Here is a 113167-nt window from a genome sequence, read left to right as displayed (position 1 = left end):
ATAACAATGGCTTGCAAGAGTTGGACGTCTATTCGGTGGTAGGCGGCTGCTGCTGCGATGCAGTCAGCGTGCGCCGGCGAGGGAAGGAAGGCCCACATCGCTATGGCTGCGGCGAATCGATACCTGGTTGGGAACTGCACGGCGCACCTTGAAGGAAAAAGCCCCGCCGGGCACCGAGCCCGGCGGGTAAGCCAGCGGATCGGCAACGAGGGAAGCCGACGTGAGCACTTTCGCCGCGCGTCGGACATTTGGCACCTAGTGAATTAAAAAGCGTCGAAACGTTACTTTGCGACTGCGCTTGTCAGCCACTAAACGGTGTGATATCGGCTGGTGTCTATAGAGCGGCGTGAGGCGTATGTTTCCAACGCCGTGCCACTGGACGGAAACGTTTGGAAGCAAAGTGCTTCGAAGTAGTCGTTTCTTGCTGCGTGACAAACGAAACCAAATGCTTCGAAGGGGAAGGGGCCTAACCAAAGGCCGGGCACTTAAATATGTGCCCTCAAAAGGCGCAAACGCTTAAGGGTTAAGGGCGGAACCCAAGGGGGAAGGGCAACCGCAAGGGCCAAAAAGGTCGACAAAGGTTTTTGGGCGCCTCGATCTTGGGGCGGTGAAGATCACCGAGGCTCTCCTTTTGTCAACATGTCGCAAGAGGTTACGTGTTGGAGAGGCCTGGTTTTCGCATTGACCCGTAAGCACGCTGGCGGCGAGGCTTGTCGCATTTTCCTCGCTGCCCACGCCCCATGACATACCTTCGGCATTCCACCTTTCGCCCGATTCGGCCGCCTGGGGCAATGCCGTTGCCGGACAAGGCCAAAGCGGAGATGCACCGCGAGCTAGGGCGTGTCTGCAACGGGGCTCAGCTCGCAGTTGCCCTTATTTGGCTTGGTCGATTTGATGGCTGGCAGACGGCCACTAGCGGCGAAGGTGGTGCGGAACTCTACGACGTTGCGTGCCAACAGCTGAAGCGCCTGCGTGGCCCGTTCAGCAGTCCTATTAGCTTCGTGGAATGGCTCGTCGACCTGCCGTGTACTCGTTGGCGTGCAGCCACAATCGACTCTACCAGCCAATGGGACCCCCTCGCCGAGCGCTTTACAGACTTTCAAGCCGCTTCGGGCAAGCTTGTGGTGGTTTACGCCTCGGACGTGGGCGCAGACGCATGGCGCAGTTATGTTAGAGGCTACCTGGCAGCGGCGTTGGTGCAGCTTGAGAGTACGAATCATGCTGGCAATCGAGTCTGACGTTGTATTGCTCGCCTGTGCGGGCGCAGCCGCCGGCGCGCTGTATTGGTTGCGGAGGCCGATGACGGGCACGTCAAGCCAATCGCAGGTGGGGCCGGGCCCAGTCCAACAATCGGCTCCGAGCGCGCGGCACCTGGAAGTGTTGCCGGCACAACGCCTCTTTGACGTCACAGGGACCTGGCCTCTCGTAGAGTTGATTCGCCAGCGCATGGGATTCACTCCCGAGAATTTCGAGCGTGACGTGCGTCCGCTGCTAGCGGCATTTGCGGAATTCGTTCAGCTACTTCCAGCGTCTGAGTCGCATCATCACGCGCAACCAGGTGGGCTCCTGGTGCATCTGCTTGAGGTCGCTGCGCACGCGCTGCACTTCCGGGATGCCTACAAACTCCCACTGGGTGTGGCGCCGGAAGAGCAAACGCGGCTGGCTGCGCGGTACACGTATGCCGTGCTCGTCGCGGGCCTGCTGCACGACATTGGGAAGCCTGTTACCGACGTGGTGGTGCAGCTCCAAGGCGCATCTGGAGAATCAAAGCCTTGGGTGCCTTTGGGCGGAACAATGCAAGAGCAAGGGGCTGACTGGTACACCGTCGATTTCCCGGCTCAAAGAGAGTACCGGAAGCACGAACGGTTGGGGTTGCCCTTGTTGCGCACCCTTGTTCCAGGTAAAGCGCTTGCTTGGATTGGCGAACATAGTCCCCTTATGGACGAGCTCTTCGACTACTTGGGCGGAGAACAGAGAAAGGGAGTGATCGCCGAGCTCGTGGGTCGAGCCGACAGGGAATCGGTAGCGAGCAACTTAGCCACTGGTCCGAGAACGCGCTTTGCATCGGCGCGCGCCGTTCCTCTCATCGAACGGTTGATGGGCGGGCTGCGCCGCGTTCTGGCAGAAGGGTCTGTTTCGATCAATCGGGCTGGGGCAGTCGGATTTTGTGATGGTGAGTCGCTATGGTGCGTTTCCGGGTCAATTGCCAAGCTTGTCAGAGACCATCTGGCGCAGACCGAGCAGCGTAGGCCTGGCGCAGCGGGCATTCCAGACGATAACTCGCGGCTATTCGACACCTGGCAGGAATATGGCGCAGCGATATCAAATGAAGCTGGTGCAGCCATCTGGACCGTAAAAATCGCGATTGGGACGTGGTCCCAACGCCTTACCGTCCTTCGATTTCCCTTGTCGATACTGTTCCAGGACCCAGCCCAATATCCGGCGGCCCTGCCGCCTGGTGCAGTCTCTGTAGTTGATGTAAAAGCCCCGCGCGGCGCGGCAGGCGGAAACGCCGACGACCACTGTCCGCCCGCCTCGCCTGTGGCGCCATCGGCGCCGGCAGAGCAGATGCCGCCTGCGCACGAAGAGCCGATCATAGAAGCTACCGATGTTGGTGCAGGCGATGACACGCCTGTTGCTGGCACGAGCCCCGGCGTTGAAGACCTTCCCGAGATGGATGATCTCGATCCAGATGTTGTTGGCGTGGTGCAGGACAGCAATTCGTTACCTGCCTCGATCGAATTAGAAGCGGATGATCAGTATCTCGACGATATCGATAGCGCGATTCCGGAGCTGGTCCAATCCCCAGAGGTTGAAGCACCCGAATTGATGAGTGCGCCAGTTGCCCCACGTGTGAGGGCTGCGCCAGCTCCGGCGGCGCTGCCTGCCATGCCGGCTCGCAAGGCGAACGTAGAGCGCTTCATGGCCTGGATTCAATCCGGTGTCAGTTCTGGATCAATTGCATACAACGAGGCCAACGCCGCAGTGCATTTCTGTGAAGAAGGCATGCTTCTGGTGTCGCCAAAGATCTTCAAGGACTACGCGGACAACTTCGAGGCGCGGATCGACATGCCCACGTCTACAGATGGCGCGCCATCCAAGGAGCCGTGGCGGGTTCTGCAACAGCAGTTTCAAAAGTCGGAGTACCCGCAGAAGAGCGGAAGCGGCTCTTTTCTCCACCGATACAACGTCAGTGGTCCAGGCGGCAAACAGTTGACGGGGATCTTGATCCCCGGACCGGAACGCTTCTTTCAGCCCGTCCCTGCGGCCAACCAGTTATTGAAATCGGCGTCCGCCGGTGCGAGCGCCTGATCTATGTCCCACCCTTACGAGAACCTCTTTCGGCGCCCATATGAAGTAGTTTCGTCGATGGCCGCACTTGCATCGGTCGGTGCGCTTTGGACCTATCAAGGGTTGTTTTTGGTTACCCCTGCGACAGGGGGAGTTTTAAGTGTAGGACTGCTCTCGCTGGCCGCCATTCGAGCTCGGCAAGCGAGACGCCTCATCCGATTCCAACGCAACCTCCGGAGTCTACCCACCTATTCGCTTGCCGCTGACGAGATCCCGTGCTCGTCAACAGAGTTGTTCCTTGGTAAAGGCTTCTATTGGACGCAAGAACACACGCAGCGTCTGTACACCGCCCGCCTTCCACAATACAAGCACTTGACGGCCCGCAATGAGCTGTATCAGTGGGCCCGTCGGATGGAGCGACAGCACTCTGGTTGGATCGCAAATCAGCTCAAGAGGGACGCGTGGTGGAACTCGGTCAAGCCGCTGCCGCCAGTGGGCGGAGACCCCGTTATTCATGGCGTCGAGCCCGACGAGCGCGATATATGGTCCAGCCTTGGGGAGCGTGTCGGGCATACGCTTGTACTGGGAACTACGCGCGTCGGCAAGACTCGCCTTTGCGAATTGCTGGTGACGCAGGACATTCGCCGCGGCGACGTTGTAATTGTTTTTGATCCCAAGGGAGACGTTGAGCTGCTGCTCCGAATGTATGCGGAAGCATGCCGCGCGGGCCGCGAGAAGGACTTCCACTTTTTCCACCTCGGATATCCGGATGCCTCGTCCAGATATTCACCAATTGCGACTTTCTCGCGTATTACGGAAGTCGCAACGCGGCTCGCCGGTCAGCTACCGTCCGAGGGACAAGCCGCTGCGTTCAGAGAGTTCGTTTGGCGCTACATCAACGTGATGGCGCGCGCGATGGTGGCGCTGGGGATGAAGCCCAGTTATGAGGTCATCTATCAAAACGCGGTAAACATCGACGACCTGTGCTTGAAGTATTTCGAATACTGGCTCGACCGCGATCACATGGGCTGGCGTGACGAGATGTCGGAGCCGGACAAGCAACTCCAGGCACAAGCGCAAAAGACAGGTCGAGCGATGTATCCGCTCCAGATCCTCAAGCTAATCCGGGACAAGGGCTGGCATGACCAGATCGCGGACGGTCTCGCGAGCGTTCTCACAAACGACCGATCGTATTTTGAGAAGCTGGTGTCGTCTCTCTATCCACTGCTGGAAAAGCTAACCACTGGACCAGTATCCAAGCTCCTGTCTCCAGATTATTCGGATCCCTCAGATCCGCGCACTGTATTCGACTGGCAGAAGATCATCGACACAGGCGGAATCGTCTATGTGGGACTGGACGCGCTCAGCGATTTCGAAGTCGCCGGCGCAGTCGGAAATTCAATGTTTGCCGACCTTACCTCTACTGCCGGGCGTCTATACAAATTCGGCTCCGGTTATGGACAGGCAATTCCCGGTAAAAAGCGAAACGTGTGTATCCATGCGGACGAGTTCAATGAGCTTGTCGGGGACGAGTTCATTCCGATGGTAAACAAGGCCGGCGGCGCGGGCTATCAGGTCACGGCGTACACCCAGACAGGCTCGGATGTGGAATCCAGGATCGGGTCGAAAGCGAAGGCGGATCAGATCTTCGGCAATTTCAACACGCTCGTGATGCTCCGAGTGAAGAACCTGCCCACAGCTGAAATTCTCACAGACCAACTCCCGAAGGTACAGATCTACACGCGCCAGTTGGACTCTGCGACTGGGGATGGAACAGATGATGGAGTAACCGATTTCACATCCCGAACGCAGGACAAGTATTCGCCGCGGGAGGTGCCGTTAGTAGACCCGTCAGACCTGGTGCAGTTGCCAAAGGGGCAGGCCTTCGCCCTTATTGAGGGCGGTCAGCTCGTAAAGCTGCGGCTACCTTTGGCAAGTAAGGATTCTGATCACCTCATGCCTGCCGGCTTAGCCGACGTCGTTAAGAGCATGCGTTCGACCTATAAGGCGTATTCGGACGCAGTTGATGCCGGCCTGTCCGTCGACATGCACGACTTCGACAGCACGGTTTCAGCCTCTGAGCGTGCGGGCGAGGTCTCGTCCAATGTGACCGTGGAGGGTAGTGGCCGTGGCTTCTAAGGACAGAGCTTCCGGCGAGGATGCGGTGCGTGCCTTCTTTTGGCCTATTCACGCCGTTCTGCATCTATCAGTTTGGCTAATCGTGGTGATGTTCCTGTCCATCGTGGTGTCTCTCACAGTCGCGGTGGCCTTGCAGACCGACAAAGCCCCATCCAGGTACATGAGCGACCTGGTCGACTACTACCTGGAGCAAGCTCCAAATAAGAAGGCCGCCAATGACGCTGCCGGAATTTCTCGGGCATTGGTATTCGGTTGGCCTGGTGTGGCCGCTGCCCTGTCCGACGAGGCGAAGCCGGGTCCTAGCCTCCTTGGCGGGGCGATGCAAAGGTCCACACAGGGGCAGGGCCGCGAGCTGATACTGGTGACCATGCACGCCGTTGAGCTGCTGGGTGTCCGACTGCTATTGCTGTTTAGCGCGTTGCCGGCGCTCGGGTTGTTATTGACGATTGCACTAACGGACGGCCTGGTCGCGCGGTACGTCCGGCGAGAGTGCGGGGGGCATGAATCCGCAACCCGACACACGCGCGCCAAACGTCTGCTGAATCGGGGCATCGTGCCAATGGTAGCCGTGGTATGGCTCATCGTGCCAGCCCGGATGTCTCTGGCGCTGTTCTTCTTACCCGTTGCAGTGGGTGGCGCGGTCCTCGTGTGGGTCATGGCCAAGTACTTCAAGAAATACTTATAACAACGAACTGAACGCCGTCCTAGGACGGTCAGGATGAACGAATGAAAGAGATCATGCGCTTTGCAGTTGGGGACGTCTTTCTGTGTGTTGAGGAACAACCCAGTGCGGAGCACGTAGTGCTGCGCGTTCGCGAAAGGAAGGGCAATGGCCGCCCTGGTCGTACATTGGGTGCGGAGACACAGCGGCGCTCAGAGCTGTTCGCGATCGGGATGGGGCTGCACGCCGTCGCGAGTACGCTGATTCCTGAGCAGTCGTTCGATCAAAGCAAAACTATGGGAGCTTCACGAAGAAAGATGAATCGGATTCCCCTGCGTGAGCAAGAACGACAAGCCTTGAATCGAATTCTGGCTGGGGACCCGACGGAGCCTCAACGCAGCATCCAGATTGTCAATGCGATGTATCGCAAGCTGCAACGCCGAATGCACGTCGTTCAGCGGTGCGTGCAACTAATGGAGGTGCTGAGCGACCAGGATGCGCATCAGATTGACCTGCTGCTTGCGCTCGCGGCAACGGGGCGTCCGTTGCCGTTTTCGATCCACGTCGGTCTGGAGCCGTCCGGGGAGTTAGAAGGAGCGCGCAACGGTGTCACGCATTGACAGTACGCATCGGCTGTTGAAGCCACGCGTCTTCCAGTCGTCGCATGGCGTCATGGACCTGGTTCGGAGCCAGATGCGCGTATCGCTCCGTCATTTCGATAGACGAGTGACCGAGAAGGTCGCGCACGACCAGCAATGGTACGCCGGCCATCACCAGCCACGACGCGCATGTGTGGCGAAGATCGTGGATCCGGAAGTCTTCGATATTTGCCTTGGTGCAGACGGTGCGAAAGCCCTTCTGAACGGTGCTCAAAGGCTTGGTGTGGTCTCGGGGAGAGGGAAAGACCCAGGGCGATGTGGGGCAGTGTTCCGCGCGCCATGCGGCCATGGTGTCCAGCGCCTCAAGCGCCGGTGCGTTAAGCGGGATGATGCGGTGCTTTTTTGTTTTCGTGTCTTCGCTTTCGAGCGTTATAAGACCCTCTTCAGTGCGCACGCGCTGCAGACGCAGCCTGAGCAGTTCATTCCGGCGGCAGCCGGTGTGCAAAGCCAATTGGATAAACGAGGGAAGGTGCGGCCGCACCGCCATCGCTTGAGCTACAGAGATCAGGCGCTGCGCTTCGGCCCGTGTGATCCATCGTGTTCTGCCTTCGGGCACCGGCAATGCCATGCCGACAAGGGCATTTGGCAAGTTGAGCTCGTGCAGGAAGTTGTACCAATTGATCGCCGCGCTCATGTCGTCCAGCTCGCGGTTGATCGTAGCAGGGCTGACGCCAGCTGTTTTCCGAAGGGTGATGTACCGATTGACGGTGGCACGTCTCAAACTGCATACCGTACGCCCCTTGAAGAAGCGGTCGAGCTGCAATTGGCTGTACCGAAATCGCTCCGTATCTTTGCCGGACGCCTGGTACACCTGCATCACAGCATCGTAGGTCGGATTCTCGTCGACCACGCCTTCGTCGTGGATGTTCTGCGCTGGGTCCTTCACGCCATCGATCGGCGGACGCGCTGGGGCCAGTTGGCCGGGAACGTGGTGGGCTGATGCGAGAGTATGGTCCATGTCAGTGGCCGGCCGTTACGCGCGGAAAGCGCTCGGGGAGGAGGTCACGAACGACCGACATTCGCAAATATCTGGCAAATGATGATAACATATTGACATGAATCGATATTTTCGCATAACCGCGACGTCCTTTGCCCGTAAGCGCTCAGAGTGCTTGCGGGATTTCGTCCTGGAATCGGGCCAGGGCGGAGCCAAAGACGTATCGATTCAAAAGCTTGGCGATTTTGCTCGGGCCTCGAAGACCACTGCGTTCGGGACGCAGGAGTCGGAGGTTCGAATCCTCTCGCCCCGACCACTTCATGTGGTCGAGAATTCAAGAAGGTGTTTCCCGACACCTTCTGGCTGAAAGCCGGTATCGCGCAAGCGCTGCCGGCTTTTTTGCATTCGCGCGGATTGTTTTTACAGGAAGTGCAATGCAAGAGGCGCGCTGCAAGAAGTGCATTGCAGGAAGCGCATTGGCAAGAAGCGCATTGCAAGAAGCGCCGCGTATCGCACAACCACCTGTTGTCTGCCATGTTGTCCACGGCCCGGCCATTTATTACCGGGCGATGAAAACCCAGGCATGTCTCGTGCTGATAATGGTGCGTGCAGATCCAGTTTGGTGCATCTTTTTTATATTGCCTGACGCAATTACTAAATAAGCTACCGATCTGGATAATGATTTTTCAGTTTGGTTAAACCAGACCAAGAAAAACGTCTTTTCATATTTGATTACATGAAGCGACCGTCTCATGTTGCGGTTTGTGTAATGAATGTAATTTTTCTAGGGATTTCCCGGGTTTATTACGGGTTGTCCTGATTTATTTCCGCAGCAATAAAAATATTTAGCAAAAAGTTTGCTGCGCGACCCCTCTACGATGCCCAGGCTCGCCAACCGGATAGTTAACCGGGTACCGAGCCAAATTTATTTTTAGCAATACGTCCGCCCCTATACGGCAAGGGTATTTCGATTTCATGTCGAAGTGCTCGCTTCGGGGCGTCGATTTCTAGTGTCTGCGACACGACGAAAACAGTGAGGTCCCCCGTGGTAAAGAGAATCGCAGTGTGTGGCCTTGGATATGTCGGCCTGCCCGTGGCAGTGGCATTTTCCAGGCGCTTTGATGTCATCGGCTTTGACGTGGACAAGCGGAGAATCGCACGGCTGAAAGAGGGTGATGACTGGACTGGCGAGATCGAACGCGACGTATTGCTTGCCTCCCCCATGCAGTTCACCGACCAGTTGTCCGAACTGGACGGCTGCGACTTTTTCGTGGTGGCTGTCCCGACGCCCGTCGACGAGAAAAACAATCCCGACTTTTCCCTGCTGGTTCGGGCGTGCCAGGCCATCGGCCCCGTGCTGCGCCCCGGCTGCATCGTGGTCTTCGAGTCGACCGTCCACCCCGGCGCCACCGAGGAAATCTGCGGCCCGGAACTTGAGAAGGCATCCGGCCTGCGCGCCGGCGTCGACTTCAAGCTGGGCTACAGCCCCGAGCGCATCAACCCGGGCGACCGGGAGCATCCGCTGGAGAAGATCGTCAAGATCGTGTCCGGCCAGGACGAGCAATCGCTGGAAGTGATTGCCGGCGTGTACGAGCAGATCATCGACGCGGGCGTGCATCGCGCCTCCTCGATCAAGGTGGCCGAAGCGGCCAAGGTGCTCGAGAACACGCAGCGCGACATCAACATCGCGCTCATGAACGAGATGTCCAAGATCTGCGATCTGGTCGGCATCCGCACCTCGGAGGTCCTGGCGGCCGCCGGCACCAAGTGGAACTTTCTGAAGTTCACGCCCGGACTGGTGGGCGGCCACTGCATTGGCGTCGACCCGTACTACCTCACGTCCAAGGCCCAGGAACTGGGCTATCACCCCGAAGTCATCCTGTCCGGCCGCCGCATCAACGACGGCATGGCCGCGCACGTCGCCTCGCGACTGGTGCAGCAGCTTGCACGCAACGGCCGCCTGAATGCGACCACCCGCGTCGGCATCCTGGGCATGACCTTCAAGGAAAACGTGCCCGACATCCGCAACTCGAAGATCGTCGATCTGTACCACGCGCTGGGCCAGTACGGCATCACGCCGGTCGCGTGCGATCCGATGGTCGATCCGGAGCAGATGGAGCACGAGTACGGGATCAAGCTCGTCGACCGCGGCGACTTCCGCGACATGGACGTCCTGATCCTGGCGGTGCCGCACCGCGAAACCATGGAAACCATCTGGGAAGACCTGCCGCAGCTCGTCAAGAACGGCGGCATGGTCTGCGACTTGAAGTCGGTGCTGGATGCCAAGCGCCTCCCGGCCGACCTTTTGTACTGGACTCTCTAGTTCAGGCTCGTAATCCATCAATACAGGAGAGACCCTGAATGACCGCATTTACCATCGCTCCCATCGGAACCTGCCGCATCCACACGCCCTTGCGTGATGCCGTGGGCCGCTACCCGATCAAACTTCAGCTCGGCCGCAACTACGGATTCGTGCACACGGCCGCCGAAGCCCTCCAGCAGGCGCGCTTCATGTTCAGCCAGAGCGACATCCCGGCTGACGTGCAGCGCCTGATCTTCCGTCCGTCCAATGGCGAGCAGGCTCGCCGCGGCACGCACAAGCCGGCTGACCTGTACATGGTCGAGCTGTCCTCGCGCAAGCTGCTGACGATCGACGGCCATCCCATCCAATCGAATTACCTGGTTCGCTACTTCAGCGAGTTCTTTGCCGACCGCACCCGCACCCGCGCGTTCTGGTCGATGGCCGTGGCCGACCGCCTGGCCGAGCGCCGCGCGCAGCTGGATCAGGATCCGGTCTTCAAGAGCTTGAACGCTGAAGACCGCGACCTGCTCGCCCGCGTCGTCAAGCGCGACCAGACGGACGAGGAGATCGAGCAGGAGATGCGCCAACTCGTCGAGCTGCTGGGCCGCGACAAGGTCGTGTTCGTCACCCACGTCAACGCCCACACGCCGGACAACGTGCCGATCGAACAGCGTCAGCAGCTGATCGCCGCCATCGCCGCGGCCGCGCAACGCATCGGCGTGCCGTGCTATGACCCGACCCCGCTGATGAACAAGCTGGGCCAGGCCGATGCCATGGAAGACGGCGGGCTGGACCTGACCCACTACACGCCTGCCTTCGCCGAGCGCCTGTACACCGACTGGTACAAGAACTTCATCCGTCCGCGCATGAGCTCCTCGACCCCGCAGGTCTCGGTGCCCAAGCTGGGCGCCGAAGAAAGCGTCGAACGCATCGAGAAGCTGTGGGACTCGGGCGAGCTGCGCGAAGCCTCGCGCCGCGTGCGCGATGTGCTGCGCCGCTACCCCAGCCTGCCGGATCACGTCGTGCTCTTCGCACGCATCCAGGAAGAACTGGGCGACTACGAGGGGTCGTTGGCCCTTCTGGGCAGCGCCGATGCGCTGTCTTCGGGCAGCAAGGCCGAGCAGATCCTGATGCGCAACCAGTTCAAGCTGGGCCGCTACGACGTGGCGTACTCGCTGGCCGCAGGCCTGCTGGGTGACGAGATCGAAACGCCGGAAATCGTCCGCATCGCGGCGGTGTCCGCCGGCCACCTGGGCTATGTGGACGAAAGCCTGGGCAACTGGAAGCAGCTGTTCCGCATCTCCGAACCGACCGACACGATGGCGGTGGAAGCGGCCGACACGGTGCTGTCCCTGCTGCAGACGGGTGGCGACATGGAAGCGGCGATCCGCTGGGTGCACGAAGTGCGCGCGGCGATCCCGAACTACGGCCGCGGCTTTGCCGTGCTGTGGCGCGACCGCCTGCTGGCAGGCGACCGCGACGCGCTGCGCGACCTGGCCGGCGAACAGCCCAAGCTGGAAGAGGGCGACGCGCTGGAGCTGGTCAAGGAAGCCTCGTGGCGCGGTTGCATCATGGCCGCGGCAACGCTGGCAGCTTCTTGCGGCCTGGCCAAGAGCGAGAACGAAGACATCAGCGCATGGCTGCAATCGCAGTCCGCGACGTGGGCCGAGGAAGGCAACCGCGCGCTGGAGGAAGGACGCCTGCGCGACGCCGCCGAACGCATCTGCGCGCACCGCTTGCTCAACCCCGACGCGCTCGCCGGCGCCCGTGCACAACGCGCCTTCGAACGCGCCATGCGCCTGGGCGTGCGTGCCGCGCTGGTGGCGGGCAACCACAAGGAAGTGATCGACCTCACCAACCTGGCCATCGACACCAACGTGGACTTCCCCGAACTGCACGCCATGCGTGGCCGCGCGGCTGATGCGCTGGGCGACAAGAAGACGGCGATGCGCCACCTGGAAGTGGCCGCGGCCGGCGATGCCGCTCCGTTCAGCGCCAAGCTGCACTTTGCCCGCGTCGCCTTCAATGGCGGCTGGTTCGGTGAAGCGATCGACGCGTACAAGGATGTGCTGGGTCATTCGGGCGCCGATCAAAGCGCCAAGGACGAAGCCGAACGCCAACTCGGCCGGCTCGGCCCGCGCGCCATCCGTGGCGCTCGCGAGATCCTGTCGAACGGCGATCATCAGGGCGCCTGGAAGCTGCTGGACCGCGTCGCGCAGTCGTGGCCCGGCATGCCGGAAGTGGACCACGAAAAGCGCCGCATCCTGGCTTATCTGTACGCCGAAGCGCGCGCCCTGGAACCGTCCAGCACGACCGAGCGCCTGGCGCTGGGCGAACGCATCGTGTCGCTGGTGCCGGATGATCCCATCGGCCTGCGCCTGGCCGCGGTCGGCGCCATGCGTCTGCACCGCTTCGAACAGGCCCTGCCGTACTGGAAGCAGTTGCAGGAACGTTCCGAGAACCCGGCGCAGTACGACCACTACATCGAGCGCTGCCTTGTCTGGATCGAGAAGATCAACCGGAGAAAGGCAGCATGAATCCCCCTCTGATAACCGAGCGAGTGGACGCCAAGTCCGATCTTCAGCAAGTTCAAGCGCAGTTGGAGGAAATCGTTGCGGCATCGGGGCGGGTTCAAGTCGCTCAGGACAACCTGGCGCGGGCCAAGCAGCTTGCCCGCGATCACATGGAAGACTCGAAGGTCCGCTTTCTCCTGCTCCGCCTGCAGGAGTCGGCGGGCCTGAACGAGGGCATGGCCGAGCAGTGGGCCACGCTGCTCGAGGAGTGCCCGGATGACCTGCAGATCGTGCGCTACTGCGCGACGCGGCTGGTGAAGGAACGGCACCTGGACGAAGCCATGGCGCTGGTCGACCGTCACCTGCCGGCCGAGACGACGAATCCGGACCGCCTGTTTGCGCGGGCGAAGCTGCTGAGCGACATCCGCGCGCACGAGCAGTCGGACGCGCTGTTCCGGCGTCTGATCTCGCAGCACACGGATCGCAACATGCGCGTGGAGTTCGCCAAGCGCCTGCGCAAGCGCGGCCTCCTGGCCGACGCGTGGGACGCGATCGCGCCCGTGGCCAAGCACCTGACGCCCGGCAGCAAGGCGGCCGAACTGGCCGAGGGGCTGGCCAGCGACTACGCGTTCTATCAGCGCTTCGAATCCGAAGAGTCGCTGGCGGGCAAGGACGTGCGCATCGTGTCGATGAAGCACGCGATCCTGCACTTTCGCAACCGCAAGATTGCGGAAAGCACGCCGGACAAGCCCGTGTCGGTGGCGCTGGTCACCGGCAGCCTGGGACCGGGCGGCGCCGAGCGCCAGCTGACCCGTCTGGCGGGTGAGCTGACCCGCCTGGCCGCGTCCCCGGAACTGCAGCCGCCCGACATCCTGATGCGGCCCAAGAAGGTCGAGGTGCTGGTCAAGCAGCACACCGAGCCGTCCGGGTCGCCCAAGAAACAGGACGACTTCTTCCTGCCGGTGCTCATCAAGGCGCAGATTCCGGTCACGGAGATCAACCGCCTGCCGGCCATCTCGGTGGCGCACCAGTCCGTGCCCGAAGGCAACCTGGGCCGCCTGCTGGAACAGCTGCCTCCGCCGGTTCACTACGGCGTGACGCGCCTGGCGCCGGTGCTGCGCGCCAACCGTTTCGACGTGGTCAGCCTGTGGCAGGACGGCACGTGCCTCTTTGGCGCCCTGGCGGCGCTGTTGGCCGGCACGCCGACGATCCACCTGGTGTTCCGCGGCCTGCCGCCGAACATCCGCAAGGACCGGTTCCGCGAAGAGTATCCCGAGCTGTTTCAGGCGCTGGCCCTCGTGCCGGGCGTGGTGTTCGTGAGCAACAGCCGCAAGGCCGCGGAAGCGTACGCCGAGTGGCTGGACCTGCCGCTGGAACGCTTCCACATCCTGTACAACGGCGTGCCGGATCTGGCGACCGATGCCTCGGACGCCGACAAGGCCAAGTGGGAAGCCTTCCACGAGCGCACCAAGGACGCCACCGAGACGATCGGCGGCGTGTTCCGCCTGGAGCCGGACAAGCGTCCGCAGCTCTTCATCAAGTTGGCGGCGCTTTACCTGAAGGAACGGCCCCAGGCGCGCTTTTTCCTCGTGGGCGACGGACGTCTGCGCGAGAACATCGAGGCGCTGGCGCTGGAGCACGACGTGCTGGAGCGCCTGTTGCTGGTGGGGCTGTCGAATCACGTGGGCTTCTGGTATTCGAAGATGGACGCCAGCGTGCTGCTGTCGCGCTACGAAGGCCTGCCGAACGTGCTGATCGAGGCTCAGTTGCTGGGCGTGCCGGTGATTTCCACGCCGGCCGGCGGCGCGGAAGAGTGCTTTGTCGAGGACGAGACGGGCCACCTGCTCAGCTGCGTGGATCATCCCGACATGCACGAGGCCTGCGAGAAGGTCCTGAACATGGTGGACCAGGTGCGCAGCAATGCGGACATGCGGGCAAATAGCCGCCAGCGGGCGCAGAAGCTGTTCTCGCTGGACGCGATGCTCACGAAGTTCATGAGCATCTGCATGCCCGCCATGACCGAGTCCGAGAACGACGAGCGCATTGACGTTGCGCCCAAGCGCCTGATGCAGGCGTGACGGTAGTTGCTCTTTTTAAAAGTGCTGAAGTTGAAGGAACCTATGCTAATGAACGTCCCGGCCCTGGGCGCGCGGCGCCATGCGACGCTTGCCATGCTGCTGCTTGCAGCGCTGACACTCACGGGTTGCCAGCTCCCACGGTCCGGCCCGATGCTTAGCGAAATGACAGGGGCTCACGATGACAAGGACGTCATCGTGATGCCCGTGTCGCGCGAACTCGCGCGAAAGAGCCGGGTGCCCGATGTGGCGGACTTTCCGGTGCGCTACCGCGATCTGACGCAGGCGGGTTTCGACAAGCTGGTGCCGGGTGACGGCATCAACGTGAAAGTGTGGGAACGCGGCGGTCTCGGCGTGTTCGCCGCGGACCCGTCCGGCGTCAGTGATCTGGGTAACCAGGACATCGACAGTGCCGGCAACGTTACGTTTCCCATCATCGGAAAGTTCCGCGCCGAGGGCCTGACGCTCGGCCAGTTGCATGACGCCATCGTGGCGCGCCTGAGCAAGCTCGTGGTCGGCGCAGACGTCAGCGTCACGCGCGCGGCCGACGCGCGCGGGCAGATGGTGACGGTGCAGGGCAACCTGACCAAGCCCGGCATGTATCCCATCACGCAGACCGCCCAGCGCCTGAGCAGCGCGCTGGCGCAGGCCGCGCCCGTGCAGACCAACCCCGAACAGCTCATCATCAGCCTGCGCCGCGACAGCCAGGTGGCCTCGGTGCGGCTGGCCGACATCTACCGCAACCAGAACAACGACATCCTGCTGCGTTCGGGCGATGTGATCACCGCCTACGACGCCAAGGAATTCCTGACCGTGCTCGGCGCGGCCGGCCAGCAGGGCCGCGTGGAAATCAGCAAGCGCAATTACAGCGTGCTGGACGCGCTAGCGGACTCGCGCGGCCTGGACGACAAGCTGGCCGATCCGCGTTCGGTGTTCCTGTTCACGCCCGCGCAAGCGGGGGCCGAAGGCAAGCCGGACTTGCTGCCCGTCGTGTATCAGTTCGACCTCACGCGGCCGGAGCAGGTGGCGCTGGCCCGCGAGTTCACGGTGCATGAAGGACAGGCCATCTACATCTCGGACGCGCCGTTCACGCAGGTGCAGAAGGTGCTGTCGGCCTTCCGCGTCACGATGAGCGCCGGCTTCAGCGCCACGCGAGCCATCGACAGCGATTCGGGCGGCGGTTCGACCGGCGTTGCCCAATAACGCGTCCATGAGCAACGAGGATCGGATAAAGGGCTGGCGCTCGCGCCGGAAGGACAACAGCTACACGGTGGGGTCTGGCGTCGCCAACTGGCGGCTGGATCCGGCCGCGCTGTTCGAAGCCAAGGCTCCGCCGGGCGTGCTGTTCAAGCCGCTGCTGGCCCGCCTGCAGGGCGAGCCGCACGACTCCGTCGCGGCGCGACGGGCGGTGTACGAGGCCGTGCAGGCGGAGCTGGACGCCGAGATCGTGCGCAGCCAGGTCGACGAGACCCTGGCGGACTTCTCCCGGCGGCGCCTGCGCATCATCGTGCGCCTGCTGGAGCAGGACATCCGCGCGGGTGTCGAGGTGTTTGCGCCGGGCTACATGCCGGCCAAGCTGGTGGCCGAGGATGAGCGGCTGGCCGTCGCGCATGCCCGCCGCGTGGAACGTCGCAAGCAGGACGAGGCGCGTGAAGCGCGCCGCCATGCGTCACGCAATGACATCGCGCTGGAGATCGAGGTTGCGCAGAGCGAAGCGGGTGATCTCGCGATCCTGCGCAACCGGCTGCGCTCCCTGCATAAGGGGCATTCGGAGGACACCGCCGGCCATCGGCCGATCGGCCGCACGCTGATGGCGATGTTCATCTACCAGTTGCGCGTGATGCACGGCGAAAGCCGCATCGCGCTGGTGTGGGCGCTGGTCGGCCCTGTCGTGCTGCTGACCCTGATTTCGTCGCTGTACATCCTGATGGGCACGCACTACATCCTGGGGATGGACGTGCAGACGTTCTCGCTGTTGGGCGCGACGACCTGGATCATGTTCCGTCAGATCGCGTTCCGCAGCAGTACGGCGTATGTCTCGGCACGCGGCCTGCTGAATTTCCAGGGCGTCACGCCGCTGATGTGCGCGCTGGTGCAGGCCATGATCTACGTATCGGTGTATGTGGTGGTGTTTGGGGTGCTGATCACCGCGGGCCACGCGATCGGGCTCATCACGCTGCCCAAGAGCTGGGCCGGCTTCATTCTTTTTGTGGTCCTGATGGGCGTGGCGGGCGCGGCGATGGGGGTGTTGTTCGGGTCGATTGCGACCTACTGGCACTTCTTCCTGCGGCTGGCGCCGATCATCGAGCGCTTCCTGCAGATCTTCGCTGCGGTGTTCTTCGTGTCGGAGCAGTTTCCCGAGCAATTGCGGCCGTGGATGCTGTGGTCGCCACTGGCGCACGGCATGCAGTTGCTGCGCTCGGCGTACTTCCATGCGTACGAGTCGCACGATGCCAGCCTGGGTTACTTCCTGACCTCGCTGGTGTTCATGATGGTGATCGCGCTGGTGGCAGAGCGCCTGGCCCGTCCCAACGTTCAGCCAATGTGAGGGTGAAAGATGATCCATCTCAATGGCGTAACCGACGAACCCTATTCCTTCGGCAGCAGGCAGCCGCTGCTGGCCAACGCCACGCTCGACATCCCGGCGGGGCGCTATGCGCTGCTGTCGCCCGCGCCGGAGATGCACCGCCAGCTCGTGGACGTGCTGTGCTGTCTGCGTCCGCCGCGGCAGGGCTTCGTCAAGCACGACGGCAATGTGTCGTGGGCGATCGGCCGGCAGGGTTTCATCCGCGGCAAGGCCAGCGGGCTGTCCATGATCGATTTCGTCAGCGAAATGTACGAGATCGATCCCGACGCCACGTATGAACTGGTCGCGGACCTGATCAGCGATCCGAAGATGCTGGCCAAGCCCATGGAGCATTGGCCGCTTTATGTGCGGCAGGAGTTTTCGTTCGCGCTGGCGCTGGCGCCCGCGTTCGATGTCTACGTGATCGAAGGGAGCATCCCCTTCGAGCCCTGCCGTTTCACCCGGCTCTGGCTGGCGCTTTTCGAAGAGCGCCTGGTCGGCCGGACACTCATTTTTTCCAGTTATCGCCAGAATCAGTTGGCGGATTATTGCTTCAAAGGCTTGATCTATGAACGAAGCGCGCTCAGCATCGACGACGACCTCGACCAGTGCCTCCGCAGGTATCCCCCGCGACGATCACGGAGCGACTCCGGCACAGGCGACGACGTCCTCGGAGGCGGCTTCGACGAAGGCCAACTCGGGTTCTGACGGCGGATCCGAGATCGAACGCCGCCGCCGCGAACGGCAGTCGGCGCTGCGCGAGCGCCGCCGCCATCGCTGGATCAACGCGGTGATCGTGCTGGTGCCGGTGGTGCTGGCGGTGATCTACCTGTTGATCGTCGCCACGCCGCGCTATGAGGCGGAGTCGCGGTTCTTCGTGCAGTCGGCCTCCGGCCAGCAGGGCGGCGGCGGCGCGGCGGCCAGTCTGCTCACGACGGGCAACTCGGGCGGCATGCTCGGCGGATTCGTCGATGGCTGGGCAGTTGCAGACTTTCTGAAGTCGCGCGACAGCATGCAGCAGCTGGACAAGAAGGTCGGCCTGCGCCGCTATTTGATGAACGATGGGCTGGACCCGTTCAACCGCCTGGCCGAGGATTCCAGCGAAGACGATTTGTACCGCGCCTATCAGGCGTCGGTGCACGTGTCGTTCAACGCGCTGGAGCAGATCGACGTGCTGCGCGTCAGCGCGTTCTCGTCGGAAGACGCGGCCACGCTGTCCCGGGAGCTGATCGGCCTGGCCGAGCAGTTCGTCAGTTCGATGAACGAGAAGGGCGTGGCGGACAAGCTGAAGGTGAGCGAAGAGTCGGTCAAGTTTGCCGAGGAAAAGGCGCTGGCGGCGCGCGATGCGCTGACCACGTGGCGCACCAAGCACGGCAACATCGACCCCAGCGCGACGGTGTCGATGCTGCTGAACCTGTCCAGCCAGCTTGAAGGAGAGCTGAGCACCGCGCAGATCAATCTGGACAAGATCCGCGCGCTGGATAACAAGGACCATTTCATGCTCAAGCCCGCGCAGATGCAGGTGGCGGCCCTGAAAAAGCGGCTTGCATCCGTGCGCCAGCGCCTGAGCGGCGACGGCAATACGGAAGCCAAGCAACTGAAGGAATACGAGGCGCTGCGCAATGCCCAGGTGTTTGCGGATTCCAACCTGACGCTGGCGCAGCAGTCGTACCAGCAGGCGATGACGGACGCGCTGCGCCTGCAGCGGTATCTGTCGATCATCGCGCAGCCGGTGCCGACGGATCGGCCCAGCAGCCCGCGCACCGGCATCCTGCTGTTGCAGGCGCTGGCACTGGGATTTGTGCTCATGTTCATCGCACGCGTCGCGATGGCTTTGTTGAGGGGGCTGCGTCATGGTTGATACGGTCATTGAAAGCCGCCGGCCGGACGCCGGCACCGAACCGCAGGACGCCACGGCGCGCCTGCGCGAGGTCATCGGACAGATCCGCGCGTCGGCAGACCCGGCGAGCGGCATGGCCGCGCTGGAACCGGCGCTGCGCCCGGCCAAGGACGGCTGGCGCGAGGTCCGGCGGCTGCTGGTCTCGCCCGACGTGAAAGCGGGCAAGCTGGCCTCTGCCATCGCGGCGCTGGAAACGCTTGTCGCGGTGTATCCCACGCGGGTTGACGACAGGCGCCTGCTCGCCAGTCTGCTCGGCCGCCTGGAGCAGTGGGACAGGGCGATCGCCGAAGCCGATGCCGCCGCCGGCATCGAGCCCGGCAATGCGTCGCTGCATGCCGCGCGCATCCAGATGCGTGTGCAGGCGGGACGCGTGCCCGAGGCGGCGGAAGTCGCCCGCACGACCCTCCCGCTGGCGCAGAGCGCGCCCGAAGACGCTTATGCGTGGATGATGGCCTTCGTGCGCAATGGGGACGTCGCCGAAGCCTCTGGCATCGCGGCGTCGCTGGATCCGGACAAGCTGCCCAATGAACGCGTGGCGACGATGGCGGTACGCGCATTGCTGGCCGACGGCCGCACTGCGGCTGCAATCCGTCTGGGCGACGGCGCGCTGCGCGCGGGCCAGGATTGCGCGGCGCTGCGATCGTCGCTGGGGCTGGCGCATCTGCGGCGCGGCACCGAAGACGATCGCAAGACCCATGCGCTGACGCACTTCGAGGCCGGCCTGCAGGCCGCGCCCGACGACGTGCGGCTGCTGACGCTGCACGGCGAAACCCTGCTGCGCGCCGGACGCTACAAGGATTCCGTGGCGCCGTTGGCGCGCGCCATCGAACTGGCGCCGGATCTCGAGCAGACGCGAGGCCTGTATGCCCGCGCGCTGCGCTACACCTTGCAGTACGACGCGGCGGCCGAACAGATGATGTTCCTTCTGAAGAAGTCGCCGGACAACTTGCTGTGGCAGCGGTCCGCCATTGGCGCGCTGTCGCAGGCCGGGCGCAAGGACGAGGCCGAGGCGCTGTTCGAGCAATACGTCGCCAAGCGTGGCGCGCGGCTGCCGGAGACCTTCCAGGAAGCGTTGGCGCGCATGGAAGAACAGCTCGACACCGCGCCGATTCCGCAGGCGCGGCTGGACTGGGCCTGGTCGATGCGCGGCGACACCAGCATCGATCGCGCCACGTGGGAACGCCGCGCGCGCTGGGGCCACATGATCGACCATCTCCTGTTCGACTGGCTCGAATGCCGCGAGGAGCGCGTCGAAGAGGCGATGGCCATGCTGGGTGAGCTGGATACCGGCGAGCGCTTCTTCGCGCCGCTGCTTGCCGCCGGCCGCGGCGTCGTGGTCGCCACTGCGCACGTCGGGCCGATGTATGCGGGCCTGATGGCGCTGGAACTGGTCGGCATTCCGTCGCGCTGGCTGGCGTCGGCGCCCAGCATCGCCCGCAGCAGTTACGCCGAGGCGCTGATCTCGACGGCCGACCAGACCGAGGCGCAGGTCGCCAAGGCCTGCATGCGCGCGATCAACTCGGGCTTTGTGCTGTGCCTGGCCATCGACGGCGCGGCGAATCCCGCCGCGCCGCGCACGACTTTCGAAGGCCAGGACGTCACGTATTCCGGATTCGCGGCGCATCTGGCGCACCGGATGGGTGTGCCGTCGGTGTTCTACGCGCCGCGCTGGGAAAACGGGCAGGTGGCCTACACGCTGGAAATGCTGCCGGCCGCCAATCCCGGCGAGGACGCGGACGCATACGCGCAGCGCTGGCAGAAGGCGTACTTTGAACGGCTGCGCGAGCATCTTGCCGGCCCGCCGGAGAACCTGCGGTTGAGCGGCGGCATCTGGCGCCATGTGACGGCGGCGGATCCGTCCGCGTGAAATTTGAGGGAGCGGTTGCGATGCGACTACGAAACACAGTGATGGTGTGGCTGCTGACGCTGACCGGCTTGTATGGCGGGGCAGCGGCAGCAAGCGGGCAATGCGCGGCGCCCGATGAACACTGCCCGTTCGTAGCCAGCTTGCTGGCGCAGCGCGAAGGATATGGCGCCAAAGCCACGGGCGGTCTGGGCGGCAAATTCATCGAGGTAACTTCGGACCAGGACGCCGGACCCGGTACGCTGCGCGCCGCGCTGGCACAGGCCCGCAAGGGACCGGCATGGATACGCTTCGCGTCCGACATGACGATCGTCCTGAAAACCCAGTTGCGTGTTCCGTCCAACACGACCATTGACGGCCGCGGCAAGCGTGTCGCCCTGATCGACGACGGCCTGGGCGTGTACGGCGCGAAGAACGTCATCCTGACGCATCTGACTATCGACGGGCGGCTCACGCGGCTTACGCAGGCCGTGAATGTGGCCAACGACAGCCGCGACGTGTGGGTCGACCACATGGACCTGTCGCGGATGTCGGACCGCCTGCTGAACGTGAAGAACGGCTCGACCGACGTGACGATCTCGTGGACGAAGTTCCACAACTCGAACAAGGTCATGCTGCTGAACAACATCACGTCCAAGAATCTGTTCCAGAACTACGAGCGCGATTCGATTGCGCGCGTGACGCTGCATCACAACTATTTCTTCAACACCGTGCAGCGCAATCCGCGCGCACAGTTCGGCACCTTCCACCTGTTCAACAACCTGCTCGAAAACTGGGACTTCTACGGTATGAGTTTCAGCCTGGAGGCCAAGGCGCTGGTCGAAGGCAACATCTTCAACAACGACGCGCAGCGCAAGTGCGTGGAGCCCGAGTTCTACCCCACGGTGGAAGGCATCAACGTCAACTACTGCCGCTACATCCCGATTGCGCCGGCACGCAGCGCACTGGACAACGGCGACTCCGATCGCGGCGCCTATGAAAAGCGCAAGGCGGATCACGGCTACACCCGCGATTTCAAGGCCTTTCTGCGGTTGAAGGACAACCTGTATCTGGGCGATGCCAAGCCGGTGCTCAAGGACTATCGCCCCGAGTCGGCGCCGACGCCGCCTTACTGCTACGGCTACGAGAAAGCGACGCCCGAACTGGCCGAGAAGATTCGCAAATTTGCCGGTAATACGTCGGGCGATACGCCCCTGCCGGCAACGCGCACCGGCGCGGGCTGCCCGGGCTGAGAGTATGCCCGTCTCCGCGCTGATTTCGGAGTTTTCTGATTGTGCGCGTTTCTACAAGAAATCAGGATTTCTTGCGTGATTTCATCAGGTGAGGAACCATGTCCGACATCGTCGTATTCGTTCGTAACAAAGCACGCTTTGGCGACCAGATCGTGGCGTTTCCTGCGCTATATCAGGTCAAGAAACTGTGGCCGGACAAGCGTGTCCGCGTTGTCTCGCGGTTTGACGTGGAGGCCTTCTATACGCAGCTGCCATGGGTGGATCAGTTCGTCCGCGCAGAAGCATTCGGCGATCAGGTCAAGGCGCTGCCCCCACGCGCCAGCGCGTCGTTGACGCTGCATCATTCCAGCGAGCGCTTTGCGCTCATCAACCTGCTGCGCCGGCCCAAGTTGCGGCTGGGCTTCAGCAACCGCCGGCTCGGCGACTGCGTCTGGACGCACACCCATGCCAAGGACATCCGCGAATACATCGGCCTGGCAAACCTGCGGTTGCTGGCCACGCTGCAGGAACACGATCCCGAAGCGATTGCGCGCCAGTGCTTCGTCGAAATCGGCCGACCCTGTGCGGGCAAGGTGCAGCCGGCCGACATCGTCCTGATTCCGGGCGGCGGCGCCGGGCAGTTCAAGCGGTGGTCGCTGGATCATTATGTTGCGCTGGCCGACCTGCTGCAGGCGCGGCTGGGCGGGACCGCCAATTTCACGTTTGTCCTGGGTCCGGCCGAAGCGGCCGAGCGCCAGCGCCTGAAAGACATGAATCGGCCGGACTTCCGCCTGGAGTGCTCCCGCTCCGTGGCCGAGCTGGTCGCACTGATGCAGGACGCCCGACTGATCGTCTCCAACGACTGCGGCCCTTCGCATATCGCGCAGGGGCTTTGCGTGCCCTACGTGGGCGTGTTCAACGAATCGAATCCCGAATGGTTCTGGGCGCGCGATTACACCCGCGACGTCGTGCCTGAAGCAGGATCGAAAGCGATCAATTCGATTCATCCGGGGCGCGTGTTCGAGGCTTGCATGGCGGTGCTGGCCCGATAGCAGTCTCACGCGGCCCGCCAATGAAAAACAGCCACCCGATCCGGGTGGCTGTTGTCTTTCGGCGTTCAGGGTGAGCGGGTCACCCCGGATGACTTGTCATCACACCCCGATCGGACCGCCGTCGGCACGGCGGATCACCACCGTCGACGAACGCGGGCGGACGACGCCCGTGGTGGCGGTGGTCGCATCTTCAGTGTCGTAGGCCGGCCAGTTCACCGGGTGCTGGATGTTCAGGAAGATACTGGTGTAGTCCGGCGTGAAGGCAAAGCCCGTGACTTCGGCTTCGTTCGGGCCGACGAAGAAGCGGCGCAGGTCGGCCTGGTTGGTCGCGTTGATGGCGGGACCCGTGCCGGTGCTGTCGGCCAACGCGCCGGGGATCACGGCCAGCATCTGGTCATTGGTCGCCTTGGCCACGTTGTTGTTGCGGCCGCCGTCGATGCCGTTGTCGGTCTGAATCCACAGGATGCCGCGCGGGTCGATGCCGATGCCGTCCGGACTGGCCAGCTGGTTCAGCGTGGTCAGACCGGAGCGGTTGGTGTCGGCGTCGGCGCCGGCGTCGGAGCCAAACACGAAGATGTCCCACTTGAACTTGGTCGAGCCCGGCTCGTCGTGCCAGCGCACGATGTGACCGTTGACGTTGTTCAGGCGCGGATTGGCCGGGTTGGTGCCGCGGCTGGCGTTGCGGCTGGAGTTGTTCGTCAGCGTCAGGTAGATGTCGCCGTTGGTCGGGTGCGTGGCCGTCCATTCCGGGCGGTCCATCGGCGTGGCGCCGACGAAGTCCGCGGCGCCGCGGGTGTTGATGATGATGTTTTCGAGGCTGCCGAACTCATCGGCCAGCGTGCGGCCGCCGGCGCCCACGGTCGTGCCGGTGAGCGCGATCCATTGGCCCGTGCCATCGGCGTCAAAGCGCGCGACGTACAGCGTGCCCTTGTCCAGGTACTTCGCGCCCACCGCGAGACGGTCGGTGCGCTCGGCGTCCTTCGGATCCCACACGGCTTCCGACACGAAGCGATAGATGTATTCAAAGCGCGAATCGTCGCCGCTGTAGAAGGCGAGCGGCTTGCCGGCTTCGGGCAGGCCGTAGGCGCAGCCTTCGTGCGCGAAGCGGCCCAGCGCGGTGCGCTTGGTGGCAATGCTGTTCTCGTTGTAGGGATCGATTTCGACCAGGTAGCCGAAGCCGTTGACCTCGTTGCGGTAGTCCTGCGTGAAGTCGGCGCCGGTCTCGGTGATGTTGAAGCGCGCGAACTCGCCCTGGACTTCCAGCGGGTCGTTGGCGCCCGTTTCCCATTCGTAGCGGCCCTTGTCGTTCGGCACGCCGACGCGCTGCTGGTGCGCGGGGCGCGTGCCGGTGTTCACGAAGCAGGCGGCCCAGTTTTCTTCGGCCGTGATGTACGTGCCCCACGGGGTGTAGCCATTGCCGCAGTTGTTGTTGGTGCCGCGCACCATCGTGCCGTTGGGCGAGTACGGGGTCTTGACCCAGTCCGTGCCGCCGACGGGGCCGGCCAGTTTCATCGGCGTGGCCGACGTGAAGCGGCGGTTGTAGCGCGAGTTGTGAACGATGGTCCAGCGGCCGTTCTCAAGGCGCACGTGCAGGATTGCGACGCCGTGCGCGTTGATTTCCTTGCGGATTTCCTCGATGGGGCGCTTGCCGGCGACGGTCGTCGCGCCGTTCGGGTGCAGCGCCTTCTGGTCGATGTATTCGTGGTTGACCGCCAGCAGGCCCTCGGTGGAGCTGCCGTTGATCGGGAAGAAGTGCATGCCGTCGTGGTGCATGCCGGTGGAGTTCAGCAAGTCAGTCGAGCTGTTGTTGCCGTTGCGGTCCCACGGATTCGCGTTGTCGTTGAACGGCGTGCCCCACGGTGCGAACACATGGGCGATGTAGCCGGCAGGCACGACACAGGCGTCGGTCATGGAGGTGGGCAGCGACTCGAAGCCCAGCTTGACCGGGGCCGGCGCCGGGGGCGTCTCCGTGCCGGGCTGTTCCGGCGCGGGGTTCTGGCCACCGTTGCCGGCATCGTCGTCATCGTCGTCGCTGCCATTACAGCCGGCAAGACCGAGGCTGGTCATCGTCGCGAACGCAGCGGCGATACCGCCACGCATCACCATGCGGCGGGACATGTTCTTTTCGAGAATCTCGCTGAACGGGGTGCTCTTGCTGGGATTGCGGACGGTCTTGTCGGAGATGGACTTGCTCATTTGAACTCCTGGCTTTGGGTCTGATGCCCGATGGGGACGAGCAATACTAGAAGTCCGAAATGAAAGGTTAATGACAGATGGCTGAAACTTGTGGCGCCTGCGCCATCTCGTCAAAAACAAAAGGCTGACGCCGCGTGCGCGGGCGTCAGCCTGGGGAGGCAAGGGGTGCGCGCGTTTACCGGTTTTCGTCGTCCATCGTCAGCGCGCCTTCCTTCATGATGCCTTGCGCGATTTCTTCGGCGGACTTGCCCGCAAAGCCGTGCTCGCCTGCCGTGATGCGCAGGCTATCGCCGTCCAGCGGGCTCATCAGCGTGGCCGAGGACAGCAGAATGCCGTTTGCGCGAAACTGCACGCGCTGGCCCACGCGCTCGCGCGTGAAGTTTGCCAGTGTCTTGACGCTGTCAGGCTTGAGCTTGATGTCGACGACGCGCGCGTTCGTGTGCGGATCGGCGCCGGGCGTGACCTGCTCGACCTGCAGCGTGACGGACTCGGCGTGGGCGGCGAAGGGCAGGGCGGCGGCGAGCGCCGCGGCCAGTGCGCTGGCCAGAACAGGATGTCGCATTGATGGCATGGGGACGCTCCTTCTGATGGACGACGCTCCATCCTATACGGATCGCGGCAGACGGGGATGACCGTCTGATATATTCCTGACGAAATTTTGCCGGCGTGCGCCACGCTGGCGCCGGTGAGGAGTGACCATGATTGCACGCGCCACCTGTCTGTTGTCCATCGCCCTGCTGGCCGGTACTGCGCAGGCCGGCTCCGCGCCCGCATCGCTGTCGTGCATATCAGAGAGCGGCAAGGTGGCGTTGAAGGGCGACATTCCTTCGCCGTCTTCCGAAGAACTGGCGCTGACGCTGACCTATGCGACGGCCACGCTGTCGTTCACGTCGGATGAGGCGCCCGGTTATGTCGTCGCCAATTTTCCGCAGTCGGTGTTCACGCTGGTCGCGCCGACGGATGGACAGGCGCTGACGCTGTATGCGCTGCCGTCCACCGTGGCTGTGAAAAAGACGGCTGATGGCGACATGGCCGGCACGTTCCAGGCCCGGCTGCTGGGTCCGCGTCCCGGCGGCAAGGCGGCCAGCGGTTATCCGGCGCCGCTGCAAGCCACGTTGAACTGCGACTACCGGTATTCGCTGTAAACCGCGCGCCGGCGTCATCAACCCTTCCTCGTTTTGCGTGAAGCTGCCGGATTTGACGGTCGGGATGCCGCGCGCCCACAATCGGCCGAACGACCACCCGCAGGCGGATCTTCGCTTTCCGCCGCCACCACCCCGGAGAAACATCCCATGGCAGACGCTGACCCCGAAACCCAGACACCAACCCAGGCGGAAACCCAGGCGCTGTTCGACCAAGGTCTGGAACTGCGCCGTGAAGTGCTCGGCGCCGACTATGTGGATGGCTCGATCGCGCGCGCCAACGATTTCATGATGGCGTTCCAGCACATCACGACCGAATGGTGCTGGGGCTACACCTGGGGCCGCCACGGGCTCGAGAAGAAGACGCGCAGCATGCTCAACCTGGCCATGCTGACGGCCCTGAACCGGCCCGCCGAGATCAAGCTGCACGTCAAGGGTGCGCTGAACAACGGTGTGACGGTCGAGGAAATCAAGGAGATCCTGCTGCAGGCCACGGTCTATTGCGGCATTCCCGCGGGCCTGGACGCTTTCAAGGTGGCCAACCAGGTGCTGGAAGAGGAAGGCGCGTTCAAGGCGCAGCAGGGATGACTCGCCCCGGCACTGGGTCGGCGCGCCCTTGAAGCCGGGGGAAAACTGAAAGCGGCGGGAAGAGCGGCGGATTTCGTGCGGTTCTTTCCTGCTTGCCCGCATCGGGAGCGGGCTATGATGACTTGTAATCCGATGTGTTACAACTACAAAAATTTTGAAATAAACGGCACATGTTTCGCTGCGGGCTTGCGCGCACGGCGAGACTGCGTCTGACATCACGCGTTTGCGCCTTGGGCGCTGACGCATTTTCCGGCATAGTTTGTGACGGCAAGGCCCGGCCGGGTTCCGTCGCATAGCAGTATGGCTACACAAACGCAGTTTCCCGCTCCCATGCGCGTGATCGCTGCCTTCGACTTCGACGGCACGCTCACTCAGCGCGACACATTCATTCCCTTCCTGGCCCATCTGTCGAGGGTCGGCTTGCTGGCGGCGCTCGTGCGGACCGCGCCGGCGCTGACGGCGTTCGCGCTGCGTCTGCGCAGCAACGAAGACGCCAAGCAGTCGCTCTGCCGCGCCGCGCTGCGCGGGCGCTCGCGCACCGAGCTGGCCCGAATCGCCCGCGCGTGGGTGCACACCATTCCGCTGCGGCCCGCGCTCATCGAGCGGCTGCGCTGGCACCAGCAGCGCGGCGACCGCTGCGTGCTGGTCAGCGCCTCGCCCGACATCTACCTCGACGACGTGGCCCGCTACCTCGGGTTCGACGACCTCATCTGCACGCGCATGGCGGTCGATGCGCAGGGCCGTCTGACCGGCGACTTTGACGGACCCAACTGCTGGGGCCCTGAAAAGTTGCGGCGCCTGACCGAGCGCTACGGCGGTCCGGACCAATATGAACTGCACGCCTACGGCGACAGCCGCGGCGACCAGTGGCTCATCGACGCGGCCCAACATGCCTGGTACCGCGGGCAGGCGGTCAAGCCATGAGGGCGCTGATTTCCCTGCTGCGTCCGCAGCAATGGCTGAAAAACGGCTTCGTGCTGATCGGCCTGATCTTCAGCCACGGATGGACGAACCCCGCGCTGGTGTTTGCCGTGGGCGTGGGCTTTGTCGCGTTCTGCCTCGCGTCCAGCGCGGTCTATGTCCTGAACGACTATCACGACCGCGCCGCCGATGCGGCGCATCCCAAGAAGCGGCTGCGCGCCATTGCCAGCGGACGGGTCGGCCTGCCCGCCGCCCGCGCGCTGATCGTCGTGCTGTTTGGCTCGGCGCTCGGCCTGCCGCTCGTGTGCGGGCTCTGGCCCGTGGCGCTGGCCGTGGCCAGCTATCTGACCCTGAACATTGCCTACACCCTGAGCCTGAAGCACAAGGTGCTGGTCGATGTGTTCTGTATTGCTGCGGGCTTCATGATCCGCCTGGCTTGCGGCACCTTTGCGGTGGGCATCATCCCGTCGCGCTGGATGCTGCTGTGCAGTTTCATGCTGACCCTGTTCCTGGGTTTTGCCAAACGGCGTGCCGAGATCGCGTCGGCGCCTTGCGATGCCCCGGCATCGCAAGGCAGCACACGCACCGTGCTGCGCCACTATTCGCCGCAGCTGCTGGACATCCTGGTGGGCATCACCGCCAGCACGACGCTGCTGGCGTATGGCCTCTATACGGTGGACGACATCACCGCCGCGTTGCACGGCACGCAGCACCTGATCGTCACGCTGCCCATCGTCACCTTCGGCGTCTTCCGGTATATCTACTTGCTGTACAAGGGCGGATCGGGCGAAGAGCCGGGCCGCGATCTGCTCGCCGACAACCAGATCCGCCTTGCGGTGCTGGCCTGGGTGGCGGTGGTGGTTTTGCTGGTAAGGACGTAGACATGGCATATCTTTGGCTGATCCTCAGCGGGGCCTGCAGCGTGGTGGCCAGCGTGGCGCTCAAGGCGGCGGGGTCCGCCGCAGCGCACGGACCCACTCCGTCCCTGCTGACGCAGGCGCTGCCCTATGCGGGCGCCATCGGCGCGTACGGCCTGGGCTTTGGTTTCTACGCGCTGGCGCTGCGCCAGCTCGATCTGACGCTGGCGTATCCGCTGATGGTGGCCTGCGCGATTGCGGGCGTGTTCGTCTACGGCCTGCTGTCCGGCACGGAGACCATCACGGCCATGCGGATGGCGGGCGCGGCGTTCATCGCCGTCGGCGTCTTCCTGGTCTCGAAGTAGGCGCAGCCATGCAACGCCTGTTTCAAAGCGCGTGGTATCGCGGGTTCCTGCTGTGCTGCGCCTACGTCGTCGTGGCGGCCGCCGTGATGAACGGGTTCTACACCAAGTGGCGGCTCAACGACGGCCATGCGGCGCTCGGGCTGTCGCAGATGGTCGAGGGCACGGCCCACCGTCCGTATGTGTATCGGCAGTTCGTGCCCGCGCTGGCCAACGGCATCCAGGCGTTGCTGCCGCCGGCCACCGTGGCGCGCCTGTCCGAGCGTCTGGCCGAACCTCGGCGCGTGAACAGCCGTTCGGGTCTGGCGATGCGCTATCCGGCGTCCGAGGCCCTGCTGCCGGCAGTCACCTTGCGCTACCACCTCGTCTACTACCTGACGTTTGCCGCGCTGTTGGCTTCGCTGTTCGTCATGCGCCGCGTGGCGCAGCAGGCGGGGGCGGGTGCGGTGGCCGCGACGGCAGCGCCTGCGGTCCTGGCGATGATGGTGCCGTTCTTTTTGACCGAGGGCGGCTACTTCTACGATTTCGTCGAACTGCTGTTCATCATGAGCGCCGTGCTGCTGGCGCTGGGCGCCTCGCGCCAGACGCCGGTCCGGCTTTGCGCGCTGGTGGCGCTGGCAGGGCTGGCGACGTGGAACAAGGAAGCCTTCTTCTTTTTCACGCCCGCCCTGTACCCGCTCTTGCGGCGCAACCTGCCGCGCCTGTCGGCGGCGGGCGTCGTGACGGTGCTGCTGCTGGTGAGCGGTTGCGTCTATCTGGCGCTGCGCATGCGTTACGCGGGCAATCCTGGCTCCACCGTGGATTTCCAGCTGTGGGACAACCTGCGCTACTACGTTGACCCCCGCAACTGGCTGCTTACCGAGAACACCTATGGCGTTCTGCTGCCGCGCAGCTTCAGTCTCTTCAGCATCCTGGCCTTCGCGGGCATCGCCATCAATGGCTGGCCGCGGCTGCCAGATGCCCTGCGCGGGCACGCGAAGCTGGCGCTGGCCATCAACGTGCCGCTGTTCCTGCTGTTTTGTTCGCCCGGCGAAATGCGCAATCTGAGCATGCTGTATCCGGCGCTGCTGTGCCTCGTGGCGCTGGCGCTGGCAAAGTGGCTGGGGCCGCAGACCGCGTCCCAACCGGCCGTCTCCCTGGAAGTCCGATGATCCGTTTTTTCAATAGCGTGGGCTACCGCCGATTCCTGTTGGTGATGCTCTATGTCATGGTCGCCGCGGCGGCCTTCAATGGTTTCTATACCAAGTGGCGCCTGAACGACGGGCACGGCCCGCATTCGCTGGCGTCCATGGTCGACGGCACCGCGTACCGGCCTTACGTGTACCGCCAGTTCGCGCCGGCCATCGCCAATGGCATTCAAGACCTGATGCCGGCCGCGACCGTCGAGCGCCTGTCCGAGCGGCTGACCGACCCGCGCCGCGTGAACAGCCGGTCAGGACTGGCCATGCGTTTTCCCGCGTCGGAAGCGATGCAGGCGCCTGTGACGCTGCGCTATCACATCGTCTATTACCTGACCTTCCTGGCGCTGCTCGGCTCGCTGTTCGCCATGCGGTCGGTGTGCCTGCGGGCGGGCGCCAGCGACGCCGCCGCCACCGCGGCGCCGCTCGTCATTGCGTTGCTGCTGCCGTTCTTTCTGACCGAAGGCGGCTTCTTCTACGACTTCTTCGAAGTGCTGTTCATGGCATGCGCGATTCTGCTTGCCTGGCGCATCCCGGTCGAACGCCCCGTGCGCGCGGCCGGGCGGCTGGGCCTGCTTGCCGTCGTTGCCGCAATGGCCACCTGGAACAAGGAGGCGTTCTTCTTCTATGTCGTCACGCTGTATCCCATTCTTCGGCTCAGCCTGCCGCGCCTCAAGGCTGCAACCGTCGTGGCGGGGCTGGTGTTCGTCTGCGGCTGCGTGTATCTGGCGCTGCGCGTGCGCTACGCCGGCAATCCGGGCGGTGCGGTGAGTTTTCAGCCGGGCGCGAATTTCTTCTACTTCTTGGACCCCGGCAACTGGTTCCGCACCGAAAGCACCTACGGCGTCGCGCTGCCCAAAGGGCTGAGCGCCGTGATGGTGTTGATGATCGCGGGCGTGGCCGTCACCGGCTGGCGCCTGCTGCCCGCGCCGTTCCGGTTGCACGTGCTGATGGCGCTGGCGGTCAATGTGCCGCTCTTTCTGCTGTTCGCCGCCGAGGGCGAGGCGCGCAACTTGAGCATGCTGTATCCGTCGCTGCTGGTGCTGATGGCAATGGCCTTGACGGCCTGGACGAACACCGCCGCGCCGACCGCGGCGGGCGTTGATCGCGCGCAAGCGTAATCGGCGGTGCGCGGGTTTACCCCATACCCGCTCATCGGCAAAATTTGTATGATGACCCGATAACTTCTATTCAAGAGACATCGTCGTCATGCCTGCTTCGCCGCGTCTGCTGTTCGTTGCCCGTCCCTGCCGCCCGGGGACATTCCATGACTGAAGAAGCCCGCATCCGCGAAGAAATCTGCACCATCGGCGCAAGCCTCTATGCGCGTGGCTATACCGTCGGCGCGGCCGGAAACATCAGCGCCCGGCTGGACGACGGATGGCTCATCACACCCACCGACGCCTGCCTGGGCCGGCTGGATCCCGCCGAGTTGGCCAAGGTCGATCTGGACGGCAACTGGGTCGCCGGCGGCAAGCCGTCCAAGACCTTGCTGCTGCATCAGGGCATCTACCGCGCCAGCCCGGATTCCCGCGGCATCGTGCATACGCACTCCACCCATCTGGTCGCGCTGACGCTCGCGGGCGTGTGGCGTCCGGACGAGGTATTGCCGCCGATCACGCCCTACCAGGTCATGAAGGTGGGTCGCATACCGTTGATCGGCTATCGCCGTCCGGGCGACCCGCAGGCGGCAGCCGAAGTCGCCGCCGTGGCGGGGCAGGTGCGCGGCGCCTTGTTCGAGCGGCTGGGCCCGGTGGTCTGGGAAAAGTCGGTGTCCCACGCGTCGTTTGCGCTCGAGGAACTGGAAGAAACCGCCCGCCTGTGGCTGATGACTCAGCCGCGTCCTGAGCCGCTGACGGACGAGGCCATCGAGACCCTGCGCGCCACGTTCGGCGCCCGCTACTGATCCGCTTTTTCGTACAAAGCCTGCCGGCCGCGACAGTGCGGATCAAGGCGGCGCATTCTTGATGGAGACTGGTAATGCCCCCGATGGAACTGGCGTCCCACGCCGCGCCTGCGGCTTCGTCGCCGCCCGAGTCCCGCGAAACCGCTCGCGCGTATGCCAAGGTGTTCTGGCGGCTGGTGCCGTTCCTGATGCTTTGCTATGTCATCGCCTACCTGGACCGCGTCAACGTCGGCTTCGCCAAGCTGCAGATGTCGCAGGACCTGGGCTTCAGTGAAACCGTCTTTGGCCTGGGCGCCGGCGTTTTCTTCATTGGCTACTTCCTGTTCGAAGTGCCCAGCAATCTGCTGATGCACCGGCTGGGGGCGCGCATCTGGATCGCGCGCATCATGATCACCTGGGGCATTCTGTCGGGCATGTTCATGTTCGTCGAAACCCCGACAGGTTTCTACATCCTGCGCTTCCTGTTGGGGCTGGCCGAAGCCGGGTTCTATCCCGGCGTGATCCTGTACCTGACCTACTGGTACCCGGCCCACCGCCGCGCAAAGATCATCGCGCTGTTCATGTCGGCCATTCCCGTGGCGGGCATCTTCGGCAATCCGCTGTCCGGCTGGATCATGGAGGCCTTTCATGGCATGCACGGCTTGCAGGGCTGGCAATGGATGTTCCTGATCGAGGCCGTGCCGGCGCTGGTGATCGGCGTGGTCACGGTGATGTATCTGGACAATGGCATCGCCAGCGCCAAATGGCTGAGCGACGACGAAAAGAAGCTGCTGACGCGCGAGATCGAACAGGACCAGAAGGAGACAGGCACGCAGAAGCATTCGCTGCGCGCGGTGTTCGCCGACAAGCGCGTGTGGTGGATGTGCCTGATCTACTTTGCCTTCGTCGCCGGCCAGTATGGCTTGACGTTCTGGATGCCCACGCTGATCAAGTCCACGGGCGTGACGGGGGCGTTCAACATCGGCCTGCTCAGCGCCATCCCCTTCCTGTGCGCCATCGTCGTGATGAACCTGCTGGGCCATTCCGCGGACCGCCGGCGCGAGCGCCGCTGGCACCTGATCGTGCCGGCGCTGGCGGGCGCCGTAGGCTTCTCGGCGGCGGCTTCTTTCGCCGACAACACCGTGGTGTCGCTGGTGTTCCTGTCCATGGCGGCCGCGGGCGTGCTGACCTGCGCACCGCTGTTCTGGTCGCTGCCGACAGCGTTCCTGTCCGGCACGGCCGCCGCCGCCGGCATCGCCATCGTCAACTCCGTGGGCAACCTGGCCGGCTTTGCCAGCCCCTACATGATCGGCTACCTGAAGGACCTGACCAGTTCCACTGCGTCCGGCATGTACGTGCTGGCGGGCGTGCTCGTCATTGGCGCCATCGCGGTCTGGTTCACGCCGGCCAAGCTGGTCAACCGCTAGCGCGGCGTCCGCAATCACCTCAGCATCAAAGGAACCGACATGCCGCGCCTGGCCGCAAACCTCAGCATGATGTACACGGAACATCCCTTCCTGGAGCGCTTCGCCGCCGCGGCGCATGACGGGTTCACGGGGGTGGAATTCCTGTTTCCCTACGAATTCACGGCGGCCGAGATCCGATCGAGCCTGGATGCGCACGGCCTGACGCAGGCCCTGTTCAATGCGCCGCCGGGTGACTGGGCGGCGGGTGAGCGCGGCATCGCATCGCTGCCTGGACGCGAAGACGAGTTCAAGCGCGGACTGGACCAGGCGCTGGAATACGCCGCGGTGCTGGGCAACCGCCATCTGCACGTGATGGCAGGCCTGATCCGTCCCGGCCAGGACCACGCGGCGCACCGGGATGTCTACGTCAGGAACCTGGCGCTTGCCGCGCGCACGGCCGCCACTGCTGGCGTGACCGTGGTGATCGAACCCATCAACACGCGCGATATTCCCGGCTTTTTCCTGAACCGGCAGGACGACGCGCAGGCCATTCGTCATGACGTGGGCGCGGACAACCTGAAGGTGCAGTTCGACATCTACCACTGCCAGATCGTCGAAGGCGATATCGCCGTGAAGCTCGAACGCGATATGCCCGGCATTGGCCACATCCAGATTGCGGGCGTGCCAGACCGTCACGAACCCGATCTGGGTGAACTGAACTACCCGTACCTGTTCCAGCGTATCGACGCGTTGGGCTATCAAGGCTGGATCGGCTGCGAATACCGCCCGCGCGCCGGAACGTCCGAAGGCCTGGGCTGGGCCCAACCCTATCTCACCCATCGTTGAGCATCCCATCATGAAGATACTGATCACCGGCGGCGCCGGATTCCTGGGCCAGCGGCTGGCGCGCAAACTGCTCGAGCGCGGCACGCTGGCGCTGGAAGGCGGCAAGCCCCAGACCATCACGCAAATCGATCTGCTGGACGTCGTGAAGACGGACGCGCTGCAGGACCCGCGCGTGCGCTCGCTGGAGGGCGACATTGCCGACCCGGCGGTGCTGCGGCAAGCCATCGATACCGAGACGCGCGCCATTTTTCATCTGGCCGCCATTGTCAGCGGACAGGCGGAGGCAGACTTCGACCTGGGCATGCGCATCAATCTGGACGCCTCGCGCGCGTTGCTGGAAGCCTGCCGTGCGCTGGGCCACAAGCCTCGCGTCATTTTCACCAGTTCCGTGGCGGTGTATGGCGGCAACCTGCCCGACACGGTGCGCGACGACACCGCGCTCAATCCGCAATCGTCCTACGGCACGCAGAAGGCCATCGCCGAACTGCTGCTGGCCGACTACACGCGGCGCGGGTTCGTCGATGGCCGTGTGCTGCGCCTGCCGACCATCAGCGTGCGTCCCGGCCGCCCGAACGCCGCGGCGTCGTCGTTCGCCAGCGGCATCATCCGCGAACCCCTGAACGGCGAACCAGCCGTGTGCCCGGTTGGCGCGGATACGCGGCTGTGGCTGCTGTCGCCGCGTGGCGCGATCGCTGCCTTGATCGCGGGCTGCGAGCTGGATGCCGACGCGATGGCGGACCGGACGCCGATCAACCTGCCTGGCGTGTCAGTCACGGCGGCCGAGATGGCGCAGGCCTTGCGCGAGGTCGCGGGCGACGAGGTTGCCGACCGCATCAGTTGGCAGGCGGACGCGCGTGTCGAGCGCATCGTCGGCAGTTGGCCGGGGCGTTGGGACACGTCGCGCGCCACCCGCCTGGGCCTGACGGGCGATGGCAGTTTTGCCGACATCGTCCGCGCCTACATGGCCGACGACCTGAAGCGTTGAGTCGCCGCCTTTCCCTTTTGCATCCCGCTTCCGGACAACGAACGACATGAGCAATTCCACACAAACACCGCGCCGGGTTGGCGTCATCGGCCTGGGCGCGATGGGCGCGGGCATTGCCCAGAGCCTGCGCCGCGCCGGGCACGCGGTCCACGTGTACGACATTCGCGCCGACGCCGCGGCGGCCTTCGCGGCGCAGGGCGGCGTGGCCTGCGCCAGCCTGGCGGACATGGCGCAGGCCTGCGAGATCGTGGTCAGCGTGGTCGTCAACGCGCAGCAGACCGAGTCGGTGCTGTTCGGCGACGGCGGCCTTGCCGCCGCGCTGCGGCCCGGATCGGTATTCGTCATGTGCTCTACCGTGGATCCCAACTGGTCCGTGGCGTTGGAAGGGCGCCTGGCCGAGCAGGGCATCCTGTATCTGGACGCGCCCATCTCCGGCGGCGCGGCCAAGGCGGCTGCCGGCCAGATGACCATGATGACCGCCGGCAGCGCGGCCGCGTACGAGGCTTGCGGGTCAGTGCTGGAATCGATGGCGGGAAAGGTCTATCGGCTGGGCGACCGCGCGGGCGCGGGAAGCAAGGTCAAGATCATCAACCAGTTGCTGGCCGGCGTGCACATCGCGGCCGCTGCTGAGGCCATGGCCCTGGGCCTGCGCGAAGGCGTGGACGCCGATGCGTTGTACGAGGTCATCACGCACAGCGCGGGCAACAGCTGGATGTTCGAGAACCGCATGCCCCACGTGCTGGCGGGCGACTACACGCCGTTGTCCGCAGTGGACATCTTCGTGAAGGACCTGGGGCTGGTGCTGGATACCGCAAGACATACCCGGTTCCCGCTGCCGCTCGCGTCCACCGCGCACCAGATGTTCATGCAGGCGTCGTCGGCCGGCCATGGCCGGGAAGACGACAGCGCGGTGATCAAGATTTTCCCGGGCATTTCCCTACCGGAGGCCAAATGACGATCAAGCTGGGCTGCATCGCCGACGATTTCACGGGCGCCACCGATCTGGCGAACAATCTGGTCCGCGCGGGCATGCGCACGGTGCAGACCATCGGTACGCCGGGCGAGCCGCTGCGGGACGACGCGGACGCTGTGGTGGTCGCGTTGAAGACCCGCACGCTGCCGCCCGACGAGGCCATCGCGCAATCGCTCGCAGCGCTGCAGTGGCTGCGTGCGCAAGGGGCCGAACAGATCTACTTCAAGTACTGCTCCACGTTCGACAGCACACCACAGGGCAATATCGGCCCGGTCACGGATGCGCTGATGACGAACCTGGATACCGTTTTCACCATCGCGACGCCGGCGTTTCCCGACAACAAGCGCACCGTGTTCAAGGGTTATCTGTTCGCGGGCGACGTGCTGCTCAACGAATCCGGCATGCAGCACCATCCGCTGACGCCGATGACCGACCCCAACCTCGTGCGGGTGCTGGCCGCGCAAACGTCGCGCCGCGTGGGCTTGATCGATTACAGCGTGGTCGCTCGCGGCACCGCCGCCATTCGTGAACGCATCCAGGAACTGATGTCGCAGGGCATCGAGATCGCCATCGTCGACGCCGTTACCAACGACGACCTGCTGGCGCTGGGCCCGGCGCTGCAAGGCATGCCGTTGGTGACGGCGGGCTCCGGCGTGGCCATTGGCCTGCCGGGCAACTGGGGGCTGGCGGCTACGGGTTCTGCCGGCGTGGTGCGCGCACAAGGCTTGCAGGCCGTCGTGGCGGGCAGTTGCTCCGCCGCGACGAACGCGCAGGTGGCGGCCTTCATTGAAAGCGGCCGGCCCGCGCTGGCGCTGGATCCCATGAAGCTGGCCGCCGGCGAGGACGTGGCGGGGCAGGCGCTGGCCTGGGCCGAGCCGCGCATGCAGGACGGCCCGGTGCTCATCTATTCCACGGCGCAGCCGGATGCCGTAAGGCAAACCCAGGGCGCGCTGGGCGCGAGCCAGGCGGGCGCCATGATCGAAGCAGCAATCGCGCGCATCGCAGCCGGATTGGTGGAGCGTGGCGTACGGCAATTGATCGTGGCCGGCGGCGAGACCTCGGGCGCGGTGGTGCAGGCGCTGGGCCTGGAGCAGATCACGATCGGCGACCAGATCGATCCGGGCGTGCCGTGGTGCGCCGGCTATGCGCCGGTTGCGCAGGCCGACATCAGCATCGCGCTGAAGTCCGGCAACTTCGGCAGCCGGGATTTTTTCACGAAGGCGTTTCGCTAGCGGCCTGTGCAGGCCGGGGCGGTGCAGTCCGCGGCGGTGTGGTCCGGTATAGCGCTTCAGTCCGGCTCAGCGGTGCGCCTGGCTCAACCGCTTGGCGGCATTGACCATGTGAATGCGGGCGGCTTCCCGGGCGCCGTCCACATCCTTGCGCCGGATGGCTTCGACGATGGCGATGTGTTCCTGCAATACGTCGCGCATCAGATTTGCATGGCGCGCCTCGTTGCCGCGGGTGACGCGTGTGGCGGCTTCCAGGAACTGGCTGACGAACGCAAGGGTGGTCAGAAAGTACGGGTTGCCGGTGGCGCGCGCAATGCTGCGGTGAAAGGCCACATCTTCCTTCACGCCATCTCCGCCGTTGTCCACGGCCTGCGAGATCGCAGCCAGCGCCGCGTCGATCTCCACCATGTCCTGCTTCTTGCGGCTGGCGGCGGCTTGCGCCGCCACTTCGGTTTCCAGGGCGCGGCGCAGATCCACGATATGCAGCACGGCCTCCAGCGACGAGAGCTCGGCCGCATCGATCCGCAGCGCCCGGTTGCCGCTGTGCCCCGTGACGAAGACGCCGCTGCCTTGCCGCGCTTCAACCACGCCATCCTGGCGCAGCCGCGACACGGCTTCGCGGATCACCGTGCGGCTGACGCCAAACTGTTCGGCCAGCGCGGATTCCGTGGGCAGCTTTTCACCGGGCAGCACGCGTCCTTCGTCGATCTCGGCGAGCAGACGTTTGGCGACCGTGTCGGTCAGGGTGGGAACAGCGGGAAGTCGGGGAAACGCCATGGACGGGAGTGGGGGGAGAAACAAAAAGGCCCGTCTCGACGTCATCGGCGGGGCCATCGGCAATAGTAACCCGGTCTATCGGCGGGTTCGCCTAGGTGCCGTCGGCATACGAGGACGCAGCCTGCGCATCCCGCAGGCAATCCATGAAGCATTGCGCCGCTGGCGTTGGGGGCGAGTCGGCACGCGTCAGGACCGACACGCGCGCCGCGGGCAGCGGATGATCCAGACGGACCATGCGTAGCCCGCGCGGCAGCAATTGATGATCGAAAAGATTGCGAACGAAGATGCCCAGCGCGTCGCTCTCGGCGATGATCGCCAGCGCCACGGCGATGGACTGGCAGGGAATCACGTCGCGCGGGGGCGGCAACCCATGCGCATCGAACGCCAGCCGCAGCAGGTTCGCGGGGGCTTGAATATTGCCCGGCAGCAGCCATAGCGCATCGTGCAGCTCGGCCAGCGTGCGCGCACCGCGCAGCGGATGGCCCGCGCGTGCGCCCACCGCCAGCGGCAGCGTGAACAGCGTGGTCCGCGCAAATCCGTCGTCGATATCGCCGTCGTATTCCGTCTGCACCAGGAAGTCGTAGCGGCCGGATTCCAGCTGCTCGTGGCTGTAGGGCGGCGCGACCTCGTTGAAGGCCACCGAAACGCGCGGCATGCGTGCGCGAAACGCGGCCAGCGCGGCGGGCAGGACCGTCAGCGCCGCGGAACTGATGGCCAGGTTCAGCGTGCCGCCCTCGCCGTCGCGCATCTGGCCGATCTCCTCTTGCGCCTTGCGGGCTTCCTGCAGGATCAGCACGGCGCGCTTGTATAACGCTTCCCCGTAAGTGGTCAGTTCCACGCCCTTGACGCTGCGGCGCACCAGCTCCGCGCCCACGCTCTGCTCCAGCTCCCGCAGGCTGCGGGTGGCGGCAGGTTGGGTGACAAAGAGCGCCCGCGCCGCGGCACGGATGCTGCGATGCTCGGCAATCAGCACAAAGGCGCGGAGTTGGCGCAGGTTCATGGGCAAGTCGTTCCGGATTGGGCGGGCAGGGCTATAAGCAAAAGTGCTCATCGCGACAAAAATACTGTCTTTTGCTTATCGTGCGCCATCCGTATATTCACGGCGGTGGGGCGCGCAAAGCGATCCGGACGCACGGACCGGCGGCCCCGCACCGGACATCAAGGGGAAAACAATGTCTATTGCCATCGCCGCAGGCGGCCCGGGGTTGTACACGCCGTCGATGCGCCGCCGCGTCATTGCCGGCACCACCATCGGCAACGCGCTCGAGTTCTTCGACTTCACCGTCTTCACGTTCCTGATGCTGGTCATCGGGCCGCTCTTCTTTCCCGCGGCATCCGGCTACGGCCAGTTGCTGCTGACCACCGCTACCTTCGGCGTGGGCTTTCTGATGCGGCCCGTGGGCGGCATGCTGATCGGCTCGTACGCGGACCGGCACGGCCGCCGCGCGGCCATGACGCTGACGCTTTGGCTGATGGGCCTGGGCTGTGCGCTCATCGCCGTGGCGCCGACCCACGCGCAGATGGGCGTGCTGGGACCCGTGCTGATGGTGCTGGCACGGCTGATCCAGGGCTTCGCGGCGGGCGGCGAGGTCGGCGCCTCGACCACGCTGCTGGTGGAACACGCGCCGGCCGGCAAACGCGGCTTCTATTCGAGCTGGCAGTTCGGCAGCCAGTCGCTCGGCGTGATGCTGGGCGCGCTGACCGTGGCGATCCTGACGGCGGCGCTGACTAAGGAAGAAATGCAGGCCTGGGGCTGGCGGGTGCCGTTCGTGATCGGCATTCTGACGGTGCCGGTGGGCGCCTACATCCGCCGCAATCTAGAGGAAACGCTAGAACCCGCGCCTGCCGCCGGCGCCAGAACCACCGCCGCCGGCCACCAGCCGCTGCGGCGCGTCTTTGCCGACCACAAGCTCACGATCGTCAAGGGCATCCTGCTCGTGATCGGCGGCATGGTGTGCGCGCAGATCATCGGCTTCTACATGCCGGCTTACGCCACCAAGGAACTCGGCCTGCCTGCCACGTCCACGCTGTTTGCCAGCGTCGTGCTGGGCGCGATCGGTTTCGCGCTGGCGCCGTTCGTCGGCATGCTGGCGGACCGCGTGGGGCGCAAGCGGGTGATCTTCTGGTCGCGAGCCGTCACGGTCTGCGTGCTGCTGCCGTGCTTCCAGTGGCTGGTGTCGGCGCCCAGCACCGGGCGGCTGATGACGGTCATCGCCTTGCTGGCCGTGCTGCTGGCGCTGCAGACCGCGCCCGTCATCACGATGCTGCCCGAACTGTTCCCGAAGGCCGTGCGCACCACGGGCATGTCCGTGGTGTACGGTCTGGGCATCTCGGTCTGCGGCGGCTTCGCGCAATTCTTCGTGACCTGGCTGCTGCACGTGACCGGCAACCCGATGGCGCCCGCGTGGTACCTGATGGTCACCGTGACGCTTTCCACCGTGGTGCTGTTCTGGATTCAGGACCGCACCGGCCATGACATCGACAGCCAGGAGCCCTGACATGCAATCCGTTGAACGCTACTTTTCCAGCAGCTACGCCCAGGCGCGCGAACGCTTCCTGTCGGCCGCCGCGCCGTTGGCCACGCAGGTGGCGTCGTACGGTATCGCGGCCGTGGGCAGCCAGGGCGAGCCGCTGGCCACCGACGTGGCGCTGATCGGCGATGCCGACGCGCAGCGGCTCCTGATCGTGACGTCGGCCACGCACGGCGTGGAGGGCTTCTGCGGTTCGGGTTGCCAGCTTGCGCTGCTGGATGACGCGCCGATGCTGGAACGCGCGCGGCAGGCGGGCGTGGCGCTGCTGCTGGTTCACGCCGTGAACCCGTACGGCTTTTCGTGGATCGCTCGCACCGACGAGGGCAACGTCGACCTGAACCGCAATGCCCAGCCCTTCGACGGCCGCGCGCTCCCGGCCAATCCAGGCTATGGCGAGATCCACGATCTGCTGTTGCCTCAGGAATGGCCGCCCACGGAGCAGAACCGCCAGGCCATCGCCCGCCATATCGAAACGCACGGCCTGGCCGCCACGACGCAGGCGGTGTCGCGCGGCCAGTACACGCATCCGGATGGCTTGTTCTATGGCGGCGCGGGGCATTCGCCGTCGCTGCTGACCCTGCGCGACATCCTGCTCACCCACGCCAGCCGCCACGCGCACATTGGCTGGATCGACGTGCACACGGGCCTGGGGCCGCGCGGCCACGGCGAGAAGATCTACGCCGGCCGGCGCGACGACACGGAAGTGGCGCGCGCCCGGCAGTGGTGGGGCAGCGATATCGCCGTGCCGTATCAAGGCAGTTCGGCCTCGGTGGACATCACGGGCCATCTCGCGGGTCTCATCTACGATGCCTGCCCCGCGTCGGAACCCACCCTGATGGCGCTGGAGTTCGGCACCAAGCCTTGGGATGAGGTGGTGCACGCGCTGCGCGGACGCAATTGGTTGCGCGCGCATCCCGACGCCAGCGATGCCTTGCAACAGGACATCCTGCAGGCCACACGCGACGCGTTTTACTGCGGCCAGGAAGATTGGCAAGGCATGGTGCTGGGCCAGAGCCGCGTGGCGGTGCTGCAAGCGGTGTGCGGCCTGCAGGCTGCCGGGTAGCAGCGCGCCGGGTGACGGGTAGCACCTGCGGCGGCGTTGCGCCGCAGTGGGTTGCACTGTCATCGGAGCTACCGCAGGGATAACCCGCGAGTTTTGGCGCGACGTGGGTTATCCCTACTTGAGCGGTGCAGCAACCCGTCGATATGCTTTGGTTAACCGTAGAGACCGCAGAGTCTTCGGAGGAGTTTCAAACCAAGCCGGCAGTTGCTGAAAGGAACCGGATTTGCATAGTGCGCCTCCTTTGGACTCAGCCGTCGCAGCCTCGCGGGAAAAGCCATTGCGCGTGATCCCGTGGGCCACGTGGCTGCACCGCGTTTTCGTGGTTCTCATGTATGCGTTCATGCTCAGTCCCATCGTGCTGGTGGTCTGGCTGAGCTTCTTCAAGGACGCCATCCTCTATTTCCCGCCATCGGGCTACACGCTCTCCTGGTACGTCAAGGCCTGGGAAAACCCCGCGTTCGCCAACGGCTTCATCTTCAGCCTGCAGGTGTCGTTAGTCGCCGCGTTCATCGGCGTGACGATGGGCGTGCTGGCGGCGGTCGCCATTGCGCGCTACCGCTTCAGTGGCAGCAAGGGCGTCAACACGCTGCTGCTGTCGCCGCTGCTGATCCCCGGCATCGTCGCGGGCGTTGCCGTCTATCTCTTTTACCTGCGCGCTGAAAACGTGCTGGATCAGGACCTCGTCGGCACCTTCGGCGGCCTGGTCATTGCGCACGTGTGCCTCACCATCCCGTGGACCGTGCGGCTTGTGACGGCGGGCATGGCCGGGCTGGACGGCTCCATCGAGGAAGCCGCGCGCAACCTGGGCGCAAGCGCGCCCAAGGCCTTCATGCGGGTGACACTGCCGATGCTGCGGCCGTCCATCGTCGCCGCGGCGCTGTTTAGTTTTGTCGTGTCATTCGAGAACCTGGAGCTGTCCCTGTCGCTGGTCGGCCCGGGGCGCACGACGCTGCCGATCGCGATCATGCAGTACCTCGAATTCAACCTGGACCCGACCATCGCGTCGGTGGCCTCGGTGCAAATCCTGCTGTTGGGCATCATCATGCTTGTGACCGACCGCTATGTGAAACTCAGTCAGGTGGTGTAAGAAATGGCGAAGGTCTCAATCGAAAACATCCGCAAGCAGTTCGGCGCGGCGGTCGCGGTGTCGGATTTTTCCCTGGAGATTGCCGAAGGCGAACTCGTCACCTTTCTGGGTCCCAGCGGCTGCGGCAAGACGACCACGCTGCGCATGATTGCCGGCTTCATCACGCCGACGTCGGGACGCATCCGCATCGGCGAAACCGACGTCACGCGGCTGCCGGTGCACAAGCGCGACACCGGCATGGTGTTCCAGCGCTACGCGCTGTTTCCGCACATGACGGTGGCCGAGAACGTGGCGTTCGGCCTGGAAATGCACAAGGTGCCCAAAGTCGATCGCGATGCAAAGATCCGTCGCGTGCTGGACATGGTGCGCATGACGGAATTGCGCGACCGCTATCCGCGCCAGTTGTCCGGCGGCCAGCAGCAACGCGTGGCCATTGCGCGGGCGCTGGCGATCGAACCCAAGGTGTTCTTGCTGGACGAACCGTTGTCGAATCTGGACGCCAAGCTGCGCCTGGAAGTGCGCGAGGAGATCCGCGCGTTGCAACGGCGCCTGGGCCTGACCACCGTGTTCGTGACCCACGATCAGGAAGAAGCGCTGGCAATTGCCGACCGCATGGCCATCATGCACGACGGCATCGTGCAGCAGGTGGGCGCGCCCGACACGTTGTACGAGCGGCCGGCCAATCTGTTCGTCGCGGACTTCCTGGGCAAGATGAATGTCTTTACGGGACGCGGCCACGCCAACGACCAGTTCGAAACCAAGGCCGGCCAGCGCATCGCCGCGCCGGGCGGCGGCAATGCCACGCATGTGGGCGTGCGGCCGGAACGTGTTCGCCTGCAAGCGCAGCCGTCGGGCGGCAATGCGTTGCCCGGCGTCATCGAATCGTCGTTGTACCTGGGATCGGTGCTGGAGGTGCGGGTGCAGCTTGATGGCGGCGACCGCCTGATCAGCCAGATCGTCAATGCCGGCACGCGCGCCGCTCCGCCTGCCGCCGGCGAGCGCGTGTATGCGTGCTTCGAACCCGACGACTGCGTCGCCTTCACGCAATAGGAGGCGCGATGACGACCGCAACGCAGGACGGACGCCCCAGCCGCTGGCTGGGCCCGGGGCTGGCCTTTCCGGCCTCGCTGGTGGTGCTGGTGATCATCATGATCCCCATCCTTCAGCTGGCGCGCTACAGCTTCAATCATTTCGACCCGGTCGAGATGATGCAGACCGCGTTCACGTTCGAGAACTACGCCAAGTTCTTTGGCGACCCGTACTACCGCGACATCTTCTTCACCACGCTGGGCATCGCGGCGCTGTGCACGGTGCTGGCGCTGGTGCTGGGTTTTCCGGTGGCGTACTTCCTGGCGCGCACGCAAAGCCGCTACAAGAGCCTGTTCGTGATCCTGCTGGTGTTTCCGCTGATGGTGGGCAACGTGGTGCGCGCGGCCGGCTGGATGGTGGCGCTGGGCAACGCGGGCGTCGTCAACGCCGTGTTGCAGGGGCTGGGCATCATCGATAAGCCGCTGACGCTGATGTACACGCCAACGGCGGTGGTGATCGGCACCACGGCGGTGGTCATGCCGTACCTGATCCTGACGCTGCAAAGCGTGCTGGAAGGCATGGACCTGTCGGTGGAAGAGGCCGCGCGCAATGTGGGCGCCAGCTTCTTCACCACCTTCCGCCGCATCGTGCTGCCGATCGCCGCGCCAGGCGTGGCCGCGGGCACGATGCTGGTGTTCATCCTGTGCATGAATGCGTACGCCACGCCGGTGCTGCTGGGCGGTTCCGGGCTGACCATGATGGCGCCGGCGCTATACGACCAGATCACCAAGGCCTCGAACTGGCCGTTCGGCGCGGCGCTCGCAGTCATATTGGTGTGCGGCACGCTTGTCATTGCCCTCTTTTCGAACTGGCTGATTCACCGCCGCTATATCAAGACGATGGCGTCCTGACCTGGATACCCCGATAAGGAAATTCTCATGTCTGCTGTGCTGTTCAAGAATGCGAACCTGCTCGATCCCCTGCAGTCCGACCTGCTGGAGGGGCACCACGTGCTGGTCGAGGATGGCGTCATCAAGGAAGTGTCGGACAAGCCGATCAGCGCTTCCTCGGCGCGCGTGATCGACGCCGCGGGCCGCACGCTGATGCCGGGTCTGATCGACCTGCACGTGCACGTGCTGGCCACGCAGTTGAACCTGAGTACGCAGGGCGTCCTGCCGGACGCGCTGGTGATGATGCGCGCGGTGCCCATCATGGCCGCCATGCTGCGCCGGGGCTTCACCACCGTGCGCGACGCGGGCGGCGCGGGCTGGGGCCTGAAGTGCGCGGTCAACGAAGGCACGGTCAAGGGACCGCGCCTGTTCATCTCGGGCCGCGCCATCAGCCAGACGGGCGGCCACGGCGATCCGCGTCCGCGCTCCGATCACCTGCGTCCCATGAGCTTTTGCGGCTGCTGCTTCCGTGCGGGCGATATCGGTCGTGTGGCGGACGGCATCGACGACGTGCGCAAGGCGGTGCGCCAGGAACTGCAGATGGGTGCGGACCAGATCAAGATGATGGCTTCGGGCGGCGTGGCCTCGCCCACCGATCCCATCGCATCCTTCGGTTATTCGGAAGAAGAGATCCGCGTCATCGTCGACGAGGCGGCCAGCCGCCAGACCTACGTGATGGCACATTCCTATACCGCCGACGCCATCGAGCGCGCCATCCGCAACGGCGTGCGCACCATCGAGCACGGCAATCTGGTCGACGAACGCGTGGCGCGCTTCATGGCCGAGAAGGGCGCGTTCGTGGTGCCGACGCTGGTGACCTACGAGGCGCTTGCCAATGAAGGCGCCGATTACGGCCTGCCGGCGGACTCTGTCGCCAAGATCGCGACGGTGCGCACCGCAGGCCTGCATTCGCTTGAGATCTACAAGAAGGCGGGCGTGAAGATCGGCTACGGGTCGGATCTGCTGGGCCCGTCCCAGCGCCTGCAGAGCGACGAATTCCGCATCCGCCGCGAGGTGCTGTCCGCGCAGGAGGTCATCCAGTGCGCCACCACGACCGCCGCCGAAGTGCTGAACCAGGTCGGCCAGCTGGGTCGCATCCAGGAAGGGGCACTGGCGGACGTGCTGCTGGTGGACGGCAATCCGTACCGCGACCTGTCTTGCCTGCTGGGCCAGGGCGAGCACATCGGCCTGATCATGAAGGGCGGCGTCATCGAACACAACGAGCTGGGAGTCTAGGAGCCATGAGCGATCCCACGTTTTCGCAGTCGGAAGTCGGCGAAGAGTCGCGTGACGTCAACGCGGCCAAGGGCTGGCATCCGCCTTCGGCGCCCGCGCCGCGCGACCGCGGCCTGGGACCGTTTCCGCGGCTGATCCTGCGCGGGGCCACGATCATCGACGGCACCGGCGCGCCGCCCTGGGGGCCGGTGGACATCGTGATCGAGAACGATCGCATCACGGCGCTGGTCAACGTGGGCACGCCGCACAAGGCTATCGACCCCAAGCGCCGGCCCGGTCCGGGCGACCACGAGATCGACTGCCACGGCAAGTTCGTCACGCCGGGCTTTGTGGACGCGCACGCGCACATCGGCACGCCGTATCACGCCATGAGCGGCATCGTGCCGCCCGCCGACTACATCTACAAGCTGTGGCTGGCGCACGGCGTCACCACCGTGCGCGAAATGGGCGCGATGGGCGGCCTGGGCTGGACGATGGAGCAGCGCGAGCTGTCCGCCGCGAACCAGATCGCCGCGCCGCGCATGATCGTGCATTCCGTGTTCCCGGCGGTGAACGATCGCGTCAAGACCATCCACACGCCCGAGCAGGGCCGCGAATGGGTGCGCAAGCTGGCCGCGCGCGGCGCGGACGGCATCAAGTTCTTCGGCGCCCCGCCCGCCATCATGGAAGCGGCGCTGGACGAGGCGGCCAAGGTGGGCCTGCGCTCGGGCTGCCATCACGCGCAGATGGCGGTGACGCGCGTGAACGCGATGAAGTCCGCGCGCTGGGGGCTGACCAGTTCCGAACACTATTACGGCCTGCCCGAGGCGCTGTTCGAAGACCGCGTCGTGCAGTCGTTTCCGACGGACTACAACTACAGCGACGAGTATTACCGCTTTGCGGTGGCCGGCCAGACCTTCATGCAGGCCGCGCAGCCCGGCTCGGCCAAGTGGCGGCAGGTCATGGACGAGTTCCTGGAACTGGGCCACACCTTTGTGCCCACCTTCAACATCTACGACGCCAACCGCGACCTGATGCGCGCGCGCCGCGCGGACTGGCACGACGAGTACACGTGGAAGGCGGTGTGGCGCTACTTCCAGCCGCAGCGCGGCGGCCACGGCGCCTACTGGTATCGCTGGAGCACCACCAACGAGATCGAGTGGAAGCAGAACTACCGGCTGTGGATGCAGTTCATCAACGAATACAAGAACCTGGGCGGACGCGTCTGCGCGGGCAGCGATTCGGGCTTCATCTATCAGATCTATGGATTCGGCTTCGTCCGCGAACTTGAGCTGCTGCAGGAAGCGGGCTTTCATCCCATCGAGGTCTTGCGCGCGGCCACGTCGCACAGCGCGGCGTTGCTGGGCATCGATGACGACACCGGCTCCATCGACGTGCAAAAGCGCGCCGACCTGCTGATCCACGACCAGAATCCGCTGACCGACTTCAAGCTGCTGTTTGGCACGGGCGCCATGCGGCTGAACGACGACACCGCCAAGGTCGAATGGCAGCGCTGCCTGCAGACCACCATCAAGTCGGGCGTGGTGTACGACACCGCCGAGCTGCTGGCCGACGTGCGCGCGATGGTCCGCGACAGCTGGGCCGACGATCCGGATGGCGAGCGTCCGCCGACCGGCGGCGCACCGTCGGGATCGCCGTGCGATACGGGCGAGGACGCACCCTGATGGCCATCGACCTGTTCCTGTTGTGTGGGTTTCTAGGCAGCGGCAAGACCACGCTGCTGGTGGACTACCTGCGCGATCCGGAATCGCGTGACACCGGCGTGATCGTCAACGAGGCCGGCGAGGTCGGCGTGGACGGGGCCATCGTGGCCAACGACAGCGACAACGTGCCGATGACCTTGATGGCCAACGGCTGCGTGTGCTGCTCGCTGCGTAGCGACCTGGTCTACACGCTGAGCGCGCTGCTGGACGCGCCCCGCCCCGAAGGCGAAGGCCCCTTGCAACGCGTCATCCTGGAATGCAGCGGGCTGTCGCGGCCCGGCCCGATCATCGCGTCGCTGGCGGATCCCGAGCTGGCCAGCCGCGCCCTGCGGCTGACGGTGGTCTGCACCGACGATTGCGCGCGTGATCCCGACGCGCTGGCCGAGATGGACGAGGCCATGGCGCAGTTCGGGGCGGCGCATCGCATCGTGCTGACCAAGACCGATCTGCTGCCGGCCGTGCCCGGTGCGCTGGGCGCTCGTGCCGCGCGCGCCGAGGCGCTGAATCCGCTGGCCGCCGTTGTCGCGGAACCGGATCGCACCCGCGCCGTGCGGGCCGCGTTCGCGCCGTCGCAAGGCACGTCCGACCTGGCGGGGCTGGCGGCGCGGATGCTGTCGGCAGGCGGGCAGGGCGCGGCGCATCCGCGCATTCGCGTGATGGCGGCGCGCGCGCAGGCGGGCATCAGCTGGACCGATTTTTCCGAATGGCTGGACAACCTGGCCGGGCTCTGCGGCGACCGCCTGCTGCGCGTCAAAGCCGTGGTGCGCGTCAGCGATTGCGAGGAGCCCATCCTGATCCAGTCGGTCGGCTCGACCTTCAGCCTGCCGCAGCGGCTGACGCGGCAGCCCGATGCGCGCGACGCGATCATCGTGATTGCGCGCGACATCGAGGCCGAGGAAATCCGTGCCTCCGCGCCGCATGCGCCGGTCGACATGCTGGTTTGAACACCTTTGAACCCAAGGCCGCGCGGCCAGACTGGCCTGCCGCGCGGTGCATCGTAGCTAGACGTCAGTTCCCTTCGATACGAGGTTGTCATGCAAGAGAAAAACCTGAATCGCCGTGGCTTCATCAAGACCGCCTCCGGCCTGGCGCTTGCGCCCGCCCTGGGCTGGCTGCCCGGCATGGCCCACGCCGCCGAAAAGGAAATCGTAGTCGGCACCTGGGGCGGCGACTACCAGAACCTGCTGCAGCAGATCATCAATCCGATCGTCGCCAAGCAGGACGTGAAGGTGGTCTACGACACGGGCAACGCCGTGGGCCGCGTCACCAAGCTGCGCGCCGAAAAGAACTCGCGCCGCGGCAGCATGGACGTGGCGCTGCTGGGTGAAGTCGACATGTACGACGCCGAGCGCTCCGGCACGCTGGAGCCCCTGGACGTCAAGAAGCTGCCCAACCTGGCCAACGCGATCGACACGCTGAAGACGCCGTACTCGATTCCGCACATCTTCAGCGCGATGACGCTGGTCTACAACACCGAGAAATTCCCGACGCCGCCCGATTCGCTGCAGGTGCTGCTGGATCCCAAGTGGAAGGGCCAGGTCGGCTTCTCCGACATTCTTTATCTCTACAACTCGGTCTTCGTGGGACTGGGCGCGGACGGCACCACCAAGGACTACGAGGGCGGCAAGCGGTTCCTGGCCAAGCTCAAGCCGAACGCGCCGCGCATCTACCCGTCCAATGAAGCCGTCGCGGCCGCCTTCAAGTCCGGCGAAATCGCGATCGCCGTCATGTGGAAGGCGCGTGCGCTGCAATGGAAGGACAGCGGACTGCCGCTGGGCTTCGTGATTCCGAAGGAAGGATCGGTGCCGGTGTCGTTTGAAGCCGCCGTCGCCAAGAACAGCCGCAACAAGGACGCGGCGTGGGCGTACCTGAACGCCATGCTCGATCCCCAGGGCCAGATCGGCTTTGCGGAAAAGATGGGCTACGCGCCCACCGTCACCAACGCGTCGCTGCCCGAGGCATTGAAGCGCGTGGGCTTCTCGGATGCCGAGGTCAAGCTGCTGCACGCGTACGACCTGAAGGGATTGACCGAGAAGAAGGCGGAGATGCTGGAGTTCTGGAACAAGGAGTTCAAGGCGGGTTGATATGGGCGCGGGGCGTCGTTGCCCGCGCGTTTGCGCCACTGACCGCTTCATCGAAGCGCGATTCCTGCAGGGGAATCGCGCTTTTTCGTTTCCGGACGCCGCTGCATGCGTAGTGAAATGTTATATCATCCGCCTGCTAGTTTGTAATGATATAACATCCGAGAGAGTAAAGATGAACGGTAAGAAGCTGGGGATGGGGAAAGCGCGCGGCAAAGCATCGCGCGTTCGAGCGGTTGGCCGGGCGCCCTTGAAGCCGCTGGTGTGCTCGCTGATGCTGATGGCGCCCGTCGCCCAGGCGCAGACCGAAGGCGAGACCCGCACGCAGACCGTGGCGCCGATCACGGTCTCCGCGAATCCGCTGGGGCTGGATCTGAACAGCACCACGCTGCCGGCGTCGGTGCTGGAAGGCGATGCGTTGATCGAGCAGCGCAACGGCACGCTGGGCGAAACGCTCAAGAACCTGCCGGGCGTCAACAGCGACACGTTCGGCGGCGGCGCCAGCCGTCCGGTGATCCGCGGACAGACCGCGCCGCGCGTGAAGGTGCTGTCCGATGGGTCCGAAGTGATGGATGCCTCGGCCATCTCGCCCGACCATGCGGTGACCGTCGAGCCGCTGCTGGCCGACCGCATCGAAGTGCTGCGCGGCCCGGCCACGCTGCTCTACGGCGGCGGCGCGATCGGCGGCGTGGTGAACGTGATCGACAAGAAGATTCCGACCGAAGTGCCGGAAAAGGGCATCGCGGCCGAAGCGGAACTGCGCGGCGCCACCGGCACCAAGGAACGCGCCGGCGCGGTGGGCATCACGGCGGGCGAAGGCCAGTTCGCGGTGCGCGTCGAAGGCATGAAGCGCCGCACCAGCGACTACGACGTGCCGGACTGGCCCGGCGGCAAGCTGGAAGGCTCGTACAGCGAGTCCACGCAGGGCTCGGTCGGCATGTCGTGGATCACGCCACGCGGCTACGTGGGCGTGGCGTTCACGCACCTGCAAAGCGAATACGGCCTGCCCGGCCACAACCACGAATACGAAGGCTGCCATCCGCACGGCACGCATCTGCATTGCGGCGGCCATGACCACGACCATGGGGACGAAGGCGAGGAAGGTCACGACCACGACCATGATCACGAACATGGCGGCGTGCCCTACGTGAAGCTGCGCAGCAACCGGATGGACCTGCGCGCCGAATACCAGGATCCGTTCGCAGGCTTCGAGAAGATCCGATTCCGCGGTGGCCTGACGGATTACCAGCACGACGAGATCGAGGGCGGCGAGGTCGGCACGCGTTTCAAGAACAAGGGCTACGACATGCGGGTGGAACTGCAGCACAAGCCCATCGCCGGCTGGCGCGGCGTGATCGGCCTGCAGAACGCATACAGCGATTTCAGCGCCGAAGGCGAAGAGGCATTCCTGCCGCCGAGCAAGACGCGTTCGAATGGCGTGTTCCTGCTGGAGGAATACCAGTTGAACGACTGGCGCTTCGAGCTGGGCGCGCGTCAGGACTGGCAGCGCGTGTCGCCGTCGGGCGGCGCGCCGCGCAGCAGCCTGTCGGGCACGTCGCTGTCGGCCGCCGCGATCTGGGACTTTGCGCCGCAGTATTCCGTGGCGCTGTCGCTGTCGCGCTCGCAGCGCCTGCCCAACGCGCAGGAGCTGTATGCGGACGGCATCCACATCGCCACCAATACGTATGAACTGGGTAATCCGGACCTGACGCGCGAAACGTCGCACAACATCGACCTGACGCTGCGCAAGCATTCGGGCGACACGACGTTCTCGGCAAGCGTGTTCCACAACCGCGTGAAGAACTACATCTACGCCAACACGCTGGATCGCTACGAGGACTTCCGCCTGATCGAATACACGCAGCAGGATGCGGAATTCACGGGCGTGGAAGGCGAGTTGCGGCACCAGTTCACGCCGATCTTCTCGGCGGCGGTGTTCGGCGACTACGTGCGCGGCAAGCTCACGGGCGGCGACGGCAATCTGCCGCGCATTCCGGCCGGACGTGCGGGCGTGCGCGGCAACTTCAAGTGGCAAGAGTGGTCGGGCGGCGTCGAATACGCACGCGTGTTCGCGCAGAAGGACATTGCGGCCTATGAAGACACCACGCCGGGCTACAACATGGTCAACGCGGTGGTGGCCTATCGCGGCCAGTACGGCGCCACGGGCTACGAGGTCTTCCTGCGCGGCACCAACCTGCTGAACAAGCTGGCTTACAACCACGCCTCGTTCATCTCGACGGTTGCGCCGCTGCCCGGCCGCAGCGTGCTGCTGGGCGTGCGCATGACGTACTGACCCGGTTGGGTGCGGCGGCGGGCTGTGCTATTTTCGGCGGGTGCCGCTGTCCGCGGCGGCATCCCGCGCCAGGAGCCCGCCATGCTGAAGTTCGCCGCCAATCTGTCGATGATGTACACGGAACATGCGTTCCTGGACCGCTATGCGGCGGCCGCCGCCGACGGCTACGCGGGCGTGGAGTGCATGTTTCCCTATGAAGCGCCCGCCGCGTTCGTGCGCGAGCGCATGGACGCCGCCGGGGTGGCGCAGGTGCTGTTCAATGCGCCGCCCGGCATCAGCGCGCAAGGCGATCGCGGGCTGGCGGCCCTGCCGGGCCGGCAGGCCGAATTCCAGGCCGGCATCGAGCAGGCCCTCTGTTATGCCACCGCGTTGTCTTGTTCCAATGTCCATGTGATGGCGGGCGTGGCGCCGCCCGATGCCTCGCGCGAGGCGATGCTGGACTACTATCACGCCAATCTCGACTGGGCCGCCCGCGAGGCGCGCTCTGCCGGCGTCACGCTGCTGATCGAGCCGATCAACACGCGCGACATCCCCGGCTATTTCCTGAACCGCCAGGAGGACGCGCACGCCGTCGTGCAGGCGGTCAATGCGCCCAACCTGAAAGTGCAGATGGACCTGTACCACTGCCAGATCGTCGAAGGCGACGTCACCGCCAAGCTGCGCGAGTACCTGCCCACCGGGCGCGTGGGCCACCTGCAGATTGCCGGCGTGCCGCTGCGCCAGGAGCCGGACCGGGGCGAACTCGATTACGGCTGGGTTTTCGGCGTGCTGCGCGAGTTGCAGTACACCGGCTGGATCGGCTGCGAGTACCGTCCTGCAGGTTCCACGTCGGCCGGCCTGCGCTGGCTGAGCGCCACGCGCGCCTGATCGGCCACAATCCCGCATTTGAAGTTCAAAAGGAGTGAGCGTCATGTTCCAGGGCGTGCTGCGCATGCTGTTTTCGGCGGCGCTGGCCGCGGCCATGCCGGCCGCGTCGTGGGCGGCCGACTATCCCGATCGGCCCATCCGGTGGCTGGTGCCGTTCAGCGCGGGAGGCGGCAGCGATCTGGCGACCCGCATCGTGGCCCGGCATGTCGGCCAGACGCTGGGGCAGCCGGTGGTGGTGGAGAACCGCCCGGGCGCCGCCACCATCGTCGCCGCGCAGGAGGCCGCGCGCGCCCAGCCGGACGGCTACACGGTGCTGACCGCGGGCATGAGCACGCTGGCGCTCAACCCGTGGCTGTACGACGATCTGCCCTACGATCCGCAGCAGCAACTGACGCCGGTGTCCACGCTGGTGGCGCTGCCCATCGTGCTGGTCGCGGCGCCTGATTCGGGCCTGCACACGCTGGACGACGTGAAGACCTATCTGAAACGCGAGCCGCCGGGCAGCTATGCGTCGCTGGGCGTGGGCAGTCCGCATCATCTGGCGATGGAACTGTTCATGGAAACCGTCGGCGGCCGCGCGACGGCGGTGCCGTACAAAGGGTCGCCGCCCGCGCTGCAGGACGTTGCCGCGGGCGTGGTGCCGCTGATGATGGCGGACCTGGCCGCCGCCCGGCCGCTGATCCAGGCGGGCAGGCTGCGCGCGATTGCCGTGCCGTCCGCCAAACGGTCTGCGCAACTGCCGGGCGTACCGACGTTTACCGAGGCCGGCGGGCCAATCTTCGAGGCGGCGGCCTGGCAGGGCGTGGTCGCGCCGGCCGGCACGCCCGCGCCCATCGTGGAAAAGCTCAGTCAGGCGATCCGGCAGGCGCTGACATCGCCGGACGTCGTCAGGCAGTTGACGCTGCAGGGGTTGGAGCCGACCGGCAGCACGCCCGATGCCTTTCGCGCGTACGCGCGGCAGGAGCACGAACGCTGGGGCGCGGTCATTCAGGGCAAGGGGCTTTCCGCGGAATAAGGGGCCGGAGTGACGCGTTGCCGGGCAACGTGTAAACGGGACTCGGCGCTGGGTGAGAAGGGTTTGGATAGCAAAGGGCCGGGTAACAGCCGCCGCAAGGTGTAACGCCGGCGTGCACGGCGGCGGCGGGGGCGTACGATGAAACGATGCGCATCCGGCCCGGACCGCGGGCGAGGAGACTGCCATGTCTTTGATCGTAGCTGCCCGCTTCGAGGGCTTTGAAGCCGCCAAGGCCGCCGCCAGCCGCCTTGCCACCAGCGGCTTTCCCGACTGGGATATCCATACCTTCTACGTCAATCCCGCCGGCGAGCACGGCCGCTTTCCCTATGGCGGTGACCGGCGTTCCGACCCGGACGCGGGGCGCGCCGACATGGGCGCCTATCTGGGCGCGGGCGGCGTGGGCGCCGTGTTTGCGGTGTTCGGCGGATTCGTTGCGGCGGAACTCAGCGACTCCACGGCGGCAATCCTGGCGGCGGCGGGTGTGGGCGCGTACCTCGGGTCGCTGTTCGGCGCGCTTTGGGTGACGGGGCACGGCACCACGCAGCACGGCCACTTCAATCCCGACTCTCATGCCGAGATCCGTCAGGCCGGCGTCATGGTCGCCGTGCGGGTCAGGCCGCAGCGCGAGATCCTGGCATGCCGCATTCTGCGCGATGCCGGAGGCGCCGACGTGGAGCACGCCAACGGCCGCTGACGCAACAACCATTGGGAAGATTTCGACCCGTTGTCGCTGCCACAGCGCGAGCCGGGCTTTGGTTGATGGCGGATCAGTCAGGCGCAGGAATCGGCGCCTTGCGGCTGCGCTGCGCCGTCGCGGCGCAGCCGGCGGAGGCGATGATGATGCCTCCGATCGCCAGCCATTGCGTCTGCGACAGGTGTTCGTTCAGCACGACGACCCCGGCCAGTGCGCCCATCGCCGGCTCCATGCTCAGCAGCACGCCGAACGTCTTTTGCGGCAGCCGCCGCAGCGCCACCATCTCCAGCGAATAGGGCAGTGCGCTGGACAGGATGCCGACGGCCACGCCCGCCAGAATCAGTTTGGGATCCAGCAGCGCCATGCCCGCGTGCGCCGCGCCGACGGGCAGGGCGACCATCGCGGCCGCCAGCAGACCCAGCGATGTCGCCTGGCCGCCATGCACGTTGCCGGCCATCTTGCCGAAGATGATGTACAGCGCCCAGCACACCGCTGCCCCCAGCGCGTACGCGATGCCTTGCGGATCGAGGTCGTGGACGGACTGGCCGGTGGGAATGAGCAGGATCAGGCCGGTCAGCGCGCAGGCGATCCACACAAAGTCGATGGCGCGCCGTGACAGCACCACAGCCAGCGTCAGCGGTCCCGTGAATTCGATGGCGATGGCAATGCCCAGCGGCAGCGTTTTCAGCGCCATGTAGAACAGCAGGTTCATGCACGCCAGCGTCACGCCGTACAGGGCGATCTTCGCGGCGTTGACGCGCGTCAGCGGAAAGCGCCACGGCCGCCAGAAGGCCAAGAGGATGATGGCGCCGATGACGATGCGATACGCGGTGGTGCCTTGTGCGCCCACTTCCGGAAACAGCGATTTCGCGAACGATGTGCCCACGCATAGCGAGGCCATGGCGCCGATCAGCGACAGGGTGGGGAGCAGGGTGGACGTGGCGCTGTTGTGTCCGTTGTTCAAGGTGGCGGCGGTCATGGAAGGCGGGGTTTGTGCAAAAACGCTTGTGTCAGGGATTCGGCGAGGACGGTCAGGGCTGCGGGTTCATCGCCGTGGAAACCAGCACGTAGATCGCCAGCCCCAGCATGATCGCGCCCAGAATGCCCTGCTGCGCGCGCAGGAACCAGGGATTGCGCGCGACCCAGCCGCGGATGCGCGACGCGCCGTACGCAAAGCAGCTGCCGTAGGGCAGGCTGAGCGCTTTCATCGTGATGCCCAGCACCAGCATCTGGATCCAGACCGGCCCATTGTCCGGCGAGGTGAACTGAGGCAGGAAGGCGATCATGAAGAGCAGCACCTTCGGGTTCAGCAGATTGGTGATGAAGCCCTGCCAGAAGGCGTCGCGCGCGTCGCCCGGCCGGGCCGCCAGCGACACCTCGGCGGCGTTCGCGCACCGGATCATTGCCTTGATGCCCAGGTACCCCAGATACAGGCCGCCCGCCGCCTTGATGCCGACGAAAAGCGTGGGAAAGGTTCGCAGCACGGAAGCCAGGCCCAGCACCACGGCCGGAACCTGGATGAAGCCGGCCGCCACGTTGCCCAGCACGCTATGGAAGGCGGGCCGAAACCCTTGCGTCATGCCGCGCGATAGCGTGAGGGCCATGTCGGGACCGGGCGTGAGCTTCAAGGCCGCGTCGGCGGCCAGGAAAAGCAGGAAAAGCTGGAGTGAGGGCATTGCAGGGTGCAGCGTGGAAATCCCCGGCGGCGCGGGCGGAGGGCTCCCAGTGTAAGCAAGCGGCTTGAATAATTCCTGCGTCCGGCGGGCGCGAAATGAAGTTTCCCGTCGAATTCTCGACGGTTTGCGTCGTAGCCAGGATTAGAATCGGCCGATACCCGCATCCCGCCCGATGTTTCACCTAAAAATGCGTTCCGAGCGCCCCATGGAACTAGACGATTTCGACCTGCAGATCCTGCAAAGCCTGCAGGAAGACAACCAACGAACCAGTCAGGAGGTCGCGCAACGCGTGAACCTGTCGCCCGTGTCCTGCCTGCGCCGCATGAAGCGGCTGCGCGAATCCAAGGTGGTGACGGCGGACGTGTCCGTCGTGGACCCCGCCGCCGTGGGCCGCGGGATCACGATGGTGGTGCTGGTGTCGCTGGAAAGCGAGCGCGCCGATAAGCTCGACCAGTTCAAGCGCGCCATGCAGACCGCGCCCGAGATCATGCAGTGCCTGTCGGTGACGGGCGAGGTCGACTTTGTGCTGACGCTCACCATGCGCGACATGGCGGAATATGAGGTGTTCGCGCAGCACCACTTTTGGGGCAATCCCAACGTGAAGCGGTTTTCGACGCTGGTGGTGATGAGCCGGGTGAAGAACGGGTTGACGGTGCCGGTGATGACGGGGGAGTGAGCCGGCGCACGATCCTGCGCGCCAGGCGGCGTGGGCGCTCATGCGTGCGCGCATCCGGCTGCTCAAGCTCCTGACGGCTGGCCGCCGTCCCGGCTGCCGGTTCGCGCGGGGCCTGGCCCGTGCGGGTCGGCCGGCCGGGCCGCGTGGATCGCACGGCCAGCCTCCTCCGACACACTGCGCAAATGCAGATCCCGCTGCGGAAAGGGAATCTGGATGCCCGCCTCCCGCAGCGCGTCGTACATCCGCGCCAGCATGTCGCTGCGGATCTCGATCCACCGGTCGAAGTCGTAGGTCCACGCGCGCAGGCTGAAATCCAGCGTGCTGGCGCCAAAGCCCATGAAGAGCACCATGGGCGCAGGCTCCGTGACGACGCCCGGCGTCTGCCGTGCGACGTCGTCCAGCAGCGCGAGCACCTGCCGCGGGTCGGTGCCGTAGGCCAGCCCGATGCTGATCTCGATCCTGCGGCTGCGGTCCAGCATCGTCCAGTTGGTCAGCTTGTCGGACAGCAGCGTGCCGTTCGGGACGATCACGTCGGCGCCGTCGAACGTCTTGATGCGGGTGGCGCGCATGCCGATATCCCTTACCTGGCCCGACGTGCCGCCGATCTCCACGACATCGCCCGGCTGGATCGGCCGCTCGAACATCAGAATCAGGCCCGACACGAAGTTGTTCACCACGCCTTGCAGGCCAAAGCCGATGCCCACGCCCAGGGCGCCGAACACGATGGTGAGCTGGCTGGTCTGGAAACCCGCGGCCGACAGGGCGATGCCCAAACCCAGCAGCAGCACCAGGTAGTACGACAGCGAGGCGATGCTGTTGCCGACGCCGCGCGGCAGCGACATGCGGGTCAGGACCTCGTCGTGCAGGATGAGGCGCACCGCGCGCGCGGCCCAGAAGGCAATCACGACCGAGATCGCGAAGACCAGGATGTTGCCCAGGCTGATCGAGACTTCGCCGACTTCCAGCGTGTACGACAGCACCTGCGTCACGAAGGCGTATGTGGCGCGCAGAACGCGGAAGCGGTCCATGGTGTAGACCGCCCAGCCCACGATCGCGGCGGCACTGACAAGGCGGATCAGCAGCAGCACCAGCGGCGGCGCGTGTTCGCGCGCCAGCCGGAAGCGCGAAATGCCCTGACGGGCAAGCAGAAGCTGCAGCAGCGTGATGATGACGGTCACGCCCGCATACAGCACCAGCCCGAAGTAGCCGCTGCCGATGATGCCGCTGGTCAGCATCTCGGACAACGACACATTGCCGATGAGGTTCGCGCCCAGCGACACGCACAGCAGGGCTGCCGCGCACCAGGCGACGGCGCGCAAGGCGCGCACCAGCCGCTCGGAGCCGGGCGGATAGGTCTGGCGCCGTCCGCGCGCCAGCAGCCACAGAATGGCCGTCAGGGCCGCCACCGCCGCCGCTACGGTCGACACACGATAGAAGAGGGTATTGGCCAGGAACAGGAAGCCCAGCCGCTCGGCCAGGAAGAGCGCGGTGATGACGCGCGGCCAATGATCCAGATGCCGTCGGCTGGCGGGTGGAAGCAGGCGCAGCACCGGCACCGCCGCCAGCACCAGGGCGATCTGCTGCACCATCAACGGCGCGTCCGGCTCCAGGGCCAGCACGCCCATCATCGACAACAGGACCCACGTGGAGATGGGCCGCCCGAGCACACCGGCAGCGGTTTCGCTCATGACGCCGGTGCGGATGGCGTTGCGGCTTTTTCTGGCCAGCCAGATCAGCAGCGGCAGCAGCAGCAGTTGCAACGTGTGCAGCGCGCGCTGATTGCTGGCGCCGGCGGCGCCGTAGTCGCGCGCGAAGCGGACCTCGATGTCCAGACCTTGGCGCAGAAGGGTCATGGTGTCCTGGTCGGATCGTCCGGACCAGTCCAACGCCCAGAGCGGCGGCGAATCCACGCGCAGGAGCCGCGCATCGACATAGCTGATCGCCTCCATCACCTGGCGCTGGCCCGCCTTGATCTGTTCCTCGATCGCGTTGGCCCGCTGCTCCAGTTCCACCTGGCGTGACAGCGGCACGGACAGCGCCTGGCTGGCCGCCAGCAACTGCGCGATCACCACGTCGACGCGGTCGGCCAATGCCGCCGGCAGCCCCGCCGCGCCCGGCGCGTCCTTGATCGCCTGCCAGGCCGTGCGCCGGCGCAGCAACTCGGCCGCGTCGCTGGCGTACCAGGCCGTCGCCTGCCGCATGTCGGCCCGCCAGCGCGCCAGCCGCCGCACGTCAAAGAGCCAGTGCCGCTCCAGGCTTTCGAGCCGCATGATGGGAAAGTTGCGCAGCTGGGCCGGCTGGAATTCGTAGAGCTTTTCGTCGGCGGATTTGGCAATGGCGTCCAGCGGCGGCATCAGCGCGCTCAACGGATCCGCCGTCGCCGCGCGCTGCAACACGCCCTCGGCGTATCGCAAATCCGTGTCCGCCCGCAGCGGAATCTCGGCCATCTGGATCGCGGCGGGCGGCGCGGCAGGCGCCGGCGTTTCCGCTGCAAGCGCCACACGCGCCCACCCCAGCACCAAGCCAAATAGGCAGAAGAGGATTCGTGCGCGTGCGCGCATGTTGCGACTCCGTGGTGGGGGACGGATTTGCGGTTACTCGGGATCGACTGCGAAACGGCGGCATGTCACGATATCGCGAAATGCGGCGGGCTAGAAGGGCTGTTGCGGGAAGAGGGACGCACGAGTGCGGGAGGCTGCGATTCGGAAGCCGCCTCTGGCGCTGAGCGCCGCATGTAGCAGTTGCAAAAAACCGGTTCATGGGTGATATTCGCTATTCGCGAATAGCGAATATGCTCATGGACCTGAAGCCTCAAGACCTCCTGGTATTACTCAAGGCTGCTGCCCACCCGCCGCAGCATTGGACCTACGCTGCGCTGGGTTCTGCGTTGCACATGAGCGCCTCGGAGGCCCACGCAAGCGTCAAGCGGGCGGTCGCGTCAGGGTTGGCGGTGGCGCCGGCACGCGGTAAATGGCGGCCGGTAAGAGGGAATATTCTGGAGTTTGTCGTCCACGGTGTGCGTTATGTCTGGCCGGCGACGCCGGGGCCGGTCAAGCGTGGCATTCCGACTGCCTTCGGCACCGAGCCGCTAGCCAGCCGCTTGAACGCCGCGCCAGGGGAGGCCCCCGTCTGGGCGTATCCCACGGGCGTGGCCAAGGGACCAACGCTTTCGCCGCTGTATCGGACGGCGCCGCAGGCCGCGCTTGCGGATCCGGCCCTGCACCGCATGCTGGCGTTGGTGGATGCCTTGCGCACAGGCAGAGCCCGTGAGCGCGACCTCGCTACGCAACTTTTGGAGACCGAACTGATGCGCGCCGATGCAGGAGTCTTAGATGCGAACGGATGACCCCAACTTGCCCTATTTACGTAGCATCGCCAGGGCGCTGGGCGAATTGCGGGAACAAGTTGTATTTGTCGGCGGAGCTGTGGCGGGCCTGCTGATCACGGACCCTTTGGCGGACCCTGTACGTGCGACGCGCGACGTGGACGCTGTGCTGGAGGCCAATCGTGCCGCGTTTCATAGGTTCGAAGAAGCCGTTGCGGCGCGTGGGTTTGCGCGCGATGTCAGCAGTGATGTCATTTGCCGCTGGGTGCACAAGGAATCCGGCGTGCTTTTCGATCTCATGCCCGTTCAGCCGGAGATCTTAGGCTTTTCCAATCGATGGTATTCCTACGCCGTCGAGACGGCTGGCGATATGGAGCTGGAACGGGGGGTGACGATCAAGCTGATCAGCGCCGTCGCCTTTGTCGCGACGAAGCTAGAGGCATTTGCTGGCCGGGGGGGGAGGTGACTTTATGAACAGTCACGACCTGGAAGATATATTGAACATTGTGGATGGGCGTGAGGAATTGGCGGCGGAACTTGCCGCCTCGCCTGCGCCGATGCGCCAAGCCATGGGCGCCGCGATCTCCAAGCTCGTCGAGAATCCCGACTTCGCGAATGTGCTTCCAGGACTTCTTGCCGAGCCGGAGCGTGCCGAGCTCATCATGGAACGCCTGAAGACGTTAAGGGGCTGATGAGATCGGGTGCTGAAATCGGGGGCTGGGCCTGCGTGACCGTTCACCGGGCGTGAGCTCGCAGGACGTGCACGGTGGTGGCTGCTGTTCACGCGGGGTTTCGAAGCGTAGCTCTTTGGCAGACGGCAGTCGTACCCATCATGAGATTGGCGAAGCATCGGCAATCTGCTCATAAATTGCTCATTGTTGTGCAGATAATGAGCAGATTAACGCCGACTTAGGTCGCTAGCGTCGCAGTCCGGGCGGTTCTCAGTCGTAACCGTAAAAGGAATCCTGGAAGTTGCCCGCCTCGACTTCGGCGACTTCTGGGCGCTCCTTGAACCAGCGGACGACAGATTGCCGTTGCTCTTCGGTTGGAGACCCCACTCCGGCAAGCACTATGCCACCGATCTCGCCTTCGTTGAAGCCGCCGGCAAAGTAAAGGTTGCAGGATTCAATCCACGCAATGAACTCATCGAGGAACGCGTCTTCATCGATGCCGCTAACGAGCGAGCCGCGCACTTCGAAATGGAGCTCTTGGAATTCGCCAACGTGCAACTTCTTGCGCTGACGGCGGTTCAGTTGGCGCAAGCGGCCATTCACCGGTGCAATCGATCGATATTTACGCACGGAGACCTCGCGGGCGATGAAATCGGGGAGATGTGGTGGAGGCTTGTGTGCGGCGGCGTACGACTGCACGTCCTCGCGGCGGCCCCATCCGCTGACTGTCCGGGAAGCAGCATCCCGATCGGGGGGAAACAATCCTCGCCATGGCGAAGATCTGAATTTTTGGTGGCCTGGGGCGGAATCGAACCACCGACACAAGGATTTTCAATCCTCTGCTCTACCGACTGAGCTACCAGGCCAACGAAGCCCGCCACTATACACAAAATGTCGGGACACGTGGCGGCGTGTAGCGCCGCCACCAACAAAAAACCCAGCGCAAGGCTGGGCTTTTTGTGGGAACCGAAGCTCCCGGAAATTCTTTTGGTGGCCTGGGGCGGAATCGAACCACCGACACAAGGATTTTCAATCCTCTGCTCTACCGACTGAGCTACCAGGCCAACGAAGTCCGCAACTATACACAATTTTTCGGCGTTGTGCCAGCCGGGCGGGGGAAGCGTCGCTTTTTTTCGTGACCCGGCACGCGATGTCGCCGTACAGGGGCAGCAAAGCAGCCAACTGTTGCCTGCAAGGCACGATTGGGCGCCAACTGTCCGCGATTGGGGACGGGAATGGCCTGGGGATAACCCGCAGGAGTATAATCGTCAGCGGTTTTGCTGTTACAGCCGGATGCTTTCCCGCCTTTGACGCGCGACAAGCGGGCTGCGACGCATTGTTCTTATAGTGGCAGTACTTAACGCTTAGCCGCGGGTGGCTTTCCGCCATCCCTCACACATGTCGGTAGCTGTCCTTGCCTTCGGTCTGAATCACACGTCCGCGCCGGTGTCGGTCCGCGAACGCGTGTCCATGCCCGTTGATCTGGTCAAGCCCGCCCTCGAAGGCTTGCGTTCGGCATTCGGCGGCTCTGTCCGCGAAGCTGCCATCCTGTCCACCTGTAATCGCACCGAGATCTACTGCGCGGCCGACGGCCACGTGGCGGATCAGTTGCCCGCCTGGCTGGCTGAACACAACCGCCTGGACGCCGGCACGCTGCGCCCGCACCTCTATCGCCATCATCAAGACGACGCCGTGCGTCACGCTTTCCGCGTGGCAAGCGGCCTCGATTCCATGGTGCTGGGCGAAACCCAGATTGTGGGCCAGATGAAGGACGCGGTGCGCGCCGCCGGCGAAGCCGGATCGCTCGGCACGCTGCTGCACCAGATGTTCCAGCGCACCTTCTCGGTCGCCAAGGAAGTCCGGTCGCAAACCGCCATCGGCGCCGAATCCGTGTCCATGGCCGCCGCCGCGGTGCGTCTTGCCGAGCGCGTGTTCGGCAACCTGGACCAGGCCCGCACGTTGTTCATCGGCGCGGGCGAAATGATCGAATTGTGCGCCACGCACTTTGCCGCGCAGCGTCCGCGCAGCATGGTGGTGGCCAACCGCACGGCCGAACGCGCCGAACTGCTGGCCAACCGCTTCTCGGCCAGCACGATGAAGCTGTCTGACCTGACCGAGCGGCTGTCCGAGTTCGACGTCATCGTTTCCTGTACGGCAAGCTCCCTGCCCATCCTCGGCCTGGGGATGGTTGAACGGGCTACGCGCCTGCGCCGTCACCGCCCGATGGTCATGATCGATCTGGCCGTGCCGCGCGACATCGAACCCGAAGTCGGCCGTCTGGACGACGTTTATCTGTACTCGGTGGATGACCTGGGCCGGCTGGTGCAAACCGGCACCGACGCGCGCCGCGCCGCGGTGGTGCAGGCCGAAGCCATCATCGAAACCCGCGTTCAGGGCTTCATGCACTGGATGCAATCCCGCGAAGTGGTGCCCGTCATCCGCGACCTGCATCAGGCCGCCGAAGACGTCCGCGCCGCCGAACTGGAACGCGCCCGCCGCCTGCTGGCGCGGGGCGAATCGCCCGAAGCCGTGCTCGAGCAACTGGCGCACGGCCTCACGCAAAAGTACCTGCACGGCCCGCTTGCGGCGCTGAACCGCAGCGAAGGCGACGACCGCAAGCAACTGCTTGCCTGGATGCCACGCCTCTTCCCAGGCCGCGACTCCCGCCGTTAGCGGCTCTGCCCCACGCCCCGCCTCATGGCGGGCGTTCGCTTTGTGGGCGCCCGCTTTCTCTGTTTTCTCTTTTGGTCCTACCCTCATGAAATCTTCCATGCGCAGCCGGCTGGAGCATCTGTGCCATCGCCTGATCGAGGTCGATGCTCTGCTCGCCGAACCGGAAACCGCGTCCGACATGGACCGCTTCCGCAAGCTTTCGCGCGAGCGCGCCGAACTGGAACCGGTGGTCGAAGCCTTTACCGCGTTCGCCCGCACCGAGGAAGACATCGCGACCGCGCAGGAGATGCTGTCCGAGCCCGACATGAAGGCCATGGCCGAAGAAGAGATCAAGACCGGGCGCGTCAAGCTGGAATCGCTGGAAGCGGCGCTGCAGCTTCTGCTGCTGCCGCGCGACCCCAACGACGGGCGCAGCGTGTTCCTGGAAATCCGCGCGGGCACGGGCGGCGACGAGAGCGCGCTGTTCTCGGGCGACCTCTTGCGCATGTACACGCGCTACGCGGAACAGCGTGGCTGGCGCGTGGAACTGATGTCGGAAAGCGCGTCCGAGCTGGGCGGCTACAAGGAAGTGATCGCGCGCATCGACGGCGACGGCGCGTATGGCCGGCTGAAGTTCGAATCGGGGGCGCACCGCGTGCAGCGCGTGCCGGCGACCGAGGCGCAGGGCCGCATCCACACGTCGGCGTGTACGGTGGCCATCATGGCCGAAGCCGATGCCATGTCCGAGATCGTCATCAATCCCAGCGACCTGCGCATCGATACCTTTCGCGCCAGCGGCGCGGGCGGCCAGCACATCAACAAGACCGATTCGGCCGTGCGCATCACCCACTTGCCGACCGGGCTGGTGGTGGAATGCCAGGACGACCGTTCGCAGCACCGCAACAAGGACAAGGCCATGCAGGTGCTGGCCGCGCGCCTGAAGGACAAGGAAGAGCGCGAGCGCCAGAGCAAGGAGGCGGCCGAGCGCAAGAGCCTGATCGGCACGGGCGACCGGTCCGAGCGCATCCGCACCTACAACTATCCGCAGGGCCGCGTGACCGATCACCGCATCAACCTGACGCTGTACAAGCTGCAGCAGATCATGGAAGGCGACCTCGAAGAGCTGACCGGCGCGCTGATCGCCGAGCATCAGGCCGAGCAGCTCGCCGCGCTGGGCGACGACATTTAAAGCCGACGCCATGACCGCGCCCCAGATCAAAAGTCTGCTGCTCGACGCGCGGCTGCCGCGCCTGGAAGTGCGCATGCTGCTGGAGCTCGTGCTGAACAAACCGCGCGCGTGGCTGCTGGCGCACGACACCGATCCGCTGGCGCCCGAAGTGGCGGCGGCGTACGAGGCGCTGGCGCAGCGCCGGCTGGCTGGGGAGCCCATGGCCTACCTGCTGGGCCATCGCGAATTCATGGGACACCGGTTCCGCGTGACGCCCGACGTGCTGATTCCCCGCCCCGATACGGAAGTCCTGGTGGAAACCGCGCTGGAATGCATCGATGGCATCACCGGGCCGATGGTGCTGGACCTGGGCACGGGCAGCGGCGCGATCGCGGTGTCGATCGCCCTGGCGCGCCGCGACGCGCGGGTGATGGCGTCGGACGTCAGCGCGGCCGCACTGGCGGTGGCTGCCGGCAACGCGTGGGATTTGACGGCCGCGGTGCGCTTCGTGGAAGGAAGCTGGTACGACGCGGTGCCGGCCGGCGAAGGGTTTGATCTGATCGTGTCGAATCCCCCCTATGTGGCCAGCGACGATCCGCATCTGGATCAGGGTGACCTGCGCTTTGAGCCGCGGGGGGCGCTGACTGATGGCGCGGGCGGACTGGAAGATCTGGCGCGTATCGTCGAAGGCGCGCGCGCCCATCTGAAACCCGGCGGCTCGCTCTGGATGGAGCATGGCTGGGATCAGGCGGAGCAGGTACGGGACATGCTCCGCCAGGCGGGGTTCGCGGATGTGCACAGCCGCCAGGACCTGGCGGGGATCGAGCGGATCTCGGGCGGGCGTTTGCCGGTCTCCGGTGCCTGAGCGCAGCGCACGGCCAGACATTTGCTGTTGCATCTGCCGGATATACCGGCGCCGCGCCGGGGTAATCGGGCGGTTTTCCCGGCTGTACCTATAATTGACCCATTCCGTTTTGCCTGTCCAAGAGACCACCATGAGCGACGTTCAAGAATTCATCCGCGAAACCGTTACCCAGCACCCCGTCGTGCTGTTCATGAAGGGCACCGCCCAGTTCCCGCAATGCGGGTTCTCCGGCAAGGCCATTCAAATCCTGAAGGGCTGTGGCGTGAAGAAGCTCGTCACGGTCAATGTGCTGGAGGACGACGAAGTCCGCCAGGGCATCAAGGAATTCTCCAGCTGGCCCACCATTCCGCAGCTGTACGTGTCCGGCGAGTTCATCGGCGGCTCGGACATCATGAATGAAATGAACGAGTCCGGCGAACTGAAGACGCTGCTGGAGCAATCCGGCGCCACGGCTTAACGCCATCATGCGGCGGCTCGTCGTCGGCATCACGGGCGCCACCGGCGCGCTCTACGCGGTGCGCATGCTGCAGGCGCTGCGCAACGTCGAAGACGTCGAGTCGCATCTGGTGGTGTCCGCTTCTGGCGTGCTGAACATCAAGCATGAACTCGATGTCAGCCGCCAGGACGTCTATGCGCTGGCCGATCACGTACACAGCATTCGCGACGTGGGCGCCACGCTGGCCAGCGGCGCGTTCCAGACCGCGGGCATGGTGATCGTGCCGTGCTCGATGCGCACGCTGGCGGCGGTGGCGCATGGCCTGTCCGATAACCTCATCACGCGCGCTGCCGACGTCACGCTCAAAGAGCGCCGCCGCCTGGTGATGATGGTGCGCGAGACGCCGTTCAATCTGGCGCATCTGCGCAACATGACGGCCGTGACCGAAATGGGCGGCATCGTGTTTCCGCCGCTGCCGGCGTTTTATCACCGGCCCAAGTCCATCGATGAAATGGTGGACCACACCGTGGCCCGCGTCCTGGAAATGTTCGACATCGTCGTGCCCGGGCCGCACTGGGAAGGCACTTAGCAGGTTCTTGCCTTTGCCTTGCCGCAAGGCTTGCGCTTGACGCGCGTCGTGCAACGATCGCCGGCGGCCCCGCTTGAGCGGGGCCGTCTGCATCAGGGCGGTTCTTATTCCACCAGCCCCATCCCATTCAGCGCGGCCAGATTCTCCGGCCATTTTCGCGCCCGCGCATTTTGCAGCTCGATGCGCGCCCAGGCCATCCATCCGGCCCATTCAATCCGTTTATCCCACGCGGTGCCCCACGCCTGAAGCGCCGCCAGCCCCGCGGCGGCGTGCTGTTCCGCGGCCTCGAATTCTCCGGCCGTCAGCGCCAGTTGCGCGAGCAGCAGGCGCGGCTCGCCCACCCAGGGGTTGTGTTCGACCGCGGCTTCCAGCATGTGCCGCGCGCTGTCCATTTCGGTCAGCGGGTGCATGCGCGTGATGACCTGCCAGTACAGCGCGCTGGCCGCCGCTTCGTCGCGCGGGCTGAGCGTGGCGCGGCAGTGGTCGAACGCGGGCGGGATGGGAATGCCGGTGTCCTGCGGCATGCGCGATAGCGGCGCCAGCAGATGGGACAGCATCGACAGGATGTTCGACGGCGGCTTGAGCGGGCCGGGCCACAGCGACGAGGCCCAGTTCGTTTTCAGGTCGCGGCGCTGCTGCTGCGGATAGCCCGCGAAGATCTCGTCCTGCCAGCTGTGCCATTGCTCGCCGATGTCGGCGGCGGACACGACGGTGAACGCCGCGACCTGGCGCGGCGTGAAGGTGAAGACCTGTCCATCGGCGCCTTCCAGCGTCAGGCCTTCCGGTCCCGTGCCCTGGCCTTGCAGGATCGCCTGCACGAAGCGCGTGCGCGGCATGGCGCAAAAGAGACTGACCCATTCCTCGGCTTCGGTGCCCAGCGCGTCGCGCAGCGTGTTGCGCTCGCGTTCGCGGTCAAACAGGGTGAGGTCTACGTATTCGTTGCCGTAGACGCTGTGGAACAGGCCCAGGAGGCGCACTTCGCGCGGCTGGTTCCAGAGCGCCAGCGTGCGGTAGACGCCCAGCAGATGATGCTTGAAGGTGCCGGCCTTGTGCCAGTCTTCGCCCGCGCTGCGTGCAAACAGCAGGCCGAGCAGGACGGGCAGGTCGGCGTCGACGGCGGCGTAGTGGTCGGCCAGCAGCGCGCGCGCGTGCGGATGGAGTTCGGGGGTGGTGGACATGGTTGGCGGGTTGGTTGGATGAAAGCAGGCTCTATTGTGTCCGCATGCGCTGGCGCTGTCATCGCGGTGTTTATATCGAAATCCGCATATCAATATGAATATTCATCGCTTCCGGTTTTGAAGCGCGCTCACTAGAATCCGGGTCATTGTTCCAATCCTCAATCGTTTAAACCTCTAGAGACTTTCCCATGCGCCTTCGCCATTCCCTCGCCGTTTTTGCCACCATTCTCGGTTTTGCCGGCACCTCGGCGATGGCGCAGGACGCCGAGCTGAAAGTGGGCGTCACCGTCGGCCCGCACGCGCAGATCGGCGAAGTCGTGCAGCAGGTCGCCGCCAAGCAGGGCCTGAAGGTCAAGCTGATCGAGTTCAGCGACTTCATCCAGCCCAACGCCGCGCTGGACGCCAAGGAGCTGGACGTGAACATCTACCAGCACAAGCCTTTCCTGGAATCGCAGAACAAAGCGCGCGGCTACAAGCTGGTGCCGGTGGCGACCGCGGTGGTGCAGCAGATGGGCATCTATTCCAAGCGCGTGAAGTCGCTGGACGATCTGCCGCAAGGCGGCAAGGTAGCCATCCCGAATGATCCGACCAACGGCGCCCGCGCGCTGCTGGTGCTGCAGGCCGCCAAGCTCATCAAGCTGAAGGACGGCGTGACGGTGACGGCGTCGATCTTCGATATCGCCGAGAACCCCAAGAACCTGAAGTTCGTCGAGATCGAGGCCGCGCAACTGCCGCACTCGCTCAAGGACGTGGACGCCGCGGCCGTGAACTCGGCGTACGCCATCCCTGCCGGCCTGTCGCCCGCCAAGGACGCGCTGGTGCTGGAAAGCAAGGACGCGCCGTTCGCGCCCGTCGTCATCGCCGCGCGCGAAGACAACAAGAACGATCCGCGCATCGCGCGCTTCATCAAGGCCTACCAGTCTGACGAGGTGAAGGCCTTTGTCGCCAAGCAGTTCCCGGGCGCCTACACGACCTCCTGGTAAACAGGCTATCGAGACTTGCGAAGCCGGGCGCGCGACGTCCGGCCTCCGTCAGCCTTCGCCTACGCGCGCGCCAGCCACGTCTGCACCTCTTTCTCCAATCCTTCCTGCAGCACCTGCGCCGGCGCGCTCATGGCGCGGTCGCGCGACCACACCACCGCCAGCACCGGATCCTCCAGCGCCAGCAGTTGGCGCGTCACCAGACCCTGACGCTCGGCGTAATGCGCGCCCAGGCTTTCCACGATGGCGACACCCAATCCCTGTGCCGCCAGCGCGCAGGCGGCCGACGACTGCGCCGCCTCGATGATGGGGCGATAGGGCACTCCGCGCGCCTCCAGTGCCTGCCGTGTCGCGCGGCCGGCGGGTAGGGCGGGGGCGAGGACAATCGGTCCCGCCTCGGCCACCTCGTCCAGCGTCAGATCGGTCCGCTTTGCCCACGGATGGTCCTGAGGCATCACCGCATGCAGTCCCAACGGCGCGAGCCGCAGGCTGGACACGCGGTCGATGTCCGGCGGCGAGCCGATGATGATGCCCAGGTCGATGCGGTGATCCACCGCCATCTCGATGATTTCCAGCGCGGTGCCGGCGCGCACGGTCACGGCAACCGCCGGATGTGCGCGGCGTACGCCGGCCAGGGCAGGAGGCAGCAGGCTGGACGCCGCGATGGCGACGGCGCCCACGTCCAGCCTTGCCAGTGCGCCCTGGCGGATGTCGACGGCCAGCCGGTCGACGGCCTCGATGCCGGCCAGCGCATTGAGCACTTCGGGAATCAGCGCGCGTCCCTGGCTGGTCAGGTGCAGCCGGCGGTTCTCGCGGCTGAACAGCGCAAAGCCCAACCGCGTTTCCATGTCGCGCAGGAGTGCGCTGGCGGCGGGCTGCGTCATGTTGACCGAGGCGGCTGCGGCGGTGACGGTATCGAGCCGGTACATGGCGCGCAGCAGCAGGAGTTCTCGCCGATTGAACATATGAAAGTCATATGGAAATAGTCGATTCATCTATTTGACCATATGAACTGGCGGCCGCCAGAATATCCCATCGCATTCTGCATCTCGACGCCTCACTGCCATGCCCGCCAACACCATTATTTCCGTCACCTGCATTCCCTTGCGCCTGCCGTTCCATCACTGGAGCCCGTCGCCGCTGTTCGCGGGCCGTCCGCGCGACAAGCTCGACAGCGCGCTCGTGCGGGTCCAGACCGAAGACGGCACGGTGGCCTGGGGCGAGTCGTATTGCGTGGAGCCGCGCGCGTTGCCCGCGATCTTCGAAACGCTGATCGCACCGCTGGCCTGCGGGCGCGACGCGGACGACGACACGCTGCTGCCGGGCATGCAGCGCACGCTGCACAACCTGGGCCGGTCCGGCCCCGTGGTGCACGCGCTGGCCGGGCTGGACATCGCGCTGTGGGACCTGCGCGCCAAGCGCGCCGGCGTGCCGCTGTACGCGCTGCTGGGCGGCAAGCGCCGCGAGCGGGTCCGTGTGTATGCATCGCTCCTGCAGTATTACGGCAACGCCGAGCGCCTGGACGCCGTGACCACGCAGGCCCTGAACGAAGGCTATACCGAGATCAAGCTGCACGAGCGCACCGCCGACGCGCTGGCCGCCGTGCGCCGCAGCACGGGTCCCGGCGTGCCGATCATGGTTGATACGAACTGCGCGTGGCTGCCGGGCGAAGCCGAAGCCGCCATCGAGGCCATGCGCCCGCATGATCCGTTCTGGATCGAAGAACCCTTGTGGCCGCCGGAAGACGATCGCGCGCTGGCACGCCTGAAGCAGGCCTGCGGCATCCCGCTGGCCGTTGGCGAGAACGCCAGCAGCGCCACCGATCTGGAGCGCGTGGTGGACACGGAAGCCGCGCAGTACGTGCAGCCCAGCGTCATCAAACTGGGCCTGACCGCCGCGTGGCGGATTGCGCAGAAGTGCGCGGACTCAAGCGTCATCTGCGCGCCGCAGGTGGCGTTCTTTGGCCCCGGCTATCTTGCCAGCCTGCATCTGATTGCCGCGCAGCAAGCCGAGGTGTCGCTGGAACGCCTGTACGTCGAACTGGCGCATGTGCCGTACGGACGCAGCGTGCCCATCGAGAATGGCTGGGTCAACGTGCCGGACGCGCCGGGGCTGGGCGCGGATCCGGAAGCGGCACTTGCCGAGGGCCAGTACAGCGTCTGAACCCTGACCCGTAAAAAGCCAAAGGCCAGACCGCCAAGAATCCACAGGCCCGCAGAGGCCGCAAAGAACACGAACCCGGAGACAAAGACATGCACCCATCGCGCAGAACCTTCCTGATCAACAGCGCCGCTATGGCAGCGGGTGCCGCCGTGTTGCCGTGGTCCTTCGCGGCACGGGCCGCGCAGTACCCGGACAAGGCGGTCCGCCTGTACATCCCGTACCCGCCGGGCGCGGCGACCGACACGCTGGGCCGCATGGCGGGTCAGGTGTACGCCGAGGCGCTGGGCCAGCCCTTCGTCGTGGAAAACCGCGGCGGCGGCGGAACCACGATCGGCACGCGCGCGCTGGCGGTGTCCGCGCCGGACGGCTACACCATCGGCATGGTCGACTCCACGTTCACCATCAATCCCGCGCTGCTGGGCGCCCGTCAGCCGTACGACGCCATCAAGGATTTCGCGCCGATCTCGCTGATGGCGACGGCGCCCTTCGTCATGGTGGTGCACCCGTCGGTCAAGGCGACCGACATTGCGTCGTTCCTGGCGCTGGCCAAGTCGCAGCCCGGCACGTTGTCGTTCGGGTCGGCGGGCGTGGGCAGCGGGCCGCATCTGGCTGGTGAGCAACTGCGCCAGCAGGCAGGCGTGGACGTGCTGCACGTGCCTTACCGCGGCGGCGGCACCGTGATCACCGACCTCTTGGGCGGCCAGGTGCAGTTCGGCTTTGCCACCGTCCCGACGCTGCTTGAACACATCAAGGCCGGCAAGCTGCGCGCGCTGGCGGTCACCAGCCCGCAACGCACAAGCCAGTTGCCCGACGTGCCCACGTTTGCCGAGGCCGGTCTGCCGGGTGTGGATATCTCGCCGCTGTTCGGCGTGATTGCGCCGGCCGGCGTGCCGGAGCCGATCATCGAGCGCCTGTCGCAGACGCTGGGCGAATCCGTGCGCAAGGGCGCGCTGCGCGACAAGCTGGCCGGGCTGGGCTTTCAGCCGGTCGGCAGCACGCCGGCGGAATTCGCACAGCGCATCCGTGACGACGTGGCCAAGTGGACCGCCGTGGTCCAGCGCGGCAACATCAAGGCCGAGTAAGCCGCGCCGGCTCAGGCGTACTTGCCTGTCAGGCCGCCATCCACGAGCAGTTCGGTGCCGGTGATGTAGGACGCCTCGTCCGACGCCAGGAAGGCCACCGCATTGGCGACCTCCCATGGCGTGCCCATGCGTCCCATCGGCACCTGCTTGTCGCGCGCCGCGCGCGCGGCGTCCAGGTCGTTCGCATCGAACATCTTTGCGACATTGGCGGTGACGCGGGGGGTGTCGATCAGGCCGGGTATGACCGTGTTCACGCGGATGCCGTCGGCGGCGTACTGCTGCGCGGCCATGCGCGCAAAGTGGATGACCGCAGCCTTGCTGACGCTGTAGGCCAGATGCGGATAGCCGGTGTACCGGATGCCCGCAATGGAAGAGACGGCCACGATGGCGCCGCCGCCCTGCACACGCATGACGGGCGCCAGCAGGCGCGTGGCGATCAGCAGGCTGGTCACGTTCACCTGCTGGATGCGGTCCCAGTCCGCGATCGAGATGTCTTCGGGGCCGCCGACCTTGCCGATGCCCGCGTTGGCCTGCAGGATGTCGATGCGGCCAAAGCGGCGCAACGCCGCGTCGACCGCCGCCTGCATCGCGTCCGGGTCGGCCACGTCGGCCTGCACAGGCAGCGCGCTGCCGCCTGCCGCTTCGGCCTCATGCGCGGCCTCTTCGGCGGCGGTCAGGTTGGCGTCCAGGGCGATGATGGCCGCACCTTGGCGCGCCAGCGTCACGCAGCTTGCCTTGCCGATGCTCCAGCCGGGCGCGGACGTGCCCGCGCCTGCGACCAGCGCAACCTTGCCGGCCAGGCGCGCGCCGGACAGCGGGGCAGCGTGAAGGGGCGTACCGGCAACGGGCGTACCGGCATCGGGCGTACCGGACCCCGCGCTCACGATTGCCCGCCGTCTTGCTGATGGCTCTTGCCCTTGCCCACGTACGGAATGGCGTGGTCGATGGTTTCCCAGATGTACCGCCCGGACGGGCTCTGCTGCTCTTCTGCCACGTGCGACACCAGGCCCGCCGCGCGCGAGATCACGGCAAAGCCGCGCATCAGGTCGGTAGGCACGCCGATCTCGCTGAGCAGCGCGGCCACGGCGCCGGTTGCATTGATGGTGATGTGCTTGCCGTAGGTCTCGTCGATGGCGCTGGCCAGCCAGCGCAGCGCTTGCACCGACTCGCCGCTCAGTTCGCTTTCCGCCTCGGCCAGCGCCAGCAGCTTGATCGCGCGCGGATCGTCCGGCTTGTGCAGGTGATGGCCGAAGCCGGGCAGCGGGCTGCGCGACGCGCGGTGTTCGCGGGCAATGGCCAATGCTTCCGCGGGACCGTCGGGTGCCTGACGGATGCGGTCAAGCAGGCGCGAGCAGTTTTCCATGGTGCCCACGAACTGGCTGCCCACGGCCATCAGCCCGGACGCCACGGCGCCCTGCAGATTCTCGGGCGCGCTCATGTAGATCAGGCGCGTAGCGATCGCGCTGGGCGTCATGCCGTGCTCCATCAGCGTGACCAGCACCGCGTCCACGATGCGCATGTCCACGGGACGCGCGTCGCGACCGAGGATCTGCATGATCATGACTTCGGTAAACGACTTCTTGCCGATCAGGTCTTCGACCAGATCGACGTCGCGATACGACATGCCGGTCAGGTGATGGGCGCAGAGGCGGGTTTCGGGCTTGTTCATGGCGTTTCCTTCATTGCGGCGTCGCGCACCGCGTTCTTCAGCACCTTGCCCACGCTCGAGCGCGGCAGGCTGTCGTGGAAATGGATGTGTTTGGGCGTGGCGACCGGACCCAGCAGCGCGCGCACGTGCGCCTTGAGTTCGTCGCCATCGGCCTCGGCGCCCGCCTGAAGCTGGACGGCGGCGTGGACCGCTTCGACCCACTTGTCGTCAGGCACGCCGAACACCGAGCATTCGTAGACGGCAGGATGCGCGGACAAGGCGTTTTCGACGTCCACCGGATAGATGTTGAACCCGCCGGTGATGATGACGTCGCGCAGGCGGTCCTTCAGGAACAGATAGCCGCGCGTGTCGATCAGGCCCATGTCGCCGGTGTGCAGCCAGCCGTCGACTACGGTTTCAGCAGTCTTCTCGGGCAGGCGCCAGTAGCCGGTCATCACCAGATCGCCCTGGACCACGACTTCGCCGATTTCGCCGCGCGGCAGCAGCGTGCCGTCGGGCGCCATGATTGCCACGTCGGACAGCGGTGTGACCCGGCCGACCGACGCGCGATTTTCCGGCGCTTCGAGATCAGCGGGGCGCAGCACCGTGACGATTTGAGGCGCCTCCGTCTGGCCGTAAGTCGTGCCCAGCACCGGGCCGAAGAAGGCGCGCGCGCGCTCGATCTTTTCCACGGGCATGGGCGCGCCGCCGTAGATGAGGTTGCGCAGATGCGGAAAGTCCGCGCGGGAGACGCCGGGCTGCGCCATGATCATGTAGATCAGCGTGGGCGGCATGAAGCTCAGCGTGCCGCCGCGCTCGCGAAACGCCTCGGTGATGGTGGCGGGCGACACACTGTCCAGCAGCAGATGCGCGCCGCCCTGCGCCAGCACCGGCAACAGATAGGTGCCGGTGCCGTGCGTGATGGGTGCGGACACGACGTAGCGGTCTTCGGCGGTGAGGCCCCAGTTGAGGATCTGGTTGACGATGCCGGCGTTCCACGCGTGATAAGGCTGCATCACGCCCTTGGGCAGGCCGGTGGTGCCGCCCGTGAACTTGATGGCCTGCGTGGCGTCGCGCGGCAAGGTGCGACGCGCCGGAACGCGGTCGGCAAAACGCGCGAGCAGCGCGTCCAGCGCCAGGTCAGCGGCCGCGTCGTCCAGCACGATGCGTCGTGCTGAACCCGCGGGCACGAGCGGCGCGCCCACTTCGTCGACGATCACGATGGACGGCTCGGTCGCATCCAGGATGCGGCCGATCTCACGCGCGGTGCTGCGGTAGTTCAGCGGCACCCAGACCTTGCCGCTGGCCAGCACCGCGAGCAGCGCCAGGATGTGGCGCGCCGAGTTGCCGGCGCAGATGGCTACGCGCGTCTGCGGCTCGGGGTCCAGATCCTGCAGGGCGGCGGCCAGCGCGCGGGTGTCCGCCGCCAGCCGCGCGTAAGTCACCTGCCCATCGGGGCCGTCGAGCGCCACGCGGTCCGGGTACTGCTCGGCTGCGCGGAAGAAGAAATCAATCGGGTACACCTATGCTCCTTGGATGCTTAATTGGCCTTGAGGTTGGCGCTTTTCACCACCGCGCCCCACTTGTCGATCTCGCTGGCGATCTTCTTGGCGAAGGTCTCCGGCGTGTTCGGCGCTTGGGGCGGGAAGAAGCCGCCTTGCTTGTAGGAGGTTTGCAGGGCGGGCGTCGCGAGCGCCTTGTTCAGCGCCTGGTTCAGGCGGTCGATGACGGGCCGAGGCGTGCCGGCCGGCGCCACCAGGCCAAACCACGATTCCACGTCGAAGTCAGGCAGGCCGGACTCCGCCAAGGTGGGCACATCGGGCGTGGCCGGCAGGCGTTGGGGCGAGGTGACGCCGATGGCGCGCAGCTTGCCCGCCTGCACGTGGGGCAGGGACGAGGGCAGGTTGTCGAACATCGAGTCCACCTGCCCGCCCAGCAGGTCCGCCACGGCAGGACCGCTGCCGCGATACGGTACGTGCAGGATGTCGGTGCCGGTCTTCATCTTGAAGAGCTCGCAGGACAGGTGAATGGACGATCCGCTGCCGGACGACGCGCACGTCAGCTTGCCGGGATGCTGCTTGGCATAGGCGATGTATTCCTGCACCGTCTTGATCGGCAGCTTGGGATTGACCACCAGGATGTTCGGAATGGTCGCCAGCAACCCGACGGGTTCGAAGCCTTTGACGAAGTCGTAATTGAGCTGGCTGTACAGCGTGCGGTTGATGGTGTTGGCAATCGACCCGACGTACAGCGTGTACCCGTCGGGCGCGGCACGCGAGACGATCTCCGCGCCGATGTTGCTGTTGGCCCCGGTCTTGTTTTCCACCACGACTGTCTGCCCCAGTTCTTCGGCCAGGGACTTGGCCATCAGACGCGCCACGATGTCGGTTGCGCCGCCGGCCGCATAGCCGACGACAAGAGTGATGGGGCGATCGGGATAGGGCTTGGCCGCCCAGGCGGGAGCGGCGGCCACAAGGGCCCCGCTCAAGGCCACCGCCGCAGCGGTCCAGCGCTTGCCGAATGTCTTCATTGTTGTCTCCGTCCTGTTTGTCTAATAATTGGACAGATCTTCGTCTGTCCGCCTTCATATTCGGCTTTGATGGAGGCCCTATCAACGCAAGGTGTCCAGAAATTGAACAAACCGGATTCCGAGGGTTCCGGTCCGCGCATCCTGCGGCGCGGGCTGAAGGTGCTGGGCGTGCTGCGCCAGGCCGGCGCGGCCGGCATGCACGTGGTGGACATCGCGCGGGCCGCGGGCATGCAGCGGTCCACGGTGTATCGCTACCTGGATGTGCTGGTCGAGGAGGGCTACGCGCTGCGGGAATCGGGCGCGCCGCGCTGGCGCGTTGCTGAACTGGGCGTGATGATGGCCGGCGACCCGCACGCGCAGGCCGTGCGCAGTCTTCGGCCATTGCTGCGCCAGATCAGCGACGTCAGCGGCGATTCGGCGTTTCTCATCTGCCGCGCTGCGAATGATTCGCTTTGTCTGCATCGCGAGGTCGGCAATTACCCGGTGCAGGTGCTGGCCGTGACGGTCGGGCACCGCCAGCCTTTGGGCGTGGGCGCGGCCGGGTTGGCGCTGCTGGGCGCCCTGCCGGCCGCGGAAGCCGACGAGGTGGTGATGCAGAACGAGCAGGCGCTACGCGCCTACGGCGGGATGACGGTGGCGCAGATGCGGCGGCTGGTGGAGAACACGCGCGGGCGCGGCTGGGCCGTGGTGGGAAACGCGGCGGTGCCGGGCGTGTTGGGTGTGGGCATGGCGCTGTGCGATGCGGGCGGCTATCCGCGGCTGGCGGTCAGCGTGTCCAGCCTCATCAGCCGGATGCAGGCGCCGCGCCAGCGCAGCATTGCCGAACTGATCCGCGCGCAGGTGTCGCAGAGCGGATTCGGCATGCCGCACGGGGCGGGCGAGGGGGATTGAGGCCCGCCGCGATGCCGTTCCGGCGGCGGGTGGGGGCCGTTTCGTTCAGGCCGCGGCCGGCGTCGGCACGCGGTACGTCTTCTGGTAATGCACCGTGAACGTCTTGAAGGCGTCCAGCGCCTTGTGCGGGTCGTGTCCCGGCTTGACGAGGAAGCTGTCAAAGCCCACGCGCGCCTGGTAGTGGATGGTATCGATCATCACGTCGCCGACCGCACGCAGCTCGCCCTGCCAGTCGTAGCGCGTGCGCAGCAGCTGCGCCAGCGAATAACCGCGGCCATCGGTGTAGACCGGAAAGTCCACAGCGATGAACGCGATGCCCTCGGGATGCAGCACGCCGTCGGCGTCCGCCAGGTCCGTCAGGTCGGCGTCGGGGTTGAGCAGCACGGCCACGGGATGCTTGTGGCGGCGCAGCGTGTTGCGCGAAGTCTTCCAGACGGCCAGCGGCACAATCCAGCCGGGTTCGTCGGACGGGACCTGGCCTTCGGCGGGCACTTCGGGTTCGGGGACGAACGGACGCGACGTGTCGGCCTCGAGTTTGCCGTTGCGGATGAGATGCGGGCCGGGGGCATCGTGCGCGTAGATCTCAGACATGGGCGGGCTCCGCTTGCTGCGTGGGTTTGGCGAAGGCAGGGTCCGCGTACACGTCCTGCTTGAAGGGATCGATGCCGACGCGGTCCACCACGTCGATGAAGCGTTCGGCGTCGCTGTCGCGCAGGCCCAGATACGTGCGGATCAAACGGTCCACCACGCCCGGCACCTGATGGCGCGCGAACGACGGGCCGATGATGCGGCCGATGGCCGCGCCGCCGCCATGCGTGGATTCGAGGTCGGGCAGCGGCTTGGCGGCGCCGTTCTGGCGGCCGCCCACCGTGACCTGATACCACTCCTCGCCGGCCTTATCGACGCCAAGAATGCCGATGTGGCCCACATGGTGATGGCCGCAGGAGTTGATGCAGCCCGAGATGTTCAGATCGAGTTCGCCGATCTCGAACAGGTAATCCAGGTTGTCGAACTGGCGCTGGATGGCTTCGGCCACGGGAATGGAGACGGCGTTGGCCAGCGCGCAGAAGTCTCCGCCCGGACAGGCGATGATGTTGGTGAGCAGACCGACGTTGGGCGTGGCGAGGTTCAGGGCTTCGAGCTTTTGCCACAGCTCGTGCAGCCGCGCGCGGCGCACGTCGGCCAGGATCAGGTTCTGTTCGTGCGACACGCGCAGTTCGCCGTAGCCGAAGTCGTCGGCCAGGTCGGCCACCGCATCCATCTGGTCCGCGGTGATGTCGCCCGGCGGCACGCCGGTGGGTTTGAGCGACACGGTCACGGCGGCGTAGCCGGCAACCTTGTGCGCATGCACGTTGGTGCGCAGCCAGCGCGCGAAGCGCTTGTCGCCCGCGGCCAGCGCGTCGGTGTTGTCGATGTCGGACGCGGCGGCGGCGTCGTGCTGCGGCCAGACAAAGCGCGCCTTGATGCGGTCCACGAATTCCTGGGTGATGGTGTCGGGGCCGCCCTTGATGCGCTGCCACTCTTCATCGACCTGCTGCGCGTAGACCTCGGGCGTCAGGTCCTTGACCAGGATCTTGATGCGCGCCTTGTACTTGTTGTCGCGGCGGCCATGCAGGTTGTAGACCCGCAGCGCGGCCTGCAGATAGGTCAGCAGGTGCTGCCATTCGACGAACGGATTGATGAGCTTGCCGACGATGGGCGTGCGGCCCAGGCCACCGCCGATCCACACGCGAAAACCCAGCTTGCCGTCGCGTTCGACCGCCTGCAGGCCGATATCGTGCACGCCTACGGCCGCGCGGTCTTCAATCGCGCCGCTGACCGCGATCTTGAATTTGCGCGGCAGGAAGGCGAACTCGGGATGCAGCGTCGACCACTGGCGGATGATCTCGCACCAGATCAGCGGATCCACGAGTTCGTCCGGCGCGACGCCGGCAAAGTGGTCGGTGGTGGTGTTGCGGATGCAGTTGCCGCTGGTCTGGATGGCGTGCATCTGCACCGTGGCGAGTTCCGCCAGGATGTCCGGCACGTCTTCCAGCTTGGGCCAGTTGAACTGGATGTTCTGGCGCGTGCTGAAGTGTCCGTAGCCGCGGTCCCACTTGCGCGCGATGTGCGCCAGGGTGCGCAGCTGGCGGGACGCCAGCAAGCCATACGGAATGGCAACGCGCAGCATGGGCGCATGGCGCTGGATGTACAGGCCGTTCTGCAGGCGCAGGACGCGGAAATCGTCCTCGGTTAGCTGGCCGTCGAGAAAACGGCGCGTCTGATCGGCAAACTGCGCGACACGCTGCTCGACAAGCTGTTGGTCGACGGGGTCATACACGTACATGTCTACTGCCCTTGGAAGTCTTTTCGGTCTGAACCCCGGGGCGGGGTCGGGCGCACGGCGCCGGCAAAACGGGATTCATAACCGTAACAGCGACCCGCGAACACCGTCTAAGTCATTCTGGTAATAAAGAAATAAGGGCCCCCACGCCGCGCGCGCTGCGCGCGCTAGCTGCCCCCCGAGGGGGCTGCCCCGCCTTCGGACGGCCGGGCGGCTATTTTTTCGGAGGTCGTCTAAACCAGCCGCGAGCGTACGCGCATATATGAATATGCGGCTTGTCGTAGAACAAGCCCCTAAACCCCTACAACGCCGCATTCACCGCCCAGCGGGCCACGAACACCAGAATGATCACCAGGCAGGCCGCGAGCAGCAGGCCGGTGGCGATGAGGGGGCCGGGCTTGTTGTGGGCGATGTCGGCGTCGTAGCCGCGGCCGCGGCGTACGCCGAAGAAGGCCCACAGCACGGAGCGGACCGTGCGCAGGAAACCGAGCATAAGCGCCTCCGGGCAGACTATTGACGGCCCACTGTAGACGCTGGCGTGTCCGGCAGACAGATGCAGATCCGCGTCAGCCGACCGTATCAGATGGCGCGGCGGCGTGTGCACCGATGCCGCGCACGATGTGTTCCAGCAGCTCGCGCGCGGCCGGCGAGATGTGGCGGCCGGCGCGGCTCAGGACGTGCAGGCTGCCCTGGTTCAGGATGGGATTGGCCAGCGGCAGGCTCGCGAGGCGCTGGGCCTGCATGTCGGCGGTGACGGCGATGGGGGGCGTGAGCGCGTAGCCGATGCCGGCCGCCGCGAACTGCCATAGCGCCTTGAACGACGAGGTGGTCAGCACGTTGTGCAGCCGGACCTGCTCGCTGATCTCGGCGGCCTGGATGTGCTGGCGCACGCCAAACCCTTCCTGCATGGACGCGCCGGGGTAGTCGGCCAGATCCGTCAGCAAGAGGGGCCGGCGCAGGCGCGTCAGCGGGTGGTCCTGACGCACGATGGCCCGTATCGGCTCGGGCCGCGAGTAATGCGTGCGCAGCCGGGCATCGTTGGGCGGCTGGAACACCAGCCCGATGTACGCGCGGTCGTCGACGATGCGCTGGACGATTTCGGACGTGCGGGCCACGTCGATGTCCAGCGTGACTTCGGGATGGCTGCGCCAGTAGCCCGGCAGCACGCGGTCGAACATCAGCTCCACGAAGCCTTCGCCCAGCACCAGGTCGATGTGGCCGCGTTCGGCTTTGCGCAAGCTGTCGATTTCGGAGAAGAAGCTCTCCTGGATGTCCTGCTGCCGTTTTACATAGCGCGCCAGGATGTGGCCGGCGTCGGTGGGCACGAGGCCACGTCCCCGGCGTTCGAACAGCGCCATGCCGCAGTCGCGCTCCAGGGCGGCGATCGCGCGGCTGACGGCGGACGGGTCCATTTCCAGGGCCTCGGCCGCGCCGCGCACGGATCCCCGGCTCATAACCTGCATGAAGTAATGCGTGCGGCGCGCGTCGAGTTGTTCGTCCATGGCGGCTGGCTCCGGGCGGAATGCGGCTGATTTTCCACGGAGGGGATTAAGGGTTTACCCTTATTTCAATTTGTCCCGTGCAAAATTTTCCGAGGAAAGGCGAATTCGTTGCATTTTACGCAACGTTTCTCGGCGGCCCGTGTCATGGTTGCCCGCCAGAGGGGTGGGCGAAAATTGCGCAGTCCGAATCGGCCGCCCGCTGCGCGCGCCGTTCGCGCTGTATTGGCCGTTTGAATCGACCGAGCCGCTCTTCAAGCGCCGTCGCCCGAACCTTCCGAATTCGCTTGCCCCGCCGGCTCCGCCTGGACGTCCGGGCGCCGGTTTCCGGGTTCGTCCGGCCCACTGCCACGATCACTATTCACGTCATCAGGGGAAAACCAATGTCTCATGCCAGCGCAAGCCTGGCCTCGCCTTCCATGCCGCTATCGGGGCGCGTGCGCATGCTCGCCGCCATTCTGCTGGTGGTGGTCATTTCCGAAGCGATCGGCAGCGTCACGTTTTCGGTCGGTCCGGGCAAGATCATCCTGCAGCCCATGCTGTGGGCCATTTTCATCGGCGCGGTGGTCGCGGCGTTCGGCCAGCGGCTGCCGGCAGGCGCCGGCATTGACAAGGCGATGCAGACCCGCATCAGCGGCTACCTGCAATACGCGCTGCTGCCGTTCCTGGCCAAGCTGGGTCTGATGGTGGGCGGCGCGTTGCCGCAGGTGCGCGAGGCCGGCTGGGCGCTGGTGTTCCAGGAGTTCGGCCACTTCTTCGGCACCATGGCCATCGGCCTGCCGCTGGCGCTGCTGCTCGGCATCAAGCGTGAAGCGATTGGCGCGACGTTCTCGGTGGGCCGCGAGCCCAGCCTGGCGATCATCGGCGAGCGCTACGGCATGAACTCGCCGGAAGGCCGCGGCGTCATGGCCGAATACATCACCGGCACCGTGATCGGCGCGCTGTTCGTGGCGCTGATGGCGGGCTTCATCACCAGCCTGAACATCTTCGATCCGCGCTCGCTCGCCATGGGCGCCGGCGTGGGCTCGGGCAGCATGATGGCCGCCGGCGTGGGCGCGATCGCTTCGCAGCAGACGCCCGAAATGGCGCATCAGGTCGCTGCGCTGGCCGCGGCCGCCAACCTGCTGACGACGGTGGTTGGCGTGTACTTCACCCTGTTCATTTCGCTGCCCACGACGATCTTCCTGTACGGCAAGCTCGAGCCCGTGCTGGGCCGCTTCTCGCGGGGCAAGAACGAGGCCGTGGTCGACGACAGCGTGTCGGAAGACGTGCCCGCGCACGGCTCGAAGATGGGCTTCGGCGACCGCCTGACCGCCTACGTCATCTGTGGCCTGTTCGCGCTGGTGGGCAACCGTCTGGGCTACAACGTGCCGTTCGCGGACGCACTGCCGGGCATGGCCATCATCGTGCTGCTGGTCGTCATCACCGACCTGATCCTGCGCGTCGTGCCCAAGCTGCCGGCCGTGTTCGTGCTGTCGGTGATCGCCATGACCGCCGGCTGCCCGGGCGTGCTGCCGTATTCGGATCAGATTATCGCGATGGTCGGCAAGGTCAATTTCCTGCCGTTCACGACGGTGATCCTGGCGATGGCCGGCCTGTCGATCCTGAAGGACCTGCCTGCGTTCCGCAAGCTGGGCTGGAAGATCGTGGTGGTGTCGCTGGCGGCGAACGCCGGCACGTTCATGGGCGCCACGATGATCGCGGAATTCTTCCACTGATCGGCGCTAGCGTCATGGAAAAGCCGCCTGTTGTACAGGCGGCTTTTTTCATGGGCTTGCTAGGGACGGTGTCACACACGTGGGGGATCGGGGCGCGAAGACGTCAGGGCGTGGCGCCGGGCCGGTAGCGCGCGTTGTCGGTCACGTTTTCAGTGGGACCGATGTTCGCCACCGGGGGGATGCCCACGCCGGCAGCCTTCAATGCGACAGCCGCCTGCAATTCCACCTGCGGATTGCCCATGGCGACGCGATAGGGTTGCAGCGGCGCCAGGCCTTGGATGGTGCCCAAGTCGTTAGCGATATCGGCGCGTTGCGCCACCGGGTCCGGCCGCGCGGCAAAGTCCTCGACCGCACGCCGCATCCGGGCGTCCGCGTACAGGTCGCGCAATTCATCGATATTGATGGCGGGCGCGGTGAGGGCAAGGGGCGCGACGGCAGGGGCGGCTTTGTGTCTGACAGGCGGGGCGTCTTGTTCCGCCCTTGCCAACCTGTCGGCCTGGGCGCGTTCCACGCGCTGGGCGTCGCGGGCGGCCTGGGCTTGCGCGGTGCGCTGGGCCTGCCGGGCGGCGAAGTTCTGCGCGGCGCGTTCGGCTTCCCAGGCAGGGCGGTTCTCATCCAGCATCGAAACGCGCGCCGGATAAGGCGCGGCGACGTGGGGGATGGCGGAGATCGCAGAAATGGCCATGCGGGGGCTCCTTGTCGTGATTGACCTTTGGGTTGGTCTGTCCGGGGAGATGCAAGTTCACTGTAGCAAAGGCCTCTGCGAAAGGCTTTACCCATCTGTGGATTTCGTAACCGTCTCCCATGCGTTCAATTCCTCCTGCAAGGCGGCCAGCTTGCCCCGCACCAATCCGAGCGCGTCGCTGCCGAGCAGCAGGTGCGCGGGAGGATGATCGGCGTCGATGGCCGCCAGCATGGCGCGCGCCGCCTTGCGCGGATCCCCCAACTGACGGCCGTTTTTCTCTTCGCGGGCCTTGCGGATGGGGTCGAAGAGGGCGTCGTAGTCCGCAATGGTGCGGGGCGTGCGCGTCATGGATCGGCCCGCCCAGTCGGTGCGGAACGACCCCGGCGCCACCGCCGTCACGGCAATGCCCAGCGGCTGCACTTCCTTGCCCAGCGCTTCGGAAATCCCCTCCAGCGCGAACTTGCTGCCGCAGTAGTACGCGATGCCCGGCATGGTGATGTGGCCGCCCATGGAAGTGATGTTCAGGATGTGGCCGCGCCGGCGCTGGCGCATGAAGGGCAGGACTGCCTTCATCATCGCGACCGCGCCAAACACATTCACGTCGAACTGGCGGCGCATTTCCGGCAGGGGCGACTCCTCCATCACGCCTTCATGGCCGTAGCCCGCGTTGTTGACCAGCACGTCGATGGCGCCGACGCTGGCCTCGATATCGGCCACCACGCCGTCAATGGCGTCGAAGTCGGTGACGTCCAACACGCGACCGATGGCAGCGCCGGGAGACAGGCTTTCAAACGCGAGGCGGGCCGGCTCGCCGCGCACCGTGCCGACGACGCGGTGGCCTGCGGCCAAGGCTTCCTCGGCCAGGGCGCGGCCGAAGCCGCCGCTGACGCCCGTGATGAGCAGGGTTTTGGGGGAGGTCATGGAGGGGGCTCCGAAGTCATTGGAGAATGCATGGTAGTCTTGCCAAACTGCACGGATAAGCCGTAATCCGCTGCTTATCTTGCCCAAAGCTATGAACACCAACGCCACGGCCCCCGACGACGCGGTGGGCGCCGATCCTGCCGAAAGCCGCATGGCCGCGCTGCTGCGCGGCCTGGCGCCTGATGAGGGCTACAACCTGACCGCGTTGCCCAGCGTGCGCGTGCTGCGCGCCAACCGGGCGCTGGCGCGCACGCCGGTGCTGTATGACCCGGGCATCGTGATCGTCTGTCAGGGCCGCAAGCGCGGCTACTTCGGCGATCGGCTGTACCTGTACGACGAGCAGCATTACCTGGCCGTGTCCGTCCCGGTGCCCTTCAGCATGGAGACCGACGCAACGCCCGAGCGCCCGCTGCTGGCGCTGTACCTGCACCTGGATTTCGCGCTGGCCGCGGAGCTGGCGTCTGAGATCGACGCCGCCGGCTCTGCGGCGGCAACCCAGCCGCCGCAGAGCATGTTGTCGACGCCGATGGATGACGCGATGCGCACGTCGGTGCTGCGATTCATCGAGGCCATGTCCCGGCCGCTGGAAGCCGCCGTGCTGGGACCGGGGCTGTTGCGTGAGCTTTATTTCCGCGTGCTGACCGGCCCGCAGGGCGGTTCGATGCGGGAAGCGTTGTCCCTGCGCGGGCAGTTTGGCCGGATCGGCAGATCCCTGCGCCTCATTCACGCGGAATACGCTTGGCCGCTGGACGTGACGCGGCTGGCGGACGAGGCGGGCATGAGCGTCCCCAGTTTTCACAGCCATTTCAAGGCGGTGACGCAGGTCTCTCCCATGCAGTACGTGAAATCGACGCGCCTGCACCAGGCGCGTCTCTTGATGGTGCGGCAGGACCTTACGGCCGAGTCGGCGAGTCAGGCGGTGGGCTACACAAGCCCGTCCCAGTTCAGCCGCGAGTTCAAGCGCCTGTTTGGCCTGACGCCGGCGGCGGAGGCGCGACGCATGCGCGAAGGCTTCGCTTTGCCGGCATTCGCGGACGCCACCTTCGTGTCGTCACACTGAATCGGCGGCTGCCCGCCGACGGTTCGTTCAAGGCTTGGTGGCCTGCATCGACGGACGCTGGCTGAACCCTTCGAACCACTTGGCCGTGGCGGGATGCGACGCGCGCCAGTCCAGATCCGGGAAGCGGAAGTCCAGGTAGCCCAATGCGCAACCGATGGTGATGGTGCCGATGTCCAACCGGCCATCAAGGCCTGCGGCGTTCTTCTCGATGAGCGCGAGACCGTCGCGCACCTTGCCAAGCTGTCCTTCAACCCAGCCATCCCAGCGCAACGCCTCCGGGCGCAGCACGGTCTCATAGCGCGCCAGCAGCGCCGCACCCAGCATGCCGTCGGCCATCGCCTGCTCGGCCAGCACCGGCCAGCGGGCCTTGCCGGCGGGGAAGAACGTGCCGCCGCCCAGGTCGTTCAGATACTCGCAGACGACGCGGCTGTCGAACAGCGCCTGGCCTTCATCGGTGATGAACGTGGGCACCTGGCCCAACGGGTTGCTCGGGATGATGGTCTGGTCGCGGGCGACGGGACCGGCGGCGCTGGGCAGCTTTTCAATGCGGTCGACCAGGCCGAGTTCATGGGCGATGACCATGCACTTACGGACAAACGGCGAAGCAGGCGAGAAGAAGATTTTCATGGGGTTCCCTGTCGGTGAGAGGCGTCAGTGTTGCGCATGGGCCAGGTGCTGTCCAGCCACCCAGCCAAAGGTCAGAGCGGGGCCGAGCGTGATGCCGGGCGCGGGGTATGCGCCGCCCATCACGGACTGCATGTCATTGCCCGCGACGTAAAGCGCGGGGATCGGCGCGCCGGCCGCGTCCAGTGCCTGCGCGTGCGCGTTGGCTGCTATGCCGCAGGCGGTGCCGATGTCGCCGGGGTACACCTTGACCGCGTAGTACGGCCCCTTGCCGAGCGGCGCGAGGCAGGGATTCGGCTGGTGATCCGGATCGCCAAGGTAGCGGTTGTAGGCGGTCCCGCCCTTGCCGAAGTCCGGATCGTGTCCTTGCGCGGCGTGCCGGTTGTAGCGTTCGACAGTGGTCTGGAGTGCGGCGGCGGGCATGGCAAGCCGATCGGCCAGTTCAGCCAGCGTGGACGCCTGCAGCAGGTAGCCCTGGTCGATCAGGTGCTGGCGGGGCCGCCCGCCCGGCAGGGCGAGGCCCAGACCCCAGGTGTCGATGAACCGCTGGTCGCAGACCAGGAATGCCGGGATGCTGGGCGCCGTTTCGTTGCTGCGATACATGGCCTGCACGAACTCGTGATACGAGGTCGATTCGTTGACGAAACGTTTGCCCGCGCCGTTCACGGCGATCAGCCCGGGCTTGGCGCGGTCCCAGACCAGATGCGGGTAATTGAGCGGCGTTCCGTTGCCGGCGTCCAGAACCGAGACAGGCGCCCAGAATGCCGGACTGGCGTAGCCGCTTCCGAAAGCCGCGCCGGCCTGCTCCGACAGCCGGATGCCGTCGCCCGTGTTGCCGCGCGGGGACATCGACCAACTGCCGGTTGGCTGCGGATACGTTTGCGAGCGCCTTTCCGCATCCCACGGGAAGCCGCCCGTCGCCATCACGACGCCGCGGCGCGCGCGGACGTTCAGCGTCGTACCGTCCCGTGACACCGCGGCGCCCAGCACGCGCCCGTTGGCGTCCCGGTGCAGCGAGAGCGCTGGCGCTTGCAGCCAGTATTCGATGTGGCGCGTCAGCAGCCCATGGAACAGCTGAGCCGCCAGCGCGTTGCCAAGCAGTAGCCGGGTGCCCCGGTGGTAACCGCGGGCCCGGTCCGAGGCGAAACGCAACACCAGCGCCATGCTGTGCCGCCAGGCCGCGAACGAGCGCGTGGCGCGCAGCAGGTGCCGCACGTCGGTGATGTTGACCATCATCCCGCCGAGCACGGTGAATTCCTTCAGCGGGTCGCGCAGCTGGTTGAAACGGCTGCCCAGTTTGCGGCCATCGAACTCGACCGGGTCGAGCGAGCGCCCGCCCATCGCGGCGCCGGGCCGGTCAGGGTAGTAGTCGGGCGAAGCGGTCCGCGCGGCAAGCTGCAGCAGGCCGCGGGACACGAGGTAATCCATCATGCGCGGGCCCGCATCCAGGTAAGCGCGCTTCATGTGCTCGGGCGCCGCCGTGCCCACCGTTTGATCCAGGTAGGTCCACACGTCGTCCATGCTGTCCGGATGGCCCGCCGCTTCCGTCTGCGCGTTTAGCGGTATCCACACCGCGCCGCCGGATATCGCCGTCGACCCGCCGATGCGGTCGGTCTTCTCGATCAGCAATACCTCCAGGCCTTCCTCGTGCGCGGTCAGTGCCGCCGCCATGCCGCCCGCGCCCGAGCCCACGACGAGCGCGTCCACTTCCTTGTCCCAGGTGATGTGGTTCATGCTGCCTACGCTCCTGACCCGCCCAGCGACTTGCCGCCGTCCACGAAGATGACCTGGCCCGTAATGAAGTCCATGTGCGGCGCGGCCAGAAAGGACACGGCATTGGCGATGTCTTCCGGCCGGCCCGCCCGGCCGGTGGGCTGCAGGGCCAGTTGCGCGGCCATGCGCTCCAGCGTCAGATTGCGCAGTAATGGCGTGTCGATGAGGCCGGGGGCGATGGCGTTGACCAGGATGCCCCGTCCGGCCAGCTCCATCGCGGATGCGCGGGTGTAGCCGACCAGGGCCGCTTTCGACGCGACGTAATGCGGGTGATTCCTGGCGCCCAGATAGGCGCGCGACGCGATGTTCACGATCTTGGCGCCCGGCAGCATGGCGCGCGCCGCCTCTTGAGTCAGCGTGGCGACCGCCAGCAGGTTGACGTCGAAGGCGCGGCGGTAATCGTCGCTCGTCACCTCGAAGAACGTGCGCTCGTCGAACAGGCCGGCGTTGTTCACCAGCGCGGCCAGCGGTGGCAACGACCGCGCCAGTTCGCGCGTGGCCGCCTCGTCGGCGAGGTCCACGACGCGATGGTCGACGTCCAGTCCCCGGTCGGCCAGCGCCCTTGATTCCTTGTCCGCCAACGCCCCGTTGCGATCAGCCATCACGACGCGGAAGCCGTCGCGCGCCAGCCGCTCCACGATCGCCAGGCCCATGCCGCTTGCGCCGCCCGTGACCAACGCCGTACCCAGACTCATGATTTCTCCTTAAACGGCCAGATAGCCGCCGTCCACCGGCAGCACCACGCCATTGACATAGCTGGCCAGGTCCGAGGCCAGAAAGAGGATGGGGCCGACGATCTCATCCGCGCGCCCCGCGCGCGCCATGGGTGCACGTCCCATGTACCAGTCGGTGCCGTTTGCCTGGGCGCGCTGCCCGGCGGTCATTTCGGTTTCCATCAGCCCCGGCGCCACGGCGTTCACCCGCACGCCGTGGGGGGCGAGATCGCGGGCCAGCACTTCCGTGAACGAGCGCACGCCGCCCTTGGATACGACGTAGCCTGCCGTTGAAATACCGCAGCCGTAGGCCACGATGGAACACAGGTTGACGATCGCGCCGCGCGTGGCCTTGAGCTGCTCGACAAAGGCATGCGTGACGTTGAACGTGCCTTGCAGGTTCACTTGCATCACGCGCTCCCAGATCTCGGGCGTATGCGGATCGTCGAACGGCGCGCGCGCCGAGATGCCGGCGTTGTTGACCAGGACGTCCAGCGGTCCGTGGCGGGCCGCGCAGTCGGCGGCAAAGGCGCGAACGGCCGCCGCGTCGGTCACGTCCAGCGCCGCATGCGCGGCATGGCCGCCGGCCGCGATGATGGCTTGCGCCGAGGCGGTGGCCAGCGCCGCGTCCACGTCGGTCACGATCACGTGCGCGCCTTGGCGCGCGAAGCCCTGCGCAATGGCGGCGCCCAGGCCGCGCCCGGCGCCCGTCACGAGGACGCGCTTGTCTTGCATCGAGATCATCGCTCTTTCCTTGTTGCGCCTAGGCGCCCAGATAGGCGCGCTGCACGCCTTCGTCGCTCGCGAGCGCGGCAGATTCCCCGTCGAGTGCGATCTCGCCGTTTTCCAGGATGTACGCGTGGCTGGACACCGATAACGCCAGCTTCACGTTCTGTTCCACCAGCAGAATCGTGATGCCCTGTTCGCGGTTCAGCCGCAGGATGATGTCGAAGATCTGTTCGACCACCAGGGGCGACAGCCCCATGGACGGCTCGTCCATCAGGATCATGCGAGGCCGCGCCATCATGGCCCGGCCGGTCGCGAGCATCTGCTGCTCGCCGCCGGAGAGCGTGGCGGCCTTTTGCTCGAAGCGTTCGCGCAGGCGCGGAAAGGTGTCGCACACCATGTCCATGTCCTGCCGGACCACGGCGCGGTCGCGGCGCAGGTAGGCGCCCATTTCCAGGTTCTCGCGCACGCTCATCTCGCGGAATATCTCGCGCCCCTCCGGCACCTGCACGATGCCGCGGCCCACGACCGCGTCGGCGGACAGGCGATGGATGGGTTCGCCCGCGAATCGCACGGCGCCCGCCGTGGGCGAGACCAGGCGCGAGATCACGTTCAACGTCGTGGACTTGCCCGCACCATTGGCGCCTAGCAGCGCCACGATGGCGCCTTGCGGGACTTTCAGCGATACGTCCTGCAGTGCGCGGATGTTGCCGTAGGCGGCCGACACCGCATCGACTTCCAGCAGAATCTCAGCCACCGGCTGCTCCCTTGCCCAGATAGGCTTCGATGACGCGGGGATTGCTGCGTACCTCCCCGGGTGTACCCTCGGCGATCTTCTCGCCAAACGACATGACGGTGATGCGATCCGATATCGACATCACCAGTTGCATCACGTGTTCCACCAGCAGCACCGTGATGCCGTCGCGTTCGCACAGTTCGGTCAACAGCCGGTCCAGCGTTTCGATTTCCCGATTGCGCAGCCCCGCGGCGGGTTCGTCCAGCAACAGCAGCTGCGGCGAAATCGCCAGCGCGCGTGCCAGTTCCAGCATCTTCTGGCGGCCGAAGTCCAGGCTGCACGCAGGCGTATCCAGGAAGTCGGCCAAGCCGACGCGCTCCAGCAGATGTTCCACGCGCTCCCGCGCCTCGGCCGCGGCGGGCCGCAGCAGCTTGCCCACGCTGTTCGCGCCGTGCGCGTATGTGCCTAGCAGTGCGTTCTCGCGCACGCTGAGGGCGCCAAAGAGTTCCAGGTTCTGGAAGGTGCGCGCCACGCCCAGCGCCGCCATCTCGTGCGGCTTCTTGCCGGTGATGTCGGCGCCGTTGAACGTGATGCTGCCGCTCGTGGGGCGGTAATAGCGCGATACGCAGTTGAAAGTCGTCGACTTGCCGGCGCCGTTGGGTCCGATCAGCGCGTGGATGTGGCCGCGTTCCACCTGCATGGATAGCCCGTTGATGGCGGTCAGCCCGCCAAACTTCACCGTCAGGCCCTGCACGTCCAGGTAGGGATGGGTGCTCATGCTGCGCTCCTTTGAGGGGACTTGGACGCGGTGGCGGCCGCCCGCGAAGCCGCGGGCAAGGGCGCTGCCGGCGGCGGCGCGCGACGGGCCGCGCGACCGGCGAACAGGCCCTTGGGCGCGAACATCATGAAGCCCATCAGGATGAAGCCGTAGATGATTTCCTGGAAGGACAGCGCCTGGCGCAGCAGCTCCGAAATCAGCCCGAAGGCCAAAGCCCCGGCGATGGCGCCGCGCACGGAACCAATCCCGCCGACCACGACCATGGTCAGGATCAGAATGGTCGTTTGAAACCCCAGGCTTTCGGGATGGATGAACGACGCAAACAGCGTGTACATGCCGCCGGCGATGCCGGCGTAGGCGGCCGACAGCGTGAACGCGGTGCGCTTGATGGCGTTGACGTTCACGCCCATCGCCTGCGCCGCTATGTCGCTTTCGCGCACGGCGCGGAACGCGGATCCCAGCTGCGAACGCGACAAGGCGACGGTGGCCCACAGCAGCAGCGCGGCGATCACCACGACGAAGGGGTAGGCCTTGACGTCCGATACCAGTTCGTAGCCGAACAGCGTGGCGGGAGAGATGCGGAATCCGTTCGACCCGTTGGTGACCGATTGCCAGTTCAGGAACACCCACTGCATCGCTTCACCAAACGCGAACGTGGACAGGGCCAGATAGATGTCGCGCATGCGCAGCGCAAGTGCGCCAATCAGGTAGCCCAACGCGGCGGCCAGCAGTCCGCCCGCGATGATGGAGACGAAGAAGGGCGGATGCCACAGATTGTTGATGAGGCCGGCCGTGTAGATGCCGACGCCGTAGAAGGCCGCGTGCGACAACGCAAACTGCCCGGTTTCGCCGATGACCAGATGCAGGCCCAGCGCCAGCACCACGAACACCATCAGCAGATTGACGACGTAAATGACATAGCCGCTAGCCATGAACGGCAGCGCCATCAGCACGACAGCCATGAGCGCCAGCAGGATTCGATCGATCTTGTTGCTCATACTTTTTTCACCTGCAGTTTGCCGCCCAGCAACCCTTGCGGGCGCAACAGCAGCACGACCATGATCGCCACGAACGGCGCCACCACGATGGCGTTGGTCGAAATGAACAGCCCCACCAGGTTCTCGGCGATGCCGATCACGAATCCGCCAACCACCGCGCCTGGCAGGCTGGTGATGCCGCCCACGATGGCGGCGGCATAGGCCAGGATGGCGATGTGGCCTATGTCGGGCGTGATGAGGATCTTTGGTGTGATGAGCAGCGCGGCGACGGCTGAGATCAGGCCAGACAGCGCCCACACCATCATGCGGATGCGTGTCAGGTTTACGCCCGTCAGCCGCGCCGCCTTGGGGTTCATGCCCACGGCCCGCATGGCCCGGCCGACGCGTGTGTAGGTGAACATGCCAAAGAGCAGCAGCATGACGGTGACCGCGACGGCGAAGATCAGCAGGTCCAGCCGGGTCAGCACGGCGTCGCCGATGATGACGGCATCGGTCGATGCGAGCGGCGGCAGGGATCGCGGGGTATCGCCCAACCCCGAGGTTCGCACGAGTCCCTTCAGGGCGTACGCGAGGCCGAGCGTGGCGATGACCATCTGCACCCCCACGCCCTTGGACGCGATGACGCGTTCCATGACCACGCGCTGGAACAGTCCCGACAGGACGGCCACCCCGACCAGCGTGACCGGAATGACCGCCAGGTAGGGCCATCCCATCACCAGGATGAGGAACAGCGCGATATAACCGCCCACCATGAAGATCTCGCCCTGGGCGAAATTCGGTACATCGGTGGTCTTGAAGATAATGACGACGGCAACGGCCAGCAACGCATACACGCTGCCCGTCACCAGTCCCGACAGCACCCCCTGCTGCAGGAACAACCAGGTATCGGCAAAGCTCATGATGTTCTCCGGCGGCCCGCGCGATGCTGCGCCATCGCGCGGGCGTGGCCCGTGACGGACCGCGGGTTTACTTCTGGTACTGCCAGGTGCTCTTGAAGGCGCCCGGCACGAGGGTCATGTTCGTGCCGTCGAACTTGATGTAGATGGCGGCTTCCTGCGCGGCGCGGTCGCCGGGGCCGAACTCGATGGGGCCCGCCATGACGCCGGAGTCGAACTTCATGGTTTCCAGCGCCTGCAGCACCTTCTCACGCGTGGGCTGGGGGCCGGCGGCCTTCAGCGCGTTCACCACCGCCATGGCGGGTGGAATGCCGTAGGGCATGTAGGACTGCGGATGCCCGGGCTTGGCCGCCAGGTCGGGATAGGACTGCTTGTACATGTCGTACACCCAGGTCAGCTTCGGGCCGCCAGGCAAGTCGGCCAAAACGTCCTGGATGTAGACGTTCTTGAAGGCGTCCTTGTTGCCCACGTTCTCCACGAGCTGCTTGAGGTCCGCCGTGCCGTTGACCGCCAGCACGATCGGTTTGTTCCAGCCCAGTTCGTGCGCCTTCTTGATGATGAGGGCGGCGGGACGCGCATAGGTGGTCAGCAGCAGGACGTCCGGATTGCCCGCGCGGATCTTCAGCATGGGCGCGGTCACGTCCGTGATGTTGGGATTGACCGACTGCACCTGCAGCGCCGGATCGCCAAGCTGCTTTGCCTGAGCCTTCGCGGCTTCCAGGTTCCAGCCGCCGTACGCGTCGTCGTGATTGATGTAGCCGATCTTCTTGGCCTTCAAGTGTTCCGATGCGAACTGCACCATTGACCCGCCAACGGCGTGCTGCGAGATCGAGAAGGCGCCGTAGATGTACTTGGACGGCGGGTAAAGCGCGCCGTCGCCGGAGGCGTTCAGCATGACCAGCGGCACCTTCTCGCGCTCGATGTATTCGCGCGATGCGACGACAGCTGCCGAGCACGATCCGCCGTTCAGAAGGAAGACCTTGTCCTGCTCGTTCAGCTTCTTTACGGCGGCGACAAGATCGTTGGCGTTGCAGCGGTCGTCTTCGATGACCAGCTCGATCTGACGACCGTTCACGCCGCCTTCCTTGTTGACCTTGGCGTACCACATCTTGGCGGCATTGAGCACGTCAAAACCGTAGGCCATGCCGCTGCCCGACAGCGGCGCAAAAACGCCGATCTTGATGGTCTTGTCCGTGATCCCCGGTTCCTGCTGCGCCTGCGCGGTGGCCGACAAGGCCAGGACGCACAGCGCGGCAGCGGCCGCATAGCGACTACGTTGGTTCATGCTTTGTCTCCCGTTCTTTTTAAGTGCGCGTCTTTGGTGGATGACGCTCTTGCTGCGCTGACGGCCATGCCGCCCGTAACCCTTACTGCATGCGATATCCGCCGTTCACGTCGATGACGCTGCCGGTGATATAGCCCGCGTCTTCCGATACCAGGAACCGCACGGCGGCGGCCACTTCCTCCGCCGTGCCGATGCGGCCCAACGGAATGGCCTGGGCAGCCGCGGCAAGCGCACCGCTGCTCGTGACGGTGCTGCGCAGCATGTCGGTGTCGATCAGGCCCGGCGCGATGCCGTTGGCCGTGATGCCAAGGTGGGCGGCTTCCCGGGCCATCGCCTTGGTCAGGCCGAGGACGGCGGATTTGGCGGCAATGTAAGAGGCGCTTGAGCGGTAGCCGCCAAGCTGCGCTGCGACCGACGTGAAGGTGACGATCCGGCCATGCGCCAGAGGCGCAGCCTCGCGACGTCGAAGGTATGCGCGGCCGCAAAGGAACACGCCGCGCGCGTTCACGGCAAAACTGCGTTCCCAGATGTCGAGCGACGTGTCCTTGATGAGGGGGCGCTCACCGTTTTCCTGGAACAGCAGCAATCCGGCGGCGCTGACCAGCACTGCGATGGGCCCGTGCTGGCGTTCGATCTGCTCGAACGCGCCTTCGACGGCCGCTTCGTCGCTGACGTCGAAGGCGTGAGCGGCATGCGGTGCGCCCAGTTCATCGGCAACGCGCCGCGCGCGTCCGGCGTCCACGTCCGACACCACCACGCGAAGGCCGGCCTGCGCCAGTTCGCGGCAGATCGTTGCGCCGATGCCGCCGCCGCCGCCGGTGACAAGCGCGAGTCGGGGCGCCGGGCCAGCGGTGGCTGGCTTGGATACATTGGTCATGCTGTCTCCTTCCGTGGCGTGCCGTTCAGCCTGGGTATGAGGCCGGCCGCCTGTCTGATTTTTTGCGATTATGTATACATGGCCGTGCCGCAGGTATAGGTGCTTACCCTGAACGTCGTTTGATTTACAGCAGAGGTACTAAGGGAATCCCGGATGCGGGACCGAGACGAGTCGCCGTATGTATTCTTCATGTATACAATTCGGCCATGGATACGCTATCTCAACACGTCACGGACACGCTTCGGGACTGGGTGCTGCACGGCAAATTCAGCCCCGGCGCGCGACTGGAAGAAATCCCGCTAGCCGAAAAGCTGGGGGTGTCGCGCACGCCGGTGCGCGCGGCGCTCGCCACGCTGGGCAACGAAGGCCTGCTCGAACACTTGCCCAAGCGCGGCTATACGGTGCGGGCATACGACATCGGGGAGATCGTGGCGGCGTATGAGGTGCGGGCCGCCCTGGAAGGTCTGGCGTGCCGGCAGGCGGCGCAGCGCGGGCTGTCAAACGATGCGGTGGCGGTGCTGAAGAACTGCCTGGACGAGGGCGACCGGATTCTTGCCAAGGGCGAACTGTTGCCCGAAGACCACTTGCCGTATCAGCAGGTCAACATCACCTTGCACAACGGCATTCTGGAGGCGGCGGGCAATCCTTGGGTCAGGAGGTTCGCGACGCAGGCGCAGGCGATTCCCTACGCGTCGGATCGGATCATCCTGTGGGAAGACCATGGGATCATCCTGCGCTCGCACGATGACCACCATCGGATCGTGAGCGCCATCATCGCCCGCGATGGGGCGCGGGCCGAGGACCTGATGCGCGAGCATGTGTACTACGCCGGCATCATCCTGAAAAACAACTACGAAAGGCTTGCCCAGGCGTACCGGGTCTGAACGATCCGGAGCGCCTGGCGCAGGCAGCTGGCGCGGGCCGCTGGCCCACGCGCCTTATTCCGTAATACCCGTCTCCAGGCAGGGCTTGAACTCCCCGGTGTCCGGATCGCGCAGGAACAGGACGCCGGTGGCCACGCCGAAGTACGCGCCGTGCAGTTCCAGTTCGCCCTTTTCGACGCGGCGGCGGATGGACGGGAACGTCATCAGGTTGTTCAGGCTGTGCGCGACAGTGGCCAGCTCCAGGCGCTTCAGGTTGGCCTGGCGGTCGCCGGTATCCGGCGACATGCCCTTGGCCACGGGCTCGATCTGCGACATCCACTTGCCGATGAAATCGCTCTTGCTGAGCGGCGTGGCGTCGTCGAAGAAGAAGCGGATGCCGCCGCAGGAGGCGTGGCCCAGCACGACGATGTGCTTGACGTTCAGGCCGTTGACCGCGAACTCGATCGCGGCGCTGGTGCCGTGGTACGACGATTCCGAGTCCGGGTCACAGGGCGGCACAAGGTTCGCCACGTTGCGCACGACGAACATCTCGCCGGGGCCGGCGTCGAAGATCGCTTCGGGCGACACGCGCGAGTCGCAGCATCCGATGATCAGGATTTCCGGGCTTTGGCCGATCTCGGCCAGCTTTTGATAGCGGCTGCTTTCAGTCTGGAAGCGGCCGTCCAGGAAAGATTGATAGCCTTCGGAGAGTCTTTTGGGAAACATGATCTTCACTTCCTAGTATCGAGGCCAGGCTTGCTGGCGCGCCGGCATACGCAATAAGGGGCTTCGTTTGGAAGCCCCTGTTATCGAGTCGGCAGACGCGATTTTCCCATAACTGGCCTGATAGCCACCTGTCTAAACCCTGATCGCATAAGGGTTTTTGGCGGCGGGCCGAACGGTGGACTGGCCTAGCGCGCAGCGACGTCCAGCGCGTTCACCCGGGCGAATTCCAGCGGCGTGATCGCCTTGACCACTTTAATCTGGCCGGGCGCGAACGGGCCCACGACATCTTCGCTGACCCTGCCGATCTCGCGGTTCTGCGCGTCGTACAGGACGTAAGTCAGCAGGACGCTGTTGACGTTGCGCTCCGACTGGTTGGCGAGAAAGCCGGTAATGGTGGAGACGTTGCGGGTGCTGTCGCGCACGGCCTGGACGTTGCCCAGGGTGATGCCGTAGGCAAGGCTTTGCGCGGCAGCGGCGCCGGACAGGCCGGCCAGCACGACGAGCGCGGCAAGGACGAGTTTTTTCATGGTTGTCTCCTGATACGGCCCGCAGCGGCGACGGTAGTACGGCATCTCGGCGGGGATCAGGCGTATCTCACTCCTTTCTGCCACGAGAGACAACGGGCCAGAAGGATGAATGGGTAACAGGTTGCGGCGGATGTTGCCAATGCTGGGGCTTTGTTCGATGATTGCCAAGCCGGCGCCTTGGCCGGCGGACCGTGCCGCCCGCGTCGCGCGTGCCACTGCGCGAGGGGCGCTCAAGGGAGGAACTCATGCTTTCCCGTACCAGCCAGCTGGCTTCGGCCATCCTGTTGTCCGCATGTTTTGCCGGCGCGCAGGCGCAGACCCCCGCCGCTCCCTCAACCGCCAAGACGCCCACGCCGCAGCAGCAGCGCATGTCGGACTGCAACAAGGCCGCCGAAGGCAAGAAGGGCGACGACCGCAAGACGTTCATGAGCAGTTGCCTGAAGGGCGAGGAGCCGGCCAAGCAACTGACGCCGCAGCAGCAGAAGATGAAGGACTGCAACGCGAAGGCCGCGGAACAGAAACTGGCCGGCGACGCGCGCAAGACGTTCATGAGCACGTGCTTGAAGGGGTGAACAACCGGCAAGTAAAAACGCCAGACGATGTCTGGCGTTTTTTTTTGGACCGCTGACCGATGCTGTTGGGTGTCAGACACCCAAGATGCTCAGGTGCAGCTTCAAGGCCGTCTTGTACGGGTGCCAGACACCGGCGCTCCGCGCCTCACGCCGTCGCAATCGGCGTGACCGGCGATCCGATTGCATGCGGCAGGCGCAGCGGCGGCGCAGTCAGCATGAAGTGGTGGCGGCCATTGGCAAACAGGAACTCCGCCAGGTCCTTCAAATACCAAAGCTCCGCCAGCGGCAGCCCCAGCTTGAACAGGCAGTGATGATGCAGCGGCAGCATCGGGCGCGCGCCGGACTTTTCGCGGGCGGGGTAGGCCTCGACCGCGTAGTTGTCGGCGCAGATGGCGGCGATGCCGCTATCGGTGATCCATTGCAGCAGCGCGTCGTCGGTGCCGTCCAGCGCGGCGCCGTAGGTGTGCAGCACCTCGGGGTCGGGCGTGCCGTTCATCGCGACCACGGCTTCGGCGTAGCCGGTGCGCAGCACCAGCATGTCGCCGCGCTCAATCGTGATGCCATCCGTTGCCAGCACGTGCATCAATTCGGCGTGGCCGATCAGCGTGCGGCCCGGGCCGTAATGGCGGAACAGGTCGACCAGCACGCCGCGGCCCTGCATGCCTTTCTGCGCCAGGTTTTCAACGCCCAGCTTCAGCGCGGCAGACGGGCCGCCGCTGTTGCAACCGCAGCCGGTGTGATCGCCATCGTTGGGGCCCACAACGTCCACGCCCGCCTGAAAGCCGTTGTAGTAGCGCAGCTCGGGTGTGCCGTCGCCATCGGCATCGAACAATGCGCCCACGTGCGCCAGCGCGTCCCACTGCGTCGAGTACTGCATGGACAGCAGCACCTGGTCGTCGCTCAACACGTCGAGCGCTTCAGGGTTGACGTTTTTCAACGGGAAGTTCAGGTACGGGGTGTCCTTGAGCTTCGTGGGGCTCAATTGCGGCGGGTGGCGCCGCGGGTTGAGCACGTTGCCGCCGGGCAGGTCCAGCGGCAGGGACAGGCAGAAGGTCTTGCCGGCGCGGATCTCGCGTGCGCCCTTCAGGACCTGTTCTTCGGTGATGAGATTCAGGCGGCCGAGTTGGTCGTCGGGCCCGAAGTCGCCCCAGTTGGAGCCTTCGGGCCGATGCTTCCAGCGTTGCATGCGGCTTACTCCGTCAGGAAGTCGACGACCGCGCGGGTGAAGGCTTCCGGTTGCTCCCAGTTCGAGATGTGGGAGGTGTTCAATTCCACGTAGCGCGCGCCGGGAATGGCAGCCGCGAGTTCCTGGCCTTGCGCGGGCGTGGCGGCCAGGTCGTGCGTGCTGCTGATGACCAGCGTGGGGGCGGTGATGGACGACACCTGCTCGCGGAAGTCGGCGTCGCGCAGCGCGGCGCAGTTGCCCGAGTAGCCGGCGTCCGGCGTGCGGCGCAGCATGTCGATCAGCACCTGCGTCAGGCCCGGCTCGGCGGCGCGATAGCCGTCGGTCAGCCAGCGTTCGACCAGCGTGGGTGCCATCTTTTCAAGCGTCTGCTCGGCCACGGCGGCGATGCGCGTGCTCCAGCCTTCGGCCGAGCCGATGCGCGCGGCGGTGTTGCACAGGACCAGCTTGCCGACGAGTTCGGGGCGCGCCAGCGCCAGCCACAGGCCGGTCGGGCCGCCCATCGACAGGCCGCAGAAGTGTGCGCGCTTGATATCCAGGTGGGCCAGCAGTTCGGCGACGTCGTTGCCCAGCTGCTCGAAGCTGTATTCGCCTTCGGGGACCGACGACTTGCCGTGGCCGCGGGTGTCGTAGCGCAGCACGCGGAAGTGGCGGGTCAGTTCAGGGATCTGGCGGGCCCACATGTCGGCGTTGGTGCCCAGCGAATTGGAGAGCACGAGCACCGGCGCGTCGGCGGGGCCATCGATGACGTAGAACAGCCGTGCCTGGCTGAGATCGGCGTAAGCCATGTGGAATTCCTTTGGGGGAGGCGGCGGCCGCGCAAGCAGGCGGCCGCGCGGGTATTACAGGTGGCAGACGCCGTCGACGTAGGCTTTGCGCCAGCGGGTGATGGTTACGCGGTCGAACAGGTCGGCCTGCGCAAACGGATCGGCGTCGATGAACTGCTGCGCGGCTTCGCGCGTGTCGACGTCGACGATGTACAGCCCGCCGCCCGCATCCTTGCCGTCATCCTGCAGCTTGGCGCCGCACGCCAGCAGCAGCTGCTTGTTGGCGTCCAGGTATTCCAGGTGCTTGGCGCGGTGCTGCTGGCGCATTTCCTGGTGATTGGGCTTGTCGAAGGTTTCGATGATGTAGGGCATGCGAGGCTCCTGTCAGATCGCCGAGGGATGGCGCGCGAGCGCGGTGACTTCGATATCCATGTACGGGAAAAGCGGCAGCGACGACAGCAGCGTGTGCAGCTCGTCGTTGTTTTCGACGTCGAAGATGCTGACGTTGGCGTAGCGGCCGACGACGCGCCACAGGCTCTTCCACTTGCCGTCGCGCTGCAGCTGCTGCGCCAGGGCCTTTTCGTCAGCCTTCAGTTTGTCCGCGCGTTCGGCGGGCATGTCGACGGGCAGATTGACCTGCATTTGAACCATGAACAACATGATGGACTCTCCATGATGCCGCCCCGGCGCGCGGGGCGGTGTAGCGGCAATTAAGGGAATTCAGTTCGAAAATTTAAGCGGCAGGCCGGTCAGGCGCAGCAGCTCATCGGCGGTCATGTCGCCAAAGATGTCGGTGACGGTCACGCCATCCTTGTTGATGTCGAACACCGCAACATCCGTGTACACGCGCGACACGCAGCGCACGCCGGTCAGCGGATACGTGCAGGCCTCGACCAGCTTGCTCTGGCCTTCGCGGGTCTGCAGTTCCATCATCACGAAGACGTCCTTGGCTCCGATCGCCAGGTCCATCGCGCCGCCGACGGCGGGGATGGCGTCGGGCGCGCCGGTGTGCCAGTTGGCCAGGTCGCCATGCTGCGAGACCTGGAAGGCGCCCAGCACGCAAATGTCCAGATGGCCGCCTCGCATCATCGCGAACGAATCGGCGTGATGGAAGAACGAGCAGCCGGGCAGTTCGGTGACGGGCTGCTTGCCGGCGTTGATGAGGTCGTAGTCTTCCTCGCCTTTGGCAGGCGCGGGGCCCATGCCCAGCATGCCGTTTTCGGTGTGCAGGATGACTTCGCGGCCGGCGGGCAGGTGGTTGGCGACGAGCGTGGGCAGGCCGATGCCCAGGTTGACGTAGGCGCCTTCAGGAATGTCCTGCGCGACGCGGGCGGCGATCTGGTCGCGGGTCAGTTTGGTGCTCATTGCTGCTCCTTGGCGGCCTGCTGGCCTGCGATCTGCACGACGCGCTTGACGAAGATGCCGGGGGTGACGACGGTTTCGGGGTCGAGCTCGCCCAGTTCGACGATCTCGCGGACCTGGGCCACGGCCACGCGCGCGGCGCTGGCCATGATGGGACCGAAGTTGCGGGCGGTCTTGCGGTAGACCAGGTTGCCCCAGCGGTCGCCGCGCTCGGCCTTGATCAGCGCGTAGTCGGCGTGCAGCGGATACTCCAGCACGTACTGGCGGCCGTTGATCTCGCGGGTTTCCTTGCCATCGGCCAGCGGGGTGCCGTAGCCGGTGGGCGTGAAGAACGCCCCGATGCCGGCGCCGGCGGCGCGGATGCGCTCGGCCAGATTGCCTTGGGGCACCAGTTCCAGTTCCAGCTTGCCGCTGCGGTACAGGCCGTCAAAGATCTGCGAGTCCGCCTGGCGCGGGAACGAGCAGATGATCTTGCGCACGCGGTTGGCGCCCAAGAGGGCGGCGAGCCCCGTGGTGCCGTTGCCGGCGTTGTTGTTGATGATGACCAGGTCCTTGGCGCCCTGTTCAAGCAGGGCGTCGATCAGTTCCATGGGCTGCCCGGCGGTGCCGAAGCCGCCGATCATGACGGTGGCGCCATCGGGGACGTCCGCCAGGGCGGCGGCAGCGCTTGCAACAGTCTTAGAGATCATGATGTTCGCTCATAGGTGGCGTGTCATAATTTGTTCTTCTTTCGAACTTTCGTTCTTCTGAAGAACATCGTTTCATGGGGAATGCGAAGGCGTCAAGGCAAGCCCGCACGCCGCACTCTCCATCGTTCGGAGTCGCCCGCAAGGGGCAACGCAGGCTCGCCGCGGCGGGCCTTTTACTCGTGGAACCAGACGGATGGCCGAGCAAGACCCCCAGCAACCCAGCGACAGTTACGTGCAGTCCTTCGCGCGCGGCCTGTCGGTGATCCGGGCCTTCGGCCCCGACCGTTCGCAGATGACGCTGTCCGAGGTGGCCGCGGTGACGGGGTTGACCCGCGCCGGCGCGCGCCGAATCCTGCTGACGCTGGAACACCTGGGCTACGTCACGGCCGACGACCGCAAGTTCTCGCTGACCCCGCGCATCCTGGAACTGGGCTACGCGTATCTGTCGGGCACGCCGCTGTGGAACCTGGCGCTGCCCTACATGGAAGAAGTGGCCGAGCTGACGCGCGAGTCCTGCTCCGTGTCGGTGCTGGAAGGCGCCGACATCGTGTACATCCTGCGCCTGTCGACGCATAAGGTGATGACGATCAATCTGGCCGTGGGCAGCCGCTTGCCGGCATGGGTAACGTCGATGGGCCGCGTGCTGCTGGCGGGCCTGCCGGAAGCCGAGCTGGACCGGGTGCTGGCGATGAGCCAGATCCAGACCTACACAGCGGAAACCGTCACCGACGTCGCCGAACTGAAGCGCGTGCTGGCCGGCGTGCGTGCCGACGGCTATGCCTGCGTGGCGCAGGAGCTGGAACCCGGCCTGCAATCCGTGGCCGTGCCCATCATCGACCGCAGCGGCCGCGTGATCGCCGCGATGAACGTCAGCGGTCACGCCAACCGGTTTTCGCGCGAGGCGATGCTGGAAGCGTTTTTGCCGCCGCTGCGCCGCGCCGCCGACCAGATCAACCACGCGCTGCTGCGCCGCTAGGCCAAGCCTGCGGGCGGCAGAGGGATTGGTCCGGACGGACATGGCGGCCGCGCTCAGATGGGCGCGACGCCGAGCGTCGTGCCGCCGCAGACATACAGCATCTGGCCGGTGACAAACCCGTTGTCGGGCGACAGAAAGAACATCGCGGCGCGCGCGACGTCTTCGGGCGTGCCCAGGCGCTTGACGACGATGCTGTTGATGATGCGCTCGGTTTGCGGGGCGCCGGCCGGATTGCTCTTGGTGAAGAGGTCGGTGGCGATGGGGCCCGGGCCGATGGCGTTGACGGTGATGCCGTCGCCGCCCAGTTCCATGGCCAGCGTGCGCGTCAGGCCCACAAGCCCGGCCTTGGTGGCCGAATAGACCACGCGATCCGGCTTGCCCAGCGCGGCGCGCGACGACATGTTGACGATGCGGCCGAAGCCGGCTTCGCGCATGGCGGGCAGCGCGGCCTGCACCAGAATGAGCGCGGTGCGCAGGTGCAGATTGACGACGTAGTCCAAGTCCGCCAGCGTGGCGGTGTCGGCCGTGCCGGGCCGTGTGGCGCCGGCGTTGTTGACGAGACCGACGATGTTGAACGCGCTGGTGACTTCGCGCGCGACTTCCTGCGTGCGCGCTTCATCGGTCAGATCGGCCTGATACGAGACCAGACCCGCCGGCGGATTCTCGGGCAGCTTGTAGTCGATGTTGACGACCTTGTGGCCGGCATCGAGCAGCATGCGGATGATGGCGGCGCCGATCCCGGCGCTGCCGCCGGTGACGAGATATGCGGTGGGTTTGGTCATATCAATTCCCGTTCGTTTCAAAAAACACAGCTCTGACAATAGCCCTCGTCCCGCCCCAGATCGGGGACACCGCCAGATCCGGCTCCGCCGGTCTGCAGGTGTCGCCCCCTGGGGGGCGCGCGCTAGCGCGTACGGGGGGGCTCAATGCGTCAGGTAGCCCCAGGCGAGGACGGCGGTGATGTGGATCACGCCGACCCACAGCATCATGATGACGGTATAGCCCATCACGTCGCGCAGCTTGAGCTTGGACAGGGCCAGCGCCGGCAGGATCCAGAAGGGCTGCACCAGATCGTTCCAGGCGTTGCCCAGCATGACGGCCATGGTCGTTTGGTTGAGCGCGCTGCCGATTTCCTTGGCGGCGTCGATCATGAACGGACCCTGGATGACCCAGTGGCCGCCGGCGGACGGCGCGAAGAAGTTGATGACGAACGAGCTGATCAAACCCCAGAACGGCAGCGTTTCGGGCGTGGCGACGTCGACGAAGACCGCGGAGATCGTGGTGACCAGACCCGAGGCGGCCATGATGGCCATGATGCCGGCATAGAACGGGTACTGCAGGATGATCCCGGAGATGGTCTTGATGCCTTCGGTCAGCTTGGCGACGTAGGCGGCGGGCGTGCCGAGCAGGATGATGCCCAGGAACAGGATGATGAAGTTGATGAGGTTCAGGTCGAGCGAGCCGCCGTCCATGAAGTGAAAGACGACGTAGGCCACGCCGAGCGCGCCGATCAGCAGGCTGAGCAGGCGGCTGTTGTTGAGCTTCGAGGCGATGGTGCCCTTCTCGAGCATGTCTTCGGCGGCGTTGGACGCGTTGGCGTCGCGGTCGATGTTGGGGTCGACTTCGAGGATGGCCTCACCCTTCTTGGGGTGCAGCCAGGCGTTGAGCAGCGGCAGGGTGATGATGATGACCAGGCTGGTGAGCAGCATGGGCACGGAGAAGATGGTTTCCGACAGGGGAATCGTGCCCATCTGCGCGGCGGTGGGATGGCCGGGCGTGGCGACGAGGACGGGGATGCTGGCGGACAGGCCCAGACCGTACATGGTGAAGCCGCTGTAGGCCGCGGCGATGATCAGGGGGTAGTGAACACCCTTGACCTTCAATGCCAGTTTTTTGGCGACGATGCCGCCGATGACAAGACCAAAGCCCCAGTTCAGGTAGCTGCCGACGCCGCCGACGAGGGTGGCGGCGATGATGGCGGTGTGCGGCTTGTGGACGTGGCTGACGATGCGGTTGAGCAGGCGGTCGGTGAGCGGTGCGGTGGCCAGCACGTAGCCCATTGCCAGGATGACGGCCATCTGGGTGGTGAAGGCCAAGAGGCTCCAGAAGCCTTTGCCCCAGGCGCGGGTGATGTCGCCGATGCCCTGGCCTTCGATGCCTATGGCCAGCAGCACGGTGAGCAAGGTGAGCGCGATCGCAAAGACAAAGGGATCGGGCAGATACTTGCGCATCAGCTCGGTAAAGAATGAAGCCAATTTATTCATGGTGCCTCTAACAACTCCGTAAGGCGGTTCTCTGATGTCCGGCGGCGCGGGTCATCGGGTGACGATGCGGGCGTGCCGGACGATTGCTTTTCTTTGTGTGGGTGGGCTCGTGGCCCGATGGCGCGGTCGGTCATGGCCGCCGCGCCTTTTTGTGGATGCTTGAGAACGGACTCAGGAGCCGCTGGCTTTGCCGTTCAACCAGGTGGCCAGTTCGCCGAGGGCGGCGCTTTTCTCGCGCAGGACGCGCTCGCGGCGTTCGGGGCTCCAGGTGTAGAAGCCCTGGCCGCTTTTGGCGCCGATGTGGCCGCTGTCGACTTTGCTTTTGAGCAGGTCGGAGGGTTCGGTGCGGTTTTCGAGATCTTTGTACAGGTAGCTGGCGATGGCGTAGTGAACGTCAATGCCGTTCATGTCGCGCTGTTCGAGGGGGCCGGACAGGGCGAGGCGGATGCCCAGGCTCCATTTGACGACTTCGTCAATATCCTCTGCGCTGGCGACGCCTTTCTCCAACAGGGAGATGGCTTCGCGGGCGAGGGCGTGCTGGATGCGGTTGGCGATGAAGCCGGGGATGTCTTGACGCACAAGAACGGGGCGCTTGCCGCCGAAGCGCAGGGTGGCCATGACTTTGGCGACGGTGTCTTCGGAGGTGTCGTCGTTGCGGACGACTTCGACGAGGGGGATGACGTCGGCGGGGGTGAAGAAGTGGGTGCCGACAAAGCGGTCGCGGCGCTGGACGGCGCTGGCGATGGCGTTAATCGACAAGCCGGAGGTGTTGGTGGCGAAGAGGGTGTGCGCGGGGCACAGGGTGTCGAGCTTGGCGAAGATGCCGCGCTTGAGATCGAGGTTTTCGGGGACGGCTTCGATGACGAGGTCGCTGGCGGCGGCGGCTTCGAGGCCTGGTTCGAGGCGGATGCGCTGGATGGCTTGCTGGACTTCGCCGGGGGCGTAGACGTTTAGCTGGCGTTCGATGGTCTTCAACGCGCGCTCGAGTGCGCCTTCGACGGGGTCAATCAACACGACGTCGAGTCCCTTCGAGGCGAACAGCGCGGCAATGCCGCTGCCCATGGCGCCTGCGCCGATGACGGCGAGATTCTTGAGGGGAGTGTCCATGATGGCTCGCTTGGTGCTTGCGGCTGCTGCTTGCAGGCGGACACGCGGGGACCAGGGGTGATGCTGTCTCGTCCGGGGTGCCTTTCTGTGCGCGGCTTGGCCAGAAAAATCTTTTTGTTCTATATACGAACATTTGTGCGTGTATAGAATTTCTGTGGAGGATAGTACTAAAAGTTGCTGGGGGTGGACAAATGGGGGATTCGCGGTGTTCGGTGGGTGGACGGTGGGTGCGCCTGAGTGTTTCGCGGGCTGCGGGCTGCGGGCTGCGGGCTGCTGGCTTGCGGTGGGCGGGGTTCTTTTGACGCCCGGCACGTCGTCGGCCTGGGGCGCGCGGGGCTCCGGCGGTTTCAGCTTGGCGGGCGTTGGGGAGGGTGGGGTTCTTGAGGTTCTTGCCTGTGTCGTGCGGGTTTGAAGCATCTTGCGATGCCCGCCCCGCGACGGTCGCGCGGGCGGCCTGGCGGGGCTTACGCGGTGTCTTGCGTCGGTGTGATGACGCTTCGCGCTTGCGGGGGATGAATCAGCGCATGTGGCTGCGAAGCGCGGCTTAAGTCTTTCTATGGGTGGTGGGGGGCTGGCTCAGCCTGCGGCAGGCTTTCGTCGTCGTCCGCGCGATGGCAGACCACGCATAGTTTGTTGCCGTCGGGGTCGCGGAAGTAAGCACCGTAGTAATGCGCGTGATACTCGGGCCGCAGGCTTGGCGGGCCCTCGCAGGTGCCGCCGTTCTTCAGCGCGCGTGCATGCGCCTGGCGTACCGCCTCTCTGGTGTTGGCCATGAAGGCGACCATCTGACCGTTGCCCGGTTCATGGGGCTGGCCGTTGTGCGGCCTGCTGATGGCGAAGTAGGGGCGTTGCTGGCCGGCGCTTTGCCAACCCGCCCATGGCCGGTCTCGTTCGCAGAAGCGAGCTTCGACGCCCAGAATCTCGAACAGGGCGTCGTAAAAGCTCAGAGCGCGGTCGAAGTCGGTGATGCCGACGAAGATGTGCGAGAACATTTTTTGCTCCTTGGCCTGCCGCCTATCCCGAATTCCGCAGCCCCGCAGCGATCCCGTTGATCGTCAGGTGGATCGCGCGTTGCACGCGCTTGTCGACCTCTGCGTTGGGATTTTTCTGCACCGCGCGATGTCGCCGGATGAGGTCAACCTGCAGGTAATTCAGCGGGTCGATATAAGCGAAGCGTTCGCGCAGGGCGATCTGCAGCGTGGGGTTGTCGGCCAGCAGTTCGCGTTGCGTCAGCAGTTTGAGCATGGCGAGCGTGCGGCCGTGTTCGGCGCTGATGGCGCCGAAGATGCGTTCGCGCAGGGCGCGTTGGGGGACGAGTTGGGCGTAGCGGGCGGCGATCGCCAGATCGGATTTGGCCAGGACCATTTCCATGTTGGAGAGCAAGGTGCGGAAGGCGGGCCAGTCGCGGGCCATTTCGCGCAGTTGTGCAAGGCGGCCGCGGCGCGAGCGGGGGGCGTCGGGGGCGCCGGTTTCGAGATAGGCCTCGATGGCGGAGCCCATGCCGTACCAACCGGTGAGCATGAGGCGGCATTGGGCCCAGGAGAAGCCCCACGGGATGGCGCGCAGGTCTTCGATGCGCTGGCCTTTCTTGCGGGAGGCGGGGCGGGAGCCGATGTTCAGGCCGGCGATTTCGCTGATGGGGGTGGCGACGAAGAAGTAGTCGGCGAAGCCGGGGGTGTCGTAGACGAGGCCGCGGTAAGTGCTTTGCGCGGTGTCGGACATGAAGGACATGGCGGGGCCGTGGTGGGCCATGTGGGCGTCTTCGGCGCTGGTAGCTTCGGCGCGGGGGGCCAGGCTGGATTCGAGGGTGGCGGCGATGAGGAGTTCAAGGTGCCAGCGGCCGACTTCGGCGTCCTTGTATTTGCTCTGGATGACTTCGCCCTGTTCGGTCAGGCGGATCTGGCCGGCGACGGTGCCAGGGGGCTGGGCCAGGATGGCGTCGAAGCTGGAGCCGCCGCCGCGTCCGACGGAGCCGCCGCGGCCGTGAAAGAGGCGCAGGCGGACGTTGCGGGCGGAGAAGACGTCGACGAGTGCGCGTTCGGCCTGGTAGAGCGACCAGTTGGACGTGAGGAAGCCGCCGTCCTTGTTGCTGTCGGAGTAACCCAGCATGACTTCCTGGGCGCCGTTTTGCGCAAGTTTTACGCGCTGGCGGATCTCGGGCAGGTCGAGCCAGGCGGCCATGATGTCGGCGCCGCGCTGCAAGTCGGGGATGGTTTCGAAGAGGGGGACGACCATGAGGCCGTCTTCGGGGGGGATGTCTTGCCCGGCGGGGGCGATGAGGCCGGCCTCTTTCTGCAGGACCATGACTTCGAGCAGGTCGCTGAGGGTTTCGGTGTGCGAGACGATGGTCTGGCGCACGGCCTGTTTGCCGTAGCGGGCGCGGCCGGCGGCGGCGGCGCGCAGGACGGCGAGTTCACGGGTGGTGTCTTCGGAGTAGGCGATCCAGGGGGAGGCCAGGGGGCGTGCCTGCGCGAGTTCAGTGCGCAGGAGGTCGACGCGTTCTTCTTCGGACAGCGCGAGGTAATCGAGGGGTTTGCCGTTGTGGGTGACGCCGGCGCGCGAGAAGAGTTCGGCGAGCGCGGCTTCGTGGACGTCGGAGCTTTGGCGCAGGTCGACGGTGGCGAGGTGAAAGCCGAAGACCTCGAGGGCCTGCTGCAGGCCGGACAGGCGCAGCTTGGCCAGCGGGGCGCCGTGATGGGCGCCGAGTGACGCGGCGATGATGGCGAGGTCGGCGGCAAGCTCTTGGGGCGCGTCGTAGGCGGGGGCGGCGACGGTGCTGCGGCGGGCGAGGTTCTGGCCGGTGAGCCGCAGCGCGGTGTTGGCCAGGCGGGCGTAGATGCCGACGAGGGCGCGCCGGTAGGGTTCGTCGCGGCGGTGCGGGGAGTCGTCGCCGCTACGCTCGGCGAGCGCGAGCAGTTCGGGGTCGGCGGCGATGAGCAGGGTGGTGATGGAGAGTTCGGCGCCGAGGGCGTGGACTTCCTGGAGGTAGTGTTCGAAGAGGACGGTGGCCTGGCGCAGCAGGGCGCGCTCGAGCGTGGTGGCGTCGACGTTCGGATTGCCGTCGCGGTCGCCGCCGATCCAGCTGCCCATGCGCAGGAAGGGTTCCAGCGGCGGGGGCGGTGCGGCGAAGGGCTTGGCGGATTCGCGGTTGAGCAGCTTGGAGAGGTCGCCGTAGAGGCGCGGGATGACCTGCAGGAAGGTGCTGCGGTAGTAGGAGAGCGCGTTCTCGATTTCGTCGGCGACGGTCAGGCGCGTGTAGCGCAACATGCGGGTCTGCCACAGGGTGGCGACGCGGCCGAGCAGGGCGGTGTCGAGTTCGGCGAGCTCGTCGGGGGTCAACTGGGCTTCGCGTTGGGCGAGGGCGGTGGAGATTTCGCGGTGGACGTCGAGGGTGCTTTTGCGCTGGACTTCGGTGGGGTGCGCAGTGAGGACGGGCATGACGCAGGCCTCGGCCAGCAGGCGGCGGATGCGCGCAACGCTGACGCCTTGTCCGCCAAGGATCTGAATGGCTTCGCGCAGGCTGCCGCGGGCGGGCGTGCCGTCGGTGAGCGCGCGGGCGCGCTGGCGGCGGTTCTGGTCGCGGTCTTCGGCGATGTTGGCCAGATGCAGAAAGTAGCTGAAGGCGCGGGCGACGGAGTTGGGGTCGCTACCTTGCAGGCGCTTGACGCGTTGTTCGAGCAGTTTGCTGTCGGCGTCGTCGCCTTCGCGGCGGAATTTGACGGCGGTGCGGCGCAGGGTCTCGATGGTGTCGAAGACGCGCTTGCCTTCGCATTCTTCGATGACCTCCCCTAACAACCGGCCCAACAGCCGGATATCGTGACGCAAGGGTTCTGCGGAATCGGACTGCGTGCGCTTGGCATTCATCGTGCGGGGATCCGTCTGACGGCGGTTGGAAGGGGATTGAGTCGAAGCGGGCGTTGCGGGCAAACCTTGAAAATGATCGGTCGATTTTACGCAGCGTTCCTTACGGGGGAGGCGGTTTGCTCGGTTAAAGTGCGGGGTATCCCTTCGTTATTCCAGAAGCCCCCTTTATGCAAAATCATCAACGTCGCGCGCTCGTGCTGTTTTCGGGCGGGCAGGATTCCACCACTTGTCTCGCCTGGGCGCTGGAACGCTATGCGCACGTGGAGACGGTGGCGTTCGATTACGGACAGCGCCATCACATCGAACTGTCGGCGCGGCTGAATGTGCTGCGCGAGATCCGGGCCAATTTTCCGGACTGGGCGGCGCGGTTGGGCGAGGACCATCTGCTGGACCTGAAGGTGCTCGGTCAGGTGGGCGATACGGCGATGACCAGCGACCGGGCGATCGAGATGCAGGCGAATGGTTTGCCGAATACGTTTGTGCCGGGACGCAATCTGCTGTTCCTGACGCTGGCGGCGGCGCTGGGGTATCGGCGTCAGTTGGACGTGCTGGTGGGTGGAATGTGCGAGACGGATTTTTCCGGGTATCCGGATTGCCGGGATGACACGATCAAGGCGCAGCAGGTAGCGCTGGGGTTGGGACTCGGGTCACGGGTGACGATCGAGACGCCGTTGATGTGGATCGATAAGTCGGAGACCTGGGGGTTGGCTTATGCGCTGGGGGGGGATGCGTTGGTGGAGACGATCGTCGAGGAAAGCCATACGTGTTATCTCGGGGAGCGGGGGGCTCGGCATGATTGGGGCTATGGGTGCGGGGAGTGCCCGGCTTGCAAGCTGAGGAAGATCGGGTGGGAGAAGTGGGTGGTGGCTTCGGCGGCTGAGGGGTGAGCTGCCGGTTATTTTCTGGTGCCTGGAACAGACGCAGGAACCGCAGCAGTCGGCTGGCGAACGGCCGCTTCGGGGAAACGGATCGAATTTCCGGCCTCGCCCGCCTTCATGGTGCGGTTCGGGATTCCAGATCCATATCCGCAGGCCATTGAACTCTTGGGGCTAGACGCAAAGCGATGTTGTACGGGGCGACGTCGTTGGCATCACGCGGTTCGGCGTGATCGGGGTCGAGGCCTTCGATGCCGTTCTGCATGTAGGCGCACACGTAGGCCCAGAAATTGGAGGTGTTAGCAGCGTCAGTATTTAAGTGGAAGCGTGTTACGACTTTGTTAGTACCGGGTTCCACAACTGCGATGGAGACGCCTTCCTTGATGATGAGACCTCCGCCTGGCGTCGCGCCTCGGACTTTCCATTTCTCCGCGCGCAGATTGTCCCAGTCATAGCTGGCGGTGGTCACGTATGCGCGCTCGAAGGGATTCCACCATACAGAATGGAAGTCATAGACGTATACCTTGCGGCGTAGTCGATTGAATCGAAGCGGAAGATCGCGGGGCGGGGAGACTTCGGCACGATAGATAACCCACACTGTCCAGGCACAGATGGCAATTGACATTACAAAAAGCAGAAGAATGCCGACTCCAAGCAGGCCCACCCTCGCCGATGCCACCCCGTGGATAGTATTTGCGACCAGGTCTGAATGCTCAAGGAAGGACCATGGGATAAGCAGTGAAAGGAAGAAGGGAACACCGCGAATACTCGACGTATTCCGAGCAAATTCAACATACGTCTCGTCCATATGATTCGGAGCCTTCCAGAGCAGCAAGGGAGGTTCACTGAGAGGGTCATTGGGGGCAGGCAAATCGCGTTGCCAGCCGACGCAGGGGGGGATCAGCTGAGGTCTTGCCATCAGAGCTCTTCCGTGATTTCGATGGCGGCGAAGCCAGCGCTATCACTCATATCCGGCCAGAACGCCACGACCAACGTTGCCGATTTGATCTTGTTGAGGTGATCCAGCGAGTAGCGGCCGCTGAGGACTGGCCGAGAAGACGTTGGTTTCGTCTCCCCGTCCAGCGTGTAATCCGGCCTACTCAGGGCGGAAACCTGGATGGTGTCCCTGCCGTCGTTAAACTGCCCTGATGCCATGACGTGGGAAGTCAGAACAGGGATACGCTTACCGTCTTGCGCTAAACCAAAACGCTCAGTGGTGAGCGTAAATTGATAGCGTGATCGTTCGGCATCGAAGCCGGGTAGGGTTGCGCTGTAAACAAGCAGTTTGACATTCTCGGTTGCGCCGCCGTGTTTGAGAACCTCAATGTCTTCAACGTAGAGCTCATCATTTGATCTAGCCCGTCGTTCTTCGGAGAAACGGAGGTCAACATCCATACCGAGCACTGCGGCATTGAGTGCGGCGATGGCGACGTCCATGTCATTTGCATCGCGCCAGCGATCATTGCTTTTTGTTTGGCCGAAGTAGCATCGCCGCGCCCACTTTTCCAATGCGTCAGATTCGAGGCTCTTTGCTATTTGTAGTATCCCGTAGGCGAGGAGGCCTACAGCAATGCCCGCTCCCAACGCGCCGAACAGCGCGAGCAAGCCTGCTGCTCCCCCCGCAGTCAGAGCTGTCGCAGCCAGTGATAAAAAGGCGGAAACTATGTAGGTGCCGGCGGCACCCACATCACCTGCTTTGGATACGCGCATAGCCGCATTAAAACTCGCACCGGCATCCGCAATTCCCGCCAAAGCTGAAATGGCTCCACCAACCATCACCATCTTCGAGCCCAACCCCACCACACGAGTTAGCACAGGAGTTTTCTCCGCGCCCCATCGCAACATAAAGCCCCTGGCAGCGTCCGCCGGCACCTTTATCGCCAGCCCGGCCGCTTCCACACTCGCTCCCATGAAGCCCAGAGCTACGCTATAAAACGCTGCGACGGCCTCCGGATGCTGCGCTCCCACCTTCGCATCCAGGTCGGCAATCGCGCTTTTCAAACTGTCCCGTAGAAAGTGAAGCCCGATAAAAGATAAGCCGCCGTCCACGCTACCGACGGCCAGGCCCTTTAAGCTCGCAAAGGTGCTGCCGGCGACACGTCGAGCTCCCGCTGCGCCAACCTGCATTCCATTTAGCACCGCGGCCGCTGCGGGTTCCAGATTTTTCAGGCCGGCATTAACTTGAC

The 113167-nt window shown here is 65.3% G+C and carries 107 protein-coding genes and 2 tRNA genes (1 of these 109 cut by a window edge); 60 read left to right on the top strand and 49 right to left on the bottom strand.

Features of this window, described 5'->3' with window-relative positions:
- Nucleotides 1-98, bottom strand: the beginning of a protein-coding gene (locus tag B3098_RS18880; protein WP_276529890.1) for a lytic transglycosylase domain-containing protein. The gene continues 469 nt to the left of window position 1, outside the view; 98 of the gene's 567 nt are visible here — the first part of the coding sequence; it begins with the start codon at nucleotides 96-98; the stop codon falls past the left edge of the window.
- A 1120-nt stretch (nucleotides 99-1218) separates the two neighbouring features.
- Here B3098_RS18880 and mobH point away from each other — a divergent pair.
- The 4 genes from mobH to B3098_RS18860 are packed head-to-tail and all read left to right on the top strand — an operon-like array spanning nucleotide 1219 to nucleotide 6711.
- Complete coding sequence (gene mobH, locus B3098_RS18875; RefSeq protein ID WP_175156511.1) at nucleotides 1219-3312, top strand: MobH family relaxase; 2094 nt, start codon at nucleotides 1219-1221, stop codon at nucleotides 3310-3312.
- A 3-nt stretch (nucleotides 3313-3315) separates the two neighbouring features.
- The gene (gene traD / locus B3098_RS18870; RefSeq protein ID WP_175156510.1) at nucleotides 3316-5430 is read left to right on the top strand and encodes a type IV conjugative transfer system coupling protein TraD; all 2115 of its coding nucleotides are present in this window, start codon (nucleotides 3316-3318) and stop codon (nucleotides 5428-5430) included.
- Entirely contained in the window at nucleotides 5420-6115 is a 696-nt protein-coding gene (locus tag B3098_RS18865; RefSeq protein ID WP_263903128.1) for a DUF4400 domain-containing protein, read from the top strand. Before traD ends, B3098_RS18865 begins: the two co-directional genes overlap by 11 nt.
- 41 nt (nucleotides 6116-6156) lie before the next feature.
- Nucleotides 6157-6711, top strand: coding sequence for a hypothetical protein (locus B3098_RS18860; protein ID WP_175156508.1), 555 nt, complete (start codon nucleotides 6157-6159; stop codon nucleotides 6709-6711).
- On the opposite strand, the gene B3098_RS18855 is transcribed toward B3098_RS18860, so the two are convergent.
- Nucleotides 6701-7708: a site-specific integrase gene (locus B3098_RS18855; protein WP_254607190.1), complete on the bottom strand. Its 1008-nt coding sequence runs from the start codon at nucleotides 7706-7708 to the stop codon at nucleotides 6701-6703. The two genes, B3098_RS18860 and B3098_RS18855, sit on opposite strands and share 11 nt — an antisense overlap.
- A 299-nt stretch (nucleotides 7709-8007) precedes the next feature.
- Here B3098_RS18855 and B3098_RS18850 point away from each other — a divergent pair, with 299 nt between their 5' ends.
- From B3098_RS18850 to B3098_RS18800, 11 genes are all read left to right on the top strand, one after another.
- Complete coding sequence (locus B3098_RS18850) at nucleotides 8008-8349, top strand: hypothetical protein (protein ID WP_286898382.1); 342 nt, start codon at nucleotides 8008-8010, stop codon at nucleotides 8347-8349.
- 401 nt (nucleotides 8350-8750) lie between these two features.
- Entirely contained in the window at nucleotides 8751-10010 is a 1260-nt protein-coding gene (locus B3098_RS18845; protein WP_286898379.1) for a nucleotide sugar dehydrogenase, read from the top strand.
- A gap of 38 nt (nucleotides 10011-10048) precedes the next feature.
- A complete protein-coding gene (locus tag B3098_RS18840) occupies nucleotides 10049-12526 on the top strand; it encodes a hypothetical protein (RefSeq protein WP_286898376.1) in 2478 nt (825 codons plus the stop codon).
- The gene (locus B3098_RS18835) at nucleotides 12523-14580 is read left to right on the top strand and encodes a glycosyltransferase (RefSeq protein ID WP_279973848.1); all 2058 of its coding nucleotides are present in this window, start codon (nucleotides 12523-12525) and stop codon (nucleotides 14578-14580) included. Before B3098_RS18840 ends, B3098_RS18835 begins: the two co-directional genes overlap by 4 nt.
- A gap of 42 nt (nucleotides 14581-14622) precedes the next feature.
- Nucleotides 14623-15780 carry a polysaccharide biosynthesis/export family protein gene (locus B3098_RS18830; protein WP_175186603.1) on the top strand — a complete coding sequence of 386 codons (1158 nt, stop codon included), beginning with the start codon at nucleotides 14623-14625 and terminating at the stop codon, nucleotides 15778-15780.
- 7 nt (nucleotides 15781-15787) lie between these two features.
- Nucleotides 15788-17125 carry an ABC transporter permease gene (locus B3098_RS18825; protein ID WP_286898372.1) on the top strand — a complete coding sequence of 446 codons (1338 nt, stop codon included), beginning with the start codon at nucleotides 15788-15790 and terminating at the stop codon, nucleotides 17123-17125.
- Between the two features lie 9 nt (nucleotides 17126-17134).
- Entirely contained in the window at nucleotides 17135-17851 is a 717-nt protein-coding gene (locus B3098_RS18820; RefSeq protein WP_056559922.1) for a hypothetical protein, read from the top strand.
- A gap of 121 nt (nucleotides 17852-17972) precedes the next feature.
- On the top strand, nucleotides 17973-19004 hold the full coding sequence (locus B3098_RS18815; RefSeq protein WP_175139529.1) for a sugar ABC transporter: 1032 nt from the start codon (nucleotides 17973-17975) through the stop codon (nucleotides 19002-19004).
- Nucleotides 18997-20910: a tetratricopeptide repeat protein gene (locus tag B3098_RS18810; RefSeq protein WP_286898367.1), complete on the top strand. Its 1914-nt coding sequence runs from the start codon at nucleotides 18997-18999 to the stop codon at nucleotides 20908-20910. Before B3098_RS18815 ends, B3098_RS18810 begins: the two co-directional genes overlap by 8 nt.
- Before the next feature lie 20 nt (nucleotides 20911-20930).
- Nucleotides 20931-22139: a pectate lyase family protein gene (locus tag B3098_RS18805; RefSeq protein ID WP_286898365.1), complete on the top strand. Its 1209-nt coding sequence runs from the start codon at nucleotides 20931-20933 to the stop codon at nucleotides 22137-22139.
- A gap of 98 nt (nucleotides 22140-22237) precedes the next feature.
- On the top strand, nucleotides 22238-23170 hold the full coding sequence (locus B3098_RS18800; protein ID WP_286898363.1) for a glycosyltransferase family 9 protein: 933 nt from the start codon (nucleotides 22238-22240) through the stop codon (nucleotides 23168-23170).
- Nucleotides 23171-23269: 99 nt separating this feature from the next.
- Here the strand turns inward: B3098_RS18800 and B3098_RS18795 are convergent, their stop codons facing one another.
- The gene (locus tag B3098_RS18795) at nucleotides 23270-25366 is read right to left on the bottom strand and encodes a PhoX family protein (protein WP_218342634.1); all 2097 of its coding nucleotides are present in this window, start codon (nucleotides 25364-25366) and stop codon (nucleotides 23270-23272) included.
- Between the two features lie 175 nt (nucleotides 25367-25541).
- Entirely contained in the window at nucleotides 25542-25937 is a 396-nt protein-coding gene (locus tag B3098_RS18790) for a SecDF P1 head subdomain-containing protein (protein ID WP_279973861.1), read from the bottom strand.
- A gap of 127 nt (nucleotides 25938-26064) precedes the next feature.
- Between B3098_RS18790 and B3098_RS18785 the strand changes: the two genes are divergently transcribed.
- The 13 genes from B3098_RS18785 to otnK all read left to right on the top strand — a co-directional run bounded on the left by B3098_RS18785 (nucleotide 26065) and on the right by otnK (nucleotide 37741).
- Nucleotides 26065-26511, top strand: coding sequence for a hypothetical protein (locus tag B3098_RS18785; RefSeq protein ID WP_175139496.1), 447 nt, complete (start codon nucleotides 26065-26067; stop codon nucleotides 26509-26511).
- 147 nt (nucleotides 26512-26658) lie between these two features.
- Entirely contained in the window at nucleotides 26659-27096 is a 438-nt protein-coding gene (locus tag B3098_RS18780) for a carboxymuconolactone decarboxylase family protein (RefSeq protein WP_286898358.1), read from the top strand.
- A gap of 300 nt (nucleotides 27097-27396) precedes the next feature.
- Nucleotides 27397-28020, top strand: a complete 624-nt coding sequence (locus B3098_RS18775) for an HAD-IB family hydrolase (protein ID WP_286898355.1) — start codon at nucleotides 27397-27399, stop codon at nucleotides 28018-28020.
- Nucleotides 28017-28898, top strand: coding sequence for a decaprenyl-phosphate phosphoribosyltransferase (locus tag B3098_RS18770; protein WP_286898353.1), 882 nt, complete (start codon nucleotides 28017-28019; stop codon nucleotides 28896-28898). Before B3098_RS18775 ends, B3098_RS18770 begins: the two co-directional genes overlap by 4 nt.
- Nucleotides 28899-28900: 2 nt before the next feature.
- Entirely contained in the window at nucleotides 28901-29239 is a 339-nt protein-coding gene (locus tag B3098_RS18765; protein ID WP_175122112.1) for a DMT family transporter, read from the top strand.
- Nucleotides 29240-29247: 8 nt separating this feature from the next.
- Complete coding sequence (locus tag B3098_RS18760; protein WP_286898351.1) at nucleotides 29248-30387, top strand: hypothetical protein; 1140 nt, start codon at nucleotides 29248-29250, stop codon at nucleotides 30385-30387.
- Nucleotides 30384-31535, top strand: coding sequence for a hypothetical protein (locus B3098_RS18755; protein ID WP_286898348.1), 1152 nt, complete (start codon nucleotides 30384-30386; stop codon nucleotides 31533-31535). The genes B3098_RS18760 and B3098_RS18755 overlap by 4 nt, the downstream gene beginning before the upstream one ends.
- A 146-nt stretch (nucleotides 31536-31681) precedes the next feature.
- The gene (locus tag B3098_RS18750) at nucleotides 31682-32320 is read left to right on the top strand and encodes an aldolase (protein ID WP_218342639.1); all 639 of its coding nucleotides are present in this window, start codon (nucleotides 31682-31684) and stop codon (nucleotides 32318-32320) included.
- An 83-nt stretch (nucleotides 32321-32403) separates the two neighbouring features.
- The gene (locus B3098_RS18745) at nucleotides 32404-33726 is read left to right on the top strand and encodes an MFS transporter (protein WP_370633006.1); all 1323 of its coding nucleotides are present in this window, start codon (nucleotides 32404-32406) and stop codon (nucleotides 33724-33726) included.
- 39 nt (nucleotides 33727-33765) lie between these two features.
- Entirely contained in the window at nucleotides 33766-34551 is a 786-nt protein-coding gene (otnI, locus tag B3098_RS18740) for a 2-oxo-tetronate isomerase (RefSeq protein ID WP_286898344.1), read from the top strand.
- A gap of 10 nt (nucleotides 34552-34561) precedes the next feature.
- The gene (denD, locus tag B3098_RS18735; protein WP_286898342.1) at nucleotides 34562-35536 is read left to right on the top strand and encodes a D-erythronate dehydrogenase; all 975 of its coding nucleotides are present in this window, start codon (nucleotides 34562-34564) and stop codon (nucleotides 35534-35536) included.
- Between the two features lie 46 nt (nucleotides 35537-35582).
- Nucleotides 35583-36491, top strand: a complete 909-nt coding sequence (ltnD, locus tag B3098_RS18730) for an L-threonate dehydrogenase (RefSeq protein ID WP_279973878.1) — start codon at nucleotides 35583-35585, stop codon at nucleotides 36489-36491.
- Complete coding sequence (otnK, locus tag B3098_RS18725; RefSeq protein ID WP_286898340.1) at nucleotides 36488-37741, top strand: 3-oxo-tetronate kinase; 1254 nt, start codon at nucleotides 36488-36490, stop codon at nucleotides 37739-37741. The genes ltnD and otnK overlap by 4 nt, the downstream gene beginning before the upstream one ends.
- 66 nt (nucleotides 37742-37807) lie before the next feature.
- Here the strand turns inward: otnK and B3098_RS18720 are convergent, their stop codons facing one another.
- Entirely contained in the window at nucleotides 37808-38515 is a 708-nt protein-coding gene (locus B3098_RS18720; RefSeq protein WP_175122121.1) for a FadR/GntR family transcriptional regulator, read from the bottom strand.
- Nucleotides 38516-38606: 91 nt separating this feature from the next.
- Nucleotides 38607-39515, bottom strand: a complete 909-nt coding sequence (locus B3098_RS18715; protein WP_286898336.1) for a LysR substrate-binding domain-containing protein — start codon at nucleotides 39513-39515, stop codon at nucleotides 38607-38609.
- A gap of 172 nt (nucleotides 39516-39687) precedes the next feature.
- Here B3098_RS18715 and B3098_RS18710 point away from each other — a divergent pair, with 172 nt between their 5' ends.
- The 13 genes from B3098_RS18710 (at nucleotide 39688) to B3098_RS18650 (ending at nucleotide 55064) form a co-directional block, all read left to right on the top strand.
- Entirely contained in the window at nucleotides 39688-41013 is a 1326-nt protein-coding gene (locus B3098_RS18710; RefSeq protein ID WP_286898333.1) for an MFS transporter, read from the top strand.
- Nucleotide 41014: 1 nt separating this feature from the next.
- Nucleotides 41015-42109, top strand: a complete 1095-nt coding sequence (locus B3098_RS18705) for a M14 family metallopeptidase (RefSeq protein WP_286898331.1) — start codon at nucleotides 41015-41017, stop codon at nucleotides 42107-42109.
- Nucleotides 42110-42386: 277 nt separating this feature from the next.
- Nucleotides 42387-43196 carry an ABC transporter permease gene (locus B3098_RS18700; protein ID WP_175122125.1) on the top strand — a complete coding sequence of 270 codons (810 nt, stop codon included), beginning with the start codon at nucleotides 42387-42389 and terminating at the stop codon, nucleotides 43194-43196.
- Nucleotides 43197-43199: 3 nt separating this feature from the next.
- Nucleotides 43200-44246: an ABC transporter ATP-binding protein gene (locus B3098_RS18695; protein ID WP_286898328.1), complete on the top strand. Its 1047-nt coding sequence runs from the start codon at nucleotides 43200-43202 to the stop codon at nucleotides 44244-44246.
- A gap of 8 nt (nucleotides 44247-44254) precedes the next feature.
- Nucleotides 44255-45136, top strand: a complete 882-nt coding sequence (locus B3098_RS18690) for an ABC transporter permease (RefSeq protein WP_175139508.1) — start codon at nucleotides 44255-44257, stop codon at nucleotides 45134-45136.
- 27 nt (nucleotides 45137-45163) lie between these two features.
- Complete coding sequence (locus B3098_RS18685) at nucleotides 45164-46411, top strand: metal-dependent hydrolase family protein (RefSeq protein ID WP_175122128.1); 1248 nt, start codon at nucleotides 45164-45166, stop codon at nucleotides 46409-46411.
- A 5-nt stretch (nucleotides 46412-46416) separates the two neighbouring features.
- Nucleotides 46417-48075: an amidohydrolase family protein gene (locus B3098_RS18680; protein WP_279973888.1), complete on the top strand. Its 1659-nt coding sequence runs from the start codon at nucleotides 46417-46419 to the stop codon at nucleotides 48073-48075.
- Nucleotides 48075-49058, top strand: a complete 984-nt coding sequence (locus B3098_RS18675) for a CobW family GTP-binding protein (protein ID WP_279973890.1) — start codon at nucleotides 48075-48077, stop codon at nucleotides 49056-49058. The genes B3098_RS18680 and B3098_RS18675 overlap by 1 nt, the downstream gene beginning before the upstream one ends.
- Nucleotides 49059-49148: 90 nt before the next feature.
- Nucleotides 49149-50198 carry an ABC transporter substrate-binding protein gene (locus tag B3098_RS18670; protein WP_175122131.1) on the top strand — a complete coding sequence of 350 codons (1050 nt, stop codon included), beginning with the start codon at nucleotides 49149-49151 and terminating at the stop codon, nucleotides 50196-50198.
- A gap of 193 nt (nucleotides 50199-50391) precedes the next feature.
- Nucleotides 50392-52488, top strand: a complete 2097-nt coding sequence (locus B3098_RS18665) for a TonB-dependent receptor domain-containing protein (protein WP_414631296.1) — start codon at nucleotides 50392-50394, stop codon at nucleotides 52486-52488.
- Nucleotides 52489-52569: 81 nt separating this feature from the next.
- Complete coding sequence (gene otnI, locus B3098_RS18660) at nucleotides 52570-53355, top strand: 2-oxo-tetronate isomerase (RefSeq protein WP_286898323.1); 786 nt, start codon at nucleotides 52570-52572, stop codon at nucleotides 53353-53355.
- Between the two features lie 43 nt (nucleotides 53356-53398).
- A complete protein-coding gene (locus B3098_RS18655) occupies nucleotides 53399-54370 on the top strand; it encodes a Bug family tripartite tricarboxylate transporter substrate binding protein (RefSeq protein ID WP_286898321.1) in 972 nt (323 codons plus the stop codon).
- A 184-nt stretch (nucleotides 54371-54554) separates the two neighbouring features.
- Entirely contained in the window at nucleotides 54555-55064 is a 510-nt protein-coding gene (locus B3098_RS18650; RefSeq protein WP_286898318.1) for a hypothetical protein, read from the top strand.
- A gap of 73 nt (nucleotides 55065-55137) precedes the next feature.
- Here B3098_RS18650 and B3098_RS18645 read toward each other — a convergent pair whose 3' ends face one another.
- Both B3098_RS18645 and B3098_RS18640 read right to left on the bottom strand, forming a co-directional pair.
- Nucleotides 55138-56043, bottom strand: coding sequence for an EamA family transporter (locus B3098_RS18645; RefSeq protein ID WP_286898316.1), 906 nt, complete (start codon nucleotides 56041-56043; stop codon nucleotides 55138-55140).
- Between the two features lie 52 nt (nucleotides 56044-56095).
- Nucleotides 56096-56740 (bottom strand): LysE family translocator, encoded by a 645-nt coding sequence (locus B3098_RS18640; protein ID WP_175122136.1) that lies wholly within the window; start codon nucleotides 56738-56740, stop codon nucleotides 56096-56098.
- A 205-nt stretch (nucleotides 56741-56945) separates the two neighbouring features.
- Here B3098_RS18640 and B3098_RS18635 point away from each other — a divergent pair, with 205 nt between their 5' ends.
- On the top strand, nucleotides 56946-57416 hold the full coding sequence (locus B3098_RS18635) for an Lrp/AsnC family transcriptional regulator (protein ID WP_286898313.1): 471 nt from the start codon (nucleotides 56946-56948) through the stop codon (nucleotides 57414-57416).
- A gap of 62 nt (nucleotides 57417-57478) precedes the next feature.
- Here B3098_RS18635 and B3098_RS18630 read toward each other — a convergent pair whose 3' ends face one another.
- A complete protein-coding gene (locus B3098_RS18630) occupies nucleotides 57479-59977 on the bottom strand; it encodes a mechanosensitive ion channel family protein (protein ID WP_286898310.1) in 2499 nt (832 codons plus the stop codon).
- Between the two features lie 236 nt (nucleotides 59978-60213).
- On the opposite strand from B3098_RS18630, the gene B3098_RS18625 reads away from it, so the two are divergent.
- From B3098_RS18625 to B3098_RS18615, 3 genes are read left to right on the top strand one after another with little or no spacing between them, the layout of a single operon-like run.
- Nucleotides 60214-60762, top strand: coding sequence for a hypothetical protein (locus tag B3098_RS18625; RefSeq protein WP_286898307.1), 549 nt, complete (start codon nucleotides 60214-60216; stop codon nucleotides 60760-60762).
- Nucleotides 60749-61207 (top strand): hypothetical protein, encoded by a 459-nt coding sequence (locus tag B3098_RS18620; RefSeq protein ID WP_286898304.1) that lies wholly within the window; start codon nucleotides 60749-60751, stop codon nucleotides 61205-61207. The genes B3098_RS18625 and B3098_RS18620 overlap by 14 nt, the downstream gene beginning before the upstream one ends.
- 4 nt (nucleotides 61208-61211) lie before the next feature.
- Complete coding sequence (locus B3098_RS18615; RefSeq protein WP_286898303.1) at nucleotides 61212-61433, top strand: hypothetical protein; 222 nt, start codon at nucleotides 61212-61214, stop codon at nucleotides 61431-61433.
- A gap of 249 nt (nucleotides 61434-61682) precedes the next feature.
- Here the strand turns inward: B3098_RS18615 and B3098_RS18610 are convergent, their stop codons facing one another.
- The 3 genes from B3098_RS18610 to B3098_RS18600 form a co-directional block, all read right to left on the bottom strand.
- The gene (locus B3098_RS18610) at nucleotides 61683-62174 is read right to left on the bottom strand and encodes a 50S ribosome-binding protein YggL (RefSeq protein ID WP_286898301.1); all 492 of its coding nucleotides are present in this window, start codon (nucleotides 62172-62174) and stop codon (nucleotides 61683-61685) included.
- Between the two features lie 28 nt (nucleotides 62175-62202).
- Nucleotides 62203-62278: transfer RNA gene (locus tag B3098_RS18605), tRNA-Phe, on the bottom strand.
- Between the two features lie 122 nt (nucleotides 62279-62400).
- Nucleotides 62401-62476, bottom strand: a tRNA-Phe gene (locus B3098_RS18600).
- 334 nt (nucleotides 62477-62810) lie between these two features.
- Between B3098_RS18600 and hemA the strand changes: the two genes are divergently transcribed.
- From hemA to B3098_RS18575, 5 genes are all read left to right on the top strand, one after another.
- Nucleotides 62811-64085, top strand: coding sequence for a glutamyl-tRNA reductase (gene hemA / locus B3098_RS18595; RefSeq protein WP_056559840.1), 1275 nt, complete (start codon nucleotides 62811-62813; stop codon nucleotides 64083-64085).
- Nucleotides 64086-64170: 85 nt separating this feature from the next.
- Complete coding sequence (prfA, locus tag B3098_RS18590) at nucleotides 64171-65253, top strand: peptide chain release factor 1 (RefSeq protein ID WP_175122139.1); 1083 nt, start codon at nucleotides 64171-64173, stop codon at nucleotides 65251-65253.
- 10 nt (nucleotides 65254-65263) lie between these two features.
- On the top strand, nucleotides 65264-66097 hold the full coding sequence (gene prmC, locus B3098_RS18585) for a peptide chain release factor N(5)-glutamine methyltransferase (RefSeq protein ID WP_286898298.1): 834 nt from the start codon (nucleotides 65264-65266) through the stop codon (nucleotides 66095-66097).
- Between the two features lie 130 nt (nucleotides 66098-66227).
- Nucleotides 66228-66554, top strand: a complete 327-nt coding sequence (gene grxD / locus B3098_RS18580) for a Grx4 family monothiol glutaredoxin (protein WP_056319914.1) — start codon at nucleotides 66228-66230, stop codon at nucleotides 66552-66554.
- 7 nt (nucleotides 66555-66561) lie between these two features.
- A complete protein-coding gene (locus tag B3098_RS18575) occupies nucleotides 66562-67122 on the top strand; it encodes a UbiX family flavin prenyltransferase (protein WP_175139516.1) in 561 nt (186 codons plus the stop codon).
- A gap of 104 nt (nucleotides 67123-67226) precedes the next feature.
- Here the strand turns inward: B3098_RS18575 and B3098_RS18570 are convergent, their stop codons facing one another.
- Nucleotides 67227-68300, bottom strand: coding sequence for a DUF6817 domain-containing protein (locus B3098_RS18570; RefSeq protein ID WP_286898294.1), 1074 nt, complete (start codon nucleotides 68298-68300; stop codon nucleotides 67227-67229).
- Between the two features lie 188 nt (nucleotides 68301-68488).
- Between B3098_RS18570 and B3098_RS18565 the strand changes: the two genes are divergently transcribed.
- Nucleotides 68489-69283, top strand: coding sequence for a MetQ/NlpA family ABC transporter substrate-binding protein (locus B3098_RS18565; RefSeq protein WP_175139518.1), 795 nt, complete (start codon nucleotides 68489-68491; stop codon nucleotides 69281-69283).
- A gap of 59 nt (nucleotides 69284-69342) precedes the next feature.
- On the opposite strand, the gene B3098_RS18560 is transcribed toward B3098_RS18565, so the two are convergent.
- The gene (locus B3098_RS18560) at nucleotides 69343-70245 is read right to left on the bottom strand and encodes a LysR family transcriptional regulator (protein WP_279973910.1); all 903 of its coding nucleotides are present in this window, start codon (nucleotides 70243-70245) and stop codon (nucleotides 69343-69345) included.
- A gap of 100 nt (nucleotides 70246-70345) precedes the next feature.
- On the opposite strand from B3098_RS18560, the gene B3098_RS18555 reads away from it, so the two are divergent.
- Both B3098_RS18555 and B3098_RS18550 read left to right on the top strand, forming a co-directional pair.
- Entirely contained in the window at nucleotides 70346-71443 is a 1098-nt protein-coding gene (locus B3098_RS18555; RefSeq protein ID WP_286898291.1) for a mandelate racemase/muconate lactonizing enzyme family protein, read from the top strand.
- A gap of 89 nt (nucleotides 71444-71532) precedes the next feature.
- Nucleotides 71533-72525 carry a Bug family tripartite tricarboxylate transporter substrate binding protein gene (locus B3098_RS18550; protein ID WP_279973913.1) on the top strand — a complete coding sequence of 331 codons (993 nt, stop codon included), beginning with the start codon at nucleotides 71533-71535 and terminating at the stop codon, nucleotides 72523-72525.
- Nucleotides 72526-72536: 11 nt separating this feature from the next.
- On the opposite strand, the gene B3098_RS18545 is transcribed toward B3098_RS18550, so the two are convergent.
- The 4 genes from B3098_RS18545 to B3098_RS18530 all read right to left on the bottom strand — a co-directional run bounded on the left by B3098_RS18545 (nucleotide 72537) and on the right by B3098_RS18530 (nucleotide 76703).
- Nucleotides 72537-73340: an SDR family NAD(P)-dependent oxidoreductase gene (locus B3098_RS18545; protein WP_286898427.1), complete on the bottom strand. Its 804-nt coding sequence runs from the start codon at nucleotides 73338-73340 to the stop codon at nucleotides 72537-72539.
- Nucleotides 73341-73405: 65 nt separating this feature from the next.
- Entirely contained in the window at nucleotides 73406-74194 is a 789-nt protein-coding gene (locus B3098_RS18540) for a citryl-CoA lyase (protein WP_175122148.1), read from the bottom strand.
- Nucleotides 74191-75696, bottom strand: coding sequence for a class I adenylate-forming enzyme family protein (locus B3098_RS18535; RefSeq protein ID WP_286898286.1), 1506 nt, complete (start codon nucleotides 75694-75696; stop codon nucleotides 74191-74193). Before B3098_RS18535 ends, B3098_RS18540 begins: the two co-directional genes overlap by 4 nt.
- A 17-nt stretch (nucleotides 75697-75713) precedes the next feature.
- The gene (locus B3098_RS18530) at nucleotides 75714-76703 is read right to left on the bottom strand and encodes a Bug family tripartite tricarboxylate transporter substrate binding protein (protein ID WP_191578273.1); all 990 of its coding nucleotides are present in this window, start codon (nucleotides 76701-76703) and stop codon (nucleotides 75714-75716) included.
- 102 nt (nucleotides 76704-76805) lie between these two features.
- Between B3098_RS18530 and B3098_RS18525 the strand changes: the two genes are divergently transcribed.
- Entirely contained in the window at nucleotides 76806-77594 is a 789-nt protein-coding gene (locus B3098_RS18525; RefSeq protein ID WP_175122151.1) for an IclR family transcriptional regulator, read from the top strand.
- Between the two features lie 45 nt (nucleotides 77595-77639).
- On the opposite strand, the gene B3098_RS18520 is transcribed toward B3098_RS18525, so the two are convergent.
- The 4 genes from B3098_RS18520 to B3098_RS18505 form a co-directional block, all read right to left on the bottom strand.
- On the bottom strand, nucleotides 77640-78185 hold the full coding sequence (locus B3098_RS18520; RefSeq protein ID WP_175122152.1) for a DUF934 domain-containing protein: 546 nt from the start codon (nucleotides 78183-78185) through the stop codon (nucleotides 77640-77642).
- Nucleotides 78178-79920 (bottom strand): nitrite/sulfite reductase, encoded by a 1743-nt coding sequence (locus B3098_RS18515; RefSeq protein ID WP_286898283.1) that lies wholly within the window; start codon nucleotides 79918-79920, stop codon nucleotides 78178-78180. Before B3098_RS18515 ends, B3098_RS18520 begins: the two co-directional genes overlap by 8 nt.
- Nucleotides 79921-80218: 298 nt before the next feature.
- The gene (locus B3098_RS18510; RefSeq protein WP_056559812.1) at nucleotides 80219-80410 is read right to left on the bottom strand and encodes a DUF2970 domain-containing protein; all 192 of its coding nucleotides are present in this window, start codon (nucleotides 80408-80410) and stop codon (nucleotides 80219-80221) included.
- A gap of 73 nt (nucleotides 80411-80483) precedes the next feature.
- Nucleotides 80484-81419: a LysR family transcriptional regulator gene (locus B3098_RS18505; protein ID WP_175122154.1), complete on the bottom strand. Its 936-nt coding sequence runs from the start codon at nucleotides 81417-81419 to the stop codon at nucleotides 80484-80486.
- 380 nt (nucleotides 81420-81799) lie between these two features.
- On the opposite strand from B3098_RS18505, the gene B3098_RS18500 reads away from it, so the two are divergent.
- Complete coding sequence (locus B3098_RS18500; RefSeq protein WP_175122155.1) at nucleotides 81800-83134, top strand: DUF3100 domain-containing protein; 1335 nt, start codon at nucleotides 81800-81802, stop codon at nucleotides 83132-83134.
- A 103-nt stretch (nucleotides 83135-83237) separates the two neighbouring features.
- Here B3098_RS18500 and B3098_RS18495 read toward each other — a convergent pair whose 3' ends face one another.
- Nucleotides 83238-83819 carry a hypothetical protein gene (locus tag B3098_RS18495; RefSeq protein WP_286898278.1) on the bottom strand — a complete coding sequence of 194 codons (582 nt, stop codon included), beginning with the start codon at nucleotides 83817-83819 and terminating at the stop codon, nucleotides 83238-83240.
- 87 nt (nucleotides 83820-83906) lie between these two features.
- Nucleotides 83907-84740, bottom strand: a complete 834-nt coding sequence (locus B3098_RS18490) for an oxidoreductase (RefSeq protein ID WP_286898276.1) — start codon at nucleotides 84738-84740, stop codon at nucleotides 83907-83909.
- A gap of 151 nt (nucleotides 84741-84891) precedes the next feature.
- Here B3098_RS18490 and B3098_RS18485 point away from each other — a divergent pair, with 151 nt between their 5' ends.
- Nucleotides 84892-85800, top strand: coding sequence for an AraC family transcriptional regulator (locus tag B3098_RS18485; protein WP_414631295.1), 909 nt, complete (start codon nucleotides 84892-84894; stop codon nucleotides 85798-85800).
- A gap of 27 nt (nucleotides 85801-85827) precedes the next feature.
- Here the strand turns inward: B3098_RS18485 and B3098_RS18480 are convergent, their stop codons facing one another.
- From B3098_RS18480 to B3098_RS18435, 10 genes are all read right to left on the bottom strand, one after another.
- Nucleotides 85828-86427, bottom strand: a complete 600-nt coding sequence (locus B3098_RS18480; protein ID WP_286898272.1) for a glutathione S-transferase — start codon at nucleotides 86425-86427, stop codon at nucleotides 85828-85830.
- 24 nt (nucleotides 86428-86451) lie between these two features.
- A complete protein-coding gene (locus tag B3098_RS18475) occupies nucleotides 86452-88158 on the bottom strand; it encodes an FAD-dependent oxidoreductase (RefSeq protein WP_286898270.1) in 1707 nt (568 codons plus the stop codon).
- Nucleotides 88159-88163: 5 nt separating this feature from the next.
- Nucleotides 88164-88892 carry an SDR family NAD(P)-dependent oxidoreductase gene (locus B3098_RS18470; RefSeq protein ID WP_286898268.1) on the bottom strand — a complete coding sequence of 243 codons (729 nt, stop codon included), beginning with the start codon at nucleotides 88890-88892 and terminating at the stop codon, nucleotides 88164-88166.
- 9 nt (nucleotides 88893-88901) lie between these two features.
- Nucleotides 88902-89654 (bottom strand): SDR family NAD(P)-dependent oxidoreductase, encoded by a 753-nt coding sequence (locus B3098_RS18465; RefSeq protein ID WP_218342672.1) that lies wholly within the window; start codon nucleotides 89652-89654, stop codon nucleotides 88902-88904.
- Nucleotides 89655-89673: 19 nt separating this feature from the next.
- Nucleotides 89674-90393: an ABC transporter ATP-binding protein gene (locus tag B3098_RS18460; RefSeq protein WP_218342673.1), complete on the bottom strand. Its 720-nt coding sequence runs from the start codon at nucleotides 90391-90393 to the stop codon at nucleotides 89674-89676.
- The gene (locus B3098_RS18455; RefSeq protein ID WP_191578259.1) at nucleotides 90386-91150 is read right to left on the bottom strand and encodes an ABC transporter ATP-binding protein; all 765 of its coding nucleotides are present in this window, start codon (nucleotides 91148-91150) and stop codon (nucleotides 90386-90388) included. Before B3098_RS18455 ends, B3098_RS18460 begins: the two co-directional genes overlap by 8 nt.
- Nucleotides 91147-92148: a branched-chain amino acid ABC transporter permease gene (locus B3098_RS18450; RefSeq protein WP_191578258.1), complete on the bottom strand. Its 1002-nt coding sequence runs from the start codon at nucleotides 92146-92148 to the stop codon at nucleotides 91147-91149. Before B3098_RS18450 ends, B3098_RS18455 begins: the two co-directional genes overlap by 4 nt.
- The gene (locus B3098_RS18445; protein ID WP_191578257.1) at nucleotides 92145-93047 is read right to left on the bottom strand and encodes a branched-chain amino acid ABC transporter permease; all 903 of its coding nucleotides are present in this window, start codon (nucleotides 93045-93047) and stop codon (nucleotides 92145-92147) included. The genes B3098_RS18450 and B3098_RS18445 overlap by 4 nt, the downstream gene beginning before the upstream one ends.
- A 67-nt stretch (nucleotides 93048-93114) precedes the next feature.
- Nucleotides 93115-94329, bottom strand: coding sequence for an ABC transporter substrate-binding protein (locus B3098_RS18440; protein WP_191578256.1), 1215 nt, complete (start codon nucleotides 94327-94329; stop codon nucleotides 93115-93117).
- A gap of 82 nt (nucleotides 94330-94411) precedes the next feature.
- Entirely contained in the window at nucleotides 94412-95206 is a 795-nt protein-coding gene (locus B3098_RS18435) for an SDR family NAD(P)-dependent oxidoreductase (RefSeq protein ID WP_286898262.1), read from the bottom strand.
- A 206-nt stretch (nucleotides 95207-95412) separates the two neighbouring features.
- Here B3098_RS18435 and B3098_RS18430 point away from each other — a divergent pair, with 206 nt between their 5' ends.
- On the top strand, nucleotides 95413-96090 hold the full coding sequence (locus B3098_RS18430) for a GntR family transcriptional regulator (RefSeq protein WP_105240957.1): 678 nt from the start codon (nucleotides 95413-95415) through the stop codon (nucleotides 96088-96090).
- A 54-nt stretch (nucleotides 96091-96144) separates the two neighbouring features.
- Here the strand turns inward: B3098_RS18430 and B3098_RS18425 are convergent, their stop codons facing one another.
- Both B3098_RS18425 and B3098_RS18420 read right to left on the bottom strand, forming a co-directional pair.
- Nucleotides 96145-96795, bottom strand: a complete 651-nt coding sequence (locus B3098_RS18425) for a carbonic anhydrase (protein ID WP_105241734.1) — start codon at nucleotides 96793-96795, stop codon at nucleotides 96145-96147.
- Nucleotides 96796-96980: 185 nt separating this feature from the next.
- On the bottom strand, nucleotides 96981-97322 hold the full coding sequence (locus tag B3098_RS18420) for an FxLYD domain-containing protein (protein ID WP_175122163.1): 342 nt from the start codon (nucleotides 97320-97322) through the stop codon (nucleotides 96981-96983).
- Between the two features lie 245 nt (nucleotides 97323-97567).
- Between B3098_RS18420 and B3098_RS18415 the strand changes: the two genes are divergently transcribed.
- Nucleotides 97568-97894: a PsiF family protein gene (locus B3098_RS18415; protein WP_175139528.1), complete on the top strand. Its 327-nt coding sequence runs from the start codon at nucleotides 97568-97570 to the stop codon at nucleotides 97892-97894.
- 145 nt (nucleotides 97895-98039) lie between these two features.
- Here the strand turns inward: B3098_RS18415 and B3098_RS18410 are convergent, their stop codons facing one another.
- From B3098_RS18410 to B3098_RS18385, 6 genes are read right to left on the bottom strand one after another with little or no spacing between them, the layout of a single operon-like run.
- Entirely contained in the window at nucleotides 98040-99080 is a 1041-nt protein-coding gene (locus B3098_RS18410; protein ID WP_286898257.1) for a cyclase family protein, read from the bottom strand.
- Nucleotides 99081-99085: 5 nt separating this feature from the next.
- Nucleotides 99086-99865: a 3-oxoadipate enol-lactonase gene (gene pcaD / locus B3098_RS18405; protein ID WP_175122166.1), complete on the bottom strand. Its 780-nt coding sequence runs from the start codon at nucleotides 99863-99865 to the stop codon at nucleotides 99086-99088.
- A gap of 54 nt (nucleotides 99866-99919) precedes the next feature.
- Nucleotides 99920-100216, bottom strand: a complete 297-nt coding sequence (locus B3098_RS18400) for a YciI family protein (RefSeq protein WP_105240952.1) — start codon at nucleotides 100214-100216, stop codon at nucleotides 99920-99922.
- Nucleotides 100217-100228: 12 nt separating this feature from the next.
- Nucleotides 100229-100504: a muconolactone Delta-isomerase gene (gene catC, locus B3098_RS18395; RefSeq protein ID WP_056559790.1), complete on the bottom strand. Its 276-nt coding sequence runs from the start codon at nucleotides 100502-100504 to the stop codon at nucleotides 100229-100231.
- Between the two features lie 60 nt (nucleotides 100505-100564).
- Entirely contained in the window at nucleotides 100565-101209 is a 645-nt protein-coding gene (locus B3098_RS18390) for a 3-oxoacid CoA-transferase subunit B (protein WP_175122167.1), read from the bottom strand.
- A complete protein-coding gene (locus B3098_RS18385) occupies nucleotides 101206-101895 on the bottom strand; it encodes a 3-oxoacid CoA-transferase subunit A (protein WP_056559787.1) in 690 nt (229 codons plus the stop codon). The genes B3098_RS18390 and B3098_RS18385 overlap by 4 nt, the downstream gene beginning before the upstream one ends.
- Nucleotides 101896-102088: 193 nt before the next feature.
- On the opposite strand from B3098_RS18385, the gene B3098_RS18380 reads away from it, so the two are divergent.
- Nucleotides 102089-102871: an IclR family transcriptional regulator gene (locus B3098_RS18380; RefSeq protein ID WP_175122168.1), complete on the top strand. Its 783-nt coding sequence runs from the start codon at nucleotides 102089-102091 to the stop codon at nucleotides 102869-102871.
- Nucleotides 102872-102924: 53 nt separating this feature from the next.
- On the opposite strand, the gene B3098_RS18375 is transcribed toward B3098_RS18380, so the two are convergent.
- The 5 genes from B3098_RS18375 to ppc form a co-directional block, all read right to left on the bottom strand.
- Nucleotides 102925-103653: an SDR family NAD(P)-dependent oxidoreductase gene (locus tag B3098_RS18375; protein WP_056559783.1), complete on the bottom strand. Its 729-nt coding sequence runs from the start codon at nucleotides 103651-103653 to the stop codon at nucleotides 102925-102927.
- Nucleotides 103654-103794: 141 nt separating this feature from the next.
- Entirely contained in the window at nucleotides 103795-105135 is a 1341-nt protein-coding gene (locus B3098_RS18370) for a short-chain fatty acid transporter (protein WP_286898249.1), read from the bottom strand.
- Nucleotides 105136-105306: 171 nt separating this feature from the next.
- Entirely contained in the window at nucleotides 105307-106242 is a 936-nt protein-coding gene (locus B3098_RS18365) for a 3-hydroxyacyl-CoA dehydrogenase family protein (protein WP_279976128.1), read from the bottom strand.
- A 554-nt stretch (nucleotides 106243-106796) separates the two neighbouring features.
- Complete coding sequence (locus tag B3098_RS18360; protein WP_279973733.1) at nucleotides 106797-107234, bottom strand: VOC family protein; 438 nt, start codon at nucleotides 107232-107234, stop codon at nucleotides 106797-106799.
- Nucleotides 107235-107256: 22 nt separating this feature from the next.
- Nucleotides 107257-110106 (bottom strand): phosphoenolpyruvate carboxylase, encoded by a 2850-nt coding sequence (gene ppc, locus B3098_RS18355; protein WP_286898246.1) that lies wholly within the window; start codon nucleotides 110104-110106, stop codon nucleotides 107257-107259.
- Between the two features lie 167 nt (nucleotides 110107-110273).
- Between ppc and queC the strand changes: the two genes are divergently transcribed.
- Nucleotides 110274-110993: a 7-cyano-7-deazaguanine synthase QueC gene (queC, locus tag B3098_RS18350; RefSeq protein ID WP_286898243.1), complete on the top strand. Its 720-nt coding sequence runs from the start codon at nucleotides 110274-110276 to the stop codon at nucleotides 110991-110993.
- 106 nt (nucleotides 110994-111099) lie between these two features.
- Here the strand turns inward: queC and B3098_RS18345 are convergent, their stop codons facing one another.
- Together B3098_RS18345 and B3098_RS18340 are read right to left on the bottom strand one after the other, a co-directional pair.
- The gene (locus tag B3098_RS18345) at nucleotides 111100-111900 is read right to left on the bottom strand and encodes a DUF6708 domain-containing protein (RefSeq protein ID WP_286898240.1); all 801 of its coding nucleotides are present in this window, start codon (nucleotides 111898-111900) and stop codon (nucleotides 111100-111102) included.
- Nucleotides 111900-113167: hypothetical protein (locus B3098_RS18340; protein WP_286898237.1), on the bottom strand; the 1268-nt coding region annotated here is incomplete at its 5' end. The genes B3098_RS18345 and B3098_RS18340, both read right to left, overlap by 1 nt.

Source organism: Achromobacter sp. UBA2119 (genome assembly GCF_002331005.1).
GTDB classification, from domain to species: domain Bacteria; phylum Pseudomonadota; class Gammaproteobacteria; order Burkholderiales; family Burkholderiaceae_B; genus Achromobacter; species Achromobacter animicus.
This window is presented reverse-complemented; position numbering and strand designations above follow the sequence as displayed.

Excerpts from the sequence above, each read along its gene's own strand:
- B3098_RS18390 (WP_175122167.1), bottom strand. The coding sequence starts at position 101,209 with ATGAGCACCAAACTGACCCGCGACCAGATCGCCGCCCGCGTCGCGCAG.
- B3098_RS18475 (WP_286898270.1), bottom strand. The coding sequence starts at position 88,158 with ATGAACCACATCACCTGGGACAAGGAAGTGGACGCGCTCGTCGTGGGC.
- B3098_RS18550 (WP_279973913.1), top strand. The coding sequence starts at position 71,533 with ATGCACCCATCGCGCAGAACCTTCCTGATCAACAGCGCCGCTATGGCA.
- B3098_RS18860 (WP_175156508.1), top strand. The coding sequence starts at position 6,157 with ATGAAAGAGATCATGCGCTTTGCAGTTGGGGACGTCTTTCTGTGTGTT.
- B3098_RS18530 (WP_191578273.1), bottom strand. The coding sequence starts at position 76,703 with ATGAAGACATTCGGCAAGCGCTGGACCGCTGCGGCGGTGGCCTTGAGC.
- B3098_RS18630 (WP_286898310.1), bottom strand. The coding sequence starts at position 59,977 with ATGCGCGCACGCGCACGAATCCTCTTCTGCCTATTTGGCTTGGTGCTG.
- B3098_RS18520 (WP_175122152.1), bottom strand. The coding sequence starts at position 78,185 with ATGTCTGAGATCTACGCGCACGATGCCCCCGGCCCGCATCTCATCCGC.
- B3098_RS18370 (WP_286898249.1), bottom strand. The coding sequence starts at position 105,135 with ATGAATAAATTGGCTTCATTCTTTACCGAGCTGATGCGCAAGTATCTG.
- B3098_RS18850 (WP_286898382.1), top strand. The coding sequence starts at position 8,008 with ATGTGGTCGAGAATTCAAGAAGGTGTTTCCCGACACCTTCTGGCTGAA.
- B3098_RS18505 (WP_175122154.1), bottom strand. The coding sequence starts at position 81,419 with ATGGACGAACAACTCGACGCGCGCCGCACGCATTACTTCATGCAGGTT.
- B3098_RS18665 (WP_414631296.1), top strand. The coding sequence starts at position 50,392 with ATGGGGAAAGCGCGCGGCAAAGCATCGCGCGTTCGAGCGGTTGGCCGG.
- B3098_RS18455 (WP_191578259.1), bottom strand. The coding sequence starts at position 91,150 with ATGAGCACCCATCCCTACCTGGACGTGCAGGGCCTGACGGTGAAGTTT.
- B3098_RS18785 (WP_175139496.1), top strand. The coding sequence starts at position 26,065 with ATGATTGCACGCGCCACCTGTCTGTTGTCCATCGCCCTGCTGGCCGGT.
- B3098_RS18745 (WP_370633006.1), top strand. The coding sequence starts at position 32,404 with ATGGAACTGGCGTCCCACGCCGCGCCTGCGGCTTCGTCGCCGCCCGAG.
- ltnD (WP_279973878.1), top strand. The coding sequence starts at position 35,583 with ATGAGCAATTCCACACAAACACCGCGCCGGGTTGGCGTCATCGGCCTG.
- B3098_RS18480 (WP_286898272.1), bottom strand. The coding sequence starts at position 86,427 with ATGAAAATCTTCTTCTCGCCTGCTTCGCCGTTTGTCCGTAAGTGCATG.
- B3098_RS18670 (WP_175122131.1), top strand. The coding sequence starts at position 49,149 with ATGCAAGAGAAAAACCTGAATCGCCGTGGCTTCATCAAGACCGCCTCC.
- B3098_RS18750 (WP_218342639.1), top strand. The coding sequence starts at position 31,682 with ATGACTGAAGAAGCCCGCATCCGCGAAGAAATCTGCACCATCGGCGCA.
- B3098_RS18425 (WP_105241734.1), bottom strand. The coding sequence starts at position 96,795 with ATGTTTCCCAAAAGACTCTCCGAAGGCTATCAATCTTTCCTGGACGGC.
- B3098_RS18755 (WP_286898348.1), top strand. The coding sequence starts at position 30,384 with ATGATCCGTTTTTTCAATAGCGTGGGCTACCGCCGATTCCTGTTGGTG.
- B3098_RS18470 (WP_286898268.1), bottom strand. The coding sequence starts at position 88,892 with ATGAGTCTGGGTACGGCGTTGGTCACGGGCGGCGCAAGCGGCATGGGC.
- B3098_RS18620 (WP_286898304.1), top strand. The coding sequence starts at position 60,749 with ATGCGAACGGATGACCCCAACTTGCCCTATTTACGTAGCATCGCCAGG.
- B3098_RS18430 (WP_105240957.1), top strand. The coding sequence starts at position 95,413 with ATGGATACGCTATCTCAACACGTCACGGACACGCTTCGGGACTGGGTG.
- B3098_RS18655 (WP_286898321.1), top strand. The coding sequence starts at position 53,399 with ATGTTCCAGGGCGTGCTGCGCATGCTGTTTTCGGCGGCGCTGGCCGCG.
- prmC (WP_286898298.1), top strand. The coding sequence starts at position 65,264 with ATGACCGCGCCCCAGATCAAAAGTCTGCTGCTCGACGCGCGGCTGCCG.
- B3098_RS18830 (WP_175186603.1), top strand. The coding sequence starts at position 14,623 with ATGCTAATGAACGTCCCGGCCCTGGGCGCGCGGCGCCATGCGACGCTT.
- B3098_RS18765 (WP_175122112.1), top strand. The coding sequence starts at position 28,901 with ATGGCATATCTTTGGCTGATCCTCAGCGGGGCCTGCAGCGTGGTGGCC.
- B3098_RS18855 (WP_254607190.1), bottom strand. The coding sequence starts at position 7,708 with ATGGACCATACTCTCGCATCAGCCCACCACGTTCCCGGCCAACTGGCC.
- prfA (WP_175122139.1), top strand. The coding sequence starts at position 64,171 with ATGAAATCTTCCATGCGCAGCCGGCTGGAGCATCTGTGCCATCGCCTG.
- B3098_RS18420 (WP_175122163.1), bottom strand. The coding sequence starts at position 97,322 with ATGAAAAAACTCGTCCTTGCCGCGCTCGTCGTGCTGGCCGGCCTGTCC.
- hemA (WP_056559840.1), top strand. The coding sequence starts at position 62,811 with ATGTCGGTAGCTGTCCTTGCCTTCGGTCTGAATCACACGTCCGCGCCG.
- pcaD (WP_175122166.1), bottom strand. The coding sequence starts at position 99,865 with ATGGCTTACGCCGATCTCAGCCAGGCACGGCTGTTCTACGTCATCGAT.
- B3098_RS18650 (WP_286898318.1), top strand. The coding sequence starts at position 54,555 with ATGTCTTTGATCGTAGCTGCCCGCTTCGAGGGCTTTGAAGCCGCCAAG.
- B3098_RS18450 (WP_191578258.1), bottom strand. The coding sequence starts at position 92,148 with ATGAGCAACAAGATCGATCGAATCCTGCTGGCGCTCATGGCTGTCGTG.
- B3098_RS18635 (WP_286898313.1), top strand. The coding sequence starts at position 56,946 with ATGGAACTAGACGATTTCGACCTGCAGATCCTGCAAAGCCTGCAGGAA.
- B3098_RS18445 (WP_191578257.1), bottom strand. The coding sequence starts at position 93,047 with ATGAGCTTTGCCGATACCTGGTTGTTCCTGCAGCAGGGGGTGCTGTCG.
- B3098_RS18400 (WP_105240952.1), bottom strand. The coding sequence starts at position 100,216 with ATGCCCTACATCATCGAAACCTTCGACAAGCCCAATCACCAGGAAATG.
- grxD (WP_056319914.1), top strand. The coding sequence starts at position 66,228 with ATGAGCGACGTTCAAGAATTCATCCGCGAAACCGTTACCCAGCACCCC.
- B3098_RS18685 (WP_175122128.1), top strand. The coding sequence starts at position 45,164 with ATGTCTGCTGTGCTGTTCAAGAATGCGAACCTGCTCGATCCCCTGCAG.
- B3098_RS18490 (WP_286898276.1), bottom strand. The coding sequence starts at position 84,740 with ATGACCTCCCCCAAAACCCTGCTCATCACGGGCGTCAGCGGCGGCTTC.
- B3098_RS18375 (WP_056559783.1), bottom strand. The coding sequence starts at position 103,653 with ATGACCAAACCCACCGCATATCTCGTCACCGGCGGCAGCGCCGGGATC.
- B3098_RS18515 (WP_286898283.1), bottom strand. The coding sequence starts at position 79,920 with ATGTACGTGTATGACCCCGTCGACCAACAGCTTGTCGAGCAGCGTGTC.
- B3098_RS18835 (WP_279973848.1), top strand. The coding sequence starts at position 12,523 with ATGAATCCCCCTCTGATAACCGAGCGAGTGGACGCCAAGTCCGATCTT.
- otnI (WP_286898344.1), top strand. The coding sequence starts at position 33,766 with ATGCCGCGCCTGGCCGCAAACCTCAGCATGATGTACACGGAACATCCC.
- B3098_RS18840 (WP_286898376.1), top strand. The coding sequence starts at position 10,049 with ATGACCGCATTTACCATCGCTCCCATCGGAACCTGCCGCATCCACACG.
- B3098_RS18715 (WP_286898336.1), bottom strand. The coding sequence starts at position 39,515 with ATGAACCTGCGCCAACTCCGCGCCTTTGTGCTGATTGCCGAGCATCGC.
- mobH (WP_175156511.1), top strand. The coding sequence starts at position 1,219 with ATGCTGGCAATCGAGTCTGACGTTGTATTGCTCGCCTGTGCGGGCGCA.
- B3098_RS18645 (WP_286898316.1), bottom strand. The coding sequence starts at position 56,043 with ATGACCGCCGCCACCTTGAACAACGGACACAACAGCGCCACGTCCACC.
- B3098_RS18495 (WP_286898278.1), bottom strand. The coding sequence starts at position 83,819 with ATGGCCATTTCTGCGATCTCCGCCATCCCCCACGTCGCCGCGCCTTAT.
- B3098_RS18510 (WP_056559812.1), bottom strand. The coding sequence starts at position 80,410 with ATGCTCGGTTTCCTGCGCACGGTCCGCTCCGTGCTGTGGGCCTTCTTC.
- B3098_RS18435 (WP_286898262.1), bottom strand. The coding sequence starts at position 95,206 with ATGACCAATGTATCCAAGCCAGCCACCGCTGGCCCGGCGCCCCGACTC.
- B3098_RS18795 (WP_218342634.1), bottom strand. The coding sequence starts at position 25,366 with ATGAGCAAGTCCATCTCCGACAAGACCGTCCGCAATCCCAGCAAGAGC.
- B3098_RS18385 (WP_056559787.1), bottom strand. The coding sequence starts at position 101,895 with ATGATCTCTAAGACTGTTGCAAGCGCTGCCGCCGCCCTGGCGGACGTC.
- B3098_RS18365 (WP_279976128.1), bottom strand. The coding sequence starts at position 106,242 with ATGGACACTCCCCTCAAGAATCTCGCCGTCATCGGCGCAGGCGCCATG.
- B3098_RS18380 (WP_175122168.1), top strand. The coding sequence starts at position 102,089 with ATGGCCGAGCAAGACCCCCAGCAACCCAGCGACAGTTACGTGCAGTCC.
- B3098_RS18760 (WP_286898351.1), top strand. The coding sequence starts at position 29,248 with ATGCAACGCCTGTTTCAAAGCGCGTGGTATCGCGGGTTCCTGCTGTGC.
- B3098_RS18680 (WP_279973888.1), top strand. The coding sequence starts at position 46,417 with ATGAGCGATCCCACGTTTTCGCAGTCGGAAGTCGGCGAAGAGTCGCGT.
- B3098_RS18440 (WP_191578256.1), bottom strand. The coding sequence starts at position 94,329 with ATGAACCAACGTAGTCGCTATGCGGCCGCTGCCGCGCTGTGCGTCCTG.
- B3098_RS18775 (WP_286898355.1), top strand. The coding sequence starts at position 27,397 with ATGGCTACACAAACGCAGTTTCCCGCTCCCATGCGCGTGATCGCTGCC.
- B3098_RS18695 (WP_286898328.1), top strand. The coding sequence starts at position 43,200 with ATGGCGAAGGTCTCAATCGAAAACATCCGCAAGCAGTTCGGCGCGGCG.
- B3098_RS18805 (WP_286898365.1), top strand. The coding sequence starts at position 20,931 with ATGCGACTACGAAACACAGTGATGGTGTGGCTGCTGACGCTGACCGGC.
- B3098_RS18810 (WP_286898367.1), top strand. The coding sequence starts at position 18,997 with ATGGTTGATACGGTCATTGAAAGCCGCCGGCCGGACGCCGGCACCGAA.
- B3098_RS18415 (WP_175139528.1), top strand. The coding sequence starts at position 97,568 with ATGCTTTCCCGTACCAGCCAGCTGGCTTCGGCCATCCTGTTGTCCGCA.
- B3098_RS18825 (WP_286898372.1), top strand. The coding sequence starts at position 15,788 with ATGAGCAACGAGGATCGGATAAAGGGCTGGCGCTCGCGCCGGAAGGAC.
- B3098_RS18800 (WP_286898363.1), top strand. The coding sequence starts at position 22,238 with ATGTCCGACATCGTCGTATTCGTTCGTAACAAAGCACGCTTTGGCGAC.
- B3098_RS18570 (WP_286898294.1), bottom strand. The coding sequence starts at position 68,300 with ATGTCCACCACCCCCGAACTCCATCCGCACGCGCGCGCGCTGCTGGCC.
- otnI (WP_286898323.1), top strand. The coding sequence starts at position 52,570 with ATGCTGAAGTTCGCCGCCAATCTGTCGATGATGTACACGGAACATGCG.
- B3098_RS18345 (WP_286898240.1), bottom strand. The coding sequence starts at position 111,900 with ATGGCAAGACCTCAGCTGATCCCCCCCTGCGTCGGCTGGCAACGCGAT.
- B3098_RS18705 (WP_286898331.1), top strand. The coding sequence starts at position 41,015 with ATGCAATCCGTTGAACGCTACTTTTCCAGCAGCTACGCCCAGGCGCGC.
- B3098_RS18615 (WP_286898303.1), top strand. The coding sequence starts at position 61,212 with ATGAACAGTCACGACCTGGAAGATATATTGAACATTGTGGATGGGCGT.
- B3098_RS18625 (WP_286898307.1), top strand. The coding sequence starts at position 60,214 with ATGGACCTGAAGCCTCAAGACCTCCTGGTATTACTCAAGGCTGCTGCC.
- catC (WP_056559790.1), bottom strand. The coding sequence starts at position 100,504 with ATGTTGTTCATGGTTCAAATGCAGGTCAATCTGCCCGTCGACATGCCC.
- B3098_RS18485 (WP_414631295.1), top strand. The coding sequence starts at position 84,892 with ATGGCCGCGCTGCTGCGCGGCCTGGCGCCTGATGAGGGCTACAACCTG.
- B3098_RS18640 (WP_175122136.1), bottom strand. The coding sequence starts at position 56,740 with ATGCCCTCACTCCAGCTTTTCCTGCTTTTCCTGGCCGCCGACGCGGCC.
- B3098_RS18770 (WP_286898353.1), top strand. The coding sequence starts at position 28,017 with ATGAGGGCGCTGATTTCCCTGCTGCGTCCGCAGCAATGGCTGAAAAAC.
- ppc (WP_286898246.1), bottom strand. The coding sequence starts at position 110,106 with ATGAATGCCAAGCGCACGCAGTCCGATTCCGCAGAACCCTTGCGTCAC.
- B3098_RS18675 (WP_279973890.1), top strand. The coding sequence starts at position 48,075 with ATGGCCATCGACCTGTTCCTGTTGTGTGGGTTTCTAGGCAGCGGCAAG.
- otnK (WP_286898340.1), top strand. The coding sequence starts at position 36,488 with ATGACGATCAAGCTGGGCTGCATCGCCGACGATTTCACGGGCGCCACC.
- B3098_RS18710 (WP_286898333.1), top strand. The coding sequence starts at position 39,688 with ATGTCTATTGCCATCGCCGCAGGCGGCCCGGGGTTGTACACGCCGTCG.
- B3098_RS18820 (WP_056559922.1), top strand. The coding sequence starts at position 17,135 with ATGATCCATCTCAATGGCGTAACCGACGAACCCTATTCCTTCGGCAGC.
- B3098_RS18790 (WP_279973861.1), bottom strand. The coding sequence starts at position 25,937 with ATGCCATCAATGCGACATCCTGTTCTGGCCAGCGCACTGGCCGCGGCG.
- denD (WP_286898342.1), top strand. The coding sequence starts at position 34,562 with ATGAAGATACTGATCACCGGCGGCGCCGGATTCCTGGGCCAGCGGCTG.
- queC (WP_286898243.1), top strand. The coding sequence starts at position 110,274 with ATGCAAAATCATCAACGTCGCGCGCTCGTGCTGTTTTCGGGCGGGCAG.
- B3098_RS18565 (WP_175139518.1), top strand. The coding sequence starts at position 68,489 with ATGCGCCTTCGCCATTCCCTCGCCGTTTTTGCCACCATTCTCGGTTTT.
- B3098_RS18575 (WP_175139516.1), top strand. The coding sequence starts at position 66,562 with ATGCGGCGGCTCGTCGTCGGCATCACGGGCGCCACCGGCGCGCTCTAC.
- B3098_RS18410 (WP_286898257.1), bottom strand. The coding sequence starts at position 99,080 with ATGCAACGCTGGAAGCATCGGCCCGAAGGCTCCAACTGGGGCGACTTC.
- B3098_RS18720 (WP_175122121.1), bottom strand. The coding sequence starts at position 38,515 with ATGGCGTTTCCCCGACTTCCCGCTGTTCCCACCCTGACCGACACGGTC.
- B3098_RS18540 (WP_175122148.1), bottom strand. The coding sequence starts at position 74,194 with ATGAACAAGCCCGAAACCCGCCTCTGCGCCCATCACCTGACCGGCATG.
- B3098_RS18465 (WP_218342672.1), bottom strand. The coding sequence starts at position 89,654 with ATGATCTCGATGCAAGACAAGCGCGTCCTCGTGACGGGCGCCGGGCGC.
- B3098_RS18560 (WP_279973910.1), bottom strand. The coding sequence starts at position 70,245 with ATGTTCAATCGGCGAGAACTCCTGCTGCTGCGCGCCATGTACCGGCTC.
- B3098_RS18780 (WP_286898358.1), top strand. The coding sequence starts at position 26,659 with ATGGCAGACGCTGACCCCGAAACCCAGACACCAACCCAGGCGGAAACC.
- B3098_RS18360 (WP_279973733.1), bottom strand. The coding sequence starts at position 107,234 with ATGTTCTCGCACATCTTCGTCGGCATCACCGACTTCGACCGCGCTCTG.
- traD (WP_175156510.1), top strand. The coding sequence starts at position 3,316 with ATGTCCCACCCTTACGAGAACCTCTTTCGGCGCCCATATGAAGTAGTT.
- B3098_RS18500 (WP_175122155.1), top strand. The coding sequence starts at position 81,800 with ATGTCTCATGCCAGCGCAAGCCTGGCCTCGCCTTCCATGCCGCTATCG.
- B3098_RS18690 (WP_175139508.1), top strand. The coding sequence starts at position 44,255 with ATGACGACCGCAACGCAGGACGGACGCCCCAGCCGCTGGCTGGGCCCG.
- B3098_RS18555 (WP_286898291.1), top strand. The coding sequence starts at position 70,346 with ATGCCCGCCAACACCATTATTTCCGTCACCTGCATTCCCTTGCGCCTG.